Consider the following 115,343-nt stretch of genomic DNA (forward strand, 5'->3'; position numbering starts at 1 on the left):
CTCGTCAAAAGTTATAGTAAAAAAATGGATGTTTACTACCTTCGTTTTAATGTTTTCGTTCTTTCTCTTTTTGAGGGAAAAACAAAAACAGAAAATTCAAAACTTATTTATGCGACATTAGTGTATGTACATGATTTAGAAAAAATATTAATGAAACAATAAGCTCTCCTTTACAATCCAATTTCTATTAGGAAATGCACGATCTATCAGTATAAACAGTGTCTAAACTTACAATATTCCTCTTGTATAACAAGAGTCAATTGTAAAGAAATTGTAAATAAAAACTCCCTTTCCCCCTAATATTCACTATTATTCGCCATTTTTCTGTATTATTCCCCAGCTTAACTTTACATTATCTTAAAAATAGATTCACATAACATTAAAACTTCAAAGATATAATAAGCTTGTTCCAATAAAAAGACACATAAAAAATTAATCTTATTTGGAGGTCAAGAAATTGAAATTTAAAAATTTAAAGTTATCATTTGCAGCATTATTAGTAACTGGTGCATTAGCAGCTTGTGGAAACTCAGATGATTCTACAAACGAAAACACTTCATCAACTGATGATACAAAAACAGAAGAAATCTCTGGCACAGTAACTGCTGCTGGTTCAACAGCTCTTCAACCACTTGCGGAAGAGGCAGCTAATGAAATTTTAGAAAAATATCCTGACCTAAGTGTTACAGTTCAAGGTGGAGGAAGTGGTACAGGGGTAAACCAAGTAGCTGCTGGAGCTATTGATATCGGTAACTCTGACGTTCCTGCTGCTGATAAATTAGAAGACCAATCAAAAGTAGATCAATTTGTTGATAATAAAGTTGCAGGTATCGGATTTGCAATAGTTGTAAATAGTGATGTTACTGTTGATAGTTTAACAGATGCTCAATTACAAGATATTTTCTCTGGTAAAGTTACAAACTGGAGTGAAGTTGGTGGAGAAGATGCTCCTATTAATGTAATTAACCGTCCAGCTTCTTCTGGTACTCGTGCTACATTTGTAGATACAGTAATGGGTGATGTTACTGTTGATGACAGTATCGGTACTGCACAAGATTCGAGTGGTGCTGTAGAGCAAGCTATTAACTCTACTCCTGGATCTATCAGTTACTTAGCTATGTCTTACCTTGTTGGTGACAAAGCAGAAAGCTTAACTACTCTTAAAATTAATGATGTAGAACCAACTCTTGAGAACATTGCTTCTGGTGACTATAAATTCTGGGCTTACCAATACATGATTACTGATGGTGAACCAGAAGGTGCTGTTAAAGCATATATCGATTTCGTTTCTGGTGAAGACTTCGCTGCTACAGTTGAAGAAATGGGTTATATCCCAATGTCTGAATTAGACAAATAATAATTAAATATTTGAAAGGCTGTCTCATTATGGGGATTTGGGCCGCTCAAACCTATCTATAATAAATTCTTTATTGACTAGGTATATCAAAGAAGGGCTGGTTCTTACTGAGACAGCCCTTTCTTGCTTTTTAGCTAAAGGTTAAGGGGGCTTTTATAAAAATGAATAAGCAACGTAAAATTAATTATTTTAGAGATGAATATATCGGTAAAGCTTTTGTTACATTTTGTGGTATCTTAATTGTTGCTATCACTTTAGCGATTATCATCTTTATCTGTGAAAAAGGTATCCAATCCTTTATTCAGAGTGATATATCCGTTTTAGAAATGTTAACTTCTACCAACTGGTCTCCAAAAGATGGTTCTTATGGAGCATTAGTATTTATTGGTGGCTCTACTATTGTCTCTATCGGAGCCGTGTTAATAAGCACACCAATTGGTATTGCACTTGCTATCTTTATGAATCATATTTCACCTAGATTCGGAGCAAGAGTATTAAAACCTTCTTTAGAAGTATTAGTAGGAGTTCCTTCAGTTGTTTATGGTTTACTAGGTGTTACTATTATCGTGCCATTTTTACGTAATCATTTTGAAGGAGTTGGATTTAGCCTACTTGCTGGTATCATCGTGCTAAGCGTTATGATACTACCTACTATTGCAAGTCTTGCTGATGATGCCATTAAAACTGTTCCTATTGAATTTTTAGAGGCTTCCTATGGTCTAGGTTCTACTAGATGGCAAGCTATTTGGAGAGTAATTGTTCCTGCTTCAAATAAAGGAATTTTAACAGGTGTTGTTTTAGGGCTAGCTAGAGCATTCGGGGAAGCTTTAGCTGTACAGATGGTTATCGGAAATACCATTAAACTTCCTGATGCTTTGACAAGCCCTACCTCTACTCTAACGGGTATCTTAACAATGGATATGGCAAACACGATCAATGGAACTGCTTGGAATAATGCTTTATGGACACTTGCAATGATTCTATTACTCATTTCCTTCCTCTTTATTCTGATTATTAGAGCAGTTGGAAGAAAAGGAGATGCACGATGAAAAACAACGCAAAATTAACTAATAAAATAATGACAGGCGTTTTCTACGCTATTGCATTCTTTGTAGTAACATTACTAGTATTTCTAGTAGGTACTATTCTTGTAAAAGGTTGGGGATTCTGGGACCCTTCTTTCCTCTTTGGTAGACCTAGTAACACACAACCAGGTGGAGGTATTGGACCGCAATTATTTAACTCATTCTATTTACTAGTAATTACGCTTGTTATTTCTACACCATTAGGAATCGGTGCAGGTATTTACTTAGCAGAGTATGCAAAACAAGGGAAATTCTTAAACTTTGTTCGCTTATGTATTGAAACAATGGCTTCCCTTCCTTCCATTGTTGTTGGACTATTCGGTTTGTTAATCTTTGTAACTTTTTCCGGATGGGGTTATACCTTAATTGGTGGAGCATTAGTTATTACCATCTTAAATCTTCCAAGTTTAACTAGGGTTTGTGAAAATGCCATTACTTCTGTTTCTACAGAAGTTAAACAAGCAAGTCTTGCATTAGGTGCAACTAGATGGCAAACGATGGTGAAGGTAGTACTTCCAGCTGCACTACAACAAATCATTACTGGTATTATTTTAGCAGCAGGCCGTATTTTTGGAGAAGCAGCTGCACTTATTTACACAGCAGGACTAACTACTCCTATGCTTAGAACTGCTGCATCCATCGATAGCCCAATGAATCCTTTTAATATTTTCAGACCAGCAGAATCATTAGCTGTCCATATCTGGAAATTAAACTCAGAGGGTATTGTTCCAGATGCTGCTTTAATCGCTACTAGATCTGCTGCTGTTCTAATCGTGATGGTATTACTTTTCAATGTTATCGCTCGTCTATTGGCTAATATCATTGATAAGCGTCTAAAAGGTACAAGCAAAATCAAAAAGAAGAATGTTGCAGCTTAATAAACAATAAAAAAGGTAGCCCAAGCGGCTACCTTTTTTATTACATTTTTTCTGGTGCAGAGACGCCAATTAAACTTAAAGAATTTTTCAATGTAATTTGCGTTGCTTTAATTAAGCCTAAACGTGCTTTTGTTCTTTCTAAGTTATCTAAATCTAGTACTTTCTCTGCATTATAAAAACTATGGAATGCAGAAGCTAGATCATAAATATAGTTAGTAATACGATGTGGAATTCGTTTTATTGCTGCTTCTCCTACAACCTGTGGAAACTCTCCTAGCTTCTTCAATAAATCAAACTCTTTTTCTGCCGTAATGAAAGAAATATCTAGATTGCTTGAAACTTCTAAGCCTTGTTCTTTTCCTTGTCTTAGAATGCTTGAAATACGTGCATGTGCATACTGAGCATAGTAAACGGGATTTTCATTTGATTGTGATACAGCAAGATCTAAATCGAAATCAAGATGTGTATCTGCACTTCTCATTGCAAAGAAATAGCGAGTAGCGTCTAAACCAACCTCTTCTACTAAATCTCTCATCGTAACAGCTTTACCTGTACGTTTACTCATCTTCATTTTTTCGCCATTTTTATATAGATGAACGAGTTGTATGATTTCTACTTCTAATGCTTCTTTTCTATATCCTAGAGCTTGAATTGCTGCTCTCATTCTTGGAATATATCCATGGTGATCTGCACCCCATACATTAATCAATGTTTCAAAGCCTCTTTCTAACTTATCTTTGTGATAAGCAATGTCTGGAAGCAGATATGTATAAGATCCATCATTCTTAATTAAAACACGATCTTTGTCATCCCCAAAATCAGTAGAACGTAGCCATGTAGCTCCATCCTGTTCAAAAATAAAACCATTTTCTTTTAATGCATTTAGAGCAACATCAATTTTGCCATTTTGATACAAAGAAGTTTCTGAATACCAAACATCAAATGGTACTCTGAAATCCTCTAAATCTTTCTTCAGCTTTTCCATTTCATATTGAAGTCCATATTCACGGAAGAAATCAAAACGCTCTTGATCTGTTACAGAGACATATTTATCCCCATGCTCCTCAGCAAGTTTCTTTCCTATACCAATAATATCTTCACCATGGTACCCGTCTTGTGGCATTTCCTTCTCCATACCTAAAGCTTGGAAATAACGTGCTTCAACTGATAATGCTAAGTTGTTAATTTGGTTTCCAGCATCATTAATATAATATTCTCTCGATACATCATATCCCGCTTTCCCCAATATATTACACAAAGAATCCCCTACTGCTGCTCCGCGGGCATGTCCTAAATGTAAATCTCCTGTAGGATTAGCAGATACAAACTCGACTTGTACCTTTTCCTTGTTTCCAACTGTAGTTTCACCATAGTGATCGCCTGCTTCTAAAATAGTTGGTACTAATTCTGATAAGTAACTATTATTCATATAGAAATTAATGAAACCAGGTCCTGCTATTTCTACTTTTTCAATAGATGCTTTACTTTGATCAAAATTTTCAATGATTGCTTCTGCGATCATTCTAGGAGCTTTCTTTGCCACTCTTGCTAACTGCATAGCCATGTTAGTGGAATAGTCACCATGTGCCTTTTCCTTCGGTAATTCTAGTACAACCTCTGGAATTTGTTCTTCCGTAGCTAAGCCTGCTTTTATAACGCTTTGCTTAATTTCTTCCTTTAACTTATCCTTCATTTGTTCTACGATATTCATACTCTCTATTTCTCCTCCTTAAAAGAAATGGTCATGTGATATGTTCCATTATTGGATCCTTGCATATTTAAATCATATAAAACATCAAATATCCCCGTGTTTTGCTGTTGTTGCTCTAACTCAAGTTCTAACCTTTTTGTGTCTGTTATTAACTGAAACACTCCATATGGACTTTCATAACTACCTATTTTCTTTTTATTAATAAGAAAAGGCAATCTCATTTTAACTGCTCCACTACGAAGTATTAATCCCTCTTTTTCAGAAATCTTTACAATGGTATTAATCGTGCCTTCTTCTATTATTTCTTCATATTTAATATATTTACTAGAATCTTTCTCTAGGTATTGGCCAAACCCTACCCATTCAATACTATCCTTGTTCTTACCATTATAAATCTTAGTTGTAACATGTATTTTAACAGGCACCTGTTGCGCTGATTCTCTAGACAACGACAACACTCCCTTTTCATTTACTGTGTAACTTTATAAGTATAAATTTTTTAGAGAGGAAGTGCAAGGAGGCGAGGCAAGAGAATGCTGGATTCTATAAATATTCTCCATGATTTTGTTTCTTAGGCTATTTTACGAAGGTGATTTTAAGTACTTCATCATTTCGGAATAAGGATATAGGTATATTCCATTGCATTCTATAGACGAGAAGTGAAACCTTGGAAAAGGATCCTTAACAATCGAATCGTTTTCTACTGGCTATACATTTGTCTATAACACAATGGAATGATTGTCTGCTTGTTGCTTTTACCTTGACTTGAACAATTGGAAAAGTTACTCACATAGATCTTGAACAAACCTTGGTAATACAAACGCAGCTCTATGGAGTTCCTTGGTATAGTATTTAGTATCCAATTGTTCAAAACGATCATCTGGAACCTGTAATGGGTCATAAACTTTAGAACCTATGGTAAATGCCCACATTCCACTTGGATATGTTGGAATATTAGCTATATATAATCTTGTAATAGGGAAAATTTCCTTTACATCTTTTTGCACAGTCTTAATCAAGTCACCTTTAAACCAAGGGTTATCTGATTGTGCAACAAATAGACCATCCTCTTTTAAAGCTTTTGCTATTCCAGCATAGAACCCCTTTGTAAATAGGTTTACTGCTGGTCCAACTGGCTCAGTGGAATCTACCATTATTACATCGTATTGATTATCACTATCTGCAATATGCATAAAACCATCATCTATTATTACTTCTACTCTAGAATCCTCTAGCTTTCCAGCTATTTCCGGAAGATATCTCTTACTATACTCCACCACTTTGCCATCTATATCAACAAGAGTCACTTTCTTTACTGTCGGATGCTTTAGCACCTCCCTAACAACACCTCCGTCTCCTCCTCCTACTACTAGTACATTTTCTGGATTAGGATGTGTAAACAGTGGAATATGTGCAACCATCTCATGATAGACAAATTCATCGCGTTCAGTTGTCATGACCATTCCATCTAGCAGAAGCATATTCCCCCACTCTGCCGTTTCTACCATCTCTAATTTCTGAAATTCTGTTTGCTCCGTATGTAAAGTGCGTTTAATCTTCATGGTTATCCCGAAATGATCTGTTTGTTTTTCTGTAAACCAAATACCCATCTTTCTACCTCCTATTCATTCCGCTTGCGCTACGGTTAAGGTTATCTTCCCATTTATCCATTCAACTACCACTAGTACTATTCTTCCCAATTAAGAATAGTACAAACGAAAAGTTTCTATCTCCATGAAAGATTTACAGTAATCCCTCCACATTATGTTTAAAAATCCAACCTTTTCCACATACTATTGTTATCTGTACTATGTGCTTATACAAAACCACGTATCGTGTAACAACCTAGGAGGTGTCATGCATTGGAAGTCATAGCAAAAAATCGATTAAGAAAACCTGGAAAATATATAAGGTTATTTATTATTTTAAGTCTCCTTTTCATGATAACCGTTAGCATCATTTTTATCGGTATATATGTATATGCACGTACATTAGGGCCACCAGCACTAACTGTCTCTGAGTCCACACTCTACTATTCTGATGACGGTAGTATTATAGGAGAAAGTAGTAACGGAGAAAAACGGTACTGGGTTTCTCTAGATGATATTAGTCCCTATTTAATTGATGCTACTGTTGCCATTGAGGATAAAAGCTTTTATTCTCACCATGGCTTTGATTATAAAAGAATTGGTGGCGCAATTATTGCTGACATAAAAGCAATGGCTAAAGTACAAGGCGCTAGTACGATCACACAACAATATGCAAGAAACCTATTTTTAGAGCATGATAAAACGTGGAAACGCAAACTAGAAGAAGCATTTTATACCATGCGCCTAGAAATGTTTTATACAAAAGAAGAAATTCTCGAAGGCTATATTAACACCATTTACTATGGTCATGGTGCATACGGAGCAGAGGCTGCTAGTCAGTATTATTTCGGTAAAAAGGCATCTGAATTGACCCTTTCAGAAGCCTCCATGCTTGCTGGTATTCCAAAGGGTCCAAGTGTATATTCTCCTTTCTTTTCTAGTAAAAACGCACTGGAGAGACAGGATATTATTCTTCAAACACTACTTCAGAATGGTTATATTGATGAACAGAAAAAAGAAGAAGCGATACAGGAAGAGCTTACTTATGTGGGGAAGTTTCCTAATGCCAATACGGAAATTGCTCCTTATTTCCAAGATACAGTAAAGAGTATTCTAAAAGATCAGCTTCAGCTTGATGATCGAACGATTCAGTTGGGGGGATTAAAAGTATACACTACTTTGGATACAGAGCAACAAAAAATAGCGGAAAAGACGGTAAAATATACAATTGATCAGAATAGTGATATACAAATAGGCTTTGTTGCAATGGATCCTTCTACGGGCTATGTTAAAGCGCTAGTTGGTGGGAAAGATTATGATAAAAGTCCTTTTAACAGGGCAACACAAGCTGTGAGACAGCCTGGTTCTACTATTAAGCCATTGCTATACTACGCAGCAATGGAGCACGGCTTTACACCAGCTACTATGATGAGTAGTGAGAAAACAACCTTCCGATTTGAGGATGGAAGCGAACCTTATACACCACATAATTTTAATAATAAATATGCTGAAAAGGACATTACAATGGCACAGGCTCTTGCTTTATCAGACAATGTTTATGCTGTAAAAACCCATTTGTTCTTAGGGGAAGAAACATTGGTAAAGACTGGCGAGAGATTTGGACTAACAACAGAATTAGAAAATGTTCCATCCCTTGCACTTGGTACCTCTAACGTTAGGGTGATAGATATGGCTAATGCATATAGTATATTTGCTAATGGTGGGAATAAGGTTTCTCCTGTTTTTATAACTAAGATCGAAACTTCCGAAGGGGAAACAATTTATGAATATAAACCTAATAAAGAAGAGATATTGGATCCAGATTTAACCTTTGTCATGAATCATATGATGACAGGTATGTTTGATTCAGGATTAAATGGCTACACCTCTGTTACAGGAAGCACTATCAATAAGAATTTAACTAGAATTTATGCTGGTAAATCAGGATCTACCAATTCTGATAGTTGGATGATTGGGTATACCCCTCAGCTTGTTTCCGCTGTGTGGACAGGTTATGACCAAGGAGAACCAATTACACTTGCAGCAGATAAAACCTATGCAAAAAAGGTATGGGCCAATTTTATGGAAGACAGTTTAAAAGATGAACCCATCATTGGATTTCAACCTACGGATGGAACGGTTGGTGTTTATATCGATCCAAATAGCGGAAAACTAGCCGCAAATTCTTGTGACACAAAAAGAATGGTGTACTTTACAAAAGACACTGTTCCAACAGAATTCTGTGCAGATTTACCAAAAGATGATTCTACTTCTGATGCACCAAAGAAGGAAAATCCAACAGAGAAAGTACCTTGGTATAAGCGCTTTTTCTCATGGTGAAGTGAAAGGTACTACCATACTCTTCTTGAGAGCATAGGTAGTACCTTTTCTTGTCTTAATTTTCACTATCCTCTAACCAAACATCCTTTATATGCTTTCTTTTTTGCTGATTATGGAGTTTGCGATATTCCTTTGATTTAAAAACAATATCATAGTCGTAGTTTTCTGGATATAACTCCGCTGCTTTAATATAAAGCTGAATTCTTTTATGATTAACACTTCTTTTTTCTTTTTGTACCTGCACTATATAGTTCCCTTTTTCATCTGGTCCACTATACACTATCCCAATTTCTTTTGTTTCTGTAAGAATGATCGTATCCCCTTGATGAAAGGTGCTACGCTTTTCTTTCTCCAGTTTATTCAGGTTCTTTCTTGCATATTTATTCACTGCGATTTGTTGGGCAAAATCCAGCTCTTTTAGATCTTGATCACCATGATAGCTTTTACCTGTTTTATAGGTTATTCTATGAGCTTTCTCAATAAGTAAGGGATGCAACCCCAATTTATTCGCAATTTCAAACGCCTGACTTCTTCCACTTTGTCCTAGCAATAACCTATACGTTGGACGTAGTGTTTCTAAATCGAACTCCATTGTACCATTTAAAAACCCCTCTGCTTCATCTGCAAACTCCTTCATTTCACTATAGTGAGTAGTTGCAAACAAGGTAGCACCTTTTTCATATAGTTGCTCTAAAATGACGATAGCAAGAGCCATTCCTTCTCCTGGATCCGTTCCAGATCCAAGCTCATCTAATAGGACAAGGGAGCGGTCATTTGTCTGCTTTAATATATCAATAATGTTAACTAGACGTGAGCTAAAGGTACTTAAATTCTGTTCCATGCTTTGCCCATCTCCAATATCTACAAATATATGTTGAAAGTTAGCAATCTTACTCCCTTTTTTTGCTGGGATTGGTAAACCACTCTGACCAAGCATAGTTAATAATCCAATCGTCTTAATGGTAACTGTTTTCCCACCTGTATTTGGCCCTGTTATAACTAAGGCTCGATGTTCCTCCCCAAATTTAATTGTTAGTGGTACTGCTTTTTGACCAAGCAAGGGATGTCTTGCATCTATTAAATCCATAGTATAATCCTCTGTAATAGAAGGAATACTTGCATCTATTAGCTTGCTATACTTTGCTTTTGCAAAAAGAACATCATAATGATGCATGGTTTCAATTGCTACATGAATCACCTGTTCATGTTCTAGCAGCTTCTCTGTTAACTCATACAAGATTCTTTCTACTTCGTGCTCCTCCGCAAGCTTCATCATTTCTATATCTGATTGCATATCAGCTAGTTCAAGAGGTTCCATAAATACAGTTGCGCCAGAAGAAGAAGTATCCAAGACTCTTCCTTGAATTTTAGAACGATACTCTCTTTTAATTGAAATTACTAGGTGACCATTTCTTTCTGAAATATTAGTATCTTGCAGATATGCTGTATATTTCTTGGATTTTACAAGTTGATTTGCCTTTTCTTTAACCTTTTCTAATGTTATAGCTAACTGCCTTCTTAAATAAGATAGATCACTTGAAGCATAGTCATCTAATCCACCATGTCGTATACATCTAGAAAGCTCGGCTGTAAGCTCGCTTACATCGGCTATAGATTCCACATATGATGCTACATGTGGAGCTACAAACTCCTTATCTCGCATAAATTGCTTAAGCTTCATACAATGCTCTAAGAAGGAGATGACAAAGGTAAATTGATCTGCTCTTAAATAGGTCCCCTTCTTTGCTTGATTTATAGAAGTTAGCATTTCATCTAATGTATGAATAGGTACACTACTAGAAATCCCTAGAATTTTTATAGCTTCTTCTACTTCCTTTAACGATTGTTCCATTCTCCATTTATCCTGCATAGGCTTGAGCTTTCTTATCGTTTCTTTACCTAGTCCTGTTTTTGCAAAGGCCTCAATCTCCAATAATATTTGGTTATATCCTAATACATCAAAAGTTTGTTCATTCAATCTGCTATTCCTCCAATACTTATTTTCCCTTTTAAAGGTTGTGTTTTAGACAGTGCTGTTTTTAAACGCAAAAAACCGCCATGAATAAGCGCTCATGACGGCTAGCAACATCTGACTTCCTTTCATAAATGTCAGATTTTATTTCATAAATTAAAAATAGCTATGACAAATATGCCATAGCTATTTTTACATATATGATGTATGCTATGAGGCGTATTCTTAACATCCTTGAAAATCCATGCTTAATAAACCGGTCATGAACCGATTTTTAGTCATTTTCTTCAAGGCCGTATAAAATTAACGGTTAGTTAAGAATACTCACACTCATAAAACATTCTCCTTTAAAAGGGCTAATTATTTTATATTTCCTCTTTAGTTTATCCATTTCCTTCTTATGTTGTCAAGATTTTCTGACAATTAACCTAATAAATCTGTTTTCAGCTTTTCTTCTGAGTTATCCCATAATTGCTGATCATGATTCATTAAAAAGTCTGCAAGAATTTTCTTCGATTTATCATCCATAAAATCGACCATAATATGTCTCTTCATACTTTTATCCATTCTATTCACATGTTCAGGCAAAGACTTATAGCCTCTTCTTATAGAACGATCGACAGTCATTTCACAAGCTGTAACACCTGCATAATAAGGTCCTTCTAACTTGCGATCAATTGTTACCCAAACTAGCCAATAGAGTTTTCCATTCGGAACCTCTTCCTTAGTGCGAAGAAATTTAATTCCTTTCTCAACAGCACTTCTTGCATGCATAGCGCCTACTTCTATTGTTGCTTCACCTGCTTCTACATCTATCATTACAGGTGATACATTTTCTAAACTTAAACTACCTACACCGAAGCCTTTATGACCATCTGTAGGATCATTTTTTATAATATTAAATCCAACTGATTTCTTTTTTTTCTCTTCCACCTTCATAGCTCCTTTTTTATGAATTAAAATAATAATTGATTAAACACTTGGATAAAGAAGGATTGAACCGTACTAATCCAAGGAAAAATAGTGTAATTAGATAACCCTGTTACTATAAGAACAATAAATAATATAGAACCATAAACCTCATATTTAGCCATTTTAGCTCTGACTCTTGATGAAACAAGGTCTTCAATAATCCGATAGCCATCTAGAGGAGGTAATGGAATTAAATTAAAGGCAAAAAGCAACAAGTTCATCTGTATAAATATTTGAAAGAAAGGATATAAATCAAATGATGTTCCCATAGGCACACCGAGTTTAAGCAAAATAGCAAAGCCTAGAAAGCCTAGAAAGGCAAGCAATAAGTTACTAACAGGTCCAGCAAGTGATACTAAAATACCTGCTAACTTTGGACGCTTAAAGTAATGACGGTTAACCGGAACAGGTTTTGCCCACCCAAATCCAGCAAGTAAAATAAAAATTGCTCCTATCAAGTCAATATGTGCAATAGGATTAAGCGTCAATCTCCCCATTTTTTGGGCAGTTGGATCTCCAAACTTATATGCAACATAGGCATGTGCGAATTCATGTAAAGTAAATCCAATTATAATCGATATAATAATATAAGGTAGATTTACAAGATTTTGCGTGAATAACAAGTTTTATGCTCCCCTCTATAACCACTTCTATATTTTATTAAGAGACACTCCTCCTAAAATTATACATGATATTGTTTTAGAAAGGAACTTTCCGAGAAATGGAGAAAGTATATTACATCAAGATACTTTTAACAATCTCGTGAAATTCACCAATTACTACTTGCACTTTGTCCTAAACTATGAAAAACTACTATCAAATAGCTAGGAGGTAATAATGATGCCATATATTACGGTTAAAATGTTAGAGGGTCGCACCGAAGAACAAAAAAAGCTACTAGTAGAAAAAGTGACCGCAGCAGTTTCAGAAACTACTGGGGCACCAGAAGAAAAAATTGTTGTATTCATTGAAGAAATGCAGAAAAATCATTATGCTGTTGCTGGTAAACGCTTAAGTGATCAATAATAGATGATATAGTGTCTAACCACTTAGGTTAGGCACTTATTTATAATAAAAAAGGGCAGTATTATTATACAAAAGGAATGGATACGAAGGAACCTTTTCTATAAACTACTCCCCCATAACATTTAATGAATCTTCTCTTTTAATCTTTCAATATAGTCATAAGCCGAGTCTATCTCTTCACTCGAATACTTCTGCTTTGCTTTTAATGTAAATACTTTTTCTACCACTTCTTCTTTTGGTAAGCTATCAAAGAATAATACAGTAGATACAAGTTCAAGAAATCTTGAGCTCTGTTCATTCATATCCTCTAGGCATGGGGAGAGTGATGGCATCTCCACATCATTTAGTGACAAAAATTCCTTACCATTGTCTGTTAACGTATAACGATATTGAAAATATCCGCCCTTTTTTTCCTTAATTTCATTCAAGAAACCCATGTTGCACAATTCTTCAACTCTTAAAGTTAATTCTTCTGAATAAGGTCCAAAAAAATGAAACTGGTACTTTTCATGAAAAGGAAAATCTAACTTTTTAGCAATATATATCATTTTTTGTAGCTTTTTTCGTCCAATAATTTCCCCAGAGGCAGCAATTGCATTCATAACCTTAGCATGATCTTTTAACACATTCGTTCATCTCCTACTCCTTATAATCCTAACTATTATAGTATGGTTGTTGTATTTGATTTCCTTTCTTACAAGCTGTATTTAGGTGGTGTGGCTGTATGACTCTAAAAATTGCTGTCTGTCGTCCCTCTCAAGCCTTTATCCACTATATTTCCTCATATCCCCAAAAACCAATTGTTCTATTAAAATAAGCTCTATCTATAAACAATAAACAACCTTCTACTATAGAACATCATCTATCTATTGAATATCTAATAATTCACGTATTTGTTTTTTGATCTTACTTTTTGAACTATCGTTTTTTAATACATCTTTTGGAAAATAAAGCTTATGATCTGTACGCCTTTTCCCTGATATGCTATCCACTATTCCTGATTCCCTAGAAAGCTCTCTAATATCCCCATTTTTCATTAGTAGATGTATTGGCAATCTTTCTTCTTCTTCACCTGGTCGATAGAAATCATAAGGAAGATCGGAAGAGGAGTCTACCACTAAATAGTAGTCTGGATTTAATCCTGCTTTTTGGAATAAAACCATTAATTCCTGTAGTTTTTTATACTCTTTTGCTGGGTCAAATTCTACATATTTAAATAGATTTCTATTCATAAAGCGTCGACAAAGATCTCTTAGGATTGCATCTTCTTCTTCTTGCCACATTTGGAAGTAATAAAGAATAATTGCTTCATCTAATTTCAAGTAATCTTCTAAGCTTGTTTCTTCTTCAAATATGGAATAAAAGTGGATAGGATCATATTTAAAGGAGTAAAACTGCTCATGCAAATGCTTTGCTCTATGTAGAATCTTCGTAAGTATTACTTCAGCACTTCTTGTTACAGGGTGGAAATATACTTGCCAATACATCTGATAGCGGCTCATAATATAATCTTCGACAGCATGCATACCACTTTGTTTAATTACTACTTGGTCTTCTCTTGGTCGCATGACACGCAAAATACGCTCCATGTCAAAATTCCCATAGCTAACACCTGTAAAATAAGCATCTCTTAATAAATAATCCATTCGATCGGCATCAATCTGACTAGAAATTAAACTAACTACCAATTTTTCTTTTGATGTCTTTGCGATGACCTCTGCCACTTTTTTTGGAAAATCCTTTTCTACATTAGAAAGGACTTGATTGACTTCTGTGTTACCTAGAATTATTTTTTGAGTGAACTCTTCGTGGTCTAGATCAAAAACCTTTTCAAAAGAATGAGAGAAGGGTCCATGTCCTAAATCATGCAATAATGCTGCACATAACGACAATAACCTTTGTTCATTATTCCACTCTTCTCTTCCCTGAAACACATCATCAACAATTCTTCTAACTATTTCATATACTCCAAGGGAATGGTTAAATCTACTATGTTCTGCTCCATGAAATGTGAGATAAGTAGTACCAAGCTGTTTTATTCTCCTTAGTCGTTGGAATTCTTTGGTGCCTATTAGATCCCAGATTACACGATCACGAACATGTACATAGCGATGTACTGGATCTTTAAACACTTTCTCTTCGTTTAGTTTTTCCATAGAATATGACATCTTTTCCCCACTCTCTTTTCACTGATTTTATATTTTAATCTATATTCTGACAGGTTTGTATCCATATTCTAAAGACAGAAAAAGAGGGTTCCTTATAGGCATTTTAAAAGGAAAACGTACTATCTCTCCATAAAATAACTATCTATTAGAAACTCCTCTGTTCTTTACGCAAATAATAGATTTGCCTATTATTTCTTCAATTTAACATTAATTTTATCCATTAACTCTTCTTCTGTTAATGCAGCAAGTGGACGATTATTAACAAAAGCAAATGTTTTCTTACGACCAGGTCCGCAATAGGATTGACACCCTATATCAATCTTTGCTTCTGAATCTATTTGCTTTAAACGGGGAATTAACGTTTTTAAGTTAACAGCCTGACAATCGTCGCAAACTCGAAATTCGTTTGCCATTCGCGGGACAACCCTTTCTATCTATGCTTTCCATATATGTTATCGACTTGTTACTAATCGACATCATTCTCTTCATTACTATATGGTATTTTACCCCTTCTCTATTAGCATTGCAAGATGCAAACTTTTGTCAAATGTTTGTCTAAACTGCATATATTTGTGGGAAAACCTAGTTTCAAACCATTTCCCATAATGGAAAAAACTAATGGTTTATTAGAAACTACCTTAATGATTTAATACTAGCAGAAAGAATTCTGTCTTACATGAGTAGCACTTACTAATCGCTGTTTTATTTCATACTCTGTATCTTTTCATTTCAATCCTTTCTAATCTATAAAAAAATCTACTATCCTTGTATTTCTATTGTATAAAGGGAAAAGCTTCTGGACATGATGATATTAGAAAGAATTATTTATCGTTAGAATTGGGAGTTGAGTATGAAATGAAAGTAAGACAAGACGCATGGTCAGAAGAAAATGATTTATTATTAGCAGAAACCGTTCTAAGACATGTACGGGAAGGTAGTACTCAATTAAATGCTTTTGAAGAAGTTGGGGATAAGCTTAACAGAACATCGGCAGCTTGTGGATTTCGCTGGAATGCAGTTGTTCGACACCAATATGAGAAAGCGCTTCAACTTGCAAAAAAACAAAGAAAGCAAAGACAACGTATATTAGGAAAAGATCAAGGTGGAAAGAAAAAACTATTATATTCACCACCAGTTCCTACAGCGGATGATTTAGAAGTACTTACTGTTTCTACTAATATGGAAATGGGTTCTATGGATATGTTGGAGTTAGATTCTATGGAAGTAGTAGAACAGTTAAACTCCCATGTTAATAGTCCACAAGAAGAAGAGATTATAGAAAATGAACAGCCTACAGAAAGTATAGAGAATGTAGAATGGGATTCGCCAGTACCAACCATGATTCCAGCTTCTATCAAGCAATCAGGAAACCTAGATTTAGATTCCGTACTTTCCTATTTACAAAACCTACGAAATGCTCCTTTACAGCTAGAAATACTAAAAAGTGAGAATGAAAGATTAAAACGAGAACTAGCCACTATAAGAAGCCGTAATAGAGAACTAGAAGATAAATTAAATCATCTAGAAAACAATTCTGAAATGATGCAAGAAGATTACGAGACACTCATGAAAATCATGAATAGAGCTAGAAAACTTGTTCTCCTAGAAGAAGACGAACGCACAACCAAATTCAAAATGGACCGAAACGGAAACCTAGAAAAAGTCGCAGAGTAACCTAAAAAGCGGAAGTGCCTGTTTAGCGGCGTACAAACTGGAGGGTTTCTGACTGAGATATAGGAAACACCATGAACGTTAGTGAATGGATGTTGACTTATCGTAGGGAAGACACCTGGAAGTTTGCTAGACGCTAGGCGCTGGAGCTAGATTCTATAGAAATGCGGAGGGTGCCCGGTTAGTGGCGTGTGAACTGGACTGCCACTCGACTGAGATATAGGAAACACAGGGAACGTTAGTGAGCTGATGTTGACTTATCGTAGGGAGATGGCGGGAAGTTCATCAGCCGCTGGGCACCTGGAGCTAGACAACACTTGATAAAAAGCGGAAGTGCCTGTTTAGCGGCGTACAAACTGGAGGGTTTCTGACTGAGATATAGGAAACACCATGAACGTTAGTGAATGGATGTTGACTTATCGTAGGGAAGACACCTGGAAGTTTGCTAGACGCTAGGCGCTGGAGCTAGATTCTATAGAAATGCGGAGGGTGCCCGGTTAGTGGCGTGTGAACTGGACTGCCACTCGACTGAGATATAGGAAACACAGGGAACGTTAGTGAGCTGATGTTGACTTATCGTAGGGAAGACACCTGGAAGTTTGCTAGACGCTAGGCGCTGGAGCTAGATTCTATAGAAATGTGGAGGGTGCCCGGTTAGCGGCGTGGGAACTGGACTGCCACTCGACTGAGAGATATAGGAAACACAGAGAACATAGTGAGCTGATGTTGACTTATCGTAGGGAGATGGCGGGAAGTTCATCAGCCGCTGGGCACCTGGAGCTAGATTAGAGCAAATAGTTCATATAAAAAAATAATAAAGTGGAGATTATGGCAACGATTCTCGATGTAAAAGAGGATTCTTTTGAAACCCCAGCTGATGGGGAATTTCTAAAGGATCCTCTTTCGGTTTTTATCGAAAAGGTTGTAAGATTTTCTCGTTTCTCTCAACCACTCGATGGTAATAGGACTCGAATAACGGAATTTCCTCTTCTTGTAAATGATCAGCATAGAGAAACTCAGCATTGTCTTTTAAAGTCAATAATAGCTTTGTCATCACCTGATCGACTGTTAACGAAACTCCAAGTAACTCAGATAAGGAGGCCATTACTTCGGGTACAATCACAGGATATTCAAATTTCGTTGTTTTCCCTTGCACTCCTTGCTGATAAAACTCTTTTATAATCTCTGCTCTTTCTCTACCACTTCCACTAACACAAAGGTAAATTTGTACCGCTACTCCATTTCTAAGTCGCCTTTGCGATATTCCAGCGAATTTTTGGCCATCTATACTTAAGTCATAGCTACCAGGACAATAGGAGCCAACGATCTCCTTTGCCTCAATTTCTTTTCCATACTCATTAAACATATGCTTAATCAGATCCCACATTGTATCATAGCCACTGTTTATATCAATTCCTCTATCTTGTTCAGGAAGGATAAGAGAGATATTTAACACTCCTTCATCTAAAACAACTGCTAAACCACCTGAATTACGAACAATATAGCGATAATCTTTATCCTCTAAATAATGTAAAGCTTCTTCTAAATAGGGAAGTCTTGTATCTTGTATCCCCAATACAATCGTTCTCTCATGAACCCATGTTCTTGCAGTTGCTGGTGCTAAGCCACTACCAACTGATGAACATAGCGTATCATCCATCCCAAAAGAATGTAAGGGAGATACATGTAAGCCGGTTGTCGACTGATCAATCAGACGCCACTTTTCTTGTTTTAACAAACTAGCATAGCTAATCATCCATTTTGCTCCTTTTTCAAACTATCATTTACCTTAAATCAGGTAAGGAACTTGATAGTATCTATACTTCCTTTAATAATGAATTATTATAGCGGAAATAGATCATTTTCAAAAGATATCCTATTAAATATTATATAGATTATTGCTTTATGTCCTTCTACACTCTTTGAAAAGAGAATAACGCATTCTTGCAAATTTGATATGTCGAGCTTTTTCCTTGCTAACTTTAAAGCGCAATAGCTTTTATAGAAAATAAAAAAGGTAACAATAGAAGCTAGATAGCTCTACTGTCACCCGTTACTAACAAAATTATTTTGTTAAACTTTGACCAGCTGTGATTAAAGCTAATTTATAAACATCTTCTTCGTTACATCCACGAGATAGATCATTTACTGGTGCATTTAATCCTTGTAGAATTGGTCCAACTGCTTCAAAGTTACCTAGTCTTTGTGCAATTTTATACCCAATGTTACCTGCTTCTAAGCTTGGGAATACAAATACATTTGCATCACCTTGAATAGGAGAATCTGGAGCTTTTTGTTTTGCTACAGACGGAACAAACGCTGCATCAAATTGGAATTCTCCGTCAATTACTAATAAAGGATCTCTTAATTTAGCTTCTGCTAATGCAGCTTCCACTTTTTCCGTTTCAGGAGATTTTGCAGAACCTTTTGTAGAGAAGCTTAGCATAGCAACTCGAGGATCTATATCGAACATTCTTGCCGTTTTTGCACTTTCTACTGCAATTTCTGCTAAATCTAGGCTATCTGGAGTAATGTTGATTGCACAGTCAGCAAATACATATTTTTCATCTTCACGAACCATGATAAATACGCCAGAAGTCTTTTTAACTCCTTGCTTCGTTTTAATAATTTGTAATGCTGGACGCACTGTATCAGCTGTTGAATGGATAGCACCACTTACTAAACCGTCTGCTTGGTTAGCATAAACTAGCATTGTACCGAAGTAGTTTTCATCTAATAATACTTTACGAGCATCTTCTTCTGTTGCTTTTCCTTTACGTCTCTCAACAAATGAAGCAACAAGAGCATCAAATTGCGCATATTTTTTTGGATCATAAATTTCAGCGTTCTCTAGAGATACCCCTAAGTTTTGCGCTTTAGTTTGAATTTCTTCAATGTCTCCAATCAGGATAGGAGTTAAAACTTTTTCTTCTGCTAAACGACCAGCAGCTTTTAAAATTCTTTCATCTAACCCTTCTGGAAAAACGATTTTTAAATTTTGACCTGTTACTTTTTCTTTTAAACCCGAGAATAAATCACTCATTATATTATTTCCTCCTTTTTATGTACACTTACTAGCATACTATTCCAGCATAAAATTTCAAGAAATAAAGGGTACTTTCTTTCTACTATTTTTTGTACATATAAGAAGATTCCCATGTAAGCTATTACTTATACTTGTTCCGATAATTAGCACTATTTAATATTGACACAAAATGTTCATATTTGTCTTAAGGGTTAATTCACTTGATTCTGGAGAAACTATGATATAGTAACTTTATAACGAGACTTTATTAAGGTATCAAGGAGTGAATAAATAAATGAGCGAAGCAGCAAAAACATTAGATGGATGGTATTGCCTTCATGATTTTCGTACAGTTGATTGGACAACTTGGAAGATGATTTCTAATGAGGAAAGACAAGAAGCAATACAAGAATTTTTAACTCTATTAGAAAAATGGACAACTGTTCAAACAAACGGACAAGGTAGTCATGCATTATATACAATTGTGGGTCAAAAAGCGGACTTTATGATGATGACGTTACGCCCTACAATGGAAGAATTAAATGAAATAGAAACAGAGTTTAATAAAACAAAATTAGCAGAATTCACAACACCTGCATTCTCCTATGTATCTGTTGTAGAATTAAGTAATTACCTTCCTTCTGATTCTGACGAGGATCCCTATCAAAATCCTCATGTTAAAGCAAGATTATATCCTACTTTACCTGAGGCTAAATATGTTTGCTTCTATCCTATGGATAAACGCCGTCAAGGCGAAGATAACTGGTACATGCTTCCGATGGAGGATCGCAGAAACCTAATGCGCAGCCACGGTATGATTGGTAGACAATATGCTGGAAAAGTAAAACAAATCATTACTGGCTCAGTTGGGTTTGATGATTATGAGTGGGGAGTTACCCTGTTCTCTGAAGATGTACTTCAGTTCAAGAAACTTGTTTATGAAATGCGCTTTGATGAAGTTAGCGCTCGTTATGGAGATTTCGGATCTTTCTTTGTAGGAAATATCTTAAAAGTCGATTCTATTTCTTCCTATTTACATGTTTAATAACTTTTATAAAAACGAATGGTTGTCAAAACCGTTCGTTTTTATTTTTATTTTTATTTTCATCAACTTGTCATAACTTATTCTACTCGTTCATAGGATTAGTTAGTGAGCAAAGCCTATTTGAACAATAGACGTAACGCCAACACAAGAAACAGTTTGGCTTTCATAAGATAATGGAGGGATGATGAAAATGAGTCAGTCTAATTATCAAAACCAAAACCGTAATGTGCCAAGTTATGGGTACACCCAAGGTTATGGAGCTGTTCCAAATCAAGTTCCAAACTACAATAATCAACAAATGTATCAACCACAAGCACCTGTTCAACAACCTATTCCAAGTGCAAGTGTAGCTCCAGGACAATTACCGCTTGAAGCATCTTATATTGAGAACATCCTAAGATTGAATAAAGGTAAAATCGCCACAGCATATGCCACTTTCGAAAATAACCGTGAATGGAATGCTAAAATTTTCAAAGGGATTATTGAAGCAGCAGGACGTGATCATCTTATTCTGAGTGATCCTCAAACAGGAGTTCGTTATTTGATTCCAATGCTTTATCTTGATTACATTACATTTGATGAAGAGATTGAATATGAATATCCATATGGGGTAGCACCAAGCCTATCTACATATCCTCCTAGATAGGATTAATATAGATTTGCTCTGATAGATATAATGAAAGTACTCTTGGCTAGTGGTTGTTCATTTTGCAGATGAACGACCTTTTTCTCTTGATTTCTTCAATTTGGGCTTTCATCCTACTCATGAACGACCTTTTTCTCTTGATTTCTTCAATTCGGGCTTTCATCACGCTCATGAACGTCCTTTTTCCCTTGATTTCTTCAAATCGGGCTTTCACCCTGCTTATGAACTACCTTTTTCTCTTGGTTTCTTCAATTTGGGCTTTCATCCTACTCATGAACGTCCTTTTTCCCTTGATTTCTTCAAATCGGGCTTTCACCCTGCTTATGAACGACCTTTTTCCCTTGATTTCTTCAATTCGGGCTTTCATCCTGCTCATGAACGTCCTTTTTCTCTTGGTTTCTTCAATTCGGGCTTTCATCACGCTCATGAACTACCTTTTTCTCTTGGTTTTTTCAAAACGGGCTTTCATCCTGCTCATGAACGACCTTTTTCTCTTGGTTTCTTCAATTCGGGCTTTCATCACGCTCATGAACTACCTTTTCTCTCACTTCCTTCAGATCGTGCTTTCATCCATCCTATGAATGACCTTCTTGTTAGAATAAACGATATTTCTATAAAAAAGAAGAAGCATAACGCCTCTCCTTCTTTTACTATTACATCCATTTCCAAACTGCGATAACTACTAATAGCCAAGCAGTTAAAAAAGCAACTCCTCCTAATGGAGTGATCGCTCCTAATACTTTAATTTGTGTAACTGCTAGTATGTACAAGCTTCCAGCGAAGAGGATGATTCCACTAAACATTAGCCATCCTGCCCAGTTTAGCAAACTACTCTCTGGGAATTTCCCTAGCAATAGCCCAATAACCATTAAGCCTGTGCTATGAAACATTTGATATGTTACACCTGTTTTCCAAATGTCTAAATATTTGGCAGAGATTTTCCCTTCTAAACCATGTGCTCCAAATGCGCCAATACCAACTGATAGTAATGCATTTATTGCTCCAATAATAAGAAATACCTTCATTCTTTTATACCTTCTTTCCTAAAAATCAAATAGCGAATCACCATTACCTTCTTCTGTGTTTAATTTTTGTACTTGCGATGTTTGAAGTGGTTGCGAGACCATGTTCATAGGTGGTTGTGGTTGTGCGATTGTATTAGGATGGGATATGTGGATTGGCGAAGACTTTATATACATATCATCCGCAGCAGTTTTATCCTGATCAAGAATGAGTTCACACAGTGATTTTATGGCATATACTCTTTCTCTTACTTTCACGTCTGTTTGGCTTTCTCTCGCATCCTTTAATTGTTCTTCCATTTTTGCTAATAGCTGTTGAATAGATATATTCATCTTTCTCTCTCCTTTCTATTTTATTTAGGCTGAAATCGCAGACAATCCTGTCCAGATGATTTTTTCACTTCTATTGAGGGCAACATTCTTCCTTTAAATTGAAAAGCTTTGCACCCTTTAGGAAATTGGCGATCCCATGTTACATAGAAAAATTTACATTTATAACAATCAATCTTATTTTTCTCCATCATGATCCCTTCCAATCAAAAAGGTAGACAATTATCGTCTACCATTCTTTTTCTATTATATGCTTCTTTCTAGGAAAAATCATCTATACACCAATTGATAGGGCTTTGCCCACTATCCTCTAAAAGGCGGTTAATTGTAGAAAACGGACGACTACCTAAAAAGCCTCTATGCGCAGATAATGGACTTGGATGTGTGGATAAAATAATTCCATGTTTCTCTTTATCTATTAAAGCTAGTTTCTTTTGTGCTGGATTTCCCCATAATACAAAGATAATAGGTTCCTCTCTTTGATTTAAGAAATTAATCACTTCATTAGTAAATGTTTCCCATCCCATTCCTCGATGAGAATTAGCTTTTCCAGCTTGAACAGTTAACACCGTGTTTAGCATTAAAACACCTTGCTCTGCCCAACTTTTTAAGTAGCCATGATTAGGGATTGGGCATCCCAAGTCATGATGTAACTCTTTATAGATATTCTTTAAAGAAGGAGGCACTTTTACTTCTGGTTTAACGGAAAAGCTTAAGCCATGTGCTTGATTAGGTCCATGGTAAGGGTCTTGTCCAAGGATGACTACCTTTACCTTTTCATAAGGAGTCCATTTCAAGCTAGTAAAGATTTCTTCTCTTTTAGGATAAATAGTATTTGAACGATACTCTTCTTCTAAGAAACTATCTAATTGGATATAATAGTCTTTTTGTTTTTCTTGCTCCAGTAGTTCTTCCCATGTGCTAATCATGCTTTCCCTCCTTATTGAGTTTCATAGCTCAGGTTAACAGAATAGCCCAATTGTTGATAAAACTCTTTAATTGTTTTTTCGGCATTTTCCTCTGCCTTTTCCAATAACCCTTGTGCAGTGGCTTCTTCCTCTATTGCTAACTTTGCTTCTTCCATTAAATCATATGCTTCCTCCCACTCCACATCACTGCGGAATATTCCAGAGATAGAATATGTCTCTACTTGGTCAAAGTTCACCGATGGATCTTGAAGAAAGCTTGCTTTAGGCAAAGTAATATTCAATGTTTTTGTCTCTTCATCTACCTCTATTTGATTATTTTTCATAGAAGATAGGTCTACACCTGCTGTTACTGTTCCTGGAACTACTAATAAAATTTTCCTTTTAGTTCCAGGAATATTTGTGTTAATTTCTTTTCCAAAAAGCTCATTATCTTCTTTTTCTAAGATTACCTTGATATAAGCTTGTGAAGATGCAAGTGTTGATAAATCCTTCATTTGCTCTAAATATGCGCTGGTTCTCATAACAGGTTCCTTTGGAAATGCCACTTGCCATAAGCTAATAATTCCTATAGCTAATAATAAAATAATGAAAACTAAAGTTATCGTTATTTTTCTACTTAATTTTCTCTTTCTTTTATTTAAACCGAATGATGGAAATCGGATTTCTCGACTGTTTAACTCTACAGCTGTACTAGCCTGTTCTTTTTCACCCTGATTTATTTCTCTTTCTATTGTTTTTCTTTCTTTTCTTGTGACCACCTAACCCCTCCACTCTAGTGTTTTATTCTTATTATATCGAGAAATTTGTCGAATGTGGAGAAATAGCAAACTAACTTTATATGAAAATATTACCAGTAAATGATATGTTTTGTTTCTGTACTAAAAGGATATATACAAAACATACAGGAAATACCTAAATATATTTTCATAGGAGGAATGGAATATGTATAAAGTAGAAGTAGTAGAAAATGGTGTACAAGCTACAAACATTATTAGTGCTTTAGAAAATCAAGGATATGCAAAAGAAAATATCTATATTTTTGCACATGATAAAGATCGCTCAGAGGACCTAACGGATGCTACAGATACTGGCAATGTATCCATGAAAGAACAAGGTCTCTTTGATTCTATCGGAAATGTATTTAGAAAACGCGGTGACGAGTTACGTTCTAAAATGCAGTCAGTTGGCTTAACAGAAGCAGAAGCAGCAAAATACGAGGAAGTACTAGATACAGGTAAGTTGGTTATTGTTGGTTCACAACAACATTAATCATTAGAAAGTAGGGTTCTCTTTTAGCAAGAGAACCCTGCTTTCTTTTATCCTAATAGTTGATCATAGAGAGTTTTAGCATACATGATATCTTTAGTATGGTGAACAAGTGCTCTTCCATCTTTAAAGAGAACTAGTCTATTTTCTTTTAGCTGAACATTTAATAAAAATGGATTAGAAGTTACTTGATATCCTCTATTCTTTAAACTTTCAGCAAGCATAGAAAAATCTAAGTTTTTCTCAGAAGGAGGTCGAACTTGTACCGTATCTCTCCCACATAAAACAGCTGTTTTTGTTTGATTCTCTTTTTCTAAGAATGGAAATAATCTATTCTCTCCACATGTAGTACAAGTCGTTTTTTTCACACGATTCATTTTAATATTATGAGAAATATTATTCCATAAATCAAAGCTATAGAATGTACTTCTTAGCGATTCTATATCGTTTATAAGTATTTTTAATGCCTCTGTTACTTGATGTACGACTACCATTTGTACAGCAGGAGAGATAATTCCTACTGTATCACAGCTCATTCCATGAACAGGCAATCTTTGCAAGATACAATGCAAACAAGGAGTTTGTTCAGGGACAATAGTAAAAGTCATTCCACTACTCCCTACACAAGCACCATATATCCAAGGCACACCATGTTTAACCGCTAAGTCGTTCATTATCATTCTTATTTCCATATTATCTGTGGCATCCATCATTAAATCTACATCTAGTATCAATGATTCTAGCAACTCTACCGTTGCTTCCCCAACAATACCATTTACCAAGCAATTTGCATTGATTTCCTTTAATCTATTTTCCGAAGCAATTGCTTTAGGAGTCCTATTCTTTGCATCCTTCTCCGTATACAGTTGTTGTCTTTGTAAATTACTTTCTTCCACATAATCTCTATCAACCAAGGTGACCTTACCTATTCCACTTCTCACAAGCATCTCTGCAGAGCTAGACCCTAGAGCACCAGCGCCAATAATTAAGACATGTTTTTTACTTAGCTCTTCCTGCCCTTCCTTACCAATCGGAGAAAATAAAGTTTGGCGCGAATATCTATTTTCATCCAAATCAATCTCCTCCCTTCTTTATAATTATCCTCCACTTACTGGGGGTATAAAGGCGACTGTATCATGATCAGAAATAACATCCTCATCAAAAGCAAACTCTTCATTAATTGCCACCATCACACCATCTAATGAAAGGGTAGGATATCTATCTTGCAAGTAGGTTTTTAAATCGGCAATTGTCTGATTTACATATTCAATTTCTAACCTTTCAACCCCAGTACTTTCCTTCACTCCTGCAAAAAATAGTATGTTAACCATCTATCTCCTCCTTACTAGGCTCTCCACTTCTATATTGCTTTGTTCCCTTTTGATTGCCTATCCATTCTTCACCATTATCCCAGTGTTCTTTTTTCCAAATAGGGACAATTTCTTTAATTCTTTCTATTGCAAACTCATTTGCTGCGTATGCTTCCTTTCGATGTGGAGTAGAAACAGCTATAACTACTGCTATATCACTAATATCAAGTCCTCCCACTCTGTGAGTGATTGCTATCTCAACATCTCCCCATTTTCCTTTTACTTCTTCTCCTATTTGCTCTAATTTCTTTAAAGCCATAGGTATGTATGCTTCATATGTTAAAAATAAGGTGCGCTTACCTTCCGTTAGTTCACGAACCGTTCCAATGAACGTTGTGATAGCGCCTGCATTTCTTCTTGTTACTTTATCTATTACATCTTGAATATTAATTGGATTTTCTGTTATTTCAAAGTTCACAATCTAACCTTCCTTTCCATTAATATTTAAAGGGTTAGGATATATTGTAAGAGTAACATAATTTTAAACTGAATTCTCTTACTATTTATTATTACTTACTTCTTCTATTAACTTGAATTCAGCAAAGACAAACTAATGAAATAGAGCTAGAAAAGTTGTATCATTATTAAAAATAGTCTACAATTATTCAATCAAACAAAATCTTTTTTTCCTATTAGAGGGCATTTGTCAGAATTACATATATTAGGAGGCATAACAATGAAAAAAGCATTAACTTTAGCAGGATCTGACACTAGTGGTGGTGCAGGAATTCAAGCAGATTTAAAAACATTTCAAGAATTAGGCGTATATGGAATGACCGCTTTAACAACCATTGTTACAATGGATCCCAAAAATCATTGGCACCATAACGTTTTTCCTCAAGCAATTGAAACAGTCAATTCTCAACTTGAGACGGTTCTCTCTGTTGGCATTGATGCTATGAAAACTGGAATGCTAGGCTCAGTAGAGATTATTGAATCAGCAGCTAAAATGATTGATGAAAATAATATTAAGTATGTTGTTATTGACCCAGTAATGGTATGTAAAGGAGAAGATGAAGTACTTCACCCTGAAACTGCTAATGCTCTTCGCGAACTTCTGGTTCCTCGTGCAACGATTGTAACACCTAATCTTTTCGAAGCATGGCAGCTAGCAAAAACGGATCACCCGATTAAAACAATTGATGACTTAAAAGAAGCAGCTGTAAAAATTCATGCTCTAGGTCCGAAGTATGTATTAATTAAGGGCGGTAGTAAATTAGGTCATGAAAAAGCTATTGACTTATTTTATGATGGAAATGAATTCACTATCTTTGAGAGTGAACTAATAGATACTTCTTATACTCATGGAGCAGGCTGCACTAATTCTGCTGCTATTACAGCAGAGTTAGCTAAAGGTGCTACTGTTCTTGAAGCAGTTCAAACAGCGAAAGATTTTACTACTGCTGCCATTCGTAATGGGTTCAGATTGAATGAGTATGTAGGGCCAACTATGCATGGTGCATATCGTAATGAAAAGGAAAAAACTACTTCTAATTAAGGAATAGTTAGAAATATAAAAATAGGAGGAGAGAAACATATGGAGTTTGTACAACTAGATAAAGTTCAAGCAGTAATTGACCGTTTGTGTGAAAAGGAAGTCTATGTACACTTAGAAACCACCAATGGTGCCTACGCAAACCATAATGATGAATCCTTCTTTAATTCTGGTGCCTATATAAGAAATGCCAAGCTACAATATGAATATGGCAAAATAACCGGCGAAGGTCCCTATCGAATAGGACTTAAAACAGAAATTGGTTGGGTTTACGCAGAAGGAATTACTCATTATGAAGTAGATAACCAAAACCGCTTATTACTTGCTGGATTAGATTTTACTGGAAAGCTAGCAGTGGCTCTAGAAATAAGCGAAACCCCATTTGAATAATAAAAACGGAAGAATCTTCCTTTAGGAGCAGAGGGCTATACTATTTATAGTACTAGTCCTCAACCCTCCGAATACTAAGCTAGACATAAGGAAGTAGAAGGAACTCGAAAGGAGTCCACATAATGGAAAAAGAAAGACAAGTACTCGTCATTTTCCCTCATCCCGATGATGAAGCATTTGGGGTATCAGGTACGATTTCAAAATTTATTCATGAAGGTACTCCCGTTACATATGCTTGTTTGACATTGGGTCAGATGGGTAGAAACTTAGGTAATCCACCATTTGCAACGAGAGAAACCTTACCTACTATTAGAGAAAAAGAATTACAGGAAGCTGCTAGAGCTATGGGCCTTGAGGACCTTCGCATGCTAGGGTATCGTGATAAGACGATTGAATTTGTGAAAGAAGATGTGTTAGTTGATGATTTCACAGCTTTAATGGATGAGTTAAATCCATCTTTAGTTATCACTTTTTACCCAGGCTACTCTGTTCATCCAGACCATGATGCAACAGGAGCTGCTGTTGTAGCAGCAATGAAGAAAAGAGAAGCATCTAAACGTGCTAAATTGTATTGTGTTGCTTTTTCTAGAAACTGTGAAGAAGATTTAGGAAAGCCTAATATTGAAATAGATGTGGAGAATTATGTAGATAAAAAGATTGCTACTATAGCAGCACATCTTTCTCAGACTCAAGCTTATGCTCAAACTTTACAAGAAGGTTTAGCTAATCAAGATCCAGAAATTCTAACTCGTCTTTATACAGAGAGATACTGGGAATATAAGTTTTAAATGATAAAGGATCAGACCCTTAATGTGGTCTGATCCTTTATCCTTCTGAATAGCCTTCTTCTTTTCCTTCTAAAACTTCTTTTGCATTCTGAACATGATCTCCATCTTCTGCTCTTACCATATTCACAAGAATTTTTTTCATTAGGCGCATCTTTAAACCTTTTAAAAGCAAAGTACCTTCAAATTCTACTTGTGTGCCTTCTTGGAGTTCAGAAAAAGTGTACTCATAATCTACTGTAAATCCATTCGAAATACTTCTTCTTTTAAATGTATCATTCTCTTTAAACGAAAGGTACTCAATCTCAGCAGTCACCAAATTACCACGAACATTTCGAATCTCATTAAATCTTGATCCTACCTTAATTGGTCCCTCCGTTATCTTTTCAACTGTTTCTACTTTTGTCATATATTCAGGAACATTTTTCATATCAGCAAAATAAGCAAATACTTCTTCAATCGGCTCACAGATTATAACACTTGCTTGAAAATCTGCCATACTTTCACCTCAAGACTAAGAATCAATATGTTTAAACATAGTAAGTCCTATCTATTATACCGAAAAAAGAGGGAATTGAGTAATTCAATTAGCATGTACCGACTTATCAGACCAATTATTTGAATGTAGAGCTATTATTCTTCCAGCGCTTTTCTTATTGCTTGAGCTACTCCGCTTTCTTCGTTCGTTCCAGTTACAAAATGACATTGCTTCTTGATATCATCCACCGCATTGCCCATTGCAACTGCTCTTCCAGCTTTTTTAAACATTGATACATCATTATAATTATCACCAATGGCCATTGTATCAGATAAAGAGATTCCACGAGCTGCTGTGAACTCCTCTAGTGCTACACCTTTTTGGGCATGAATAGAGTTGATCTCTAAATTCTCTTTCGCAGATGCACTAATAGCAATTCCAGAAATCTCATTCAGTTCTTGGCGAACCTGAGCAAGTACAGTTTGATCAAAATGGAAAGCCAATACTTTATATATAGACTGTGAAGAATCCTCGAATAAAATAGCATAGCTATCTACTTGATTAATATCATTTAATCGCTTTTCAGCAGCTTCTTTAATTTCATCCATATTTTTGATATGGCCACTAACTGTAAATATATCCATTATAAGTGCTTTAGCTGTTGTTTTATCTAAAGTATATGTGCCTTTATTCGTATAAAATTCATAGTAAACTTGATGACTATGTAACACATTAGCGATTTCTATCGCAGTCTCTTTGCTAAGTGGATTTGTCTGAATAACTTCATGCTCTTTTGTTCTAATTTCCGCTCCATTTGCACAGATCATAGGAGTAATAATTCCTGCCTCTTTTAATAATTCACCTGATTCCTCATAGGCACGACCTGTTGCAATGACTACTTCAATCCCTTTACTTTGTGCCTCTCTTATCGCTTCACGGTTTTCTTGTGTAATCTCTTGAGTGGATTTTAGTAAGGTACCATCCATATCAATCGCAATACATTTAATCATATATTCCACCTCTTCAATCAGAACTTCGCACTGCATTTTCCTTTCATATCATATCACGAATAATAAGCATTCAAAAGGAATTCAATTTGATCCTCTAGGTTTATCCTCATCCTTTTCTCTTCTAATGTTTGTCATATTTGTGAACGAATATGTGAACAATTTTCAAACTCTTAGTGAACTTTGCCTCAAACATTCAAAATTTCATTATGATATAGCTATCATTTATTTAAAGGGAGACGATCAGAAAAAAACACTTGAGGGCCTTTATACATCAGTATTTCCGATGACAAATTTCTACAAAAAAATCATTAGAGTAAGCACTTCAATTTTAGAACTTTATCTTTTTTTCTAGTTTTCTTTTATATCGCTAACTTATGCAATGATTTTTGTCGCTTTTACTATGTGAAAAATTCACAAACTAACATTACCACTTTAAAAGGAGGAGTAAAAACTATGGATATGGTTTTTCTTTCACGTTTACAGTTTGCTTCAACTACCATTTTTCACTATTTTTTCGTTCCAATTTCCATTGGTTTGGTACTACTTATTGCCATTATGGAATCTTATTACGTAAAAACAGGAAATGAACAATACAAAAAAATGGCTAAGTTTTGGGGCAAATTATTTCTAATTAATTTTGTCATTGGTGTAGTTACTGGTATTTTGCAGGAATTCCAATTTGGAATGAACTGGTCTAATTATTCACGCTTTGTTGGAGATGTTTTCGGTGCACCACTTGCTATAGAAGCATTACTTGCTTTCTTCATGGAGAGTACCTTCATTGGACTGTGGATCTTTGGGTGGGACCGTTTATCTAAAAAGGTTCACTTAGCATGTATTTGGTTAACTGCTCTTGGAACAACTCTTTCCGCTTTCTTTATTCTAGTTGCAAATAGCTTTATGCAAAGACCAGTTGGTTTCGAAATCAATAATGGCCGCGCAGAAATGACTGATTTCTTTGCTCTTATCACAAATGGTCAAGTACTTGTGGAATTTCCACACACTCTATTTGCAGCATATGCTACAGGAGCATTCTTAGTAGCCGGTATTAGTGCTTACAAATTATTAAGAAAACAAGATATTGATTTCTTTAAGAAATCCTTTCAGGTTGCTATAACAGTTGCTTTAACATCGACTTTCTTAACGCTAGTGGCTGGTCATGCTCAGGCACAATTTTTAGTAGAAACACAACCGATGAAAATGGCAGCAAGTGAAGGGTTATGGGATGAAAGTGAAGATCCCGCTCCTTGGACTGTTTTTGCTAATATCGATGTAGAAAATAAAGAAAATAGTGCTGAAATAAAAATCCCCTATCTTTTAAGTATTCTTTCTTATAACACTTTAGATGGAAGCCTTAAAGGGATGAATCAAATCCAAGCAGAGTATGTTCAAAAATACGGAGAGGGTAACTATATTCCTCCTGTTAAAACTACTTTCTGGAGCTTTAGAATCATGGTTGCTGCTGGTGTAGGAATGATTCTTCTAGGAATTTACGGTGTTTACTTAGCATGGAAAAAGAAATTAGTATCTAAGCCTAATAAATGGTTCTACCGTTTCATGGTGGGAGGTATATCTTTACCATTTATAGCCAATACTTCAGGATGGATCATGACAGAAATTGGTCGTCAGCCATGGACTGTTTTTGGGTTAATGACAACAGAAGATAGTATTTCTCCTAGTGTTTCAGCAGGTCAAGTATTATTCTCGATTATTTCTTTCTGTACTATTTATGCAATTCTAGGTGTGATCATGGTATATCTTTACGTAAAAGTGATTAAAAAGGGTCCATATATGATGGAAGAAGAAGAAGAAGCAAAAATAGATACAGATCCATTTTCAAAGGAGGGATTCCATGCTTGATTTAAATGTGCTTTGGTTTATATTAGTTGCCGTTTTGTTCATCGGATTCTTCTTTTTAGAAGGATTTGATTTTGGGGTAGGTATGTCTACACAGCTTCTCGCAAAAAACGATTTAGAAAGACGTATCTTAATCAACTCTATTGGTCCATTCTGGGACGCTAATGAAGTTTGGTTAATCACTGCTGGAGGAGCTATGTTTGCTGCTTTCCCACATTGGTATGCAACCATGTTCAGTGGTTTTTATACACCACTGGTTGTTTTACTACTTGCCTTAATCGTTCGCGCTACAGGTTTTGAATTACGTGCAAAAGACAACCATCCTAATTGGAAGAAAGCTTGGGATGTTTGTATATTCATAGGAAGTACCCTTCCACCATTATTATTTGGAGTAGTTTTCACCTGTTTCATGCAAGGCCTACCGATTGATAAAAACATGGAATTAAATGCTGGTTTCTTTGATGTAGTAAACTACTACACATTAACTGGTGGTTTGACAGTTCTAGTTTTATGCTTAGTTCATGGTTTAGTTTTCACTACTCTTCGTACAGTAGGTGATCTACAAGAGAGAGCTCGCAACTTGGCTCAAAAGCTATTACCGTTACTTGGTATTCTATTACTTCTATTCTCTGCTCTAACTTATTTAAAAACAGACATCTTCGCAGCACGTGGATTAATCCTATCCTTTATCTTTTCACTAGGGGTTATTGCATTTGTTGTTGGTGGTTTCTTTATTTCAAGAAAAATGGACGGTTGGGCATTTGGAATGACAGGTGCTGTTATTGCCTTATCGTTTGTATCTATTTTTATCGGCTTATTCCCTAGAGTAATGGTTAGCTCTATAAGTGATGCATTCAGTTTGACTATCCAAAATGCTGCTTCTGGTCATTATTCGCTTAAGGTTATGACAATTGTTGCTCTTACCCTTCTTCCTTTTATATTAGGGTATCAAATTTGGAGTTATATTGTCTTCCGTAAACGGATTACCGAGAAGTCTCACTTAGAATACTAATGGATAAAAATTTAATGAAGCTTACCGGAATCAAGCCGATTCTAGCTACAATTGGAATTTTAACTGTTATGGAGGGATTCGCTATTATTCTGCTTGCCACATGGCTTGCAGATATAATAGCCTCTTTATATAACGGAGTTGCAATTCAAGAACAATATGGAAAAATCCTATTGTTCTTGTTGGCATTTTTAGGACGTCACCTAGCACACACTATCCAACAAAATATAGCTACTAATTTCGCAGAGAAAACAAGCAAAGAATTACGATCTACACTTGTTAAAAAGCTGTTTGAACTTGGTCCGAAATATACCAAAAAACATGGTAGTGGAAACATTTCAACACTTGTTTTAGAAGGAATTACACAATACAAAACATACTTAGAACTATTCCTTCCTAGAATGCTGGCTACTGGAATTGTTCCTGGAATGATTATTCTTTATGTCTATTGGAACGATTGGCTATCAGGTGTAATCTTAACTGTTACAATGCCCATTCTCATTGGATTTCTAATCTTAGTTGGGATGGCCGCAAGCAGTCAGATGGACAGACAATTAGCTACGTATAAAATACTATCCAACCACTTCTTAGATTCATTAAGAGGATTAGAAACACTAAAGTTTTTAGGGAGAAGTAAACAGCATAAAGGTAATATTGAAAAGGTTAGTGAGCAATATCGTAAAGCAACAATGAAAACATTACGTTTAGCTTTTCTTTCCTCTTTTTCCTTAGATTTTTTCACTTCTCTTTCTGTGGCTGTTGTTGCTGTAAACTTAGGGCTACGCTTAATCAATGGAGACTTAGTATTGCTCCCAGCCTTAATGATTTTAATACTGGCGCCTGAATTTTTCTTACCTGTTCGTATGGTGGGAGCTGATTTCCATGCTACTTTAGATGGAAAAGAGGCTGGCGAATCCATTCAGAAAATACTAAAGGAAGAAACAGCTCTTGCAAATGGAACAACGGCTATTCCTTTCATTAGTACGTCTTCTCTTTTGTTTCAGGGAGTAGAATTTCAACATAATGCAGAGGAAGAACCTACCTTAAAGAATCTTCAATTTTCTATTGAAGGCTTTAAAAAAATCGGAATTGTAGGCGAAAGTGGAGCTGGAAAATCTACACTAATAGATTTACTTAGTGGTTTTAATGCGCATACCAATGGAACTATTTCTGTCAATGGAGTCACTATTCCTAATCTTATGACAGACGCATGGAGACAGCATACAACCTATATTCCTCAATCTCCTTATATTTACAGCATGAGTTTACGAGATAATATAGCATTCTACCGTCCTAAAGCATCTGATGAAGAAATAATCTCAGCATTAAAGGCCACTGGCTTATATGATGTGTATCAAGCTTTACCAAATGGATTGGATGAAACGTTAGGAGATGGAGGACGAACATTAAGTGGAGGTCAAGAGCAAAGAGTCGCCTTAGCTCGTGCCTTTCTAACAAATCGTAGCATCATGTTGCTTGATGAACCAACCTCTCACCTAGATATTGAAACAGAATTTGAATTAAAGGAAATGATGCTCCCCTTATTGGAAGACAAGTTAGTTTTTCTTGCTACACACCGCCTTCATTGGATGAAGGATATGGATTATATATTAGTTCTAGATCACGGTACGATTGTCGAAAAGGGAACACACTCTGATCTTATCGCAGCAAAAGGCTATTATTATAGCCTATTACAACAGTAAGGAGGGAAACTCAAATGAATGATAATAAATGGATTACTCCATTTCTAAAAGGCAATATCAGTCGCATACTTCTTATCCTTTTCTTGAGCATCCTTGCCTTACTCACAGCTGCGATGCTCACCTTTACTTCTGGTTTTCTTATTAGTAAGTCAGCTATTCCTGTTGAAAATATCTTGATGGTTTATGTTCCAATTGTAGGAGTTCGTACATTTGGTGTGAGCCGTGCCGTATTCAGCTATTTAGAAAAATTAGCAGGACATAATACAGTTCTTCGTATTCTATCGAAAATGCGTATTCGCTTATTTGGTATATTAGAACCTCAAGCACTATTTCTAAAAAGCCGCTTTAAGATGGGAGATATGCTCGGAATTTTAGCTGATGATATTGAGCAATTGCAAAATATATATCTACGAACTATTTTTCCGACCTTTGCCACTACAGTAATGTATTTACTCGTAATCTGCGCCATTGGAATTCTCGATCTTCCCTTTGCTCTCTTAATGGCTTTCTATCTTGGTTTGCTGTTATTCGTTTCCCCTCTTCTTTCTCTTTTTTTAATGAAGAAGAAACAAGTGGAATTTAAGCAACGTCGGAACGGCTTATATCAGAGCCTGACAGATAGTATATTAGGAATTAGTGATTGGGTAATAAGTGGTCGTTCTGATTACTTTATTAAAGATTATGAAAAGGAAGAAGAAAAAGTTGCTCTTATTAGTCATCAGTTAGTGCTTTTTACTAGATGGAGAAATTTCACTTCTCAAATAGTCGCAGTCTTAATCATTGTTTCTCTTATCTTTTGGTCAAGCCAAGAGTATTTAGAAGGACATATTCCCGTTACACTAATTGCTGCCATTATTCTTGTAGCGCTGCCTATTCTAGAATCCTTTCTAGTAGTTTCAGATGCTTTTGAGAAGCTACCTGCTTATCAAGACTCTTTGACACGATTAAAGAAACTACAGGCTCCTCCGAGTGTGAGCCAGCATACAACAGCACAAAGAGTATTAGACGAGGATGGAGAAATTAAGCTAGAGCATGTTTCTTATCGTTATCATGAAGAGGGAGCCTTTTCCGTAGAGGATGCTTGCCTTCATATTCCTAAAGGGAAAAAAATCGCATTAATTGGTCGAAGTGGTGCTGGAAAATCTACTCTACTTAAATTGATTCAAGGAGTAATAGAGCCCACATCTGGAAGTGTAACCTTTAATGGTGAACCTGCATCTTTATTTGCCGAGGATTCTTCTACTCTACTTTCTGTTTTAAACCAAAATCCTCATTTATTTGATACTACTTTACGAAACAACATCCTTGTAGGTGTTGAAAATGCTTCGGATGAACGTTTAAGAGAGGTTATTAAATTAGCTCAATTAGAGGAACTAGTGCAACAGTTACCGAGCGGGATAGATACATTTATGCAAGAAACAGGACAACGTTTCTCAGGTGGAGAAAGACAAAGAGTGGCACTAGCTAGGATTCTGCTGCAGAATACCCCTATTGTACTTATGGACGAACCCAATGCTAGCCTTGATCCAAAAACAGAAAAAGAATTACTAAAAACAATTTTTTCTGCTTTGAGTGGAAAAACGATTATATGGATTACTCATCATTTAGTTGGAGTAGAAGAAATGGATGAAATTTTATTTATGGATGAGGGAAAAATCATTTTGAGAGGGACTCACCAAGAATTATTAACAAATAGCACTAGATATCAGCAGCTATACGCTTTAGATCATCCAGAATTCTGAAATATAGGATTCATCATCAACAAATTAGTAGCAGAAACGAAGAAAAACCCGTACTATCGGCAATGGAAAATATCCTAAATAGTACGGGTCTTTTTATTGGCAACATATAGGGTAACAGCCTACTCACTTATCCTATAAAAAGACAAACAGACGCTTCTCCAAACGAATCTTTTATAAAACTACAGACCTATACTAAGTTGTGACCATCTTTCCTCCATTTACATGGATTACTTCCCCTGTCACGTATCCTGAATCATCTGATGCTAGATAAACGTAAGCTGGTGCTAGCTCAAATGGCTGTCCGGCTCTTTTCATAGGGGCATCTGTACCGAATTTCATTACTTGTTTCTCAGAAAAGCTTGCTGGAATTAAAGGTGTCCAAAAAGCACCTGGTGCTACTGCATTAACCCGTATTTTCTTTTCTATTAAAGATAAGGAAAGAGACCTTGTTAGGGTGACAATAGCTCCTTTAGTTGCAGAGTAGTCAATCAGTTCTTTCATACCTGCATATGCTGTGATGGAGGCTGTATTAATTATCGTGCTTCCTTCTTTTAAGTATGGTAAAACGGCTTTGATTAAGTAAAAAAAAGAAAAAATATTTGTACTAAACGTATGCTCAAGTTGCTCTTTTGTAATATCTAAAATGCTTTTTTGAACATATTGTACACCATGGTTATTGACTAGAATGTCTATTTTTCCAAAGTGCTGTAATACTTTTTTTACTACATAAGTAGAATTTTCTTCCATTGTTAAATCTGCGGGTATAAGAAGACACTCTCCACCTAACTCTTTAATTCTTTGCTCTGTCTCTTGTGCATCTCGGTGCTCATTTAGATAGACTATTGCTACCTTAGCTCCTTCTTTTACATAAGCGTAAGAAACAGCTCTGCCTATACCACTATCACCACCAGTAATAATAGCAACCTTACTTTTAAGCTTGTTGCTACTTTTATAGTTTGGGTTCTCAGAAATTGGTCTAGGGTTCATTTCATATTCAAAGCCTGGCATTCTATTCTGGTGCTGTGGTGGAAAAGCAATTGGGACATTCTTTGTTACTTTCTTTTGACTATAGTAGGGGTATTCTGGGTACATGTTATCCATCCTCCTCTAGGCTATACTTTGTTACATTATGTGAGGAAGTTAATAATGTGCTTATCCATGATATTTTCTATAAGACTTGTGAGTGGTATGCTACATGGAAATTACTACTTTGTTAATGAATAACATCTGCTACCATTGCTTCAGTAACTGTTACTAAGTCTGAAACCGCTAATTCCATTTGCAGCCCAATTTTCCCACCACTTACAACAATGGTGTTAAGTTCTTTTGCGGTTTGATCTATAATAGTCTCATATTTCTTCTTCATACCGACTGGTGAACAACCACCACGTATATATCCTGTTAGTTTTTGTATATCTTTAACAGGAACCATTTCTACTTTTTTAGCTTGAACCACTTTTGCTGCCTTCTTTAAATCAAGCTCTGCTTCAACAGGTATGATAAAAACATAATTTTCTTTTGAAGCGTCTCCTAACACTAATGTTTTATATACCATCTTAACCTCTTTTTCTATTTTTTCTGCTACAGAAATGCCATCAATCTTTCCATCCTTATTTTCGTAGGTATAAATTGTGTATGGAATTTTTGCTCCATCTAAAATTCTCATTGCATTTGTCTTTGCGGTAGCCATTTTGATCCTTCTTTCCGTTCTTTTCTGTCTATTATAACGCAGAAGAAGAAGTGATAATAATCAAAAACCTGTGACATTTTACGAACATAATGCCCAATTATTCATATAGTATGAGAAAATGTACAATTCTGTTGGGAGGATTATAATGAAACCAAGCTACCAAGATGCACTAGCCTATTATGGGATAAGTGGTGCACACCCAGGAGGACTAACCTTAACAAAATTTTTATTAGAGCAAGAAAGCATCACACATCAAACAGCTATTCTTGATGGAGGTTGTGGTACGGGGCAAACATCTGCCTTTATTAAGAAACATTATCCTTGTTCTGTAACAAGTATTGATTACCATCCTACCATGGTGGAAAGAGCAAGAAACCGATTTACAAATGAGAACTTACCTATAACATTAGTGCAAGGCAGCTTAGAAAAAATCCCTTTCCCTTCCAATAGCTTTGATCTTGTTTTAGTGGAATCTGTTCTTATTTTCACTAATTGTCAACATTCACTTAGAGAAATAAATCGTGTACTAAAACCAAATGGAGTATTGTTAACCTTAGAGATGACTGCAGAGCAACCATTAAGCCATGTAGAGCAGAAGAATATGTGTGAAGTCTATGGAATAGATAGAGTCTATACAGAAAAGGAATGGGTTAATCAGATGAAACATGCTGGATTCTCACAAGTAGAAGTAAAAATGGCTCATTCTGTTTTTTCTCATATGCTTGCAGGTTTAGAAGGTGAAGAAGAAGGCATGGATACAACAGTTCCCGTTAACTTAGATTTAGAAGGTAAGCTAATGGAACACTCTCATATCCTTTACACCTATGGAAATATTATTGGCTATAGAGTATATAGAGCAGTAAACTAGCTAATTTTTGGCCATTTACATGGCCAGAATGCCACTTTGTTGAAAAAAGAATATGTCCATTAAATGCAAATAATTTATGTGACATTAGTCTGTTGAGAACTTGCATAGATAATGAACTAATCGAATAGGGGGATGATTTCCGTTACAGGGATTCGCTTTTCGTGTGGGCTCGCTCTGAGCCGCGATCTGCCCATGCCCTGCAAGGTCTCACTCCTGGAACGTAGATTATCTGGATATAAACCCCACTCAATCTTTCTCCATTACTTCTACCTCAAGCTGATGCGATAGATCTATGTGATATGTTAGTTTTTGTAAGTTTTTCGTTGGTCAACCTATTCGAAAGGGATAGAAGACTTACAACTGTTTCCTTACAAAAACCAATATTATCGCATCGATTTTCTACGCTTTTAATAAGGACTTATGAATCCATATAGCTGCTTGTGAACCTTCTCCCATTGCAATGGTTACCTGTTCTGAGTGTGCAACAACATCTCCCGCAGCCCAAACACCTTCTATATTTGTCATTTTAGTTCGGGGATGCACTTTAATATGGTTATTATCCAATACCTCAACCCCTAGTTGGACAGCCAAATCCGATCGCACTTTGTTTCCACCAAAGGCAATAAAACTATGGTTTGTTTCAATTACTAGATCATTCTCTAATGCAAAACCTCTAATTTCGGGGCCTTTTGCTATCACACGCTTTATTGTCTGTTCGTAAATGGGAATATCATGTTTAGATAGCTCTTCACGTAAGTTTTTTTCTATCTCTTCTCCGCCATGATTAATATAGATTAATTCCTTCGTCCAATACAATAGAGTAATAGCCATATTTGCTCCAACACTACCATTACCTATCACCACTGTTTTCTTACCTTGCACTTCATAGCCATCACAATCTGGGCATAAATAGACACTAACCCCTAAACATGGGAAAAGTTCCTGTAAGGGAGGGATATGATCAAGTACACCTGTAGCTATTAACAATTTTCTAGAGCTAAAAGTATCTTTCACTGTCTTAACCGAAAAAAAGCTATCTACTTTCTTTACAGATTCTACTGAGTCTTTTAGAAATTGGACATCTAAGGATTCAGCTTGCTGTCTCCCAATATTTCTTAGCTCTTCACCACTCACTCCATCTGGATAACCTAAAATATTATGATAGCTTTTACAAAGAGTAGACCTTCCATCTTCCTTATCTATTACTAATACTTCATGGTTATATCTGCCTAATTGAATAGCTGCTTGAAGACCCGCTATTCCGCCACCAATAATTATACAATCAAAGATATGGTTCATTCCTTCTTCTCCTTTCTAGAGCATTCAACGAGTTATTTACTTATTGTAAGCAAGTACACTCTTCTTATTCCCTCCTACATATAAAAAAAGGAATGTTTGCGAGCAGTCTCACAAACATTCCTTTTATCTAAGCTAACACTTCATCTTTAAAAAATAGTGGTAAATGCTCTTTATGTGCTTCTAACATTTCATCTAAAATTTCTTTTGCCACCTTATCTGATGGTAGTAGTGGATTAATGGTCATTGCGAGTAAAGCTGTATGATAATTTCCGGTTACTGCTGCTTCAGCTGCTACTCTTTCAAAAGATTTAATTTGTTGAACAAGACCACGAACAGCTACAGGAAGATCTCCAATAGCGATTGGTTTTGGACCTTCTTTTGTAATAATAGAGCTAATTTCTACTGCCGAATCATCAGGAATGCTAGCTATAGCTCCATTATTTATCGTATTAACAGGCTGTATATCTCTTCTATCATTGTACATAGAATCAATTAAACTACATGCTGCATCACTGTAATAAGCTCCCCCACGTTTTTCTAATTGTGGCGGTTTAATTTCTAAATTTTCATCTTTATATAACTCAAAAAGTTCTTTTTCTAGTTTTTGAACTACTTCTGCTCTTGTACCCTGTAGTTCTGCTTCTTCTAGCTCACTTTGCAGCATTTCTGCTTGTTTATAGTAATAGCGATGATAACCACATGGAATTGCTCCTAAAGCTTTTATAAAGTCTGGTTCCCAATCAATTGCCGCTATATTTTTCATTGTATCACTCTCATGTTTTGACATTGCCTCTAAAAAGTCAGAGGTAATGTTCTTACCATCTAAAAATACGTTTAACCCATAAACCATATGATTTAATCCAGCAAAGTCCACTCTTACTCTTTCTGATTCTACTTTTAAGATCTTAGCAATACCCATTTGTGTAGAAATAGGAACATTGCAAAGCCCTACTATTCTTTTCCAATTACTATGACGAAGAACAGCCTCTGTTACCATACCTGCTGGATTAGTGAAGTTAATCAGCCAAGCATTTGGACATAGCTCTTCCATGTCTTTCACAATATCTAGGATGACGGGAATGGTACGTAAGCCTTTGAAAAGACCTCCTGGACCATTTGTTTCTTGACCAATTACATTATATTTCAAAGGAATTCTTTCATCTTTTGCTCTAGCTGCTAATAAACCTACTCTAAATTGTGTTGTAACAAAATCAGCATCCTTCAAAGCTGCTCTTCTATCAAGTGTTAAATGAATTTCAATTGGTAAACCTGCCTTCTTGACCATTCTTTTAGCTAGATTTCCAACAATGTTTAATTTTTCTTCTCCTTCAGGGATATCAACTAACCAAAGCTCGCGAACTGGTAATGAATCATATCGTTTAATAAATCCTTCTACTAATTCTGGTGTATAACTAGAGCCTCCACCAATGGTAACAATCTTAATTCCTTCTCCCATACCAATCGCCATCCTTTCATCCTTTTGAAATCCTTTTCAACTTCCTCCTTTACCATACTTTTTTGTGTACTCTTAGTAAATAGAAGAACCAAGTTTTGTACTATTTTACATTTCGTGTAACCTGTTCCAATAGAAAAACATGGTGTGCCAAAAAAAGGCATACAGTTAAGGTTGTCTATCCCTTACTGTATGCCTTCTTTCTATTCGCCCTAATAATCAACTGATTGATAACTTCTGAAAATAATAATCCCATCGCAATAGATCCTGATATTAAGAATGCTTTAGCTGCTAAGCTAACTGCTTCATAATAATCATTTTCCACAAAATTACGCATAGCATTATAAGCCATTCCACCTGGAACTAAAGGAATAATACCTGCCACACTGAAAACAATCACAGGTGTTTTATACCATCTTGCAAATATTTGGCTAATTAGTGCCACTAAGAAAGCCCCTACTAGTGTTGCTAATACTTCATCCATATGGAAGTAGACAATTAACCAGTAAGCAAGCCATCCTAACATACCAATAAATCCACATTGAATTAGCATCTTACGGGGAATATGAAAGATAATACCAAAACCAAATGTAGCTGCAAAACTCGTTATTGCTTGTGCTATAAAATCATTCATTCGTGCTCTCTCCTAAAAAATAAAAAATGCCACAGCTATTCCTGTCCCTATTGCTGATGCTGTTAGAAATGCGTCCGCACCCTTTGAAATTCCTGATACTAAATGTCCTGCTATTAGATCTCTTACTGCATTGGTTATTAATAATCCTGGCACAAGTGGCATAACAGAGCCAATAATAATCTTGTCTGCTTCTGCGCCAAAACCTATCCATACCGATAAAAATGCAATAATTCCTATTACAAAAGAAGCAGAAAACTCTGCAAAGAATTTAATTTGAATTACTCTATGGAAATAATTTGAGCATAAAAAACCTAACCCTCCAGCTATTAGTGCAGGAATAAAATCTTTCCATACCCCATCAAACATAATTAAAAAACATCCACTGGCAAAAGCTGCGGCCGTAATTTGCATCCAATTATTATAGGTGCATTCCTCATTTTCTACATCTTTAAGCAAATAATAGGCTTCCTTCATACTAACTGTTCCTGTACTTATTTTTCGCGATATATCATTAACTTTTACAACCTTCTCTAAGTTTGTTGTTCTATCTAATATACGATTAAGTTTTGTTTTAGTGGGCTCTGAGCCTTCTAAAGATAAAATAATGCCAGTTGGTGTAACGAAACAATCTGAATCTGTTACTCCATAGGCGACCGCTATTCGAGTCATTGTATCTTCCACTCGATATGTTTCTCCTCCGTTTTGAAGCATAATGCTACCTGCCAACATACATATTTCCATGATGTCATAGGTTTTTTCTTTCGATAAATATGTCATGATCATCTCTCCAATATGAAACAAAGCACTATAATCAAGTATTGTTACCTCTTCTATAAATAGATAAATATCTTCATACATTTTTTGCCGAATGACATTTCCAATTTACAGTTTAAACGAGTAACACTCCAATAAGCAATAGTGGAATACAAGTCAGGGAGGGAAGATAAGCCTCTTGTACTTTTTTCGCCTGCAGGTCTAATTCTTTTGAGTGGATTACACTCCATTCCAAGAGATGTTTAAAATAATATTCAAAATAAAAAACCCTGACTATTAGGCGAGAGACTAATTAAATAATCGCCTAATAGTTCGGGTATGTTAATGACTGAAATACTTATGTCTAGCTTTATAGGAAATAATATTTAGAAGCTTGATTTTTTGCTACTTATACTACTTGATCAATCTTTTTGAATACCAAAACGAGCATTAATCTGTCCACGGAGCATCTGTTTTTTCACTTTGCGCTCTTCCTCTTCCCTGTTCTTTTTCAGGATCTCTTGCCGAATTTCGTGTGTGCGAACTCCTTCTTCTCTTTTATTAGCAATCTCTATTAACCTCTCTACATCAGAAAAAGAATATTTCCTATTTCCACGTTCTGGTCTTTCGGGAAAAATGAGTTTTCGCTGCTCATAATAGCGAATTTGTCTTTCCGTTAATCCAGTAAGTTCACTAACAACGCCTATGGTAATCACTTTTCTTTTCTTATAGGATGGTTCATGATCCATTTACATTTCACCTCATGAAGTTAGAGTTTTCTCCTTACTACTCATTATAATATCTACGTGACAAAAACGAACTGTTTTTGTCATATTTTATAACACGAAATTCAAAAAATAGGTAAGATATCCTTACAGTTTTGATGAATTTTTCTATAAAGTACTTTAAAATGCTTATAGTACAAACATTTTGACCTATTACACTTTAGGTGAAGAAGGTACATTGCACTCATTCTTCTATAGAGAGGAGCCTAAGAAATGATTAATAAAGAAGCGGTTGATCTAGCTAAGAAAATCGTGGAGCTTGATTTACAAAGAGACGAGATTTGGGAAAATCTAGCCGAACTTGCAGGAGAGCATGCTCACGAATTACTTCGTTTTGTACAAAATAGCTAACACAAGAAACGTAAACCTTAATATGTACGATTATATATAGAGAATCTTAAATGAGATTCTCTTTTTTGTGTACCACAATGATGTTAACAAACATAACATAACTATTTTAATAGAAACAAAGGTATATCGCAAGTAATATCTTAATTTTTAAAATACTTAAACATTAAAAAAACTGCTACTATTAAGCAAAATTACTTTACTTAGTAGTAACAGCATTCCTTTTAAATACTTACATCTCTTTTCCTAAAAAACCAAAACGTAAGTATCATAAAGATACAGTAATATACAAATAAAATTCCTAAAGACATTGGCATCGTTATATTTTCTAATATTTTATCCTGCAACAAGAAAACCGATTGATCTAAGTGGGGGAATATCAACACTTTCGCCCAAGTATAATTTTCAGCTAAAAATTGAATCAGTTGCCCCAGTGTAGAAGATACAAATAATACAAATATTCCAATCCCCACCGCTATTGCCTGATTCTTAAATAGAGTAGAAAGCATGAATGCTATAGTTAATATGAGTAATAAACCAGGAAGATAATATAAAATCGACTTAAAGAAATAAACCCCAGTACTCATTTTAACAGTTTGACCAGCCATATCATACAGGTTTATATTACTAGAGAAATCCCCTACCCCAAAGAATAAAATACTTATGACATAACCAGCTACAATTAATATAGCAATAAGGCCAGCAGAATAGATTAATAAGGATATATACTTTGATAATAATATCTTCCAGCGCTTATGTGGTCTTATTAATAATTGTTTAATTGTTCCATCTGAAAATTCAGAAGAAACATTCCCAGCACAAACAATAACTACAAACAACGTTATTAATGACTTCATAGCAAGAACTCCACCAGCCATATTAGACCAAGAGGTAGTATATGGACTCACATCATCTTGTAAATTTTGTTGATATCTTGTAATAGTCTCTTCCATACCCTCTTTTGTATCTTCATATTTATATTCCTGACCATTATTCCAAAGGCTTTCTTGCGTTGGTGCAGATGGTAATTTCTTCTCTAACTCTGCTATTTCTGTTTCTACCTTGGCTCGCCAATCATCTCCTTTGTATTGAGGAACAGTTTTCATTTCAAGGATTGCTCCTCCAATTAATATAATGATTAAAACAATAGCAAAAATCCAACTTGTTTTCTTCTCCCATATTTTCACTAATTCATTCTGTATTAAGCCAATCATTTCTTAACCTCCTCTCTATTTTGCTGTGTTATTTCTAAGAATCTGTCTTCTAACGTTGCTTTCGTTACAGAGATTCCATATACAGAGAGGTGATGCTCTACAAAAAGTTTATTTACGATTGGGATTTGTTCTTTAGGTATACTGATAATAAGCTCTCTTTCTTTAGAGGATTCAACTGTCAAGGAGAGGTCACTATTTTCCAAAATGGAAACAGCCTCTTTCACCTGGTCTAGCTCAAAGACTACTTGTCTACTATTTACCTCTTCTTCTGAGACAGTATCATCCATTGTAGCAACGTGTATTAGCTTTCCTTTTTCAATAATGGCAAAGCGATGACACATTAACTGCATCTCTGATAACAAATGGGAAGAAACCAATACAGAAATACCTTCTCTTGCTAGTAAATGGAGATAATCCCGAAACTCGCGAATCCCTTGTGGATCAAGTCCATTTGTTGGTTCATCTAAAATTAATATTGCCGGTTTATGTAATAAAGCTTGTGCAACTCCAAGTCTTTGTCTCATTCCAAGAGAATAGGTTTTCACTTTTTGATGAATAGCACTCTCTAAGCCTACTAATTTAATGACTTCCTGAAATCTCTCTTCTGGTATTGGATTGATAGCCATTCTTGCATAATGCTTCAGGTTTTTATATCCACTCATGTACTTATAAAATTCTGGATTTTCGACGATTGCGCCTAGACTACTCATGGCATTTGAAAAATCTACATCTAAATCGTTATTATTGATAACAACTTTTCCATTTGTTCTGTTAATAAGACTAACAACCATTCGGATAATCGTTGTTTTACCGGCACCATTCGGACCTAGAAGACCAAAGATTTCTCCTTTTTCCACCGTAAAACTAACATCATCCACAATGTTCTTTCCTCTTATCCTCTTTGTTAAGTTTTTTACTTCCAACGCAGTAACCTTCATCATAGACTCCCTTCTTTTTATAAATCCCCTTATTGCTGGCTCAAATGATGTATAAATACACGTTTCTTATACTAATACGATATTCCGCCTAAAAGGTTTCGTAAATGGATAAAGTTTACATTGTGTTCACAATTTAATATCAATCTCAAAAATACTCTTTCCAAATGAAAGTGGAAAGAGTATTTTTTCATTTATTTTTTAAATAGTAGTCGTAGATACATTGTTTATCAATTCTTGAACAGATGTATATACATAACCTAAATCTCTTGCAACTGGAGCATATGTTACATGTCCTTTAAATGTATTCACACCTTGTTTAATAGCATAATCAGCTTCAATAGCTCCTATTGCCCCTAAGTTAGCAATTTGAAGAGCATATGGCATTGTTACATTTGTTAAAGCAATAGTTGAAGTTCTCGGAACTGCTCCTGGCATATTAGCTACAGCATAATGCACTACCCCATGTTTATCATAAGTAGGATTATCATGTGTGGTAATACGATCAACTGTTTCGAATATTCCACCTTGGTCAATCGCAACATCTACAATTACAGAGCCTGGCGCCATTTTCTTTACCATTTCCTCTGTTACTAATTTTGGTGCTTTCGCTCCTGGTATTAGAACAGCTCCAATAACCAAATCAGCTTCAACAACAGCTTCTTCAATATTAGCAGGATTGGAGACTACTGTAATTAGACTAGAACCAAATTGATTGTCTAATTCCCTTAATCTTTCTGGATTTAAATCTAAAAGAGTAACATTTGCTCCTAACCCTATGGCAATTTTTGCTGCATTTGTTCCGACAATTCCACCGCCAATAATAGTAACATTTCCTCTTTTTACTCCAGGAACACCTGCAAGCAAGATACCTTTTCCACCATGTGGCTGCTCTAAAAATTGCGCTCCAATTTGAACAGCCATTCTTCCAGCTACTTCACTCATTGGAGTCAGAAGAGGGAGCTTGCCGTTCACTTCAATGGTTTCATAAGCAATTCCTATTACCTCATTTTCCGTCAAAGCCTTTGCTAGTTCCTTTTCGGCTGCTAAATGTAAGTAGGTGAAGAGAATAAGACCTTTGCGGAAATAAATATATTCAGATGCTAATGGTTCTTTTACCTTCATAATCATTTCAGCAGTATTCCAAACCTCTGCTGCTGTATCGATTATCTTTGCCCCTGCTGCCACATACTCAGCATTTGCAAAACCACTACCAACCCCAGCATTATTTTCTAATAAAATTTCGTGTCCTCCATTCTTTAAGTAAGACACACCAGAAGGAGTAATCGCTACCCTGTTTTCATTGTTTTTGATTTCCTTTGGAACACCAATAATCATCACAATTCCCCCTTGTTAATTAAATTTACATACAATGTTATAATCTTATTATTATAATAGGACGAATTCTGAAAATTTTCTTTGTTAAAAATAATAAAGCAAAAAATATGTATTTGTGAAAAATCACAAATGGGGTATTTTACCTTTCGGAACTTATTCTAATATTATTGTTTAAATTAACATCTGAGTGTTATATGCTTATATTTCATCATGTTTTTACAAAGAGTAAAGAAATAAGACTAACTAATGGACAAGGATAATGGAGTTGATTATATGAGTAAAGCTAAAGCTAAAGGTGGAACAGGTAGAGGGACAGGTAAGAAGGGCTGGAATCGTTGGCAGGCTAGTGCTAATAAAGCGAAAAGTGCAAAACCTTACAAAAGTAAAGGGGTTAAACAGCGAGAAGCTAGTGAAACAGGTACTAATAGTGATAAGGCAGGAAAGTAAAGAGCACTATCTGCTAAATTCGACTAATTTCTATATGCAATGACGAAAAATCCAGTTAAAAGAAGCTGGATTTTTTCTTATATAATAATTGGAATACATTAGTTTCCTAAAAGGACGAGAGGCTAAGTTAGGGAATAATATAGTTCTATACCGGTCATATCAATGTGAGGTCACTGCAAGGCCGAAGCGGCTCAGCGTGAGTCCCACACACAGAAAGCAAACCCCTGTAACGGTAATTAGCCGCTATTTTAGAAAGCTGATTAAATAATATAACTATATTAAAAGCCGCTTAATCTAGGAATTTGTCTACCATCTGAAGCCATTATTTTTTTGGATCCTTTCTCCCAACATCAATAATTACTTCAATATATCCATCACCACCGCATTAGCTTCAAATCCAAATAAATCATAAACTTTTGACTAGGTATTGTAATATCTACTTCCATAATTTCTGCTATTCGTTTTAAACGGTAACTAAGTGTGTTGTTATGAATATGAAGCTTAGCTGCTGTTTTCTGCATACTTTCACTTTCATCCAAATAAACTTCTAATGTCGCTAATAACTCCGTTTTATGTATCTGATCGTATTCCAAGAGATTTTGGATGGCTATATTAACAGATCCATCCTGACGTCTTTTTTCTAAAAGGATATCTAAAAATTGATAGATTCCTAATTCCTGATAGTGAGTAAAGGAGCTCGTCTGTTCAGGAAACTTCTCTCTAACCTCTAGTACCGTTCTTGCTTCTTTTAAGCTCTTAGGTACGTCCACAAACTGCTTGTAAATCCCTCCAAAAGCACCTTTAACATGTTCAATTTGAAATCTTTCTTGTAAATTTTTCTCAAAATTATCGATAAACTGTTTATAACAGCTTATAGGATTTTCTTTCGAATCTAGGGGTGTTGCTAGTATGATTAGTTCTTTGTCTTCTATTGTAGAAAAGGAAATCTTAACATCTTGAGATACTTTTAATAAATACAAGATATGCTTTTCTATTTCTTTATTTATTATTTCAGGAAAGGGAAAAATCATAATAGTGTAAAAAGGAATTTTAGCCATACCCAATTCTTGTATCTTTGCTTCAATAGCTGTTTCATTCACATAACCTGTTAGAACTCTCCAGAAAAACTCTTGGTTATCTTGAAGAGAGGGTGCTGTATTTTTGCTGAAACGGGAAAGTAAATGGCGTGCTATCACAGCAGCATTTTCTAGGATAAGCATTTTATTATTAGTTAAGGGTTTATCCAATTCTACAGCCCATATATAACCAATTACTTCTTCTCCTCTCCAAATCGATACAGCAACTCTATTTCCAAGTCCAATTTCTTTTTTTCCTTCAATTTTAATTGGCTTTCTACTCTGAAGTAATTGAGGGATGACGCCATCTTTCCATAATCGATTAATAACCTTCTCAGGAACTCTCCTACTAATAATGGTTGATATTCTAACCATATCCGTTTCATCGTCATGACTACTATACACTAAAACACGATGATGAGGATTTTCTAATGTTATGGGACATTCTAATAGTTCACTTACATGATCAACAAAGCTTTCTAAGGAATCGTACATATCCCTTCTAAACGGATTCAATGGTTTATCAGTCATCCATATCTCCTTTCCTTACCTGTTAGCACTTTTTAATTAATCCTATTTTATATTGTTTAGAAGCAGTACTACAATATCTTTCTAAACAAAAAATACCCTACTTTTTAAGGAGGGCACTTTCCTATTTTTTATTATCTAACCGTTTAACGATTCTCTGTATTCTTGGTCGATTATATCTTTGGGCCATTATGATGGGAAGATTAAATAGAAGTGCATATATAACCATTACCCAGCCTGCCCAAGGTGGATTCCACAGAAAAAAGAAAGGTGCTGGAACAATAGATATCCAATGAGTTAATTCTGCTCTTCTCGATTCTAGAATAAACTGTTGTAAATACGGTTTATTTTTTTCACTTAATTGTTTTTTCTCAAATCCTTTACCTATGACGTTCCTTCCATCTGGTATCCTTGATTTCCACGCCTTTACTTTAAACCACTTTCCCCATATAGCACCATTCTTTTCCCAATTTCGAATGCGGTATAAAAAGGTATCAAATGTAAAATATTGGATCGGCAACCTTTCTATTACTAGTGCAATTCCAATATGTATAAGGAACCAGGCAACAATGTCGATTATGAATGTTTCCATTTGTGATAAATAGATGATCCTCAATCCTTGTAGCACCCCATTATATCTGGATTTTTCTATCTTTCCATTTTACTTCCTTCCTTACCTTTGTGAAGTAAACGGACCGCATAAACAAAACAACAAAAAATAAAAAGAAAACAGGATAGAATAAACAATAGAAAAAAGAAAAAGAACCTACTTTTCTTGCTAGATGGTAAAATCGTAAGAAGAATAGAAGATACAGGATGAGAAATATCATGTAACCTTGATTGATAAATGGAAGGAACCAATAGACCCCGGATATTATTCCACCTGCAATCCAACTATATATGAGAAGCATGATAATAGGATGTGTATAGGTAGAACCACTTGCAAAGCTCTTTGTCCACCCATTCACCAACTCTTTCCGTCCATTTGGATACATCCTAAAGTTGATTGTACCTTTCCCTCCCATACAAATAGTCGGTAAACCAATTTTGCTATAGGCCTTACTTAGCTCTAAACCATCCATTACAGCAGAAGCTACTTGTTTATGTCCACCTGCTAAGAAATAATTCCTTCTATTCGTCAAAATACACGGACCAAATGCACCTGCACCTTGAAAGAATCCTTTCCATAAAGTGAAAACATTCATGCCAACGATTAGAATAATATTAAATACAATCGACAGGTTTTCATACCCTTTCTGAATAGTATGATATGGCTGAACAGAAAGGAGACCTTGTCCACCTTTCTCTTCATATACTTTGACCATATTTTCTAAAGCATTTACATGACTTAACCTTGTGTCTGCATCAAGAAAGAGAAGTAATTCCCCCTTAGCCTCTAATGCTCCAAACCAACAAGCAGACGACTTCCCTCTCCATTTACCTTTTTTTCTTTGAATAACTCTTGCACCATATTTTCTAGCCACAGATGCAGTTAAATCGGTGGATTCATCATCAATAACTAATACCTCAAAGTTAGAATAATTTTGCTCCTTTACCGATAAAAGCAGCTTATCAATAGATCCTTCTTCATTGCGAGCTGGAATGACTATACTTAGTAATCTATTTATATTATAGGGAGGAGCGTTTTGTATAATCGGTAACTGATAAAGCATTAAATAACTAGCTACTATGGCTAAAATTCCTATCATACATAAGATTATTAGAAATATGGTTCCCAAGTTCACACCTACTATCTATCTCTATTGTCTCTTTCTACAATCATGTCCCTTACCAATTGCCCACTTAACGTTACCATTGGCATCCCTGCGCCAGGATTCACTGTTCCGCCTACAAAGTATAAATTTCTATACTGTTTACATTGTTTAGAATGTTTAAAGCCACGATTAGCCTTTTTATCTGAAACAGTTCCATAAATAGATCCTCTATGAGACCAGTAAGTAGATTCTATATCATCTGGTGTCCACATATCTTCTACTACTATATGCTTCCTTAAATCGGTAAGTCCCATATTCTCTAGCTTCTGTAAAACTATTTCTCTCAAATTTTTATAATCTTCCTTTTGAAATGGTTGATCTTGCTTATATGGAATATGTGGAAGAATTTTTATATTTTCATAGCCTTCTGGTGCTTGTGTTGGATCTGTTTTATTCGTATTCACAAGATAGATAGTAGGGTCATCCGGTAGCTCCTTTTGATGAAAAACTTTGTTCATCTGTTTCTTTAAAGATTGAGCAAAGAAGAAATTATGATGTGCAAGTTGTGGATACTTCTTCTTAACCCCTAAATGAAGCACTAGTCCAGAGCTAGCAGGCTCATATTTCTCTTCCATCTTTTTCAGTTTTTTAGAATTCCAATTTAGTAATTTTTCATATGTTGGTATTACTTCCATATTTGATATAACATAATCAGCTGTTTTTTCTACACCATTTTGCAAGCGTATGCCAACAATTTGGTTGTTTGCCTCATTCGTTAATAACTTCTCAACAGATACACCTAAATGAAACTCTACTCCAACTTCTTTCGCCAGCTTCACTAAACCTTTTCCAATCTGATGCAATCCTCCTGGTACATACCATAAACCATGTAGATGTTGCATATAAATGAGCATATTCAATACTGCAGGAGCATCATAAGGGGATGATCCAACATATTTAATATAATATGCCAGCATATCTCTTAAATAAGGATTACTGATTCTTTCTGCAATTCCTTCATACATCGTATGTTGTAGATCAAATCCTTTCCATGATTTAAAAGGACCATGCTCCTTTATCACATCCCATGTGGAGTCTAACCCCTTATTGAAATAGCCTTTTTCTGTTAGCTCATATATATCCTTTGTATATGCTAATAAGTTCTTATATTCTTCCATATCCTTTTCGTTTAAGGCTGCATTTTGATCGAACATATTTGTCAAATTATTATACAAATCAACCTTCGTTCCATCCGGAAAAAATGCTCTCCACTCATGCTCAAGGCGAACGGTAGGTATATAATCACTCATTTTTTTACCACTTTTATTAAATAATCGTTCAAAGATAAATGGCATCGTTAAAATGGATGGTCCTAAATCGAATCCAAAACCACTTTCTTCTAACCTATTCAGCTTGCCACCTAAGTGACTATTCTTCTCGTAAAGCGATACTGCATATCCACTTTGTGCCATGCTGATAGCTGCTGAAAGACCTCCAAGACCACCACCTATGACAAGAACTGATTTTCTATTAGTCAATTACCACCCCTCCTTTTTTACATCATTACGATTATTTTTTGTTGTAACTGCATCATTTTTTCTTTAGAAACATAATTCCTTTTATAAAAACAGTCATATCCATTTTCACGAACTGCTGTTAGAATTTCTTTATAAATATGAGCAGAAAGAAGAACATGTAATTGACTATCCTGATCGAAGGATTCTATACCTGCATAAAATAATTGATAAAGCTCTTCCGAACGATTTGCTATACTCTCCCAAATTTCAATAAATGTCCCATTTATCTTGTGATCTGCTAAATCTTGATTGGTATAATATCCTCTTTGAAAGAATGTTTCTGGTAGGTAGATGCGATTATTACGATAATCCTCGCCAATATCTCGAAGGATATTCGTTAATTGCATGGCCTTTCCTAAATGAACAGCATAATGCTTTAAATGCTGATGATTTTCTGTTGCAAGTATAGGAAGAAGCATTAGGCCTACTGTGCCTGCAACATAATAACAATACTCTTCCAATTCTTCCATTGTCTTCGGCTGTTCAAAGTATATATCCATTTGTTGTCCTTTCAATTGATCATAAAACGGGGTAATATCCATTTCATAACGGGTAAATACATCTCTTAATGCTCGCCATATGGGGTGATCCACTTCTTCACCTTTTTCAAAAAGCTGCAATTGATGATATAAAGTACTCCAGTTCTCCTTCTGCTTAGATGAATCTCTTGTCTCATCCACACTGTCATCTGCATAGCGACAAAATGCATAAATAGCATAAACAGCTTGTGCTTTTTCAGAAGGCAGCTTGCTAAAGGCTTGGTAAAAACTCTTTGAATGCTTTTTTATAATATTTTCACAGTATAAATAGTCCCATTGAGGTCTAGGAACGGGTTTAGCTCCCCTCATTAACAACTCCTCCTGCTATATGAACTGGTTGCTTACTCTTATTAGAAACAGAGTCATCTAGAATCAATTCCTCTGTAGCAATTTTGGCAGATAATAATACAATCGGCACACCTGCTCCTGGGTGTGTGCTACTTCCAGTAAAGTAAAGGTTATCACATGCTTGTGCTTTACTCTGTGGTCTTAAATGATTACTTTGTGTAAGAGTAGGTCTAAGCCCAAAGCATGCTCCGTTATAAGCATTGAACTTCTCTCTAAAATCTATTGGTGTCATATAGCTTTCGGAAATAATGTCTGCTTCTATTTCTTCTAAGCCTTCTACTTGACTTAATGTGTTTAAAACTTGAGAACGGTAATAGGTAATGGTTTCTTCTGTCCATTCATATTTGGCTGTAGATAGATCTGACACTGGGACTAAAATATATAATCCATCCTTCCCCTCTGGTGCTAATGTTGGATCAAGCTTGGAGGCATTATAAGCATAAAAAGATGGGTTATTTAGTTTCTTACCTGCAAAAATATCTTCTAAATTTTCTTTTAGATCATCTCCAAAAAAGAAGCTATGCGCAGTATTAAATTCTTCTATTTTTCTGTTCATTCCTAAATATAAAATAAAGCAAGAACAGGAGTAATCCATCTTACCAATCTTCTCATCTGTGTATTTTCCTTTAGATTTCTTATCTGTTACCAAATGCTTTAAAGCATATGGAAAGTCTGCATTGCATAATACGTAGTCAGAATATATATCCTTTCTTTTCACTTTGATTCCTTTTGCTACATGGTTTTCTATCAAGATTTCCTCTACAGTAGATTGATAAGAGATTTTCCCTCCAAGCTCTAAAAATAACTGTTCCATGGACTTTGCCATTGTATACATTCCACCCTTTATAAACCAAACTCCATAGAAGAACTCTATCATTGGAATCATGGAATAAAGGGATGGACCATTGTAAGGAGAAACTCCTATATATAAAGTTTGAAAGCTTATCATTTGCTTTAACTGTTCATTTTTCACATATTTACTAATAAAATTGTCGGCACTATCAAATGTCTTTAATTTTAATGCTTGGTATAGGGTTGATGGGTTATAAAAATCCATTTTCTTTCGGAAGGGACGTTGTAAAAAGTGATTTTTAGCTACAAGAAAACGTTCATAGATCAGTTGTAAATATTTTAAGAAACCTTCTGCATCCTTTTCACTTGCATGCTCAAAAGACTTCATTAATTGAACTAAATCAGAAGATACTTCATGATATCCTTTTTTTCCACTTCCAAAAAAGACGGAATACATAGGATCTAATCTCTCCATCAGAATATAATCATCTGGATCCCGTCCTACTAATTCAAATATTTCTCGATAAAGCTCTGGCATCATAACAATGGTAGGACCAAGGTCAAATTGAAAGCCGTCCTTCTCAATACGATGCATTTTACCACCAGCGATTGCTTCTTTCTCATGTATTTCCACTTGAAATCCTGCGTGTTGCAAGCGAATCGCGCTAGCCAATCCTGCTACGCCAGCACCTATAACGATTACTTTTTTCTTCATTTTTGTATACTTCCCCCTATATATTAATGAACCCTGATTCCTTATAACAACTAGTTGCTTATCAGTTGATAAGTTGAGAATACACTTATCCTATTAAGAAGTATCTTATTTGATAGGTATATTTAAAAACATTACATTTTATACCCCACGTTCTTTCTAGTTAAACCACTTATTTATTTATCTTAAAAAACCTTCTAAAGAATGAAAATATCTTTAGAAGGTTTTTTTCTATAGTAGCTTTGAGTTAATAAGAATTTTTGTTTCTTTTAATCTTTCATGGTTATAAGAGGAGCTTTCTATTAAAGTCTCATCTAAATAGGCAGGGTGTGTCATTACTTCCACACTTTCTGTTCCGATTTTATCGCGGAGCTGAATAAAATAATCCTCTACAACACCTTCTCCATAAAAATCATCCAAGAAGACATCTGTTAATGTTGGAATATCAATAAAGTGATCACCAGCTCTTCTAGCAGGGATACCATATTTTTGCGTAATATTCTTTATTACAGGATAAAATTCTTTTATTCCATGTACATGGTGGTGACTATCTATATGAGAGGGTGTAAGATCTGCATCTAGAAACGCTTCTATTTGTGCACACCACTCTCTTTCTAATTCCATTAAATTAATAGAGTGAGGATTAAGATAGACGTTTGCCTGTCTTTGAAATAATCCATTGTCATCCGTTAAGCTTGGTACATCAGGTAAGAGTGGTTTGCCATATGTTAGTACAAGATGAACCCCCACCTCTAACGATGGAGTATCTTTTGCTAATCTTATAGCATGATTGGTAGCAGAAGCATTCATCATCATAGTAGTAGAAGTGACAATCCCCTTTGTATGTGAATCTAAAATCCCATAATTCACTGCGCGACTAAGACCAAAATCATCTGCGTTAATGACTATTTTTGTCATGTAATCCTCCTTTGTAATGGATAAGTCATAGAAAGAGAATAACTATTTTATACCTTAAAAATGGTACTTATTGGAACTTTATTTTACCGTGTTTATTTTTCTAGATAGGCCAAACCCATAATAGCCTTTGATTGTTTTCGTCATCATTTACTAAAATCCCTTTCTATTTCTATATAAATATATTTTTGTTCATGTTTAATTAATACACTAGAATGTAAGTTTTGTTTTAGTAATATTTTAACCGCATATAGTAAAACAAAAAAAAATCCAAACTACTAGAAAAAATGACTTCTAATAGTTCAGATTTATTATTGGCTAAAATACTTATGCCGAAGCACCTTTACCATCCATATAGTGATATTAGCTATGGTGACTTAGCGATTGAATGGACTTGATTTTTACTAAACGAGCGACTAATAAATAACCAATTACGGATCCAGTGATGCTGCTAACAGCAAAGGATGGCATATAGAACAATGCTCCTGTTTTTGTACCTAATAAGATGGACGCATATGGAACAGCTACAAGTGAAGCAATAACACCTGTTCCTATTATTTCCCCTACTGAAGCAAATATTGGTTTAGATGTTTTATAGAATAAATACCCAGCTAATAGTGCACCAATCATACTTCCAGGAAAAGCTAATAATGATCCAGTTCCGAGAAGATTTCTTAATAATGAAGTAACAAATGCAATAATGACCGCTGGGATTGGTCCTAATAAAACGGCAGCAATGACATTTAGTGCATGCTGTACGGGATAAGCCTTTGCAATTCCTGCTGGAAACCATAGCAATGTGGAACCATATGTCCCAAATGCTGTAAACATAGCCATTAATGTTAAAAGCTTTAGTCTTTTCATATTCTTTTTTCCCCACTTATTTGTTTTTAAGCGAGAGGCAAAAATAAATACCTCAATGGATATTGACTAACCACTAAGAAAATTATGTATGGAGCTTGTTTCTATCTTTCTTTCAAAAACAAAAAAAGCCAGATCAAAGGTGACCTGACTTTTTTAAAAGTCAAAAGAAATAGAGATACTCCGCTACTTCCCTACGCTGGTATGATCCAGATCAGGTCATTAGGGTTTAAAAACACGAATGTTTTTCTCTCAGCCATACGGCACCCCTAGTAGTCAATATATGCTTATATAGCTATTTTACATTAATATGCTTTTCTCTGAAAGGCTTTTCTCTCTATTATTCTGACAATTTCTCCACAAACTGCATATCTATCAACTCATCGTAACTATATCCTTCTGTATAGACACCCGTTTTTTCTACAACATCCATTGGTTTTGCTACTGCTTCCTCTGAAATGAATCCGTCTTTACTCCATAATGCATCAGCATATGCACGATCGAGTGATGCCTGTAAGCTTTCATCAGATGTGGATGGAAATTCTGCTTTTAGAACCTGCATAGCTAGTTCAGGATCTTCATCCACCTTCTTTAAAGCCTTCATTACAGCACTTACAAAGCTTTCTACTACTTCTGGTTCACTTTCAATTTTAGATTTCTTCACACTCACAACAGAGTAAGGATAATCTCCTAGGCTTGCGAAGCTATAAAACGGTTCGTTCCATACTCCTTTATTGATACCTTCTGTAATTTGTGGCTCTCCTCCATTTGCTATATCAGCGTTTCCTGTTTCTACTAAGGAAACAACTGCACTTGCATCTGCAGGCTCTTCTAATTTCACATCATTTTCTGGATCTAATCCTAAGTCCATCAACAGCCACCTTGTTAATAAATTTGGACTTCCTCCGTACCTTCCTGCAGCAATCGTTTTTCCCTCTAGATAGGCAGCAAATTCTTCTTTATTTGTTGTATCAACACTTTCATCTGAGTTATCCATTAAGTATACATTTGCACGATTAACTACATTGACAACAGATTGAATGGGATCAGAGCTTCCTATATTAGCCATTTGAACAGAGTCTGGTCCACCAATAACGCCCCAAGCATCGCCACTTACAACAGACGTTACATGAGCGCCTCCAGTTGCCGTGATTACTTCTACTTCTAAGCCTTCCTCTTCAAAATATCCTTCTTGCATGGCAAGGTATATTGGAAGATAACCAATTAAGTGAACTGGCTCTGAAAGAACTATCTTCTGTAACCCTTCCCCTGTTTTCTCTGGTTCACTGCTAGAAGAACATCCTGCAAGTAGCAATACAAAACTTAGAAAGCCAATGAGAAAAAGCTTACACTTCTTCAACATAAATCCCCCTTTTCATTTATATAGACAAGGAATCAGCATAAAAATTAGTGAAAATGAATGACGAAGATATAGTAGAAATGACTAAATCTAAAATTCTATTCATTTATATTTACATACTACTCGTCAGTATGTTAACTATTTTTACTAATCAGCACTTCTTCCTTTTAACAATAATTTCTCTATCCAAACTGTTGCAAAGTACATGATGATGGATAAGATAGAAAGTACGACTACTCCTACCCAAACCAAGTTAAGATTCATGATTTGTCCTGCGTATAAAATCATTCTTCCTATTCCTTGTCTAGAGCTAATGAACTCACCAACAATGGTTCCTGCTAAAGCTAATGCTATATTGATTTTTAAGCTACTTACAATCCAGGGCATACTTGTTGGTACAACTACTTTTGTGAAAACATGCCATTTTTTAGCACCAAGGGAATACAGTAGTTTCTCTAAATCCTTATCCACTGCTCTAACTCCACTGTAAGCAGCAAGAGCCGTTGTGATAACAGTCATCATAAATGCTAGAACTACTTTTGAACCAAAGCCTATTCCAAAAAGTATAACTAAAACAGGCGCTAAAGCTAATTTGGGTATAGCATTAAAGGCTATCAGGTAAGGCTCTGAAATGCGGGAATAATAATAGGACCACCAGAAGGATAACCCTAATAATGCTCCAAAAAATGTGCCTAGAAAAAAGCCTGAAACCGTTGCTCCTGAAGTATATAATAAATCATTCCATAATGAGCCTTCTGTCCATGCTATATAGCCTGTTTTCCAAATAGTTGAAGGACTACTCCAATAATAGGAATCAATAATATTCCATCTAGAAAGTAGTTCCCATGCAACAATTAAGAGAATACCAGCACTCCATTGACCAATACTGGTTATTCGTTTTCTCTTTCGTGCCATCGCCTCTTCATCTTCTATATATAAATCATTCTTTTTCGGTACAGATGCCATTCTTTTACCTCCTTTCTCATCCTTCCTGATCTGTTGTTTTTAATGCATGCAAAATATGTTCTTTTACTTTAATAAAGTCAGCATTTAATAATGTTTGTTCATTTCTTGGTCTAGGTAGAGTGATTTCTACTTTTTCCTTTACCGTACCAGGTCGAGGCGTTAAAATGTAAATCTCATCAGATAGGAATATAGCTTCATCGATATCGTGAGTAATGAACAAAATGGTCTTCTTAAAATCACCCCAAATGTCCAATAGCCATTCTTGCATAAGCAACCTTGTTTGAGCATCTAACGCACCAAATGGTTCATCCAATAGAATAATATCCTGCTCGTATAATAAAGTTCTCAGTAAGGCCGCTCTTTGTCTCATTCCTCCAGACAATTCATCTGGATAATGATTCTCAAAGCCACCGAGGCCGTATTTTTCTAGTAACGGTAAGGCTCTTTTTGTTGCTTCTGCTTTTGATACTCCCTTAATTTCTAGGCCTAATATGACATTGTTCACAATGTTTCTCCAAGGCAAAAGCAAATCTTTCTGCAACATATAACCGACATTTCCACTACTTCCAATAATATTTTTTCCGTCTAATAATACTTCTCCTATAGACGGTTTAATTAATCCAGCAATGATATTGAATAATGTAGACTTCCCACAGCCACTTGGTCCGATAATACTAATAAACTTTCCTTCTGTTACTTGTAAATTCGTATCCTTTAACGCATAAAATTCCTTGCCATTCTTCCGAAACACTTTGCTACTATTTTTCACTTCTAGCTTATACATTGCTGCCCTCCATTCTTCCTTTCTTTTGAAATATATAAATACATCCATTTCAAAAGGCTTTTGCTATACTATATGTAAAAATAGGCAAAGGGGAATAATTATGGAAAAAAAAGCATTAATTATTGGGGCAACTGGTCTTGTTGGGAAAGAATTAGTGCATTTATTATTAGAAGAAAACACATATGAGGAAGTGAGGGTCCTTGTACGAAGAGAGTTACCTATAGGAAGCAACAAACTAAAGCAACTTGTGGTTGATGATTTTGAGAGGCTTTCTGACTATAAGGATTACTTTCAGGTAGATGATTTATACTGCTGTCTAGGCACCACAATCAAAAAAGCTGGCAGTCAGGAAAGGATGATAAAAATAGATGTAGAGTATCCTTTAGAGTGTGTGAAATTAGGACTTGAGATGGGAGTGAAACAGTTTCTTGTCATAACAGCAATGGGAGCAAATCGTAATTCATCCATTTTCTATAGCCGCATAAAAGGAATTTTAGAAGAGAAGCTTGCAACCATTCCCTTTCGTTCTATACATATATTGCGTCCTTCTTTATTGTTGGGTAGTCGAGATGAGTTTCGTTTAGGGGAAAAGCTTAGTTCCTATCTTTTACCTGTTCTTCACTTTTTCATGCAAGGTTCTTTGAAGAAATATCGTGCGATTCAGGCAAGAAATGTTGCACAAGCTATGTATCATTTAGCACAGAGTAATTATAAAGGTGTTCATGTACATACTACTGATGAGTTGGAGAAGTTGGCAAAGAAGTCTTATTAAGCATCCTTGAAAAGCTGTTTTGGTACATATTGTTTTATTTTATAGTCATTATTAATGCTTCTAAAGTTTTTTTTAGAAGATAGGTTTCTTGAATAGCACTTAAGTACAACAAAATTACAAAACAGCTAATTGAAGATACATCCATCTTTTTTAACATACTACAACCAATATGAATCTAACAATATCTCTCTCTTCCTAATTCCAGATACATATGGATGGCCTTTTACATAATAACGAAGAGCTTTAGACGTCCATTCTCCCTTATTAGGAATGCCGATTCTTGGAGAAGCTTCTATATGTACTGGCACTTTTCCATCATGAATATTGATTATGCCTTCATTTACTCTTTCGCCATTGATAGCTTTTGTAATATTCATCGCTTTCGTTAATTTACCTGGTCCATTACTGACTGATATGCCATTTACCTTTCTATTTTCCTCCATTTTCTCTATACCTGTAATTGGTTCTATCGCCCTAATTAGGACTGCTTGAGGATCTCCTTCCTCTTTTGTTACGATGTTCAGCATGTTGTGGTTATGCATGGAGTAAATATATATGGTTCCACCTTGCATATATAGCGACTGTAATCGGGGTGTTCGTTTGCCACCATAGCTGTGACACGCCAAATCCTCCACTCCAAGATATGCCTCTGTTTCTACAATATATCCACTATACGTGTAAGTAGATGTTTGATGAACTAACACCTTCCCTAGCAAAAGCTTTGCTATAGCCTCCGTAGACTGATTCACAAAATCAATCAAGAAAGATCACCTCATTTCTTTATATTATATACTACCCCTAAAGAATGAAGTATTCGCAAAAACAACCATGTTATTTGCGATTTCCATTTATTTATTCTCGATTCTAACTCCTACATAAAATAATGCCGATTCCCAGTGAATCGGCATTATAGCTATTGGCGATGTTAATCAATCTCCTAAATCGGAGACAGATATATCTTTTATTTTGCTAAAACAGCTTCTTTCTTTTTCTCCAAGGAAGCTAGACCAGCCTGATTTAGGGTATTCCATGGTTTGTTAAAATGTGGTTGGAAGAAGAAGTCAACGAATCCTAATTCTTCAATCGTCATTTTTGTTTGGATACATACAGATAATGTATTAACCATTTGTGTTAAATCTGCTTTTGATATTAATTGAGCCCCTAATATTTGCTTTGTTTCTTGGTGGTAAAGAACTTTTAGGCGAACTTCATTGAATGTCGGCATAAATTCTGGGCGGTCATTATCAATAACCTCTACTACTTTATAAGGGATATTACTAGCTTTTGCTGTAATTTCTGTTAATCCTGTAGAAGCCATGTTCAAACCAAATATATGCAAGCCTGAAGTTCCTTGTGTTCCCATATACTTTAGAGATTGCCCTGCAATATTATAACCAACTAATGTTCCCATTCTTACTGCATTTGTAGCAAGAGGGATGTACAGTTTATCTCCAGTAGGATTATAGTTAACCGCACAGCTATCACCTGCTGCATAAATGTCTGGATTACTTGATTGCATATACTCATTTATTGTTATTGCACCATTTGGGAGTAAATCTACTTTTCCTTTTAATAAGCTTGTATTTGGTCTAAAACCAACACATAAGATAACAAGATCTGTTTCGTATTCGCCTTTTGTTGTAATAACCTTTGTTACCTTGCCGTCAGCATTACCTTCAAATTTAGTTACTGTTTGTTGTAGTGCTAAATGAATATTACGCTCTGAAAATGCTGCTTCTACAACGTCTGTAAATTCTTTATCTAAATATTTATTTAGAATTCTATCTTCACTGTCAATAAGTGTTACGTTTTTACCATTTAGTTCAAATGCTTCTACAAGTTCAACTCCAATATAACCTGCGCCGATAACTGTTACATTTTTCACATCTTTAGATTTTGCAATAATTTCATTTGCTTGATTATAGTTTTTGGAAAGTAGGATGTTATCCAACTTTATTCCGTCAATTGGAGGAATAATCGGCCATGAACCTGTTGTCATCACTAACTTATCGTATTGATCAACTTTTTCTTCTCCTGTATTTAAATCTCTAACTTTCACTTGTTTTCTTTCTGTATCTACCTCTAATACCTCATGCTCCATATGCATAGCTGCACCTAGCTGTTTCAATTCCTCAGGAGAAGAATAGAATAATTGACTAGCATCTTTTGCTACGCCACCAACATATAAGGCAATTCCACATGATAAAAAAGAAACATTATTATTTTTTTCATAAACTGCTATCTCTATATTATTATTTAATTTCGCTAATGTCTTAACTGCAGCTGTCCCTGCGTGTGTACATCCGATTACAACTACTTTCATGATTTAAAAGCTCCTTTGTAATAGAATTTGTGAATTACTTCACTTATGTTAGTAAAAAAAAAAATCACATATATTGTGATGTAGTTCACATGTTGTTCATACTTTTATTATACATGGGAAAAAAGAAAATGCAACTGTTTTTGTGATTAAATTCACAATGAATAGTATAAATATATTTTTCCCTATTATTTATAGAGTATGCACTATTAATAAGACAATATAAAAAGCCCTTATTTTAAAGGACTTCTATAATGTCAGCCATCTGCTGCTGAAAAGTACTACAGGTTTTTAGTTAAACCATTAAGCTAGTATTCTTTATTCCTAGGCTTATCATTACTTTCTACAGGGCAATACTTTTTCCCTTATGAGCATAATGAATTTCGTAACAGTCTATAGTGCCTATTTAATCGTAAACCCTCTTTTTACTAGTGCATCTTTTAAATTAGTTCTTAAGCTAGAAGAGGCAGCAATGGTTTCGGGCTTTGTACATCTTCTTGCAGTATGCTCTCTCCATCCATAATCTATGCCATGATTTTCAGGCTCCCCTGCTATAGATACTCTTCTACCATCATATGTCTTGCGAGCTATCATTGTCTGATCATATTCCTCTAAATGTAAATCAAGATCTTTCACATCATATATTTCCTGATGTATCGTAATTTTTTCAGGTAACCTCGGCTTTACTCCTCGTCGTCCGCCGACTTTTTCATATCCTATTGATAATCCTGAAATAGCAAAAACACCTTCTGGTAAGCCGAGTTCTATAGCAACTGCCTCAGGGTCATTGCGAATTGACCCTACTGGTACACAGCCTAAACCTAAAGATTCAGCTGCAATGACTGCATTTTGTAAACCTAAAGTAGCATCCATGGAAGAAAGGAGAAACATTTCTAGTGTATTAGCTAAGAATGCGTGGTTCTGTGATTCTGTAACGTATTTTAGACGATAAATATCAGCACAAAAAATAAGAAATACTGGTGCTTGTTCGACAAAGGATTGATTGCCTGATAATACAGCTAATCTTGCTTTTTTACTTTCCTCTTTAACCACAATGATACTATATGCCTGTAAATTAGAAGATGTAGGAGCACTTCTTGCCGAAATGGTAATCATTTTTAGCATCTCATCTGAAATTAGCTTAGAATCAAATGACCTAATGGATTCATGAGCAGTAAGTACTCTAATTGTTTCGTTTAGTAGATGATCTACCTCAGAAAATGCTTCCTGCTCTATCCTTGTTCCTTTTGTAAAATTCTGCATCCACTAACTCACCTCTTAATATTTCACTAGAATTCCTTTATCCATAATTAATTGATTATCAATATAAACAGTTGGCCTTGTAACAACTCCATCAATATGTACACCAGCAGATATAGTTCCACCAAACGTATTATTGCTACCAAATGCTACATGAATCGTTCCATATACCTTTTCATCCTCTAAAACAACCCCAGTAATTCTTGCCTTATCATTTGTACCTATGCCAAACTCTCCTAATAATCTACCTTCCTCCTCTCCTAACATACTTAATAAAATATCAGCTTCTTGCCCAGTTGCCTTGTCGAGGCGTCCTTCTTCTAACGTAAGAATAAGTGGAGATGTAAGTTTACCTATACCTGCAACTGAACCGTCTATTACAATATTGCCACTTGCTGTGCCTTCGAGAGGCGCGATATATGCTTCTCCAGATGGAAGATTCCCTGATTCTCCTGGGTTCAAGTACATACCTGTACTAGGTATTCCTTTTCTTTGAGAAATATCAAAACATAGTGTATATCCATCTTTTTCAATTTGCACTTGTTTTCCATTAGTAAGGAGTTCTGTTAATTGCTCTGTTAGCATTTTTACTTGCTCATAATCTGCTGAAATAGCTCCTTCAAGAAACATATCCTTCGTTATTCCCGGCATTGTCGCAAGCCTTGTTCCTGTTGCCACAGCTTCCTTCCTTGCTTGTGTATGTGTAAGAGAATGCTCCGTTACACAAACTACAACATCTGCCGTTTTCATTGCTTGTGCAACTGCAACTGGAGGTTCTTGGCCAGACTTCTGTCTTTCTTGCATCAACATTAGCATGGTTTCTGCATGTAGTGCCTTTCCTGCTTTAAACAAAGCTTCTCCAATTTCTTTTTTCACTTCATCTACAACTATGAGAAAGAGTTCTCCTTCTTTTATTCCTAAACACTTTTCGAGTACATTTCTGCTAATTTCAACCATTTTGTCCATGTCTATTTGTCCTTCCTAAATAATTTCTGATACTAATTTCGTCATAATTGCATTTGATAACACGACTGGTATATCAGATTCTTTCTCTACTATCCCTCGCATTTCTTCTGTATAGCCCATACAATCCAACAATATTACATCTACTTCTTTTTTTAGATTTTGTGTAGCTTTTTCAAAATTAGTAGGGTTCATCTCGTATGGTGAGGCAACTTGGAAGACTGGGTCTAAGCCAAAAGGAGAATACTTTTTATAAGATGTCTTCACTTGGTTTTCAAGAGGAACAATGACCCCTAGTTTTCTCTTACCAATTAGTGCGGCAATAGTTGGTGGGATGATGTGATCTGGTTCAATTAAATGAGATTTTCTAGTTGTTAATCCTGGAAATACGCCTGTGCAAAGCAGAAGTATTTGGGTTATTCCCATATCTTCTAAATGATGAATTTTCTCTTGTAAAATTGGTTTTATTTTTTCTCGAGACATAATAACAGATTCGCCTGTTACTAAACGGGATGTTAATACATAGTCATTTTCCATTGGGTATAATTTTGTCTCTATATATTCTTTTGATAGTCCATCTAATACGCCTATTTGTACTATCTCTGTATTGCTTAAATTTGCTTCTAGAATAGGAGTAATATCTGTTCGTGGAGCTTGACCAATTGTAATAGTACCTAGCTTCTTCATACAATGATTCTCCTTCTTGTTATATTTAAAAGAGGAAGCTAGGCTTCCTCTAGAGTACTATTCCTTTACTAGCGGCGAAGTTGATTTCCCCATTGTTTGTAACATTTTCATTGATCCGTATAAATCAGTTATTCTTGTAAATTCGTCTTTATCATAAAATTGACAAGTATCACTTCCTACTTCTTTTGCCACTTCTATAGAGAAGCGTACAGCATCTGCAATATCTGTTTCATGACTAGCGCCTGTGCCACATCCAGGAACAATAGATTGAGCGGTGATTGCTAAGCCAACAACAGGTGCATCTGTAGCAACAGAAGGTTGTAAAATAGAATTAATATGATAAAGATCATTTCCATATGGAGTAATATCTTGTGAAGTGATTGGAAATGTTACAGGGAATTTCCCTGTAGTCATTTCTTTTATTCTAAGTAAATCCTCACTAACACGAAGTATGTACCCTTCTTTTACAGTAGGAGAAATGGCAATTCCTTTATGATTAATGACTCTATTTCCTTTTGTTGTATCAATAGAAATAATACAATCCATTTCAACAATTACCTCGTGTTTATTCATTGTTAAAATATCAACTGGTGAATCCATAAAATCAACTGGTTCATGTGGTCTTGTCGGAGCATCTGGGCAAATATGTGTAGACACAATAACGTCTCCTAACAAAGTATCTCCTTTTACTTGCATGTCTGCTAACTTCAAAGCTGTTGCAACGGCTGCTACTGCTCCATCTGCATCAGACACTAATCCAATTCTACTCGGTCGAGCGCCGATTCCACCTAGCCTACCAATGACACCAAGTGTAGGAACATCTCCTCCACCTAACTTTCCTTGTGAGCCAGGTATAACAATTTTAATAAAATCTGTGCTGCCTTTTTCTCCTTCTACCGTTTCTACCGTAGCTTCTACATTAGGGTATTCTTTGAATAAATCTGCAACAGCCTTCCCTGTTACATAGGCATTATCTAAAGCATCTATTGCAACTAACGTTTGTTTTAATACCATCTCTACTATTCTCTCCTTTTATTAAAGATACGAAATAATCTCTTTATTTATTATTTTCTCTACTGGAACTAAAAGTTTTTCGTTTCTCATCGTACTACTTAAGTGAAGATTTTCCTTCGGTACGTTAATAACGATAACTTTTTGCCCTTTCTCCATTTCTGCCGTTACAATTGGTCTTGCTGTTTTTGCATCAAATGTCATTAGTAAATCTGGAAAAGTACCGATTCTTTCTCCCTCTTTTTCCATGGTCATATACTCGTTCCAGAAGGTCATATGATAGCTCTCATTAATGGTAACTTTTCCAACATCAAATCCACCCATAGTATCAAGTTTAAAATCGGTTACATAGCCTTCTGCAACCACTGCTCCACCTAGGAAAGAAATAACTGCGTCTATAGCAGCTTCTCCTTTATGAGAAAGAAGTGCTTCTCCTAATTGTATCGCTTGTTTAATGGCACCAGGTGCTCCATGTTGCTTTGCATAGCCTACCGTTACTGGGTTTCTAGCAACTGCCACTAGACCACCAGCTTCAACTGATACATAACGTACCAATTGCGCTGCTTTGTCTAAAGATCCTGATATAAGCATTTCTACATACTTCTCGCCTTTCCCACCTACTGCTACTTGGCGAGATACATAGTTAGGTATCTCAGATAAGTTAAGAGAACCCATTGTTCCTGTCGGATGTGCTCTTCCATTACACGGAATATCCACAACTGGTAATCCAGTGATAGCAGATTGAAACCAACCATTAACCGTAGTTCCCGCTCCGTTTTCATTTGTCATAATCCCTTGTAGCGGAGAAGGAAGTTCTTTCTCTAAAAGTTCCATTGCCCTAATATAGTGAACAGGTTTAACATATTGCTCTTTGGCTGCTGGTGCACCTACTAATGAAACAGTCACAAGTAAGCCATCCTCTTTCATTTCATTAGCTTCTTTTAATACTGGTTGCCCTACCTCCAAGGCAAGACGGCCAATTTGAAGACCGTCTTCGATCTTACCTCCTCCTCCGCCGCCTAGGATAGCACCACCATAGACTGCATATTCTACTATTTTTTCATCTAGTTTTATTGTCAAATCATTCTCCTCATTTCCCTAGTTTAAATACCGAGTTAAAGAAGCTATATAAAGCATCTCCAGCAATGAAACCTGCTGCTAAAATACTCATTGGTGTTTCCGCTTCTTTACCTTTTTTCTTCACCCAAATGAGACGAATGATAATACCTGTAAGAACAGCAATCCCTGCATATGGAGTTGCTATTAACAATCCTGTCGCAAACATGATTCCTAATTGACGGTTAGGACCACCTATTAACTGTAGAATTGCACCTGGAATAGCCCAAATTAATAATTGATAAGCTACATCCATTGATGTTCCTGCTTGAATAGTAGAAACATAGACTGCGTCAATAGGTGGAACAAGATTATCTGCAAAATATCCTTCATATGTAACAAGTACAGTTATAAGTGCTACAACAAAGGCAACTAAAGATGTCATATACTGTTGCTTTCTACCATCTATTTCATATTCTTTTTCCGTTCCGTTTCCTCTCAGGATATGGCCTGTCTTAAAGTCATATCCCATATCAGCAAATGCTGGTCCTGTTGCTGCACTAAACCCTGCAAGCAATGCAAGCGCTACAGGTGGGAAACCAATCATCATCCCAATAAGAAGTGTTATAAATGCCACAGCGAATGCTGGAAACCACCCTGAATGCATAGCAGCAATACCAACGATTAACTCATGCACAAATGCAGCAAATGCTGCGAAAATAATAAACCCAATTAACATCCCAAAGGACATATCTGTAATAAGTCCACCTGTGATCGCAATAATAAGGGCGATAGCCATATAAACAATAAACCCAATACCTAAAGTTCTTTTTGCAACATGAATAGGTGTTGTAAACGATTCTTCTGTTGCATTTTCTATTGTTGCGGCTACTTCTTGATTTTTACCTTTGTTCCTTTTTTTGTCTTTACCAAAGATCAAAATAGAGATCTGAATTAAAGCTACAATACCAGCTCCAATCATTAAACCGTGTGGAATATATAATGCATTAACATCTACGCCGAATACTGGGACAGAAAATTGACGGAAAAGTAATCCAATACCAAACATAGTTAATGCCCATATATTACCTATAAAAGCTACACCAAAAGCAGACATAGGAATATGTAGCATAGAACCAATTACTCCAATTACCGCTCCAACCCCAAGTAATCCTGCTCTTTTCCCACCCTTATCTCCTGCTACAATTGCTTGCGCTGTTGCAGCTCCAGGTGCCCAGGTGCCAGAAGCGGGAAATAGCTTTGAATCAAATACTTTATAAAGTATGGCAGCATCAGCAAACATTGCCAAAGCAGCTCCTATTAGCATAGGAATAATTAAATCTGGCTCTCCCATTAAAAACGGGATTCCAATAGGGATTAATAAGCTATTAGCTGCTCCAAACGTGGCAGCTGATATAGATGTTTGAACCATGTTCTGTCTGTGAACAGATTTGTATCTCTTAAAAATAGTAATAGGCAGTCTTGCGATCAACATCGCAATAAGAGCTCCTATAATAGAAGTATTTGGAGTTACTCCTAGAGAAACAATAATTTGCATACCAATTATTGCTCCAAAAACCGCTGTAACAATAGTGATAATAAGAGAAACTGGCTCGAATAAACGAGGATGCTTCTTTGCTACTTCATCTGACTTCATATACGTTCCTCCAGCTGTTTCTAGTTTAATTAATAGAGTAATCTAATTTCATAAGAGAATAAGTGCTTTCTACTATTATTCTTTATACGATCGGTAGAGTTGTGCTGCAAATTGACCTTCTGCTTCAACAGCATCGATAATTGGCACAGCTACTTCTCCTCGAATTTGTTCTGCAAGACCAATTGTAGAGAAGCCTGTACAAGCAAAAACAATAACTTCTGCTCCTTGGTTTAGGAGTGCTTTAATTGCTTGTAAAGCTTTATCTTTTCCTTCTGGTTTCAAAAGATCTGTCGTATTCTTTACACCTTCAGGAGATGTATAAGCTATAAACTTACTTCCCAGTATTTCCTTTATCACATTTGGTACACTTGCTGTAATCCCTATAACACCTGCGGGTTTACCTATAGAGAGAGCAGTTAATGCCGCAGCACTTCCTGCCCCTATTACCGGAATAGAAACTGCTGCACGTAATTCTTGCATTCCCGGATCTGCCGCACAGCTAATTAGGAGAATTTTTGCTCCTTGTTCTTCCATCTGTCTCCCTAGCTCCACTATCTTAGGTACTGCCTCTTCTTCTGTTGTATCATTATAAATTCCTAGAGGTTGATTAGGTATACACTGATTATCAGTTGGAAGTCCATAATTCTTAGAAATGATATTTCCATGTTCGTTCAAAATATCTTGATTTTCAGTGGTGAACACACGAATTACTCCAATCATTTTTTACCCCTTCCTCTTCTCCAAAAGAATTAATTTTCTGAATATTATATATACTACCTGTTTAAAAGCTTTGCTTCAATGTATTGAGCAGACAAAATATAAAGGAACCTATTGTGCTGTTAGCACAATAGGTTCCTTATTTCATATTCCCTTAAATCGGTGAAAGAAGATACATAGGTAATATAGAAGTTTATCTTGAAAGTCCTCCAAAGAAATATCTGCAATTTCTCTAATACGTTCCATCCTATAATTCACGGAATTACGATGAATATATAATAGACTAGCCGTTTCTTTTAAACTTCCATTTGAGCTTAAGTAATAAAATAGGGTTTTTACTAAGTCACTACCATTCTCTTTATCATACTGAATTAACTTGCCAATTTTCCTATCGATAATGGCATCTATGCTCATGGAATCTGTATTGTCTAACAGAATCTTGAACATTTCTACATCTTCATAAAAATAAATACCTAGCTTCTTATTTAAGTTAGAACCTATCTTGATAGCATTTCTAGCTTCTAAATAACTCAAATGAATCTCCCATAGGAGGGCTCTTCCTCCAACACCGATAAAAGTTTCAGGAAACCTGTCCTTTATTGGCCTAAAGGCTTCTAAGATCCACTCCTTTACTACCAATTGTTGAGAAGGTACAGAGGATAGACCAATTAACCGGTTTCCTTGTTTTTTAAGAACTATCTTACTGTTATTTAGAGATTGAATTTTTTCAAGAATCTTGTTTGCTACTAAAAAAAGAGGAGAATCTTCTTCTATTATTTCTTTGCTTTCTATCACTATTATTCCCCAAAAATCATCTGGATTTAACCCCAATTGCTTTCCTTTACTTACTACTTCTTCTTGTGGAAGAAAAATACCAGAAAGTAGTTCTTCCATGAAATCTCCTCTGAGGTTATTCTTTGTATCTACCGCTGTCTTTCTTCTCATAAATTCTAAAGCAAATACAAGACGAGCTTGTTCTATACAAACTTTATCCATTTCATCTAAATAATCTTTAGCTATCAAAAACTTCCCTACTTTTTCTTTATCTACTGTTATTTCCCAGCTTCTCACATTAGTGCATAATTCTATTTCTGTATTTCTAGGAGAACAGACAACTTCATTCCCATCCGTATCTAATACAATAATCGGAGCTTCCATCATACTAGATACATTGTCCGCAACTGTTTGTATACCGCTATTTTCAAGCACCAAGGTAGTGAGTTTTTTATAAATTCCCTCTGATCTCTTAAGCATGGTTGCTTGTTTATTAATTATCTGCTCCATTACTGCGTTTGTAATATCAATATATGGAACATCTTTAGGGAGCTGTATAATCGGAAAATGATAGTTGTTGCTAAATTTTATTGTTTCTTCTGGCATTTCATGCAAATAACGTTCAGGCTTTATTGCAAGTGCTGCAGCATTAGCTTTTTCTAGATTTTGAACAAGCTTTGTAAGTAATGATAGGTCATGCCTAATTGAGTATGCAGTGGTTAAAAGTAATTCTCCTTCTCTAAGCCAACCATCAATATCGGGAACCTCCATGATATCGACAAATTGAATGGTTCGATTCAAACCTTCTTTTCCACTTATTACTTTTGCTTCCTTTAGAACAGGAAGTTTTAATAAGTCGTTTACTGAAATTCCAGAATGCTTCATCTCTTTACACCTACTTTTTTTGAATGCTATTATCATAGCGATTATTGCTATTTTTTTATGCTATATTTTTACGTTCTTAGCAATATAGCAGTGGGAGCATGACAAAACAAATATATTGTTATATATATACTTAAAGAAAGAACGAACAACCATATATTAATAACTACCTATTACATAACTTCCACCCGTGAGAAAACAAGTGGTTTACTCTGCATCTGCCCCTTTTTTATAGGTGAAGAGTAAGGTAAATAAGCAGAGAATTTCCGTGTATTTCGTTTCTACATAAAAAAATAGCTTCAATAAGCGAAAAAATTCCGACTATCTTCTTAAAATAGATGAAATAAGCGGATTTCATTGTACTTAACCGGAAATCATTCCCTTATTCCCCTAAAACCAATCGTCTATTTGGATTTAACCGGAAATTCTCCGTCTATTTTGCTGTTTATTGAAAGCTTAAAAGTTAAAATTACTTTTTGCACCATAGGGAAGTTTTTTACTAACTCACTATAGCGTTTTTAGGTTCCTAGAGGTACAGACCAGGGTCTACTTTTCTAAAATAAAAGCTTCCAATAAACTTGGAAGCTTCATAACTAGTATCCTATTCAGTAATTATTGTACCTTCATCGCAAGATCGCCAGTTTTTGCCCAACCGATTCTTAAGATCATATAATATAAAGGCAGAGTAATCACAATAGGAACTACTACTCCCATTGTTAAATAGACGAAGAATCCACTTGCACCTTGTGTTGCCAAAATACTGATTGGTGCGATTAGAGAATTTAAGCCTAAACCAGCCAATTCATAAGTTGCTGTAAATCCAAATCCTAGTGTTGCAATTGGAGCGCAGATGACTGCTGCTACAAAAGGTGGAATAATTAACAACGGATTTTTTACTAAGTTAGGGAACTGTACTTTTGGTGTGATAATTGATTGAGCAAGGAAGCCACCTAAATCATTTTGGCGAATGGACATTGCTGTAAATCCTACAAACTGAACAGTACATCCAATTAAAGCGGCTGCACTTGATACTGGGTCCATCTGCAAGGCGATGGCTAATGCTGCTGATGAAGCTGGCGTCATTAACAAGATACTCCAAACAAGTGAGATAACCATTGGTGCAATTAATGGAGATCCTTGAACAGATGAGGTAATTTGTGCACTAATCCACTCTAATAACGGTGTAGTAACTGCTGCTAATCCAAGACCTGCAAGTCCACCTACTAAAATAGCTGCTGCGGGAATGGCAACCATATCTAAGATTGTCTTTCCATTCACTTTCATACCAACATAAGTAGCAACAACTGCCGCTAAAACCGCACTAATCGGCTGTCCTGTAACCAATACCATACCTGCATCTGTTGCATGAAGAGCATTTCCACCGATTGTACTACAAACCATAGCACTAAAGATTACTAATGTGTTACCTCCTAGCTGATAAGCAATTCCTGCTCCAAAAGCTGGTGCAAGTAATACTTTAGCAACAGAACCAATTTGGATTAGAATGTCCCAGCCAAATGCTTTTCCGATTGATTCTAATAATAGTCCCATTCCTAAGGTAACTAATACCGCATTCGACATGCCAGTAGATGCTTTATACATTTGTTCAATAAGAAAATCTTTTTTCTTCATCCTTCTCTACTCCTCTATTATGAAAGTATAATTACTCCAATAAAAAAGCCTGTCCAACTATTGGATAGGCACGATGTAAACAAATTAATTGTTTAGTGCCCTTGTTTTTACCGAACAAAAACTGGACTAAACAATTTCCCGATTAACACTTAAAAGGGGATTATTTAATCCTAAGAGCATAATATGAGTCTAATTATAGGCAGTAATTCTCTTCTCGTTTTCATAAATATGCTCCTCCTTTTTTCATGTTTCTTTATTGTGTAGCTATAATATCACCAATATTCAGAATATGTAAATAACTATTTGAATTCTGAAAACAATAAAACGTTATCATAAAATAACAATTTGTTAAGTTTATTCATCTTCTTTTGATTAATTGGTTTATAATTCTGAATATTATTTACTATTTGAAGGACATTGTAAAAAATCTATTAAAATATGGAGTTTTTGTAAGAAAATTTAACAAAAAAAAGAGTGGTTTCCCACTCTTCACACAATTTCCATATTTTTCGTTTCTTTTCCAAAGAAAAACACCACTGCTGCACCAATTAAAACTGCTATACAGAATATCGTAAAGATTGTTGAAAGAGGTACATTTTGAGCTGTTAAATAAGGAACAAATAAAGGCCCTAACACCCCACCGATTCTTCCAATGGCTGCCGCCATCCCAGCACCTGTTCCACGAACCTCTGTTGTGTATTGTTCCGGTGTATAGGCGTAAAGAGCTCCCCATGCGCCTAAATTAAAGAATGATAGAAGAATACCTGAAGTAAGTAGCATTGCTGTACTGTCTGAAAGCCCAAACATAAGTGCACTTCCTGCTGTTCCAACTAAAAAGACAACTAGTACAAACTTTCTCCCCACTTTTTCTATTAAATAAGCAGCTACTCCATACCCCGGTAATTGTGCTAATGTCATAATAAGAACATATTCGAAGCTCTTAATCATACTATGCCCCTCTGCCACCATTACACTTGGTAACCATAAAAACATTCCATAATAAGAAAACACGACACAGAACCAAAGAATCCATAATGTTATGGTTTGTTTTCTGTTATTCTTAGACCATAACCTTTGCATACTTTCCTTAATAGATAGCTTTTTTTCCTTTTCTACACTTAAGTACTTTGGAGAATCTGGTAAATTCCATCGTAAGTATATAGCATAAAAAGCTGGAATCACACTAATTAGTAAGGCGGCCTGCCACCCATAATCAGGGATAACGAAATAGGAGATAATAGCAGCTAATAGCCATCCAAAAGCCCAAAAGCTTTCAAGTAATACAACTACTCTTCCTCGTTTTTCCTTAGGAACACTTTCTGAAACAAGTGTTGAAGCTACTGGCAATTCTCCTCCTAATCCCATTCCAATAAAGAAACGTAAAAGAAGAAAGATCGCTAAGGAAGAAGTAAATGCTGATAACCCACTACCAATGGAGAATAATAATATGGTAATCATAAAGACATTTTTTCTACCTATTCTATCTGCCATAATTCCAAAAATAAGAGCACCAACTGCCATACCAATAGAGTTTATACTTCCAATCCATCCCATTTCTTTTCCGCTTAGATTCCAATCCACTTGAAGTGCTGTAATAATGAAAGATAGCATACCAACATCCATTGCATCAAACATCCAACCTAGTCCTGCAATTCCAAGAAGTTTTCTTTGCGATACTTCTTTTTTCATAATTTCCTCCTACATTTTTCTTTTATTATTTCCTTCAAACTAATACTTATGAAAACTATCTATTATCTTACCACCTGTCATGACACTTGTCATTACCTATTTACATTAAAATGATGGAATATAACGTTTTAAAGTTGTTAGGTAATCCAGAACTTACTGAGTAAAGGAGAACAACGCGTAAAAAGATAGGACTAGCACTAATATCCCTCTCAAACTGAGAGAATTCCCTAGCAATTTTCCAATAATTATGGGCAACCAAACATTCTATGCAAATCCATGAAAAAAATTCTTAATAAATGTGCTCTAAACCCCTTTACTTTCCAATAAATAAGCATAAAATGTTTCTTATGTTTGTTATTTTTACAGTAAAGGAGAAATAGAGCTTTGAACGTTTCTAATAATAGAATTCAAAATCAAACACTCTTTCATATATCTTGGCCACTGTTCATTGAATTAGCCCTACATATGGGGATGGGAGTCACTGCTACACTGATGCTAAGTCACTATTCAGATGGAGCAGCTGCTGGAGTAGGAGTAGCTAACCAATTGCTAGGTATTTTCATTCTAGTATTTAATGTTACATCCATTGCTGCCATGATTCTTATTAGTCAAAGAATGGGTGCAAATAATTTTAGTGAGGCACGAAGGTTTTCTCGTTCTGCAGTGGGATTGAACTTCTGGTTCGGTATTGCAGTCGCTATCCTCGTTCTTCTCTTCGGTGAACCTTTATTACGTTTATTTGATATTCGCGGTGAAGTATTAGAATATGGTTTAATATTCGTTCGTATTTGCGGCGCTTCCCTCTTCTTAGAATCTCTCTCTCTTGCCTTAGGTGCTATTTTACGAAGTCACGGTTTTACAAAGGAATCTATGATTGTTAGTGTTCTTATGAATGTCATCAGTGTGGTAGGTTATGCACTAAGTATTCTTGGTATGTTTGGTTTACCTGTAACTGGGGTTGTAGGTGTTTCATGGACAATAGTTATTGCTAGAACATTTGCGGTCCTTGTTCTGCTTTACTTAATTTATAAAAGGATTGCCTTAACTTTTACAGTGAAAGACTTCATTAAAGTAGATAAACAGGATGTTAAAGAAATGCTGTATATTGGTATCCCTTCTGCTGGAGAAAACTTATCTTATCAATTTTCTCAATTAATCATCACTGCTATAGTGGCTTCTTTAGGAGATGCTTCGTTATCAGCAAGGGTATATATTACTAATATATCTATGATTTGCTATCTTTTTACGTTAGCTATTGCAGAAGGAACACAAATACTAGTTGCACGGTATATTGGTGCCAAACAGTTCAACCTTGCTTTAAAGCGTGGAATTAAAACACTTAAGATTGCAATGATTGCATCCCTTGTTGCAGCTTTAATCATGGCTGCTATAGGATCACCAATCTTAGAATTATTTACAGAGAACTATGAAATTATTGCAATTGGTCTACCTATTCTTTGGGCAGTAGTATTTACAGAACCAGGAAGGGCTATGAATATTGTTTTAATGAGTTCCCTAAAATCCTCTGGAGATGTTCGATTTCCTGTTATAATCGGCATTATTTCCATGTGGGGAATAGCAGTAACTTTAAGTTATGCTCTTGGAATTACTTTAGGTCTGGGCTTACTCGGAGTTTGGCTTGCTCAAGGAATCGATGAATGGTTCAGAGGTATATTTGCTTATAGACGCTGGAAATCTCGACCTTGGGAAAGGGTTAAGGTAAAGGATGCCATTAAGGGGCATGCATAATAAAATCTGATGAAAGAAGAGGAAAGGCTGTTGATATAGCCTCTCCTCTTCTTTATTTATACTATTTCCTATTTCAATTGCAATAATTCTAGTATTCCCTTCATGCTGCTTCTGCTAGGTTTTTATTTATGAGGAAGGCTTGTTTAAGTTTTTGCAGCCCTTAACCTATGATTATAATTCTTCAAGCACAGATGATTCTCTGATAATTAATTTTGGTTCAAATATATGCTTACCCTGCTTCTTATTGCTTTCATCCACTTTTTTTAATAGCACTCTAGCACAAGCTTCTCCCATTTCCATTACTGGCTGTCTAATGGTTGTAATCTTTGGGGAAGATATTCGATCAAGGAATACACCATCAAACCCTGTCACCACAAAGTCTTCTGGAACCTTTTTACCTAATTGTTGAATAGCACGAATAACGCCCATAGCAATTCGATCAGAAGCACAAACAAAGCCAAATCTTCCATCTTCGCTTTTCAAGAATTCTAAAACTTTTTTCTCTGCTTCTCTTGAACTATTTTTGGTTTTAATAGCCTTTCCCTCTAAACGCTCTTCTGTCATAGCTTCTAAATATCCAATTTCTCTAAGTTTCTCAAAGGGCTCTTCTTCATCTATTCCAATAAATATAAGTTGTTTATACCCGATGTCTAGCAAATGTCGTGTGGATAAATAAGTACCCTTTTTATTGTCTACATCTACAAAATCATAGCCATGAATATTTTCTCCAAATAAAACAACTGGAATGTCAATTTGATCGATAAAAGCATAATCCTTCTCACGCATTCCGGTTACAATGATTCCATCACACTTACCAATATTAAGTGATGTTCGCGTTACTAATTGTAAGGAATAATGATTCTTGTCCAACTCGCGACTTATTCCTGTAAGTAAATTCATATAATAAGGCTCTACTGTATCCATTTCTTCAAGGATAAGTAGCTTTATTACTTGTGTACGATTATTAACAAGAGCCCTAGCTGCATAATTTGGTACATAGTTTAATTCTTTCATCGCTTTATAAACTAACTGTTTCAATTCATCTGTTACTTGTTCAGGATGATTAATCACTCTAGATACCGTCATTTTCGAGACATTAGCTTTCTTCGCTACATCTGTAAGTGTTGCCAAAAAAGATTCCCCCAGTTTTCAAACTTTCTCTTCCTCTAACATAAGGATTTATTAACTTAATAATAGCATATATTCCCACATGTAAAATATCCTAACTAATAGGCTGAAGTTGTAACAATAAAATTCCTTAAATTGCTTGCTTAATAGGTGAAATAAGCTGATAATATAGTTATGCAAACGTTTTCGTTGCTGTTATAATTATTATAAACTTTTTATTCATTTATCTCAACTTATATTAATGCAAACGATTGCCTAATGAAAGGATGTATGAAATTATGTTAAAAGAGGCTATTTATCACCGACCAGGAAATAACTTTTCCTATGTTTACAAAGAAAACACCGTCCATATCCGTTTACAAACTAAAAAAGATGACGTAGACACAGTTTCCCTCATCTTTGGTGATCCTTATATTTTTGTAAATCAAGCTTGGCAATACCAAAAAGCATTCATGACTAAAAGTGGTAGCACAGAACTATATGATTATTGGTTTATTGAAATAAAGCCAGAATATCATCGTTTACGCTATGGATTTGAATTAAAATCTAATAAAGACACACTTATATTTACAGAGAAGGGTTTTTACTCTACTATTCCAACAGATGATACTGCTTATTACTTCTGTATTCCATTTGTTCATAAGAGTGATTCATTCCAAGCACCAGCATGGGTAAAGGAAACAGTCTGGTATCAAATATTTCCTGAACGCTTTGCAAATGGAGATGCGAGTATTAATCCAACAGACACATTAGAATGGGGAAGCACAGAACCTACACCAACTAATTTTTTCGGTGGAGACTTTCAAGGAGTTATTGATCATGTAGATTATTTAGTAGAGCTAGGTATCAACGGTGTTTATTTCACTCCTATATTTAAGGCCTATTCTAACCATAAATATGACACAATAGATTATATGGAAATCGATCCACAATTTGGAGATAAAGAAACTTTTAAAAAAATGGTAGATGTTCTTCATCAAAATGGAATTCGAATTATGTTAGATGCTGTGTTTAATCATAGTGGATACTTCTTTCCACAGTGGCAGGATGTAATGGAAAAAGGGGAACATTCTATGTTTAAGGATTGGTTCCACATTCGAGAATTCCCTATACAAACTGCTCCTATTCCAAACTATGATACTTTTGCCTTTACCCCATTTATGCCAAAGTTAAACACTAGCCATCCCGAGGTAAAAGAATATTTACTAGAAGTGGGACGGTATTGGGTTAGAGAGTTCGGAATTGATGGTTGGAGATTAGATGTGGCTAACGAGGTTGATCATTCATTTTGGCGTGACTTTCGAACAGAGGTAAAAGCAATTGATTCTGATATTTATATATTGGGAGAAATCTGGCATGATTCTATGCCTTGGCTCTTGGGGGATCAATTTGACGCAGTGATGAATTATCCATTTACGACTGGAGCGGTAAATTTCTTTGCAAAGAATACCATAAGCGCTAAGGAATTTAAGCAAACCATAATAAATGTACTTCATATGTATCCAAACAATGTTAATGAGGTTTCCTTTAATCTATTAGATAGCCATGATACTCCAAGAATATTGACCTTAGCTAATCAGTCGAAGGAAAGAGTAAGGTTACTATACCTGTTTATGTTATCGTTTACAGGAACACCTTGTATCTATTATGGAGATGAAATTGGACTGGATGGAAATCAGGATCCTGGTTGTAGAAAGTGTATGGTTTGGGAAGAAGAAGAACAAGATCGAGAGTTGTTTACTCATCTTCAGAAACTAATATCTTTGCGTAAAACCTATCCAGTATTCGGTAACCATGGAACCTTTTCATTCCTAGAATCGAATAGTGACATCCTTATGTACAGAAAGACATTTGAAAATGAACAAATTGTTATATCCATAAACCATACTGACCAAGAACAGAGCTTTACTATTCCTTTAGAAGATATAGAGAATAAAAATGTGTATGATTTATATAACGACAAGGAAATTATTTGGAGTGAAGATGCAGTGCTAACACTCGGACCAGGGGAGTTTTCGATTTTACACTTTAAGAAATAAGCTACAAGAAGAAGAAGAAGTTTCCCTATCAAAATTATCAATATGAGCACTAGGAGAATCTGTTAAATAACTACGCAAATAGCATACAGGAATGCTTGGTTTAGCCTTCCAAGCATTCTGTTTATATATTGACTTGTTCAACTAAAGCACCCGTTAGTTGAATAAGCAATTTCTCTTTTTTCACACATTATCTACGAACTATTCATCTACGATTTCTTCTTTGTCTTTGTTAAATCAAACCAACTTTGCATACTTTCTATATCCTTCTCACGAATTCGCAACTGTATTTTTTTCTTCATTTAAATTAGTATTAATAACAACCTCATCCGTTTCATAACCCATTGTATACGACCAATACAGTGCTTTTTCTATTCATTCACTCCCTTCATATAATGAGTCTAAAATTTAGTCTTATTGACCAGTAAACTTTTTTACCAATAACGAAACCTAAATTCATATGAAAACGTATACTATTCAAGCCTTACCGAAGGGAGATGAATAAATGAGTCTAATTTTATGGATGACTGTTTTGTCTGGTACCTTAATCGCAATATTCGCAGACAAGAAAAAATGTAATAAGAAAATTTCTTAAAATTCACTTATTGATATTGTCCTTAGTAATTTTCAATTTTTGACGACAAATATCACACTTACCTCTAATGCGTTTTTTAGAGGTCTTTTTTGTGTATTATTCAATCGAATTCTAACTTTTCAAACATTATCTAATGTGTCAAAGGTCGTATAAAACTATCTTTTTCTTATTAAACTAAACTGCCCTGATAGCGACATAAGAAAAAGGCTTGTTTTTTTTAGGAATGTGCACATACATTTATGTGTATTTCTTTCCTACTCACTTATTTTTTCATTAATAATACAGATGTGATGCTACATTCTTGAAAAAAATATCTTCAAATAATAATTTCATTGCTGAAAAAATTTACGTATTAATTAATCAAAAAGAGAGTTTACTTTCTGATCCTGACAGTAGTCTTTGAATATTTTTTATATGTCTAATAATTACTATAACTGCCAATAAACAAACAAAAATATTAAAGTAAAAAGTATGACCCCAAAATGGAATAAAAGATATAACAGCAACAAATATTGTAGCAACTATAGATCCTAAAGAAACATAACGAGTTACAGCCACTAGTATCACAAAAAATCCAATGCACAGGATTGCCAAAATCCAGTCAGCCATAAATAATACAGCCACAGCTGTAAGTGCTCCTTTACCTCCTTTAAACCTAAAATATATAGGCCAGTTATGCCCTATTACTGCTCCTGCTCCTGCAACTAGAAGGCTTAAGCAATCACTTGCATCCCCAGAGAAAAAGTAAACATTTAAGTATAAGCCAATTAAACATGCAATAATGCCCTTTAGTATATCACCCACAAGTACAAATGCAGCAGCAGATTTACCTAATACTCTTAGAGTATTAGTTAGCCCAGCATTTTTACTTCCATGACTTCTTATTTCCTTGCCATATATTTTCCCTACAATTACAGCAGTATTAAGGCTACCTAATATGTATCCCAAAACTAATGCAACAAATATACTTAGAACGTCCATCTCCAATAATCACTCTCTTTCTCCCTTAGCTTTCTAGCAATGAAAATCTTACTTATCCAAATATTAATATTCTCTTTTTAAAACTAGAAAACCTTCTTTATACAGATAGGTAAGGGGTTGAAGTTATCGCTCCCTTTTCCCCCTGTTCACACCGTACGTGAGACTTTCATCTCATACGGCGTTCCAACTAAACCAATTTATTCTTTCTATGTATAAAGCAGACCAATGCTATTTTACTTCCAATTTAGATGATTTCATTCTGACATTTTAGTCTTAGATAATTTATTTTTTCTTTCTGTTTACTTGAAAGTTTTAAAGATTCTAAAAGAGTTTCTATTTTACTTCTATCTTTTAGATGGATTAGTTGATGTATCGTATCCCTCACGATAAGAAGATTAGAATACTTATCATCTTTTGAAAGATGATACGGCATGATGTGATGACAATGCCATTCCCCTATACCTAATGCTTCTCCTAATACAGCACATTTGCCGTATTGGGCAATAAACTTACTAATTCTGTTGTCATTGTATTCAATCGATCGGTTTGGAATATAGTTCCGCATGATATAGGAAAGAGTTACTTTATCTATAGCTTTTAGGCTATTATGTATTTTCGCTCTGCCTTCGGCCGTAAAATTACAAACTGTTTGGGAAAAGCACAGTGGTCTTTTCCACTTCTGGGCATAAATAGGCACAAACACCATGTTTTGTATTTTGTACAGTCGAGATTGGTAACCCTTGTATCTTTTCTGAAGGGTTTTCGTCATATCATGGAAACTTGCCTCGGTTCTTATGTTCTTTAATTGATTATATAATGCTTTGCGGAGATGAGCGTTTAACCCATTCAGATTAATAGTAATGTTGGTTGCGAAAGAATAATAGTTTTGGATTCCCATGACAACAGTATTGAAATTCCAAACAGTCTGAATGCAAGGATTTCTTTTGACTACTCTTATAGCTTCCTTTATCTTTTGGAAGGCATTTTCTTTAGCCTTCTTCGACATATCGGACCTAGCTACATAACCAAATCTTGTTTTTCCTTTCCTAATGGCCTTTATGGAGAATCCAAGAAACTCAGAAGAGTTTTTCTTAATATTTATTACTCTCGATTTCTCTTCGCTTGTCTCCAAATGCAGTCTTTTTCTCAAGAAATCCCAATGCGTAGTTCATTTTTATTGCCTGTGACCTAGTTCGGCACATTACCTTAAAATCGTCCGCATAACGGACGATGAAGCATTCCTTTAGGGCTGTTTTCTTTAGTTGTTGATACTTACTACCACTAACGGAATAGGTGTACCTACTCTTAAATGTCTCCCACTGGTCACTAACCCACCAATCCAATTCATTTAATACAATATTGGAAAGTAAAGGTGATAGGATTCCTCCTTGCGGAGTACCTTTTGTAGGAATACCTTCTCCTTCAATCTTTGCTTTTAATAGCCTTGATATAATAGAAAGAAGCGACTTATCCCTAATACCTAATGACCACATTTGTTTAAGAAGTTTTCCATGATTCACGTTATCAAAGAAACCTTTAATATCCACATCCACACAATGATAGAGTCCAGTTTGATTGATAAGAAATTCAAGTCTAGCCTTAGCGTGATGAGTGCTGCGGTTTGGTCTAAATCCATAACTATGTTTATGGAATTTTGCTTCACAAATCGGTTCTAAAACTTGAAGAATACACTGCTGAAAGATTCTATCCCAAATTGTTGGAATTCCCAAAGGTCTAATTTTACTGTTTCCTTTTGGAATGAAAACACGTCTTACTGCTTGTGGTTCGTACCTTTTAAACATGGATTGAACCTTGGCTATTACATCTTCCACTGTTAAGTGTAAAATATCATTAATCGTTAATTTATCTGTTCCCGCCGTTTTGCTACCTGTGTTTCTTTTAATGTTTCGATAGGCAAGTCGTATATTATCTTCAGAACACATTAATTCTGTTAAATCATAGAAGTGATGACCACTGACACTTTGAGCATATAGGAAATCAAAACAATCTTGCATACTATAATACTCACTGTGTCTCAATTTCTTCCGTTTCAATAAGTCGGTATCTCCTTTCGGAGTTAAACCTCTGTTAGTCTCACGAGAACCTTATTAATCGATAAAGAATTGCCTTTCATGGTTGAATAAATCTTTATTAGTCTAGTGGCTATCCCTCCATGTGGATTAGACACTTCATTGGTACTGTGCCACCACTTTCCCTGATATAAAGGAAAGTTATACAACAACTATTCTCATTGTTGTTTTCCTTCCCAACGTTTCATTGGAAGTAAGTCCTCCACGTTATCAGCTTACAACGTTGAGTTATATCTATTATAGAATGAACGTAGGTGCTTCCTTTAAGCCTGTTAGTATTCATACGCCTGTAACGTATCATGGATTTTCATATTAGCGATTCTTACTCACCCACAACTAACCTCACAATTTGGTGATATACACATTTCTATGTATCGCAGGTATGGACCCTTACATTCAGAAGTTCGTCAGCTTAACCATTTCTTTTTGGTTTATTTGCATTCTCACCTTATTCATTCAACTCAAGCACCATGAATTACACCACTCCATCGAGTAGGCTTTCGTCAGCCGAACTGATACGGTAATTTCTCACGCCTTTTCACCGAGCTTATAACACTATCATTCTTACTAAATTCAGTGCTATTCGACTAAGAGAGAACCCTTCTAGGCGTTACCCTATCATTTGATTCATCGATATAACCCTTCAATTCCGAGAGGAATTGCCTAGCCTTTATTGGAGTAATGTGACCACCCTCCATTTATACTAGGAACATTTCGCACCGCTATCCTGCCCCGTTTCTGCCATAAGCTTATTTTCATCTATTACAGGAATGCCCCTTAGTCTTCAAAGAATTTAAGCATATTTTAGTTTTCATTACAAAGACTAATGAAAACTACTTCTTTTAGGAGAACAATTGTTATGAAATCTATATTCTTATTTTTATTATATTTTACAGCTTTAAACACCACAGTATCTGCAGAACCTCTATCAGAAGCCATTTCAAAATCATCGCTAACGGAGTCTGCCTTTTTGAGATTTCTTGGCCCAACAATTCTTGAGATAATGGAGACTCATGGTGATAATCAGCTCTTTATGAATGAAAAAATAGAATCGATCACTAAAAATATTGAGCAAGATTCATATGATGTAACTATACATATTATTGGATTTGAAGGCCCCCCATAATCCACCATACAACTCCATTCGAATAGTAATTCGAATACCTGGTGAGAAAACTGGCTCCTATGAAGTCATTTCATATACAAACCACTTGCCTGATGGAGTAGATTAACTTCTTCTTCATTTAAACTGCCCCTTTAGTGCCTGAATAGATAAAAAGCATTAATCCTTCTTGAATCAAAGCCCCCCTGAATTCCTCCTATATTTCTTGTAATTAATGCTTCATTTCGCCAATACATTTAATATTAAGTAAAAAGGAGTGATAGCCATGTTCCAAATACTCGTTGAATTTCTATCTAACTTAATCTCATTCTTCTCCACATCTTCAAGTTAAAGTTGGTCAGGGGTTATTTTAGCTGTCCCATCTAAGTCTACTACGCAATAATTGTGATGAATTCCTTCTTCAACTAACCTGACCCTAGCGGCATATGAAGCATTTTATTATTATTAAGAATGTATCAGAATCTTTAATTAATAAATGTTAAAAACACCACTAGAGTATAATATACTTAGGAAAACACTATTTAGGGATTGCTTCTCATGATTTATTCTAAATATGGTTTAATTAATTTCTGAATATCATCGTCATCCAATCTCTCGGACATTTCTTCTAAGAACTCTCCAACCGGTAAAAACTCCACTGAAAAATCCTTATATAGCTCTTTAGAAACATGCTTTAAAACTTTATAGTACTCTTCAGCTAGTTGATATAAATCATTCTCTTTGGTATCCCTTTCTGGTAGTAACCTATTAAATATATATAACCTTTCAATAGTCATCTCATAGTTATTTAACAGGGCAATTATTGGGTATGGAATTGAAAGTGTTTTTATTTCAGTCATGTATATTCTCCTTCGCATAATCTAAAAAGCAAAATTTTCATTATAAGTCTGATTTACTAGCCATACGGATTACATCTTCTTCAGTTAAATTTAGTAAATTCATTCAAATATCCACCAAAAAATATGTAAATCCTTCTTTCACTAACCTGCCATAACTGTTCCATAAGACTGGTACTACACTTATTACGTGAACTCCCTCGTTAGTAAAAAGAGAACTCTCTTATTACAGAACAACATGATTTCTTATCATTTATGAGTTCATCATTAGCTATATACACCCTATCATATAAAAGATTTTTATAACCATTACAAAAGAACTATAAAAATGTTTCAAAAAGTCATTCTTCATAATTAATGATATAGAAGTACATCTTGTTTATCCTAGCCATTTTTAGGGTAGTAGGCAACTAACTTACTTACTTAAGAATTGATAAGGAGATGGTGTAATGGCTGATAATAGCAACATTTGGTTTACTTTATTATCAAGCATCTTTTTCATTGCAATCATAGGAGTTTATACATACCGAAAATCAAGAGGTGTTAATAACACAACAGAGGGGTATTTTCTCGCAGGCAGAGGAATGTCTGGTGGTTTTATTGCAGGTGCCCTCATCTTGACTAACTTATCAGCAGAACAAATGGTAGGGCTTAACGGACAAGCATATGGAGGAAACATGACGAGTATGGCCTGGGAAGTCACCTCTGTCATGGCAATCATTATCATGGCGTTAATTCTGTTGCCGCGCTATTTAGGGGGTGCCTTTACTACCTTACCACAGTTTTTGAGAGATCGTTTTGATGAAGATGTGCGCAAGATGGTAGTAGTTCTCTTTATGCTGGGCTATGTTTTCGTAACGATTCCCTCAACTCTTTATTCTGGAGCACTCGGGGTGTTAAAACTTTTTGATCTTCCTAACTTAACTGGTTTGTCTTACACCCAGTCAGTTTGGGCGATGGTTTGGATTATAGGAATCATTGGGGCACTTTTCGCAGTATTTGGAGGAATGAAAGCAATTGCTGTATCGGATAGTTTAATTGGTATTGGTCTCATTGCCATATGTACATTGATTCCTATCATCGGCCTATCTGTCCTTGGTAATGGGGACATACTCGGAGGATTAAAGACAATCTCCACAAGCAGTCCAGAAAAGCTGAACGCAATTGGATCAAGCGAGGATGCAGTTCCTTTATCAACTATATTTACAGGCATGCTATGGGCAAATCTCTTTTATTGGGGAACAAACCAATATGCTGTACAGCGAACATTAGGAGCAAAAAACCTTGAAGAGGGCCAGAAGGGAGTATTGTACACAGGATTCTTTAAACTACTGGTGCCCGTACTTATGATGTTTCCTGGAATTATAGCCTTTCATTTATACGGAGGAAATTTAACAACAATAGATTTAGCATACCCTACATTAGTTGCTGACGTTTTACCATGGTATCTTCAAGGATTATTCTTAGTAGTCCTACTAGGAGCTGTTTTCAGTAGCTTTAACGCATTAATTAACTCAGCAGCAACTATGTTTGCTTTAGATATCGTTAAACCAATAAGGCCTGGTATTTCCGATAAAAGGTTACTTTCTTTGAGCAAAGGGTTCTCTGCTTTTTTAGCTATTATCAGCTTTTTCATATCTCCATTACTTATGCTAGCACCAGATGGTCTTTGGGATTTAATTCGTCGTTTTACTGGTTTTTTTAATATACCTATTATCACTATTGTATTGATTGGTATATTTGCTAAAAAGGTTCCCTCCATTGCGGCAAAGATAGTGATTATTTTTCATGTTATTACCTACTATATAATGTTATGGGGAACTCGTCATATTTTTGGATTTAACATAGATATAAGCTATATCCATGTCTATGGTATTTTATTCTTTGCAGAATTGGTTATTATGCTGGTAATTGGGAAACTCTATCCAATGAGTAAGCCTTGGTCCTTTAAACCAAATACAAAAGTGAACATGAAGCCTTGGAAGCATTCGTTAAGTATCAGTATTGTTCTCCTTGGCTTAATGGTAGGTTTTTATTTAATCTTTTCTCCAATTGGCCTTGCATATGAGAATGGAATGGTATCACCTTTATTCCTTCCATGCTTACTAATCCTTATTACAGTAACAATATTGCTCGCCTATATATGTATAAAGCGATGGAATAGAAAATATGCACAGTATGTTCACAAAGAGACCTACAACTCTGGCAGACAAAGCAATATTAAAAGCGATATAAGTTAAAAAATAAGAAAGCTCCCGTATTATTAGCTAAGGGCAGCTTTCTTTTATTAGGATTATGTCGATGTATACTGTTTAAAAATAACTACTTATCTATTGGTTATTCTTCAACAGAACAAATTTTCCTTGTTAAGCTGCCCCTTTACTACCATAAGCAATATTTCATTATATAGAGATGCTGACCATAAGAAAAGGACTCTCCTATTTATTTAAGAAAAGCCCAAAATAATATATTTCTCCAGCTTCTACTCACTCTCCAAGCATTTCCTTTAACTTAGCAAGTGTAATTTCTTCTGTACTATCTACCTGCCAATCTGCTTTTTTCATTCGTTCTCTTGTCCCAACACCTATTGCATACATATTCGCACCTTTAATAGCCTCAATTCCTGCCTCGGCATCTTCTATTCCTACACATTCACTTACATCTAATTGAAGCTGTTTTGCTGCTTTTATAAATATTTCTGGGTCTGGTTTGCCCTTATTCAGGCTACCTGGGTCCACAATCGTATCAAAGAATGAAGTAACTTCTAGTCTCTTTAGAATGAAAGGACCATTTTTACTAGCAGAAGCAAGAGCAATTTTTAAACCAGCATCCTTACATTCAGAAAGAAATGCCTTCATTCCAGGCAAGACATCCTTTGGTGTAATATCATTAATGAGCTCTTGATAATATTGATTCTTATCTGTTGCTAACTTCTCTAATTGTTCTTCCGTGTAGTTACTTCGTATATTTCCATGGTCAAGAATCTTATATAAAGATTCCATTCTACTAACTCCTTTTAGTTCTTCATTAAACTCCCGGTCAAAAGGAACACCTATTTCTTCTGCTGTCTTCTTCCAAGCTAAATAGTGGAATTCTGCAGTGTCTGTAATTACCCCATCTAAATCAAATATTATCCCTTTTAGCATGTTTAAACCCTCCTAATAGTTGAAAAAAAGAAGCCCGTTGTTTAGGTAATCTAAAGTCAGGCTCCTCTGTTTTAGTTAGTTATTCTTTCCAATATACTCTTTATCAAGAGTAATCTCATTATCATATAATTGAAGCTGTAATGGATTACCAGATATAAGCTCTAATTTCACTTCTTCTGTAGTTGTGGTTACCTTTATTAAACGGTTGCGATAATTAATAGTAAAGGCATAATGGCTCCATCCTTTAGGTAGGAATGGGGCAAAGGAAAGATCTCCTGTTGCTGTACGCATTCCAGCAAAGCCATGTACAATAGCAAGCCAAGAACCTGACATACTAGTTATATGCAACCCATCTTCCGTATCATTGTTATAGTTATCTAGGTCTAACCTTGCTGTGCGTTGATACATCTCATAAGCTTTATCTTCCATACCTATTTCAGCAGCTAATATCGAATGGACACATGGAGAAAGACTTGATTCATGTACCGTCATCGGTTCATAAAAAGCAAAATTACGCTTCTTCTCATCAAGGCTAAACTCATGATTTAAGAAATACATCCCTTGTAAAACATCTGCTTGTTTAATAAAACAAGAACGTAGAATTTTGTCCCAAGACCATTTTTGATTAAGTGGTCGTTCTTCCTTCAACAGAGTATCTACTGTACGTAAATCCTTATCTAAGAAAGTATCGTGCTGAACAAATACTCCTAATTCCTCATCTGCTGGATAATACATTTTATCTATAATATCCTGCCAGCTTGATAATTCTGATGAAGCTATGCTTAAAGCGTTTTTCTTATCTTCTCCTGCTTTTGCAAGAAGCTCTAATGTATATCTTAATGTCCATGCAGCAATAGTATTTGTATACCAGTTATTATTAATGTTGTTTTCATACTCATTTGGTCCCGTAACACCATGAATCATGTACTGACCTGTCTTTTTAGAATAGTGAACACGATCTGCCCAGAAACGACTGATACCTACTAGTACGTCAAGTCCGTCATTTAAAGCATATGTTTCATCACCAGTATAAGTAGCGTAATTAAAGATAGCATGGGCAATTGCTCCATTACGGTGAATTTCTTCAAACGTAATTTCCCATTCATTATGGCACTCTACACCCGTGAAGGTTACCATTGGATAAAGAGCACCCTTTAAGCCTTGTTGCTTTGCATTATGCTCTGCACCTGGAAGCTGTTGATGGCGATATTGTAATAACTGCTCCGTTACCTTAGGCTCAGCAACTGCTAAATACATTGGCACAATGTAAGCTTCTGTATCCCAATAGGTTGCACCACCATATTTCTCTCCTGTAAACCCTTTAGGTCCAACATTCAAGCGAGCATCTTCACCATAGTACGTAGAGAATAGCTGAAAGATATTAAAGCGTATCCCTTGTTGTGCTTCATCATCTCCACCTATCTGAACATCTGCTTTTTCCCATCTGTCTGCCCAGGCATCCACATGATCTTGCTTCAATACTTCATACCCTTTATCTTTAGCAGATTCTACGATTTTCTGAGAAACTGCATTCAATTCTGATTCTTCCCAATCTCTTGAAGTAGTAATGGCAACATATTTTCTTAAAACGATTGTTTCTCCCTCTTGAATGGTATTTCTATAATTATTAGCAACATACATAGATTTTTCGTTGTATGAAGAAACATCTACATTGTTTAATTCATTGAACATGGAAGCAGAAACAGTAAATCGCGGTGTACCAAAAGGATTATCAACTGTTTTCATTTCTAACATCCCTTTGTTTGCTTCCACTTTCTTAGAAATTTCTGACCAAAACTTTTCTTCATAATTAGAATCTTCGTTTGTAACATCGCCATCAAGGTAAGGAACCAATTCCACTTTGTTTGAACCTAATAAGGAGGTAATCTTTACTTCAATCGCACAAACTTCCTTTGAAACGATACTTAAGAATCGTTCAAATTCAAATTTCAGCTGATTATCACCCTTTTCTAGTATGAAGCTCCTTCTTAAAATTCCTTCCTTCATATCTAGCTCTAGATGAAAATCTGTTACCTTGTCTTTATTTAAGTCTATTTTCGCACCATCTACATAGATGTCTACTCCAATAAAGTTCATCGCATTTATCACTTTACCAAAGTATTCGGGATAGCCATTTTTCCACCATCCTACTCTTGTTTTGTCAGGAAACCAAACTCCAGCAAGGTATGTACCTTGATGATGATCCCCAGAATAACCTTCTTCAAAGTTACCACGCATCCCCATATAGCCATTGCCAATGGATGTTAAACTTTCTTGTAATCGCTTATCTTGAACCTCTAATTGATTAGATATTAACTTCCAGCTATTTATATCGAAAAGACGTTTATTAGACATACTCTTCTCACCTCATCATTTATCTGATTGACTCTTTTTAATAATCACGCTCTTTAAAACCTGTTCTAAAGAAAGCAAATGCAATCATTAGTACTGTTCCTAAGCTCTGTATCATAATTAGTGTAGCAACATCGAATTGTATAAACCCATATATAACAGCTACAATAGTTGGTAATCCAGCTGCATTTAGAACAATATTTGATGCTTCCTTAAATGTGCGTATATGAGTAATGTTTGATCTTTTTGTCAACCATAATACACATGCCATAAATAGGAATTGTAAAATATTCATCGCAACATATAAACCTGCTATTAAGCTCAACAAAATAGGAAGAAGCATTGCTTTATTTTGTTGATACCATATAGAACCAATATATTGCATAACATCTTCTTTATTCTCTATTTCAAAAGGATACTTTTCTTCGTTAGTTGGATAAAACAATTGAAACCCAAATCCATTATCTTCTGCAATTAATGCATAATCCTCTTTAAAAATAATCGCATTCTTATATCCCTCAACAGAAATCTTTTGATCTGTTCCAACCTTCTTAAATGTATTATCTACATCAACTGCTATTACATTTTCCTCATTTTTTTCTACAAACTCTTCACTCAAACCAACTAATTTACCATCTTTTATTGTCTTAGAAGATAATTCTTGTGCAAAGTCGTCTGTAATTAGGCTAGAAGTGTTTGGAAAGAGAAATTCAAATGGAAAAATAGTTAATTTAGCCATTTGTATAGAGGTAGGCATCATCATACATGCAATTAAAAAGATAAAAAGGATAAACATCTTTGGCCATGTAAGTAAACTCTTCCCCTTAAAAGCATTTGTAGGGGTAATGATAGACCGAAAGTATTGCATTAAAAACGGTTCAGATTTCTTCATTTGTATCTCCACTCTTTTCTACTTGATTATTTCCATTTTTACAGAAAGAGGAGGGAAATCCGTACCTCCTCTATTTAACAGTAACTCTTCCTATGAATTATCCTTTTGATCCCCCACTAGTTAATCCAGACACGAAGTTCTTCTGTAGGAAGAAGAATAAAACAACGATTGGTAAAGCTGCAAGTACAGCACCAGCTGCAAATAGTGCTACCTTTTGTTCACGTGGATTAGAAATAAGTGTTTGTAAACCCACAGCTAGTGTTAGTAATTCGTTAGAACGTAATAAGAATTTTGATAGTAAGAAATCATTAAATGGTGTCATAAATGCCCATAATGCCTGAACAGCTAACATTGGTCGTACCAATGGTAAGTTAATTTGTAGGAAGATTCTTAGATGCCCAGCACCATCAATACGTGCACTTTCATCAAATTCTCTAGGAATCGTATCAAAATATCCTTTCATTAACCAAACATTCATTGGAATTCCTCCACCAATGTAGATTAGTGATAGTAACCAATACTGATCAATTGCACCTAATACAGTTGCAAGAACATAATAAGCAGTTAGTGCTGCCATTGTTGGCACCATTTGTATTACAAGGAAGAAAATCAAGCTATATTTTCGACCCACAAAACGGTAACGGCTAAATACATATCCTGATAATGTGACTAATGTTACTTGAACAATCATTACTCCTATGGCAATAATGATTGTATTTTTATACCAGCTTAAATAATTTGTTTCGTTAAAAAGTCTTGTGAAATTATCTAATCCCCAATTGGCATCAAGCTTTAATGTAAATGCTGCCATATTAGTAGCTTGAAAAGCACTTGATGCTGTTACCAATAAAGGATAAATAATAATGATAGAAAGGATTCCTAAGAATCCATACGTTAATATTCTATTTATTAAGCGTGAGGTTTTCATGTTCATCCTAATTCATCTCCTCATTACCAAAAGCATTTGTTTTCTTAAATGTAATAAGTGAAACTGCAATTACAATAACAGAAATAATCAATGTTACTGCTGCAGCAACAGCATATTGCGGCGCTTGACCAGTAGTTAGTTTATATATCCATGAAATAAGAATATCTGTTGAGCCAGCGTTCCACCCAATACTTCCTGGTCCTCCTTCATTGAATAGATAAATGATAGAGAAATTATTAAAGTTAAATGTATATTGTGTAATCATTACTGGAGCTGTAGCAAATAAGATCATTGGTAATGTAATACTACGGAACTGCTGTAAAGCAGATGCCCCGTCCAGATTAGCCGCTTCATATAAGTCATCAGATATAGATTGTAGTACCCCTGTAACCATTACAAAGATATAAGGGAAACCAAGCCAACCTTGTATCATTATAAGTGCCGTTTTAGTCCAGGTAGGATCTGTTTTCCATGAAATAGCTGGTATATCAATAAGTGGCAAATGATTAATCAGTGGAATAACCTGCGCATTAATTGCCCCAATACTATCATTAAACATATTAGAGAATCCCATAATAGAAATAAATGCTGGAACTGCCCATGGTAATAAGAAAAGAATTCGGAAGAAAGCTTTTCCTTTAATATGCTTTTGATGTAAAACTACTGCAGCTACTACTCCAAGAACAATTTGTAAGGTTGTTGCTCCAAATGTCCAAATAAGTGTCCATACTAATATTTCCATGAAAGTAGATCGATAAGAGCTTAAGAAAAAGATGTTTGTAAAGTTTTCGAAACCAACCCAATCAATTAGCTTAAATGGAGGAATATGTTGAAAATCATAGTTAGTAAAAGCAATAAATAATGTTACTAATACTGGAAATATAATAATGAAAGCCATTAATATATAGGATGGAAAAGTAAAGATGTATGGAAATCCTTGCTCCCAAAGATTCTTTAATATATCAATAGTTTTTGTATTTATCTGTTCCCCTCTATCTCTTAATTTTCCGATTTTATATGCGTCTATAATATTTAAAACATAAAAGAATAGGAAAATTGCCGATAGTATTAGCTGTAATGTACCTTTGATCATTAGAAATAACGAGTGATCATCACGAGGGATACTTCCTAATGTTATTAGTCCTGTTAATGCTTGAAATCCTGTCATTGCCATCTGAATCGCAAATACTACAAAAAGAGCGAAAAATATAACTCCTTTAAATGTTTGTTTATTATAAAATTGTCCTAATCCAGGAATGATGGATAACAGGGATGCATTCTTTTTATGATTACTTGCCGCTTGACTCATTGTCGGGCTTCCCCTTTCTACATTTGCATGATAGTTGCATTAATGATATTGATTGATTTACCAAAAGAAATCTTCACTCTCCCCACTTCTTTTGGTAAACCAAATTCATCGATAATTGGAAATTAATGCAAACGATTGCGTTAATTTAAAGAAGAAATTTCTAATTATTCTTTCGAAACAATTAGAAATTCCTTTTAGAAGGGAGAGTAATCTCCCCTCATTTGTCTATAGCTTAATATTTTTGTTCAATTGATTCTTTAATTGTTTTCACTGTATCTTCTGCAGATTCTTCTGGTGTTTTAGATCCAGATACTGCATCGAACATTAGATATTGTCCGCCATCCCATACTTCTGCCATTTGTTGAATGTTTGGCATTGGAGAAGCATTTTCAAAGTTTGCAATTACAGCTTGAGCTAATTCGTTATCAGCTGGCACTGCTTCACGAGCAATTGTATTAGCTGGGATTTCGTTTAAGTCTTCAAAGAACTTAGTTGCGTTATCGCTGTTACCAACATACTCTAACCATTTAGCTGCTAATTCTGGATCTTTCGCGTAAGAAGAAGCTACCCAAGCTTTTCCTCCACCAAATGCAGCATATTTCTCACCATTAGGTAACGTTGGGATTGCACCAACACCATAATTCACGCCAGCTTCTTTATAAGTAGCTGCCATCCAAGGTCCATCAATAACAACTGCAGTTTTTCCAGTTGTGAACATTTCTGTAATAAAGTCACCAGAACCAGTTACATCTTGCATACCTTTTGGCCATTGATCATACCAAGTTTTAGCATATTTAATAGAATCGATAGTTCCTTCATTATTTAATCCGATATCAGAAGGATCTGTTCCATCTTCACCAAATGCGTATCCACCATAACCAGCAATTAAACCATAGCTATAATAGAAATCTGTCCATTTTGCTAGGAAAGCAGTATTTTTACCAGATTCTGATTCAAAAGCATATTTGCTATCGCTTGTTAATGCTTCTACTCCAGAGAAATCTGTTGGCATTTCATTGATTAGGTCTTTGTTATAGTAACCAACTAATGTTTCAATTACAAATGGTGTACCATATTGTTTTCCATCAAATGTAACTAATTTTGATTCAGCATCCGTAATTCCTTCTGGTTGTGTTGTCACTTCTGCTAAATGTCCTTGGCTTCCCATGGAACCTACTCGGTCATAAGGAGTGATGAATACATCTGGACCTGTTCCAGCTGGACCATCTAATGCTAATGCATCAGCTTGATCAGTCATCGCCATTACAACTACATTTACTTTTGCGTCATTTTCTTTTTCGAAATCACCTTTAATGCTTTCAATATATTCTTTATAAGAATCTCCATCCACAGAAACTGTTAATGTTTTTTCTCCATCAGATGAGCTTCCACCTGAATTTTCTTTTGTATCATTGCCGCATGCAGCTAAAGAGAAAGCTGTTAATAAAGCTACTCCAGACATTAAGTATTTTTTATAACTTTTCATGAAATTTTCCCTCCTTGTTTATCTCACATTCTTATTGTAAAATCGAAACGCTTTCAATGCAATCGCTTTCTCTGTGTTACCGATAACAGAATATCTCAACTATTATTTGCACCTTATCCAATAATTATTAATCTAATGTAAATACCAACTAGATTTTATGATGATAAAAGAACATTATTTTGTCAACCATATACATAAAAAGAGTCAGATTCTCCCTTATTTGCGGAGAATCTGACTCTTCTTATTATTATCCTTTTAATCTCTTAAGAGAGATTTTACCAAAATTCCATTTAGAGAATAGGAAGGTTAAAAGCATAGGAACAACTACTGCGACTAACATTGCTAGAGCAAACGGAACCCAAAACTGTGTTTGGATAGAAAGGATACCTGGTAAACCACCTACTCCAATAGAATTGGCCATTACTCCTGAACCTACAGATATTATTGCTGCAACTAATGAACCACACATTGCAGCCAAGAATGGGAATCCATATTTTAAATTTATACCAAACATTGCGGGCTCTGTTACACCTAGATAACAAGAAATAGTTGCAGGAATAGATACTTGTTTTTCCTGTTCATTTTTACGATTAATAAAAATCATGGCAAGAACAGCTGAACCTTGTGCAATGTTAGATAGAGCGATCATTGGCCAAAGCATAGTTCCATTAAATTCACTCATTAATTGTAAGTCAATAGCATTTGTCATATGATGTAAGCCTGTAATTACTAGAGGAGCATATGCAAACCCAAATACAGCCGCAAATAACCAACCAAGTGAACCAGTTAAACCTGTATACACAACATCTGAAATGAATGAACCAATTTTCCATCCTAATGGACCTAATACTGTATGTGCAATTAATACAGTTGGCACTAAAGCAAAGAATGGTACTACAATCATAGAGATTGCGTTTGGAACTATTTTACGTAAGCGTAATTCTAGGAAAGATAATAATAGTCCTGCTAAGATAGCTGGAATAACTTGCGCTTGATAACCAATCATTTCCACTTGAGCAAATCCAAAATCCCAGACTGGAATTTCTTCTGCTCCAACTACTGAGTAAGCATTTAATAATTGTGGAGAAACTAAAGTAATACCTAATACAATACCTAGTATTGGAGTTGCCCCCATTTTTCTTGCTACTGCCCAGGTTATACCAACTGGAAGGAACTGAAATATTGCTTCACCTATTAACCATAAAAAGCTATCCGCTCCTGCCCAAAATTGTGAGACCTCTATTAATGTTTTTGTTCCGTCTTCCATTAAATCGATAGACCCTATTACATTTCGGAAACCAAGTATTAAACCTCCCACTACAAGTGCTGGAATGAGTGGTGTAAAAATATCTGCTAAATGTGCAATCATTCTTTGTAGGAAGTTCATATTTTGCTTTGCTGCTTCTTTCGCGTCATCCTTGGATGTATCACTCACACCTGCAATTTGAATAAATTCATTATAAAAAGAAGCTACTTCGTTTCCAATAATAACCTGAAATTGCCCTGCCTGAGTAAATGTTCCTTTTACTAAGGAGATTTTTTCAATGTTTTCCACATCTGCTTGTGAGGTGTTCTTTAATACAAAACGCATTCTTGTTGCACAGTGCGTAACTACAGAAATGTTTTCGCTTCCACCAATATGTTCAAGAAGCTCTTGTGCTGGTTCTCTATATTTCCCCATGCTATCTCTTCCTCCTTTTCGTGTATCTTGCTAGATGTATTAATAATTATCATTAAATAATTGCTAAAAATAAACCTGTATATACAAGTTTTGTTTACGGTTTCATTATAAGTTGTATATACAGGTGTGTCAATATAGTTACAGGAAAAAAATAAATAGCAGTACGAAAGAAAACAGGTATCAAATTTCTCTTCCACCCTGTTTTCTTTCGTACTGCACTATATGCTTATTTATAATTACGTATTCTCTTATTAATTTATACTGGCCATTTTTCTACTTGGAATGCCATATCCCAAAACTTATATTCTAATTGGCAGCTTAATAAAAAATATTCCTTCAATTTTACTTTTCTTTCCTCATTAAGTGAGAGGGCTAGCTCATCTAATCGCTCACAGAGTGTAGCTGTAACAGTCATGGGCCCATCTCCATAGAAATGAATCCAATCATAAAAAGGATGTGTTCTCTCTGGTTGAACCTCTTCTATCAATTTCTTTCCTATCTCAATGTAAGTCCATGGACAAGGAAGTAATACAGCTAATATATCTGCCAAATCTCCTTGATAAGCTACTGTTAACATATGTCTTATGTAATGATGGGCAGAAGGAGCCAACGGGTAACCCTGTAATTCTTCATAGCTAACACCAGCAACTTCACAAAAATTATTATGCGGGTGAACCTCACTATGCAGTACAAAGGAGATTTGCTCATTGAATATCGCCATATCTTCACGAGTGTCACACTTTGCTATTGCAAGCCCATACACCTTCATAAAAGCATTTAAGTATTCAAAATCTTGTTTGACATAATGAATGAGTTGCTCCTTTTGTAGGTCGCCCTTGGCAATTCCTTGCACAAATGGATGCTCCATAATCGCTTGAAAAATTGGCTCTGCTTCTTTTCTTAATTCTTGTGAAAAACTCATTTCACATTCCTCCTTTTTTAAAAAAATAGGAAGAACCTTGAGTGACTATCACAACTCAAATAGCCACTCCGAAAATGGAGTGGCTTAAATGAAAGAAATCAAAAAATCATCGTATGCGCCGACTCCACTTTCCTACGCTAGTGTGAACTAGATCAGGTTCAAAGGGTCCAAGAATTCTTGTCTCAGCCAAATAAGGCTCCCCTAGTGGATATCCTATTTAATTACTTCTACTTTACATGACCTCTTTTTCACCTGTCAATCTAATTGTTGGAATATACAAAAAATAAATCTTTTTAACTATTTTTATTTTACAGGAAATTCACAAAAAAGACATAAATATTGTGATAACAATCACATGTTTTATTGTATAATCACTATATAAACAGTACTAAGTCTAAAAAAAGGGATTTCATTATGTTGGTTGCTTACCACTAAAAGGGAAGAAAAAAGTTTTTTCTTAAGTACTCTATACTAAACTTGTTCTTCCTGTATATTTAAAGGGTAAACAAAAAAGTAGTGGAAAAAGATCATAAGAAAATAAAGGAATACACCATTCATGTAGCTAATGTCCATACTAGAATAGAAGAAAAAAAGGAGTTGTATCTAAATGAAAAATCAAAACATTAATCGTGTTGTACTAATCGGAACTGGTGCTGTAGGCTGTAGCTATGCTTATTCACTTATTAATCAAGGCGTAACAGAAGAACTAGTATTAATAGATGTGAATAAAGAACGTGCAGCAGGGGAAGCAATGGACTTAAATCACGGGATACCTTTCGCTCCATCTCCTACAAAAGTATGGGCTGGTGAATATTCTGACTGTGGAGATGCTGATTTAATTGTTATTACTGCTGGATTACCTCAAAAACCAGGGGAAACACGATTAGACTTATTAGCAAAGAACACAGCTATTTTCAAAAGCATTGTTCAAGAGATTACCGCAAGTGGATTTAATGGCATCTATTTAATAGCAACAAACCCTGTAGATATTTTAAGCTATGTAGTTTGGAAAGAATCTGGACTTCCAAAAGAAAAAGTAATTGGTTCTGGTACCACTCTAGATTCTGCCCGCTTCCGTTATATGTTGGGAGAGTATTTTAATGTAGATACACGTAATGTGCACGCAGCTATCATAGGCGAGCATGGAGATACCGAGCTTCCAGTATGGAGTACTTCTACTATAGGATTAGAAACAATTGAAACTATGCTTAGTAAAAATGAAAAATACTCTCAAAAAGATCTAGATGACATTTTTGTTAATGTACGGGATGCTGCTTATCACATTATTCAACGAAAAGGTGCAACCTATTATGGAATAGGTATGTCTCTTGTTCGTATTACAAAAGCCATTCTTGGAAATGAAAATTCTATCCTGCCTGTATCTGCCTATTTAGATGGACAATATGGTCATAATGACGTATATATAGGCGTACCCGCTATCATAAATCGACAAGGTATCCGTGAAGTAATAGAATTAAAACTAAACGAAAAAGAAACGCAACAATTTAATCACTCTGTTACGGTACTTAAAGAAACCATGAGTTCCATCATATAAGCTTAAATACAAAGGCCTATTGCCGCATACGCAATAGGCTTTTATATATACTCATCCTCCATCCATTGTAGAGGCTCATAGCCATATGTTTTTAAATCAATACTTCCATCTAATTGACTGCTGATACCTTCATTCTCTAGCAATTGCCTTTGGATAGTTGCTTGGTCTCCATTTATGCTAATGTAGCCTCTGCTGTTAATCACTCTATGCCAAGGTAATTGATGATTTTTTGACATAGAATGAAGCACTCTCACTACTTGCCTTGCCGCTCTCGGACTACCAGCTAACTTTGCAATCTGCCCGTAAGTCATTACTCTTCCTGTAGGAATCTCTTTTATGATTGCTATTACTTTTGTAGTAAAAGGAGTCAGTGAGCTCACCTCTATTCTTTTTTCTATTATCTCATAAAATTTTTCCTATTCCCATTTCATTCTGTTTAATGGATAGCTTAATATTTTAATGATATGTTTAAAAAGTTGTAACGAAACAAATAAATAAAACCTGAATTAATAGGCAAATTGCCTACTAATTCAGGTCTTTCATCGGCCGAAAATACATCTTTTCCAGCCTTTTCATCATTACATCATATTTTGTTGTACTATTTGATTCGTTTGGGACTGTGTTTGTGTATAGCTATTTATCTGTTTGTTAATTTCCGCTATTAATACAGGGGAGGAAGTATTATACCAGCCTTGCTGTGACATTAACTGATATGTTTGTTCCTGTAGCTTAAGCGTGTTTTGAAGAAGTTGCTCAAATATTTGACGTACTTCTGGGCAGTTACTCTCCATTGCAGCAGTAGTATACTCTCTTGAAGTTCTTTTTAAGTCAGCCAAGTAAGAATAAACAATATCTTGGTCGCCGATTATCGGTGTTTGTGTATTCATTCTGTTCTCCTTTCCTATTGCATTGTCGGTGCAATAGAAGCATGTTGTTGCAATGTATTCAATAATTGTTGATAATGCTGCTGATTTTGCTTTATAGATTGTTGAAAAAGTTGTTGTACAGCAGGGTTGTGTACATGTGTAAGTGCTACAATTCCTTGCTTCACTAACAAGTCCTCATTTGACATACTATCAGCTATATATTCAAGCTCTTTTCCAGTTAACGGTTGCATCATACCCCCTCCTTCAAAGGTAGTTTGAACAAAAACAATCTATTAAACCTTAGTAAAAATTAGCATTTTATTCACTCGAAACTTCTCGAATAATCATATTTATCTTTGTATATAGGGTAATAGTGTAAGAAGACGAAAAAAGAAAGGAAGGATTAAAGTTGAAAAAAACATATCTAGCTAGTACCCTTGTAACACTTCTCGCATTAACAGCATGTAATAATTCTCCAGCGGAAAGCTCAGAAATGAACGAGAACCAATCGGAACAAACTACTAACAACGAGGAAAGTACTAATTCATCTCCATCCCATGTAAAAGATAACTCCACAGATTCAACAGAGGATACTTCTTCTTCAACAGAAGAATCAACTACTCTCTCTACTGATGAAGTAATAAATCAGGTTAAAGCAGAATTACTAATGAAAGAAAGTAAATTACCAACTAAATTCCCTGTTACTGATACGGGATTTTTAACAGCAATAATCAATAAAAATGAAGAACAGGCATACTCTGTTTCCTTTTATCAAACAGATACGTTTATTCCCATTAATGATTCTACATTAGATGATACCAATCAGAACATTTCGTTGATTGCTACAGTGGAAGGGGAGGTATATGTTGATCCTACTAAACAGCAGGAGCTTTTCCCTGAAACTTCTTTAGATAATATACCTGATGAAATGGCTGTTGACTTAGGTCAAGATATCGTAGGGATGGAAGAAGGAGCAGCTGGTAGTACTTATTTACAATGGAAAGAAGGGCGTTGGGTTTTTCAAATTAAAACACTTTCCTCTTCTTCACTTGATAATGTGAATATAGCTAGAAAAATGGTGGATTATTTAGAGTTAAATGCTCTTCCTGTTCCTAATGAGAGTGGACGATTTGAAGTAGATTACCCAGAAAATGCTGCTAATGTGGAAGTGATTTCTCGCTTTGAAGAAGGAGATATTGTATATAGTATAAAAACAAATGAAGTTCCTATAGATGCATTAATGATGACTGTTGTTACAGAATGATTGTATGTAGAAACCCCTCCTTATTCAAGGAGGGTCACTTTGTTGAAAAAATTACCACAGCCAATTGTAGAATTCATCAAAAATAAGCGGAGAATTCCGACTAATGGTAAATAAATTGTTAATTTCCTTGCTAATAAGCGGAATTTTCCGGTTATTAGCAAGGGAAATCCCTCCTATTTCATATGTTCTAAGGAAATAGGCGTAATTCTCCGTCTATTTCCGTTGTTTTTCATGGAAGAGACGAAAATAAGAGGATTTCTACGACTATTTTTCTAAAAGTGGTCTTTTCCAAATTCTCTATGAGAAGAAAATCATACATTTGATCGCTTTTTTCGATTTTCTATTATTTCCTTATTTGAATAGGTAAAGTACATAAAAAAACCCTCGTTTCAAGGAGGGGTTCCATTCTATATTTAAACTCGTACTTTCATCACGGAGCAGTCATCACACTGAATCATGGTTTTAATAATCTCTTTATTCTTTTCCTCAAATAGTTCATTATGTGAAGACACCATCCCATAGCTAGTGGCTTCTGGTTGGATGTATTGTTTTGCTTTATTTACTGCGTTAGCTGCATCTTGGAAAGCTCCTGCTATTAAGTGTACTTTCCCATCGTGCTTTAGGATATCTCCTGCTGCATATAATCCTGGAACAGATGACTCACTATTTGCATTTCCCGCAATATAGAAATTATCTAGCATCTCAATTTCTAGTTCACTATTTTTTAATAAGGAAGAATCCATTTCATATCCATGATTAATAACTACTTCATCTATTATCACTTGCTTGACTTCCCCTGTTTGGGAATTTGTTAGCTCAACAGAATCGATTCGCTCATGTCCCTCATTCGCTTGTAGCTTTGTAATAGAAGTATGGAATAAGCATTGTACTTTACTATCTAAGACTTCAGTTGCTTTCGCTTCATGCCCTGCTAAGGTATCTTTTCTACATGTTAAATAAACTTCTTTCGCAATAGGCTCTAATTCTAAAGCCCAGTCAACAGCTGAGTTACCGCCACCTGAAATGACCACTACTTTATCTTTAAAATGCATTAATGATTTTACTGTATAATTTAGATTAGAAACTTCAAATCTTTCTGCCCCTTCGATTTGTAATTTCTGTGGTGTAACAATTCCACTGCCTACTGCAACTATTACCGTTTTGGAGTAATGGATATCTCCACTATCTGTTTCAAGTTGAAATAATCCTTCTTCATTTTTAGAGATCAACTTTATTTTTGTACCTGTTACTACCTCTGGTTGGAAGGTTAATCCTTGCTGTACCAACTGCTCTCTTAACTTATCACCAGGCAATGGAGTAATACCGCCGACATCCCAAATCATTTTTTCTGGATATAAATGCAGCTTTCCGCCTAACTGTGGTAAATATTCGATAATCTTTGTTTTCATCTCTCTAAGTCCACTGTAAAAAGCAGAATATAACCCTGCAGGTCCCCCACCAACTATCGTTACATCGAATAGTTCTTTCTGATCCATGAACTGCTCACTCCTACTCCTAGTAATGTCATCTGTAAAAGATATCTATATTATATGAATAATTGTCTTATTTAAGTATACATTGATTATCATTCTCATTTAAATACTAACTCTTTTCACTCTATTTTTCAATGCTTTATTGACATTAAATAAAATCAGCATTACTATTTTTGTATTCTGTTAATGATTATCATTATCACTAATTTTATAATAGAGGAGCGGAAGATATAAACCATGCAGTGGCTCAAAGAACAGTTAACTCTTCATAAACCTTTTATTTATGCACTACTTTCTTCTACTAGAAGACTATGTAACGCTAATTCTTTTTTCTTAACAAATGATAAGTTTACTGTGAAATTCTCACAGCAATCAATAGGACGTGTCTCATGGAATTAGAAAATAAGAAACTCCCTATTCCCTTTATTGGAAAAATTAGCATCGCATTATTTGTTTTTTTATTTGTTTTTATTTTTTCTCTCATTCTTGGGGCAGCACATATCTCTATCAAAGATGTTTGGCTAGCCATTTTTTCTCATACAAACAGCGAATCTATTACGATATTAAGAGAATTGCGGATACCTAGAGAAGTAGGAGCTATTTCAGTAGGAGCAGCTCTTGCTGTTTCTGGAGCCATCATGCAGGGCATTACAAAAAATCCCTTAGCTGATCCAGGATTACTTGGATTAACTGCTGGAGGAAATTTCGCTCTTGCTATTGCTTTAGCTTTTATCCCTTCCCTTAATTATTTCGGTATAATGATTACTTGCTTTATAGGGGCTGCTTTAGGCACTTTACTTGTATTTGGCATAAGCTTCATAAAAGGGAACAGTCTATCCCCTTTGAAGCTTGTTTTAGCAGGCGCAGCCATTTCCACCTTTTTAACGGCAGCGGCTGAAGGAATAGGATTATTTTTTAAAGTATCCAAAAATATATCAATGTGGACTTCTGGAGGGCTAATCGGGACTAACTGGAGCCAACTTCAATTAATTGTTCCATTTATTTTTGTAGGCTTACTTGTATCTATAGTTCTTTCTAAGCAATTATCTATTTTAAGTTTGAGTGAGGAAATAGCTATTGGTTTAGGTCAACAGATAAAATACATAAAGGTTATTCTGTTTATTGTTATTACCATTTTAGCTGGGGCTTCTGTTGCTTTAGTAGGGAATATGGCTTTTATCGGCTTAATGATTCCCCATATTGTAAGGATTATTGTTGGAACAGATTACCGCCAGATTATTCCTATGTCGGCGATTTTTGGGGCAACCTTTATGGTGATTGCGGATACTCTCGGTAGAACTCTTTATGCTCCATTAGAAACATCTGTTGCTGCCATTGTCACCATGCTTGGTCTGCCTTTCTTTCTATTTATTGTAAATAAAGGAGGCAAAGGCTTTTAATGATGACTAATTCTTTAAAAAAGCAACGATTATTCCTTTTATCTTTCATGATACTTATAGTTGTCACTACTTTTGTTAGTTTAGGGCTTGGATCGTCATCTGTATCCTATAGCCGGATTATCCCTACCTTCTTAGGTGAAGGTAGCTTTAAAGAAGAATTTGTGCTATTTTCCATTCGCTTTCCTAGAATCATTATTACGTTTCTAGCTGGTGTTGCACTTGCTTTATCTGGGTCCTTGCTGCAAGGAATTACCAGAAATGATCTTGCAGATCCAGGAATTATTGGCATTAATTCAGGAGCAGGAGTTGCGGTTGCCGTCTTCTTCTTATTCGTACCGATTGAAGCTGGTACGTTCACCTATTTCATTCCTTTGGTAGCCTTTATAGGAGCTTTACTTACTTTTGGTGTTATTTATCTATTTTCTTATAAGAAAGGAATTGGGTTCCAGCCTCTTCGCTTTATCCTTATCGGTGTTGGTTTTTCTATGGCATTATCAGGAATTATGATTGTTCTAATCTCGTCTTCTAAGCAAGAAAAAGTGAACTTTATAGCAAAATGGCTAGCAGGTAATATCTGGGGCACTGATTGGATCTTTATTTATGCCATACTACCATGGCTACTTATTCTTATTCCTATCGCTTTATATAAAGCACTTCAAATTGATTTGTTAAGCTTAAGTGAACAAGTGGCTATTGGACTAGGCGTCTCTATAAGTCGCGAAAGAACTATATTATTAGTCATCGCTGTCGCTTTAGCAGCAGCGGCCGTCTCAGTGGCTGGGAGTATTTCCTTTATTGGACTTATGGCGCCACATATTGCCAAAAGCTTAATTGGACCTAAAAATAAGCTTTATCTCCCTATTTCCATCTTACTTGGTGGATGGTTATTACTATTTGCTGATACAGTTGGCAGAAATTTAGTAGAACCAGAAGGCATACCTGCTGGAATTATGGTTTCCCTTATTGGAGCACCTTATTTTATCTATCTATTATTAAAGAAAGCTTAAACAACATTATATTGATATAACAAAAAAACAATAGGGATATTTTTATTGACTAATTAAACTTTTTAGATTATTGTTGTATTCAGATAATTAAGATTCTAACAAAACTTGACAACTTCATATCGATTTCTTATCAAGAGAGGTGGAGGGACTGGCCCTGCGATACCTCAGCAGCAGATTTTACGAAAATACTGTGCTAATTCCAGGAGCATTACGCTTGAAGATAAGAAGAGTTTGCTTGAGCGATAATATCAAACCTCTTCTATCTGTGAAGAGGTTTTTTTATTTAAGAGCACTGATAAACTAGACAGAGCCCACTCTCCATAACTCTTCACTCTTTTAAAACTATTAAGAGAAAGAAGGAATTTAATAATGACAAATCAGATTATCCAAGGACCATTTCGAGCAGATCATGTAGGAAGTCTACTTCGCCCAGAAAATTTATTACAAGCAAGAAGAGCTTGGAAGGATGGGCAAATCTCCAAGGAACAATTAAGAGAAGTGGAAACAGCAGAGATTAAACGTATTGTTGATAAGCAAATTGAAGTTGGATTAAAGCTTGTAACAGATGGTGAGTTTAGAAGAACATGGTGGCATTTAGACTTTTTAGAGCATCTTAACGGATTTGAAGGGTTTGTACCTAACACTGGTTATAAATTCGATGGGGTAGAAACAGAAAAGTACAATGTACGTAACATTGGAAAAATTGCCTTTAATCCTGATCATCCATTTTTCCAGGATTTCAAAGAGTTTAAAGAAATTGTTGGGGATCGAGCAATTGCTAAACAAACGATTCCAAGTCCAAACCAATTATTCTATCCAGAAATGCGAAACCAAGATATTTATCCAAATATCGAAGATTACACGCAAGATATCATTACTGCGTATCGCCAAACCATTCAAGCTTTCTACGATTTAGGTGTGCGCTATCTACAATTAGATGACGTCTATATTGCGCGATTATCTTCTCCCGATAATCAAATAGAAAATAGACAAGAATTAATAGATTTAGCCCTTCAAGTAATCAATGGAGTGCTTGAGGATAAGCCTGAAGATTTAATTATCACTACTCATCTTTGCAGAGGAAACTATCAATCAACTTGGGCATTTGAAGGCAGTTATTCTATCATTGCTCCAACACTTCTTGCTAAGGAAAAAGTAGATGGATTTTTCCTCGAATATGATGATGAACGTTCAGGTGACTTTAAACCATTAGAGCATATTCCTCATGATGGTACAAAGGTCGTATTAGGGTTAGTTACGTCTAAATTTGGTGAGTTAGAGGCGAAGGAAGAATTAAAAGCTCGTATTGAAGAAGCTTCTAAACATGTACCACTAGAACAACTTTGTTTAAGTCCACAATGCGGCTTTGCTTCCACTCATCATGGAAATAAACTAACAGAAGAGGATCAATGGAATAAATTGCGATTAGTCGTAGAAGTTGCAGAAGAAGTATGGGAAGCAAAACAAAAGGTTCAACAGTAATACGCAAAAAAATCATACCAATGAGAATGCCTCCAATCTTTATAACATGAGTGTGTTGAGAACTTGTATAAGTAATTAACGCGCTAAATAAGGTTCTGATTTCCGTTATAGGCTTTCGGTTCACTTTCCATAGGTCTCAAGGCTTTCGCAGATTCCATAGGAGTCTCACGACTGAAACATAAATTTTTTAGATAAAAATCACATTTTTCTTCCTAATTGACTTTTTCATTAACTTATATTAATAATTTTGTTGAAAATTCCACAGCCAATTTGTAGGAATCATCAAAAATAAGCGGAGAATTCCGACTAATGGCAAATATATTGTTAATTTCCTTGCTGATAAGCGGAATTTTCCGGCTAAGGAAAGAAATTTCCTCCGATTTCATGGATTCTAAGGAAATAGGCGTAATCCTCCGTCTATTTCCGTTGTTTTCCATGGAAGGAACGAAAATAAGAGGATTTCTACGACTATTTTTCTAAAAGTGATCTTTTCCAATTTCTACGGTACGAAGCATCATACATTATTTCATAGCTCTTTCAATTTCCTATTTTCAATAGATGAAGTACATAAAAAAACCCTCGTTTTCCATTGCTATACGAGAGGATTTATCTCTATATTCACAAATTATCCATAGACAATTTTGTTTTTCAACAGTCTGCAAAAAGGATAAGGAATCTCCCTATCCTTTTTTTCTTTTTTTCTTTCTTTCCAAAGGAAGATAAATTCTAACAGTTGTTCCAACACCCTTTTTACTATAAATCTTCATCTTTCCTTTATACTTTTCCACAATGTTAAAGGAGATCATCATTCCTAAACCAGTACCTTTGCTTTTTAAAGAATAAAAAGGGACACCTAATAGTTTTACTTCCTCTTGATCCATCCCACGTCCATAGTCAACTACACTTATCTCGACCATATCTCTTTTTTTATCAATCTTTGTATGTATTTGTACCTCTTGTCCTTGCTTAGAGGCCTCCATTGCATTCTTAACAATATTTATCATAAGTTGATTAAACTCTATTCTGTTGATTCTAAGCATACAATTTTCTTCTAGAAGAAGCGAAATACTATTATCTCTTAATAGTCCGTATGTCCTTACTAAATCCACAACACTATTTAAGGCAAGCTCCATATCTATTTCTATAATAGGAAGATCTTTGTCTGGTTTTGATACCGTTAGAAATTGTGATATGACATGTTCAGCAACCTCTAACTCATCTATCATTAAATGGAAATGTCCTTTTGCTTCCTTATCTATTTTTTCATCCCGTTCATATAATTGAAGAAAGCCTTTTACTACAGTGAGTGGATTTCGAATTTCGTGAGCAACTGCCGCAGCCAATTGTCCTGTCATACGCTGTCTTTCTGATTGTTGCAACTGCTCATAATACAGTTGTTGTTCCTGTATTCTTTCAATAAACATTCTAAAAATAAAGTAGATAATAGCTTGGCTTCCCAGAAAATTTGTAAAGTTACCCACAATATTTACTTCTAAAAAATGAAATTTATCTCCTCCCAAAAAATAAAGATAAAAATACCCAATAACAAATAAACACAAATTAGCAACTAACGAGAAATAAAAGAGCTTTCTATCAAAAAAGAGAATGGCTACTGCAGGAATAAAACAAATAAGTATAAAGGAAAATCTCGTTTCAGGATAAAGATAAAGCATCAAATAAAAGAAAATAATTCCAGTAAGGATAATAAGAAACCTCATCATAAATGTTGATTTTTTTGGATACATCAGCAATAAGCAAGCTAACAATATAACAATCCACAAATGAAAATAATGCCATAAATTAATCATTCTACTCTCAGGAATAGCTGCTACTAGACCAATAATCATTAAAAAGATAATGACAAACATGAATACATAATAAAAACGATTATGTTCCTTTTTCCAACCCATTATTAACCCCTTTATTTCCAAAATATGATTAGTTTAGTTTAACAAAAAAATGGGCATTCGTCATAAATCCTGTAAAAAATTAACCAATTTTTATATAAAAATAAGAGGATGTGCATTAGAGAATAATTGGAACTAGCTTATAAAGATACCATTAAACTGTACGTAACAAATAGGAGAACTATATATAGGATGTAATTTCATGAATTTTAGAGCGGGATATCAGAGAAGGAGATGGATGAAATTGGAAGGTGTGATGCTTATGTCGGTTTGATTAGAAGGGCACTAAAAAAGTAATATTATTTTTGGATATATATCCTTAAGCAGGTTTTAGTAACCAATACTTATTAGTTTGGAGAGGCGTATGGTCAACTCCTAAGGGATTAGCCTGACAGTCAGAGACCTGCCTGTAGCCAAAGCTGCTCGTAGATGAGCCCCGTGGAAAGCGACCAGTTAGCCTCGGATAACAAAGTCTAACTATGTGAAGTAGATTTTCTATAATACTAGTAATATTTCTCATTGCCCTTATGGATTAGCATTTCGCTACTTAAAACGAATCTTACTTTACACAGAAGGAGTGTATCCTTATCCCTCTTTCACCAAATCTTTTAGAATCCACCATTTATTATTTTTTCCCAACATTACTATTTCTAAGGTAACTGAACATTATCACTTTTACTAGCGAAATATTCCTTTAACATAACCTGGTTAGTAGTAACATCTTCTAATGTATATTGATCTAATATCTTAAAGAACTGCTCTAATGCACTGTTTAATAAATGCTTCAGAGAACAAACTGGTGTTATGACGCATAGATCTTTATGTTCAAAACACTCTACAAGATGAAAGTCTTCCTCTGTTTTTCGGATTAACTCTCCTATATTAATCTCAGATGGTGCTTTAGCTAATCTGAATCCACCACTCCTACCTCGAATGGTTTCAATATATCCTAGCTTTCCTAGATTATAAACGATTTTCATTAAGTGATTTTTAGATATATTATATACCTCTGCTACCTCTTTGATGTTTACAAGCTTATCATCACTTTTAGTTGCTAGATAAATAAGTACACGTAAAGAATAGTCAGAGTAGTTAGTTAACCTCATTTTACCAGTCTCCATTTTTAATAGTTTTCATCTTTCCCATATTGTAAATGTGAACATTTTGTTAAATATCATTAACAACATAAAAAAGATGTATATAAAATATTGTTTTTATTTTACTATCCTTATATCATAAAAGATGTATTTAAAATACTTATTAAAGAAGGTCTTAATATGTTATCTACCAAAACAATCGAAACAATTAAAGCTACTGTACCTGTATTAGAAGTATATGGTACACAAATCACTACTGTATTCTATAGCAATATGTTTGAGGCACATCCAGAGCTTTTGAATATTTTTAATCATGCTAATCAAAAAAAAGGTAGACAGCAAACTGCTCTTGCTAATACTGTTTTAGCAGCTGCTCAAAATATTGAACGCCTTGAAACTATTATACCAGTTGTAAAACAAATCGCCCATAAACACAGAAGTTTAATGATAAAACCTGAGCATTATCCTATCGTTGGGGAATTTTTATTAAAAGCAATCAAAGAGGTCTTAGGTGATGCTGCAACAGATGAAATCATTCAAGCATGGGCAGATGCCTATGGAGTAATCGCTCAAGTATTTATTGATATAGAAACAGAAATGTATAAAGAAAGTGCCTCTGTTGCAGGTGGATGGAGTGATTATAAAGCATTCTCTATTACAAAAAAAGTAAAAGAAAGCGATGAGATCACCTCCTTATATCTAGAACCAACAGACGGTAGCATACTACCAGATTTTAAAGCAGGACAGTATATTACCATTAGACTATCTATACCTGGTGAAGAATTTCTATTCAATAGACAATATAGTCTTTCCACTGTATCAAATACGAACTTCTTCCGCATTTCTGTAAAAAGAGAAAGAACAGAACTGAATCCAGACGGAAAAGTATCTAACTTTCTACATGACCATCTGAAGGAAGGTGATACGTTAGAAGTTACCGTACCAGCAGGAGAATTTATTTTAGAGGAAAATCATGATCCTATCGTCTTTATCAGTGGGGGTGTTGGCTTAACCCCGTTTATAAGCATGCTTGGTGAAATTGCACAGAAACATCCCGATAGAGAAGTATTGTTTGTCCACGCAGCACGTAATGGAGAAGTGCAAGCTTTCCAAGAAGAAGTGCAAACTATAAAGGATAAAATGAAAAAGTTAACTATTTCTTATGTTTATGAAAATCCAACTGCTAAAGACCTATCACATCCATACCTTGGAAAAACTGGTTTTATCGATGCAGATTGGTTAAGAGAAAATACCATCCTTCCAAACGGGCATTACTATATTTGTGGACCAGTGCCATTCTTACAAACAGTTGTAAAAGGATTGAAAGAGAATCATATAGAAAACACTAATATCCATTATGAATTCTTTGGTCCTTCTATGAATTTGAATTAAGCACAAAGGGTCTGAATAACTTCCATTCAGACCCTTTCTATTCATTCTTTATTACTTTATTGTAGCTATAATTCCCTCATCATCATCTAAGACAAGTTTAATCCCTAGATATGGATCTATATTCATGTATTCTTCCATCCATAGTCGTAAAGCTTCAATAAGATTTTGGGTAATCAAAATTTGTTTACGATCACTTACATAAACCTCTGCTGAAAAGCCATAATCATCATCGAACATTAACTCCACTTCTACCTCTTGTGGATTAACCTGCTTCTTTCTTGAAATATAGATACAGACCGCATTAATAATATCTTGTTCTGGTATGATTATCTTCTCCAATTATTAGCTTCCTCTCTTTTCTTGTTGCGATAAAAAGTGAAAATTCTCTTTACAACACTAATCAATACAACAATGGCAAGAATGTTTATCATGAAGCCTAATATAGAACCTAGCATTCCCATATTAGCAAAAAGACTACCAAATAAAAGACCAGCAAGTCCCCCTACCATTAAACCTTTCATTAAGCCACCCGAGAAAAATCCACCTGATTTGTTGGTAGTACTAGTTTTTGTAGTATCATTTGTATTTTTCTTTTGAAAGAAAGAATTTGTGTTTGTATTTGTATTTGTATTGCTATTGTTTGTATTGAAGCTTTTCTTTCCTGACTTATAGGACTTTGCTTCTACTGTTGTTGTTTGATCTTGGAATACCACGCTACCCAGTGGTGATAGTATTAATCCTAGTGATAGAATAGCTGCCATAATTTTTTTCATGTTTGTGTTCCCCCTGAATTTTAATCTTTATTTAGCATTCTCATTACTTGTTTCTATTATTACCTCTCTGTCTTTCCCTCCTTGATAGTCAAAAAGACCTCTACCAAAATGGTAAAGGTCTAAAAATCAATATTAAATCCTTTACCTGTATTCGGCAAAGGTCTCGCAAACAACTTCAAAGTTGCCAGTTAGGCCGGCGATTAATGTTATCGCGTATTGACGACATAACTGTTAGCTACTCCCCTTTGGAGTATGCAATTTTTTCTTCCTAGTATTTATTCTAATATAATTTAAAAAGATAGTCAACTTGGATAATGAAACCCTATTCACGCAGCTCTTTTACTATAAACACTTCTCTTTTTATCCAACAAAACATTTGGAATAACAATTCCTATTAAAATGAGAATAATACCAACCCACTGAACAAATGAGACTGCTTCTTTCAATACAATTACAGACAATAACACAACGACTGGTAATTCAACTGCACTTAAGATGGTTCCTAGTCCACCTCCGACTTTTGGCATCCCCATTGAAAAGAAACAAATGGGAACAACAACACCAAATAATCCTAACATTAAGCTATATATCCAAATTGGATCTGTGAAATTTCCATCTAATAAAATGACTGGTGGGAATATACTAAAAGTTACAATAGCTCCACCCATCGTCATTATAAAGCTCTTTGAGAAGGATTCAACAGCTGTTTCTACTCTACTATTCAAGTAGATGTAAATAGCAAATGTACAAGCAGCTATTAAACCAAAGCATATACCCTTCACAGTTAAAGAAGGGAGATCTCCACCTATTAATCCACTTGATAAGACAGTACCTATAAGAATAAAAATAATGGCTATCAATTTCGGTTTACTTGGCATTGTTTTGTTTACTAAGGATTCAATCACGACACCAATCCAACTGAATTGAAATAAAAAGACTATTGCAATAGAAGCTGATAGCTCTTTTACAGCCATCCCGTAAGTGATAGTAGTTAAACTCATCGGAATCCCTACAAGCATCAAAAGAAAGATTTGTTTTATTGTTACTTTTTTTCTCGAGAAGCTTATAACAAGTAGAAACATCCCAACCAAACCAATAATATATTGCCCTGCTAGAAGTTCACTTACTGAATATCCATCCTTCATTCCTAATTTCATAATGGTGGATAATAAACCATAACTAATTCCACCAATTAAAACGTAAATCACATACCTGTATATCCCCATAGTATTCCTCCTATTATTATAAATCGGTTATTTTCTCCCTTAGTTATTTATCTAGATCATGCTGTAAAAACACAGGTTGTACTAAGCCTGAGATACTCGCTGATTCATAACAACCTCAAGAAAATAAAAAAACCCATTATCCCCTTGTCAGGGATAATGGGTGAACGAAACAGAGTTATTCTCTACAAAATTTCACCACTCACAAATTGTGAGTTTGGGTAACATCATTACTAGGCAATATTTTATCGAGAAAATTCCTTTTGGTCAACGTTTTTCCTCTCCCTAAATTTTGTAAACAACGTATATTATTCATGTAATTCCATAACATACAAATATATTTAAATTGTATAAGTAGGTATGTCAATGAATTCATCCATTTTCCTTTCTAAAGCTAAGTAC

General features: G+C 35.2%; 105 protein-coding genes, 1 pseudogene and 3 riboswitches (1 of these 109 running past the window's edge). Of the genes and pseudogenes, 32 read left to right on the forward strand and 74 right to left on the reverse strand.

Features of this window, described 5'->3' with window-relative positions:
* Nucleotides 1-457: 457 nt before the first annotated feature.
* The 3 genes from F9279_RS07235 to pstA all read left to right on the forward strand — a co-directional run bounded on the left by F9279_RS07235 (nucleotide 458) and on the right by pstA (nucleotide 3,320).
* Nucleotides 458-1,357 (forward strand): phosphate ABC transporter substrate-binding protein PstS family protein, encoded by a 900-nt coding sequence (locus tag F9279_RS07235; RefSeq protein ID WP_152112131.1) that lies wholly within the window; start codon nucleotides 458-460, stop codon nucleotides 1,355-1,357.
* Between the two features lie 161 nt (nucleotides 1,358-1,518).
* Entirely contained in the window at nucleotides 1,519-2,406 is an 888-nt protein-coding gene (gene pstC / locus F9279_RS07240; RefSeq protein ID WP_152112132.1) for a phosphate ABC transporter permease subunit PstC, read from the forward strand.
* Nucleotides 2,403-3,320, forward strand: coding sequence for a phosphate ABC transporter permease PstA (pstA, locus tag F9279_RS07245; RefSeq protein ID WP_152112133.1), 918 nt, complete (start codon nucleotides 2,403-2,405; stop codon nucleotides 3,318-3,320). Before pstC ends, pstA begins: the two co-directional genes overlap by 4 nt.
* A gap of 40 nt (nucleotides 3,321-3,360) precedes the next feature.
* On the opposite strand, the gene argS is transcribed toward pstA, so the two are convergent.
* The 3 genes from argS to speE form a co-directional block, all read right to left on the reverse strand.
* Complete coding sequence (gene argS / locus F9279_RS07250) at nucleotides 3,361-5,031, reverse strand: arginine--tRNA ligase (RefSeq protein ID WP_152112134.1); 1,671 nt, start codon at nucleotides 5,029-5,031, stop codon at nucleotides 3,361-3,363.
* A 5-nt stretch (nucleotides 5,032-5,036) separates the two neighbouring features.
* On the reverse strand, nucleotides 5,037-5,489 hold the full coding sequence (locus F9279_RS07255) for a DUF1934 domain-containing protein (protein ID WP_226793349.1): 453 nt from the start codon (nucleotides 5,487-5,489) through the stop codon (nucleotides 5,037-5,039).
* A gap of 324 nt (nucleotides 5,490-5,813) precedes the next feature.
* Nucleotides 5,814-6,641 carry a spermidine synthase gene (speE, locus tag F9279_RS07260; RefSeq protein WP_152112136.1) on the reverse strand — a complete coding sequence of 276 codons (828 nt, stop codon included), beginning with the start codon at nucleotides 6,639-6,641 and terminating at the stop codon, nucleotides 5,814-5,816.
* Nucleotides 6,642-6,893: 252 nt separating this feature from the next.
* On the opposite strand from speE, the gene F9279_RS07265 reads away from it, so the two are divergent.
* Nucleotides 6,894-8,960: a transglycosylase domain-containing protein gene (locus F9279_RS07265; RefSeq protein WP_152112137.1), complete on the forward strand. Its 2,067-nt coding sequence runs from the start codon at nucleotides 6,894-6,896 to the stop codon at nucleotides 8,958-8,960.
* Between the two features lie 55 nt (nucleotides 8,961-9,015).
* Here the strand turns inward: F9279_RS07265 and F9279_RS07270 are convergent, their stop codons facing one another.
* The 3 genes from F9279_RS07270 to F9279_RS07280 form a co-directional block, all read right to left on the reverse strand.
* Complete coding sequence (locus F9279_RS07270) at nucleotides 9,016-10,938, reverse strand: endonuclease MutS2 (protein WP_152112138.1); 1,923 nt, start codon at nucleotides 10,936-10,938, stop codon at nucleotides 9,016-9,018.
* A gap of 417 nt (nucleotides 10,939-11,355) precedes the next feature.
* Entirely contained in the window at nucleotides 11,356-11,865 is a 510-nt protein-coding gene (locus F9279_RS07275) for a YwhD family protein (protein WP_152112139.1), read from the reverse strand.
* A 23-nt stretch (nucleotides 11,866-11,888) separates the two neighbouring features.
* Entirely contained in the window at nucleotides 11,889-12,527 is a 639-nt protein-coding gene (locus F9279_RS07280) for a site-2 protease family protein (protein ID WP_152112140.1), read from the reverse strand.
* A gap of 217 nt (nucleotides 12,528-12,744) precedes the next feature.
* On the opposite strand from F9279_RS07280, the gene F9279_RS07285 reads away from it, so the two are divergent.
* Nucleotides 12,745-12,930 (forward strand): 2-hydroxymuconate tautomerase, encoded by a 186-nt coding sequence (locus F9279_RS07285; protein ID WP_152112316.1) that lies wholly within the window; start codon nucleotides 12,745-12,747, stop codon nucleotides 12,928-12,930.
* A gap of 122 nt (nucleotides 12,931-13,052) precedes the next feature.
* Here the strand turns inward: F9279_RS07285 and F9279_RS07290 are convergent, their stop codons facing one another.
* The 3 genes from F9279_RS07290 to F9279_RS07300 form a co-directional block, all read right to left on the reverse strand.
* The gene (locus tag F9279_RS07290) at nucleotides 13,053-13,556 is read right to left on the reverse strand and encodes a YwgA family protein (RefSeq protein ID WP_152112141.1); all 504 of its coding nucleotides are present in this window, start codon (nucleotides 13,554-13,556) and stop codon (nucleotides 13,053-13,055) included.
* 240 nt (nucleotides 13,557-13,796) lie between these two features.
* Nucleotides 13,797-15,098, reverse strand: coding sequence for an HD domain-containing protein (locus F9279_RS07295; RefSeq protein WP_152112142.1), 1,302 nt, complete (start codon nucleotides 15,096-15,098; stop codon nucleotides 13,797-13,799).
* A gap of 188 nt (nucleotides 15,099-15,286) precedes the next feature.
* The gene (locus F9279_RS07300) at nucleotides 15,287-15,511 is read right to left on the reverse strand and encodes a DUF1450 domain-containing protein (protein ID WP_152112143.1); all 225 of its coding nucleotides are present in this window, start codon (nucleotides 15,509-15,511) and stop codon (nucleotides 15,287-15,289) included.
* Nucleotides 15,512-15,953: 442 nt separating this feature from the next.
* Between F9279_RS07300 and F9279_RS07305 the strand changes: the two genes are divergently transcribed.
* Nucleotides 15,954-16,772 carry an RsfA family transcriptional regulator gene (locus tag F9279_RS07305; protein ID WP_152112144.1) on the forward strand — a complete coding sequence of 273 codons (819 nt, stop codon included), beginning with the start codon at nucleotides 15,954-15,956 and terminating at the stop codon, nucleotides 16,770-16,772.
* A gap of 907 nt (nucleotides 16,773-17,679) precedes the next feature.
* Here the strand turns inward: F9279_RS07305 and F9279_RS07310 are convergent.
* Both F9279_RS07310 and pta read right to left on the reverse strand, forming a co-directional pair.
* A complete protein-coding gene (locus tag F9279_RS07310; protein ID WP_152112145.1) occupies nucleotides 17,680-18,525 on the reverse strand; it encodes a biotin/lipoate A/B protein ligase family protein in 846 nt (281 codons plus the stop codon).
* A gap of 309 nt (nucleotides 18,526-18,834) precedes the next feature.
* Nucleotides 18,835-19,812, reverse strand: a complete 978-nt coding sequence (gene pta, locus F9279_RS07315; RefSeq protein WP_152112146.1) for a phosphate acetyltransferase — start codon at nucleotides 19,810-19,812, stop codon at nucleotides 18,835-18,837.
* Between the two features lie 277 nt (nucleotides 19,813-20,089).
* Between pta and hemQ the strand changes: the two genes are divergently transcribed.
* From hemQ to F9279_RS07330, 3 genes are all read left to right on the forward strand, one after another.
* The gene (gene hemQ, locus F9279_RS07320; RefSeq protein WP_152112147.1) at nucleotides 20,090-20,839 is read left to right on the forward strand and encodes a hydrogen peroxide-dependent heme synthase; all 750 of its coding nucleotides are present in this window, start codon (nucleotides 20,090-20,092) and stop codon (nucleotides 20,837-20,839) included.
* Nucleotides 20,840-21,137: 298 nt separating this feature from the next.
* A complete protein-coding gene (gene gerQ, locus F9279_RS07325) occupies nucleotides 21,138-21,485 on the forward strand; it encodes a spore coat protein GerQ (protein WP_152112317.1) in 348 nt (115 codons plus the stop codon).
* 49 nt (nucleotides 21,486-21,534) lie between these two features.
* Nucleotides 21,535-22,164 (forward strand): hypothetical protein, encoded by a 630-nt coding sequence (locus tag F9279_RS07330; RefSeq protein ID WP_152112148.1) that lies wholly within the window; start codon nucleotides 21,535-21,537, stop codon nucleotides 22,162-22,164.
* On the opposite strand, the gene F9279_RS07335 is transcribed toward F9279_RS07330, so the two are convergent.
* From F9279_RS07335 to F9279_RS07355, 4 genes are all read right to left on the reverse strand, one after another.
* Nucleotides 22,139-22,510: a DUF423 domain-containing protein gene (locus F9279_RS07335; protein WP_152112149.1), complete on the reverse strand. Its 372-nt coding sequence runs from the start codon at nucleotides 22,508-22,510 to the stop codon at nucleotides 22,139-22,141. The genes F9279_RS07330 and F9279_RS07335 overlap by 26 nt on opposite strands.
* Nucleotides 22,511-22,528: 18 nt before the next feature.
* Complete coding sequence (locus F9279_RS07340; RefSeq protein ID WP_152112150.1) at nucleotides 22,529-22,840, reverse strand: YwdI family protein; 312 nt, start codon at nucleotides 22,838-22,840, stop codon at nucleotides 22,529-22,531.
* A gap of 257 nt (nucleotides 22,841-23,097) precedes the next feature.
* Entirely contained in the window at nucleotides 23,098-23,766 is a 669-nt protein-coding gene (locus F9279_RS07350; protein ID WP_152112152.1) for a uracil-DNA glycosylase, read from the reverse strand.
* A gap of 11 nt (nucleotides 23,767-23,777) precedes the next feature.
* Complete coding sequence (locus F9279_RS07355) at nucleotides 23,778-24,524, reverse strand: DUF4230 domain-containing protein (protein ID WP_152112153.1); 747 nt, start codon at nucleotides 24,522-24,524, stop codon at nucleotides 23,778-23,780.
* Nucleotides 24,525-24,708: 184 nt separating this feature from the next.
* Here F9279_RS07355 and F9279_RS07360 point away from each other — a divergent pair, with 184 nt between their 5' ends.
* Complete coding sequence (locus F9279_RS07360; RefSeq protein ID WP_152112154.1) at nucleotides 24,709-25,035, forward strand: general stress protein; 327 nt, start codon at nucleotides 24,709-24,711, stop codon at nucleotides 25,033-25,035.
* Between the two features lie 47 nt (nucleotides 25,036-25,082).
* On the opposite strand, the gene F9279_RS07365 is transcribed toward F9279_RS07360, so the two are convergent.
* From F9279_RS07365 to F9279_RS07375, 3 genes are read right to left on the reverse strand one after another with little or no spacing between them, the layout of a single operon-like run.
* Complete coding sequence (locus tag F9279_RS07365; protein ID WP_152112155.1) at nucleotides 25,083-26,105, reverse strand: ThiF family adenylyltransferase; 1,023 nt, start codon at nucleotides 26,103-26,105, stop codon at nucleotides 25,083-25,085.
* 24 nt (nucleotides 26,106-26,129) lie between these two features.
* Nucleotides 26,130-26,363, reverse strand: a complete 234-nt coding sequence (gene moaD / locus F9279_RS07370; protein ID WP_152112156.1) for a molybdopterin converting factor subunit 1 — start codon at nucleotides 26,361-26,363, stop codon at nucleotides 26,130-26,132.
* Complete coding sequence (locus tag F9279_RS07375; protein ID WP_152112157.1) at nucleotides 26,356-26,820, reverse strand: molybdenum cofactor biosynthesis protein MoaE; 465 nt, start codon at nucleotides 26,818-26,820, stop codon at nucleotides 26,356-26,358. The genes moaD and F9279_RS07375 overlap by 8 nt, the downstream gene beginning before the upstream one ends.
* A 252-nt stretch (nucleotides 26,821-27,072) precedes the next feature.
* Between F9279_RS07375 and pdxK the strand changes: the two genes are divergently transcribed.
* The 3 genes from pdxK to bshB2 all read left to right on the forward strand — a co-directional run bounded on the left by pdxK (nucleotide 27,073) and on the right by bshB2 (nucleotide 29,075).
* A complete protein-coding gene (gene pdxK, locus F9279_RS07380) occupies nucleotides 27,073-27,900 on the forward strand; it encodes a pyridoxine/pyridoxal/pyridoxamine kinase (protein ID WP_152112318.1) in 828 nt (275 codons plus the stop codon).
* A gap of 39 nt (nucleotides 27,901-27,939) precedes the next feature.
* A complete protein-coding gene (locus tag F9279_RS07385; RefSeq protein WP_152112158.1) occupies nucleotides 27,940-28,287 on the forward strand; it encodes a YojF family protein in 348 nt (115 codons plus the stop codon).
* Between the two features lie 122 nt (nucleotides 28,288-28,409).
* Nucleotides 28,410-29,075 carry a bacillithiol biosynthesis deacetylase BshB2 gene (gene bshB2, locus F9279_RS07390; protein ID WP_152112159.1) on the forward strand — a complete coding sequence of 222 codons (666 nt, stop codon included), beginning with the start codon at nucleotides 28,410-28,412 and terminating at the stop codon, nucleotides 29,073-29,075.
* Between the two features lie 37 nt (nucleotides 29,076-29,112).
* Here bshB2 and F9279_RS07395 read toward each other — a convergent pair whose 3' ends face one another.
* A complete protein-coding gene (locus F9279_RS07395) occupies nucleotides 29,113-29,571 on the reverse strand; it encodes an SRPBCC family protein (protein ID WP_152112160.1) in 459 nt (152 codons plus the stop codon).
* Between the two features lie 134 nt (nucleotides 29,572-29,705).
* Nucleotides 29,706-30,560, reverse strand: a complete 855-nt coding sequence (locus tag F9279_RS07400) for an HAD family hydrolase (protein ID WP_152112161.1) — start codon at nucleotides 30,558-30,560, stop codon at nucleotides 29,706-29,708.
* 453 nt (nucleotides 30,561-31,013) lie between these two features.
* Here F9279_RS07400 and F9279_RS07405 point away from each other — a divergent pair, with 453 nt between their 5' ends.
* The 4 genes from F9279_RS07405 to cydC are packed head-to-tail and all read left to right on the forward strand — an operon-like array spanning nucleotide 31,014 to nucleotide 36,871.
* Nucleotides 31,014-32,420 carry a cytochrome ubiquinol oxidase subunit I gene (locus F9279_RS07405; RefSeq protein WP_152112162.1) on the forward strand — a complete coding sequence of 469 codons (1,407 nt, stop codon included), beginning with the start codon at nucleotides 31,014-31,016 and terminating at the stop codon, nucleotides 32,418-32,420.
* The gene (gene cydB, locus F9279_RS07410) at nucleotides 32,413-33,429 is read left to right on the forward strand and encodes a cytochrome d ubiquinol oxidase subunit II (protein ID WP_152112163.1); all 1,017 of its coding nucleotides are present in this window, start codon (nucleotides 32,413-32,415) and stop codon (nucleotides 33,427-33,429) included. The genes F9279_RS07405 and cydB overlap by 8 nt, the downstream gene beginning before the upstream one ends.
* A complete protein-coding gene (cydD, locus tag F9279_RS07415; protein ID WP_152112164.1) occupies nucleotides 33,429-35,129 on the forward strand; it encodes a thiol reductant ABC exporter subunit CydD in 1,701 nt (566 codons plus the stop codon). Before cydB ends, cydD begins: the two co-directional genes overlap by 1 nt.
* Nucleotides 35,130-35,143: 14 nt before the next feature.
* Nucleotides 35,144-36,871 (forward strand): thiol reductant ABC exporter subunit CydC, encoded by a 1,728-nt coding sequence (gene cydC / locus F9279_RS07420; protein ID WP_152112165.1) that lies wholly within the window; start codon nucleotides 35,144-35,146, stop codon nucleotides 36,869-36,871.
* Between the two features lie 192 nt (nucleotides 36,872-37,063).
* Here cydC and F9279_RS07425 read toward each other — a convergent pair whose 3' ends face one another.
* Together F9279_RS07425 and ybaK are read right to left on the reverse strand one after the other, a co-directional pair.
* Nucleotides 37,064-37,963 carry an SDR family oxidoreductase gene (locus F9279_RS07425; RefSeq protein WP_152112166.1) on the reverse strand — a complete coding sequence of 300 codons (900 nt, stop codon included), beginning with the start codon at nucleotides 37,961-37,963 and terminating at the stop codon, nucleotides 37,064-37,066.
* Between the two features lie 121 nt (nucleotides 37,964-38,084).
* Nucleotides 38,085-38,561: a Cys-tRNA(Pro) deacylase gene (gene ybaK / locus F9279_RS07430; protein WP_152112167.1), complete on the reverse strand. Its 477-nt coding sequence runs from the start codon at nucleotides 38,559-38,561 to the stop codon at nucleotides 38,085-38,087.
* A 145-nt stretch (nucleotides 38,562-38,706) separates the two neighbouring features.
* Here ybaK and F9279_RS07435 point away from each other — a divergent pair, with 145 nt between their 5' ends.
* The gene (locus F9279_RS07435; RefSeq protein WP_193224504.1) at nucleotides 38,707-39,429 is read left to right on the forward strand and encodes a class I SAM-dependent methyltransferase; all 723 of its coding nucleotides are present in this window, start codon (nucleotides 38,707-38,709) and stop codon (nucleotides 39,427-39,429) included.
* A 399-nt stretch (nucleotides 39,430-39,828) separates the two neighbouring features.
* Here F9279_RS07435 and F9279_RS07440 read toward each other — a convergent pair whose 3' ends face one another.
* The 5 genes from F9279_RS07440 to F9279_RS07460 all read right to left on the reverse strand — a co-directional run bounded on the left by F9279_RS07440 (nucleotide 39,829) and on the right by F9279_RS07460 (nucleotide 44,317).
* The gene (locus tag F9279_RS07440; RefSeq protein ID WP_152112169.1) at nucleotides 39,829-40,728 is read right to left on the reverse strand and encodes an NAD(P)/FAD-dependent oxidoreductase; all 900 of its coding nucleotides are present in this window, start codon (nucleotides 40,726-40,728) and stop codon (nucleotides 39,829-39,831) included.
* A gap of 127 nt (nucleotides 40,729-40,855) precedes the next feature.
* Entirely contained in the window at nucleotides 40,856-42,184 is a 1,329-nt protein-coding gene (locus F9279_RS07445; RefSeq protein WP_152112319.1) for a 6-phospho-beta-glucosidase, read from the reverse strand.
* A 175-nt stretch (nucleotides 42,185-42,359) separates the two neighbouring features.
* On the reverse strand, nucleotides 42,360-42,815 hold the full coding sequence (locus F9279_RS07450; RefSeq protein WP_152112170.1) for a threonine/serine exporter family protein: 456 nt from the start codon (nucleotides 42,813-42,815) through the stop codon (nucleotides 42,360-42,362).
* A 12-nt stretch (nucleotides 42,816-42,827) separates the two neighbouring features.
* Nucleotides 42,828-43,592, reverse strand: coding sequence for a threonine/serine exporter family protein (locus F9279_RS07455; protein ID WP_152112171.1), 765 nt, complete (start codon nucleotides 43,590-43,592; stop codon nucleotides 42,828-42,830).
* 398 nt (nucleotides 43,593-43,990) lie between these two features.
* The gene (locus F9279_RS07460) at nucleotides 43,991-44,317 is read right to left on the reverse strand and encodes a MerR family transcriptional regulator (RefSeq protein ID WP_152112172.1); all 327 of its coding nucleotides are present in this window, start codon (nucleotides 44,315-44,317) and stop codon (nucleotides 43,991-43,993) included.
* 249 nt (nucleotides 44,318-44,566) lie between these two features.
* Between F9279_RS07460 and F9279_RS25100 the strand changes: the two genes are divergently transcribed.
* Nucleotides 44,567-44,704 carry a hypothetical protein gene (locus tag F9279_RS25100; protein WP_193224505.1) on the forward strand — a complete coding sequence of 46 codons (138 nt, stop codon included), beginning with the start codon at nucleotides 44,567-44,569 and terminating at the stop codon, nucleotides 44,702-44,704.
* A gap of 221 nt (nucleotides 44,705-44,925) precedes the next feature.
* Here F9279_RS25100 and F9279_RS07465 read toward each other — a convergent pair whose 3' ends face one another.
* From F9279_RS07465 to ald, 3 genes are all read right to left on the reverse strand, one after another.
* Nucleotides 44,926-45,915, reverse strand: a complete 990-nt coding sequence (locus tag F9279_RS07465) for an ABC transporter permease (protein WP_152112173.1) — start codon at nucleotides 45,913-45,915, stop codon at nucleotides 44,926-44,928.
* Nucleotides 45,912-46,853: an ABC transporter ATP-binding protein gene (locus F9279_RS07470; RefSeq protein WP_152112320.1), complete on the reverse strand. Its 942-nt coding sequence runs from the start codon at nucleotides 46,851-46,853 to the stop codon at nucleotides 45,912-45,914. The genes F9279_RS07465 and F9279_RS07470 overlap by 4 nt, the downstream gene beginning before the upstream one ends.
* Nucleotides 46,854-47,051: 198 nt before the next feature.
* On the reverse strand, nucleotides 47,052-48,188 hold the full coding sequence (gene ald / locus F9279_RS07475; RefSeq protein ID WP_152112174.1) for an alanine dehydrogenase: 1,137 nt from the start codon (nucleotides 48,186-48,188) through the stop codon (nucleotides 47,052-47,054).
* Between the two features lie 273 nt (nucleotides 48,189-48,461).
* On the opposite strand from ald, the gene F9279_RS07480 reads away from it, so the two are divergent.
* Nucleotides 48,462-48,635, forward strand: a complete 174-nt coding sequence (locus F9279_RS07480; RefSeq protein ID WP_152112175.1) for a DUF3934 family protein — start codon at nucleotides 48,462-48,464, stop codon at nucleotides 48,633-48,635.
* Nucleotides 48,636-49,009: 374 nt separating this feature from the next.
* Here the strand turns inward: F9279_RS07480 and F9279_RS07485 are convergent, their stop codons facing one another.
* The 11 genes from F9279_RS07485 to F9279_RS07535 all read right to left on the reverse strand — a co-directional run bounded on the left by F9279_RS07485 (nucleotide 49,010) and on the right by F9279_RS07535 (nucleotide 60,808).
* Nucleotides 49,010-50,242, reverse strand: coding sequence for a PucR family transcriptional regulator (locus F9279_RS07485; RefSeq protein WP_152112176.1), 1,233 nt, complete (start codon nucleotides 50,240-50,242; stop codon nucleotides 49,010-49,012).
* Between the two features lie 121 nt (nucleotides 50,243-50,363).
* On the reverse strand, nucleotides 50,364-50,831 hold the full coding sequence (locus F9279_RS07490; RefSeq protein ID WP_152112321.1) for a glycosyl-4,4'-diaponeurosporenoate acyltransferase: 468 nt from the start codon (nucleotides 50,829-50,831) through the stop codon (nucleotides 50,364-50,366).
* Between the two features lie 40 nt (nucleotides 50,832-50,871).
* Nucleotides 50,872-51,948 carry a glycosyltransferase family 2 protein gene (locus F9279_RS07495; RefSeq protein ID WP_193224506.1) on the reverse strand — a complete coding sequence of 359 codons (1,077 nt, stop codon included), beginning with the start codon at nucleotides 51,946-51,948 and terminating at the stop codon, nucleotides 50,872-50,874.
* A 41-nt stretch (nucleotides 51,949-51,989) separates the two neighbouring features.
* Nucleotides 51,990-53,492 (reverse strand): phytoene desaturase family protein, encoded by a 1,503-nt coding sequence (locus tag F9279_RS07500; protein ID WP_152112178.1) that lies wholly within the window; start codon nucleotides 53,490-53,492, stop codon nucleotides 51,990-51,992.
* A gap of 17 nt (nucleotides 53,493-53,509) precedes the next feature.
* Complete coding sequence (locus F9279_RS07505) at nucleotides 53,510-54,379, reverse strand: phytoene/squalene synthase family protein (RefSeq protein WP_152112179.1); 870 nt, start codon at nucleotides 54,377-54,379, stop codon at nucleotides 53,510-53,512.
* On the reverse strand, nucleotides 54,366-55,925 hold the full coding sequence (locus F9279_RS07510) for a phytoene desaturase family protein (RefSeq protein ID WP_152112180.1): 1,560 nt from the start codon (nucleotides 55,923-55,925) through the stop codon (nucleotides 54,366-54,368). The genes F9279_RS07505 and F9279_RS07510 overlap by 14 nt, the downstream gene beginning before the upstream one ends.
* Before the next feature lie 228 nt (nucleotides 55,926-56,153).
* Nucleotides 56,154-56,840: a chitin disaccharide deacetylase gene (gene chbG, locus F9279_RS07515; RefSeq protein WP_152112181.1), complete on the reverse strand. Its 687-nt coding sequence runs from the start codon at nucleotides 56,838-56,840 to the stop codon at nucleotides 56,154-56,156.
* A 360-nt stretch (nucleotides 56,841-57,200) separates the two neighbouring features.
* Nucleotides 57,201-57,701, reverse strand: coding sequence for an energy coupling factor transporter S component ThiW (thiW, locus tag F9279_RS07520; RefSeq protein WP_152112182.1), 501 nt, complete (start codon nucleotides 57,699-57,701; stop codon nucleotides 57,201-57,203).
* A gap of 171 nt (nucleotides 57,702-57,872) precedes the next feature.
* A riboswitch (TPP riboswitch) is annotated at nucleotides 57,873-57,979 on the reverse strand.
* Between the two features lie 59 nt (nucleotides 57,980-58,038).
* Nucleotides 58,039-59,061 (reverse strand): ABC transporter substrate-binding protein, encoded by a 1,023-nt coding sequence (locus F9279_RS07525; RefSeq protein WP_152112183.1) that lies wholly within the window; start codon nucleotides 59,059-59,061, stop codon nucleotides 58,039-58,041.
* Nucleotides 59,062-59,205: 144 nt separating this feature from the next.
* Complete coding sequence (locus tag F9279_RS07530) at nucleotides 59,206-60,024, reverse strand: ABC transporter permease (protein WP_152112184.1); 819 nt, start codon at nucleotides 60,022-60,024, stop codon at nucleotides 59,206-59,208.
* 16 nt (nucleotides 60,025-60,040) lie between these two features.
* A complete protein-coding gene (locus F9279_RS07535; protein WP_152112185.1) occupies nucleotides 60,041-60,808 on the reverse strand; it encodes an ABC transporter ATP-binding protein in 768 nt (255 codons plus the stop codon).
* Between the two features lie 100 nt (nucleotides 60,809-60,908).
* Between F9279_RS07535 and F9279_RS07540 the strand changes: the two genes are divergently transcribed.
* Complete coding sequence (locus tag F9279_RS07540) at nucleotides 60,909-61,580, forward strand: oxidoreductase (protein ID WP_152112186.1); 672 nt, start codon at nucleotides 60,909-60,911, stop codon at nucleotides 61,578-61,580.
* 158 nt (nucleotides 61,581-61,738) lie between these two features.
* Here the strand turns inward: F9279_RS07540 and F9279_RS07545 are convergent, their stop codons facing one another.
* The 12 genes from F9279_RS07545 to F9279_RS07600 form a co-directional block, all read right to left on the reverse strand.
* Complete coding sequence (locus tag F9279_RS07545; protein WP_152112322.1) at nucleotides 61,739-62,338, reverse strand: DNA-3-methyladenine glycosylase; 600 nt, start codon at nucleotides 62,336-62,338, stop codon at nucleotides 61,739-61,741.
* 203 nt (nucleotides 62,339-62,541) lie between these two features.
* The gene (locus F9279_RS07550) at nucleotides 62,542-63,903 is read right to left on the reverse strand and encodes an FAD-dependent oxidoreductase (protein ID WP_152112187.1); all 1,362 of its coding nucleotides are present in this window, start codon (nucleotides 63,901-63,903) and stop codon (nucleotides 62,542-62,544) included.
* A 399-nt stretch (nucleotides 63,904-64,302) separates the two neighbouring features.
* Nucleotides 64,303-65,163: an NADPH-dependent oxidoreductase gene (locus F9279_RS07555; RefSeq protein ID WP_152112188.1), complete on the reverse strand. Its 861-nt coding sequence runs from the start codon at nucleotides 65,161-65,163 to the stop codon at nucleotides 64,303-64,305.
* 15 nt (nucleotides 65,164-65,178) lie between these two features.
* A complete protein-coding gene (locus F9279_RS07560) occupies nucleotides 65,179-66,126 on the reverse strand; it encodes an aminopeptidase (protein WP_152112189.1) in 948 nt (315 codons plus the stop codon).
* Between the two features lie 15 nt (nucleotides 66,127-66,141).
* Nucleotides 66,142-66,810, reverse strand: a complete 669-nt coding sequence (locus F9279_RS07565; protein WP_152112190.1) for an AroM family protein — start codon at nucleotides 66,808-66,810, stop codon at nucleotides 66,142-66,144.
* Nucleotides 66,811-66,867: 57 nt separating this feature from the next.
* A complete protein-coding gene (locus tag F9279_RS07570; RefSeq protein WP_152112191.1) occupies nucleotides 66,868-67,824 on the reverse strand; it encodes a DUF1177 domain-containing protein in 957 nt (318 codons plus the stop codon).
* Between the two features lie 21 nt (nucleotides 67,825-67,845).
* Nucleotides 67,846-68,901 (reverse strand): DUF917 domain-containing protein, encoded by a 1,056-nt coding sequence (locus tag F9279_RS07575; RefSeq protein ID WP_152112192.1) that lies wholly within the window; start codon nucleotides 68,899-68,901, stop codon nucleotides 67,846-67,848.
* A 10-nt stretch (nucleotides 68,902-68,911) separates the two neighbouring features.
* Nucleotides 68,912-70,534: an OPT/YSL family transporter gene (locus F9279_RS07580; RefSeq protein WP_152112193.1), complete on the reverse strand. Its 1,623-nt coding sequence runs from the start codon at nucleotides 70,532-70,534 to the stop codon at nucleotides 68,912-68,914.
* Nucleotides 70,535-70,609: 75 nt separating this feature from the next.
* A complete protein-coding gene (locus F9279_RS07585) occupies nucleotides 70,610-71,254 on the reverse strand; it encodes an aspartate/glutamate racemase family protein (RefSeq protein ID WP_152112194.1) in 645 nt (214 codons plus the stop codon).
* 141 nt (nucleotides 71,255-71,395) lie between these two features.
* A complete protein-coding gene (locus F9279_RS07590) occupies nucleotides 71,396-72,910 on the reverse strand; it encodes a PucR family transcriptional regulator (protein WP_193224507.1) in 1,515 nt (504 codons plus the stop codon).
* Nucleotides 72,911-73,519: 609 nt separating this feature from the next.
* Nucleotides 73,520-74,539 carry a PTS transporter subunit IIC gene (locus F9279_RS07595; RefSeq protein ID WP_152112196.1) on the reverse strand — a complete coding sequence of 340 codons (1,020 nt, stop codon included), beginning with the start codon at nucleotides 74,537-74,539 and terminating at the stop codon, nucleotides 73,520-73,522.
* Nucleotides 74,540-75,028: 489 nt separating this feature from the next.
* Complete coding sequence (locus F9279_RS07600; RefSeq protein WP_413463199.1) at nucleotides 75,029-76,228, reverse strand: MFS transporter; 1,200 nt, start codon at nucleotides 76,226-76,228, stop codon at nucleotides 75,029-75,031.
* 384 nt (nucleotides 76,229-76,612) lie between these two features.
* On the opposite strand from F9279_RS07600, the gene F9279_RS07605 reads away from it, so the two are divergent.
* Complete coding sequence (locus F9279_RS07605; RefSeq protein ID WP_152112198.1) at nucleotides 76,613-77,977, forward strand: MATE family efflux transporter; 1,365 nt, start codon at nucleotides 76,613-76,615, stop codon at nucleotides 77,975-77,977.
* A gap of 171 nt (nucleotides 77,978-78,148) precedes the next feature.
* Here the strand turns inward: F9279_RS07605 and F9279_RS07610 are convergent, their stop codons facing one another.
* Nucleotides 78,149-79,108: a LacI family DNA-binding transcriptional regulator gene (locus F9279_RS07610; protein ID WP_152112199.1), complete on the reverse strand. Its 960-nt coding sequence runs from the start codon at nucleotides 79,106-79,108 to the stop codon at nucleotides 78,149-78,151.
* Between the two features lie 275 nt (nucleotides 79,109-79,383).
* On the opposite strand from F9279_RS07610, the gene F9279_RS07615 reads away from it, so the two are divergent.
* Nucleotides 79,384-81,144, forward strand: coding sequence for an alpha-glycosidase (locus F9279_RS07615; RefSeq protein WP_152112200.1), 1,761 nt, complete (start codon nucleotides 79,384-79,386; stop codon nucleotides 81,142-81,144).
* Nucleotides 81,145-82,096: 952 nt separating this feature from the next.
* Here the strand turns inward: F9279_RS07615 and plsY are convergent.
* Together plsY and ltrA are read right to left on the reverse strand one after the other, a co-directional pair.
* A complete protein-coding gene (gene plsY / locus F9279_RS07620) occupies nucleotides 82,097-82,717 on the reverse strand; it encodes a glycerol-3-phosphate 1-O-acyltransferase PlsY (RefSeq protein ID WP_152112323.1) in 621 nt (206 codons plus the stop codon).
* A gap of 244 nt (nucleotides 82,718-82,961) precedes the next feature.
* Nucleotides 82,962-84,732, reverse strand: a pseudogene (ltrA, locus tag F9279_RS07625) (group II intron reverse transcriptase/maturase).
* Nucleotides 84,733-85,666: 934 nt separating this feature from the next.
* On the opposite strand from ltrA, the gene F9279_RS07630 reads away from it, so the two are divergent.
* On the forward strand, nucleotides 85,667-85,933 hold the full coding sequence (locus tag F9279_RS07630; protein ID WP_152112201.1) for a hypothetical protein: 267 nt from the start codon (nucleotides 85,667-85,669) through the stop codon (nucleotides 85,931-85,933).
* A 539-nt stretch (nucleotides 85,934-86,472) separates the two neighbouring features.
* Here the strand turns inward: F9279_RS07630 and F9279_RS07635 are convergent.
* Nucleotides 86,473-86,769 carry a hypothetical protein gene (locus tag F9279_RS07635; protein WP_152112202.1) on the reverse strand — a complete coding sequence of 99 codons (297 nt, stop codon included), beginning with the start codon at nucleotides 86,767-86,769 and terminating at the stop codon, nucleotides 86,473-86,475.
* A gap of 446 nt (nucleotides 86,770-87,215) precedes the next feature.
* Here F9279_RS07635 and F9279_RS07640 point away from each other — a divergent pair, with 446 nt between their 5' ends.
* Entirely contained in the window at nucleotides 87,216-89,006 is a 1,791-nt protein-coding gene (locus F9279_RS07640; protein WP_152112203.1) for a solute:sodium symporter family transporter, read from the forward strand.
* Nucleotides 89,007-89,252: 246 nt separating this feature from the next.
* Here the strand turns inward: F9279_RS07640 and pgmB are convergent, their stop codons facing one another.
* The 8 genes from pgmB to tenA all read right to left on the reverse strand — a co-directional run bounded on the left by pgmB (nucleotide 89,253) and on the right by tenA (nucleotide 99,482).
* On the reverse strand, nucleotides 89,253-89,912 hold the full coding sequence (gene pgmB / locus F9279_RS07645) for a beta-phosphoglucomutase (RefSeq protein ID WP_152112204.1): 660 nt from the start codon (nucleotides 89,910-89,912) through the stop codon (nucleotides 89,253-89,255).
* Nucleotides 89,913-89,987: 75 nt separating this feature from the next.
* Nucleotides 89,988-92,267 carry a glycoside hydrolase family 65 protein gene (locus F9279_RS07650; protein WP_152112205.1) on the reverse strand — a complete coding sequence of 760 codons (2,280 nt, stop codon included), beginning with the start codon at nucleotides 92,265-92,267 and terminating at the stop codon, nucleotides 89,988-89,990.
* A gap of 37 nt (nucleotides 92,268-92,304) precedes the next feature.
* A complete protein-coding gene (locus F9279_RS07655) occupies nucleotides 92,305-93,156 on the reverse strand; it encodes a DUF1189 family protein (RefSeq protein ID WP_152112206.1) in 852 nt (283 codons plus the stop codon).
* 97 nt (nucleotides 93,157-93,253) lie between these two features.
* A complete protein-coding gene (locus F9279_RS07660) occupies nucleotides 93,254-94,090 on the reverse strand; it encodes a sugar ABC transporter permease (RefSeq protein ID WP_152112207.1) in 837 nt (278 codons plus the stop codon).
* A 1-nt stretch (nucleotide 94,091) separates the two neighbouring features.
* Nucleotides 94,092-95,393, reverse strand: a complete 1,302-nt coding sequence (locus tag F9279_RS07665) for a sugar ABC transporter permease (RefSeq protein WP_152112208.1) — start codon at nucleotides 95,391-95,393, stop codon at nucleotides 94,092-94,094.
* Nucleotides 95,394-95,625: 232 nt separating this feature from the next.
* Nucleotides 95,626-96,879, reverse strand: coding sequence for an extracellular solute-binding protein (locus F9279_RS07670; RefSeq protein WP_152112209.1), 1,254 nt, complete (start codon nucleotides 96,877-96,879; stop codon nucleotides 95,626-95,628).
* 247 nt (nucleotides 96,880-97,126) lie between these two features.
* A complete protein-coding gene (gene treP, locus F9279_RS07675) occupies nucleotides 97,127-98,560 on the reverse strand; it encodes a PTS system trehalose-specific EIIBC component (RefSeq protein ID WP_152112210.1) in 1,434 nt (477 codons plus the stop codon).
* Between the two features lie 256 nt (nucleotides 98,561-98,816).
* The gene (tenA, locus tag F9279_RS07680; RefSeq protein WP_152112211.1) at nucleotides 98,817-99,482 is read right to left on the reverse strand and encodes a thiaminase II; all 666 of its coding nucleotides are present in this window, start codon (nucleotides 99,480-99,482) and stop codon (nucleotides 98,817-98,819) included.
* A gap of 112 nt (nucleotides 99,483-99,594) precedes the next feature.
* Nucleotides 99,595-99,695, reverse strand: a riboswitch (TPP riboswitch).
* Nucleotides 99,696-100,089: 394 nt separating this feature from the next.
* On the opposite strand from tenA, the gene F9279_RS07685 reads away from it, so the two are divergent.
* The gene (locus F9279_RS07685) at nucleotides 100,090-101,037 is read left to right on the forward strand and encodes an L-lactate dehydrogenase (RefSeq protein WP_152112212.1); all 948 of its coding nucleotides are present in this window, start codon (nucleotides 100,090-100,092) and stop codon (nucleotides 101,035-101,037) included.
* 41 nt (nucleotides 101,038-101,078) lie between these two features.
* Here the strand turns inward: F9279_RS07685 and F9279_RS07690 are convergent, their stop codons facing one another.
* From F9279_RS07690 to F9279_RS07700, 3 genes are all read right to left on the reverse strand, one after another.
* Complete coding sequence (locus F9279_RS07690; protein WP_152112324.1) at nucleotides 101,079-101,408, reverse strand: MGMT family protein; 330 nt, start codon at nucleotides 101,406-101,408, stop codon at nucleotides 101,079-101,081.
* 207 nt (nucleotides 101,409-101,615) lie between these two features.
* Nucleotides 101,616-101,924 carry a spore coat protein gene (locus tag F9279_RS07695; RefSeq protein ID WP_152112213.1) on the reverse strand — a complete coding sequence of 103 codons (309 nt, stop codon included), beginning with the start codon at nucleotides 101,922-101,924 and terminating at the stop codon, nucleotides 101,616-101,618.
* Between the two features lie 14 nt (nucleotides 101,925-101,938).
* Nucleotides 101,939-102,157, reverse strand: coding sequence for a hypothetical protein (locus F9279_RS07700; protein WP_413463200.1), 219 nt, complete (start codon nucleotides 102,155-102,157; stop codon nucleotides 101,939-101,941).
* A 155-nt stretch (nucleotides 102,158-102,312) separates the two neighbouring features.
* On the opposite strand from F9279_RS07700, the gene F9279_RS07705 reads away from it, so the two are divergent.
* Nucleotides 102,313-103,167, forward strand: a complete 855-nt coding sequence (locus F9279_RS07705; protein WP_152112214.1) for a hypothetical protein — start codon at nucleotides 102,313-102,315, stop codon at nucleotides 103,165-103,167.
* Nucleotides 103,168-103,580: 413 nt separating this feature from the next.
* Here the strand turns inward: F9279_RS07705 and F9279_RS07710 are convergent, their stop codons facing one another.
* Nucleotides 103,581-104,663, reverse strand: coding sequence for an NAD(P)/FAD-dependent oxidoreductase (locus F9279_RS07710; protein ID WP_152112215.1), 1,083 nt, complete (start codon nucleotides 104,661-104,663; stop codon nucleotides 103,581-103,583).
* A 386-nt stretch (nucleotides 104,664-105,049) separates the two neighbouring features.
* Here F9279_RS07710 and F9279_RS07715 point away from each other — a divergent pair, with 386 nt between their 5' ends.
* The 3 genes from F9279_RS07715 to F9279_RS07725 all read left to right on the forward strand — a co-directional run bounded on the left by F9279_RS07715 (nucleotide 105,050) and on the right by F9279_RS07725 (nucleotide 108,549).
* Nucleotides 105,050-106,060: a FecCD family ABC transporter permease gene (locus tag F9279_RS07715; protein WP_152112216.1), complete on the forward strand. Its 1,011-nt coding sequence runs from the start codon at nucleotides 105,050-105,052 to the stop codon at nucleotides 106,058-106,060.
* On the forward strand, nucleotides 106,060-107,067 hold the full coding sequence (locus F9279_RS07720) for a FecCD family ABC transporter permease (protein ID WP_152112217.1): 1,008 nt from the start codon (nucleotides 106,060-106,062) through the stop codon (nucleotides 107,065-107,067). The genes F9279_RS07715 and F9279_RS07720 overlap by 1 nt, the downstream gene beginning before the upstream one ends.
* Nucleotides 107,068-107,191: 124 nt before the next feature.
* A riboswitch (SAM riboswitch) is annotated at nucleotides 107,192-107,294 on the forward strand.
* Nucleotides 107,295-107,436: 142 nt separating this feature from the next.
* On the forward strand, nucleotides 107,437-108,549 hold the full coding sequence (locus F9279_RS07725) for a 5-methyltetrahydropteroyltriglutamate--homocysteine S-methyltransferase (protein WP_152112218.1): 1,113 nt from the start codon (nucleotides 107,437-107,439) through the stop codon (nucleotides 108,547-108,549).
* A 680-nt stretch (nucleotides 108,550-109,229) separates the two neighbouring features.
* Here the strand turns inward: F9279_RS07725 and F9279_RS07730 are convergent.
* On the reverse strand, nucleotides 109,230-110,459 hold the full coding sequence (locus tag F9279_RS07730) for a sensor histidine kinase (RefSeq protein WP_152112219.1): 1,230 nt from the start codon (nucleotides 110,457-110,459) through the stop codon (nucleotides 109,230-109,232).
* 647 nt (nucleotides 110,460-111,106) lie between these two features.
* Nucleotides 111,107-111,562, reverse strand: coding sequence for an RrF2 family transcriptional regulator (locus tag F9279_RS07735; protein WP_152112220.1), 456 nt, complete (start codon nucleotides 111,560-111,562; stop codon nucleotides 111,107-111,109).
* 171 nt (nucleotides 111,563-111,733) lie between these two features.
* Between F9279_RS07735 and hmpA the strand changes: the two genes are divergently transcribed.
* The gene (hmpA, locus tag F9279_RS07740; RefSeq protein ID WP_152112221.1) at nucleotides 111,734-112,945 is read left to right on the forward strand and encodes an NO-inducible flavohemoprotein; all 1,212 of its coding nucleotides are present in this window, start codon (nucleotides 111,734-111,736) and stop codon (nucleotides 112,943-112,945) included.
* 51 nt (nucleotides 112,946-112,996) lie between these two features.
* On the opposite strand, the gene F9279_RS07745 is transcribed toward hmpA, so the two are convergent.
* The 3 genes from F9279_RS07745 to F9279_RS07755 form a co-directional block, all read right to left on the reverse strand.
* Entirely contained in the window at nucleotides 112,997-113,284 is a 288-nt protein-coding gene (locus tag F9279_RS07745; protein WP_152112222.1) for a YxcD family protein, read from the reverse strand.
* Nucleotides 113,272-113,718: a hypothetical protein gene (locus F9279_RS07750; protein WP_152112223.1), complete on the reverse strand. Its 447-nt coding sequence runs from the start codon at nucleotides 113,716-113,718 to the stop codon at nucleotides 113,272-113,274. Before F9279_RS07750 ends, F9279_RS07745 begins: the two co-directional genes overlap by 13 nt.
* 326 nt (nucleotides 113,719-114,044) lie before the next feature.
* Complete coding sequence (locus F9279_RS07755) at nucleotides 114,045-114,944, reverse strand: EamA family transporter (protein ID WP_152112224.1); 900 nt, start codon at nucleotides 114,942-114,944, stop codon at nucleotides 114,045-114,047.
* Nucleotides 114,945-115,307: 363 nt separating this feature from the next.
* On the opposite strand from F9279_RS07755, the gene F9279_RS07760 reads away from it, so the two are divergent.
* Nucleotides 115,308-115,343, forward strand: partial view of a hypothetical protein gene (locus F9279_RS07760; protein WP_152112225.1) — the 5' end (the start) only. It continues 702 nt past the right edge of the window; the window shows 36 of its 738 coding nt (coding positions 1-36); the start codon lies at nucleotides 115,308-115,310; the stop codon falls past the right edge of the window.

Source organism: Bacillus sp. B1-b2 (genome assembly GCF_009183415.1).
Classification (GTDB): domain Bacteria; phylum Bacillota; class Bacilli; order Bacillales; family Cytobacillaceae; genus Niallia.

Bases quoted from the DNA above. Each gene is read 5' to 3' on its own strand.
- pstC (WP_152112132.1), top strand. From the start codon at position 1,519: ATGAATAAGCAACGTAAAATTAATTATTTTAGAGATGAATATATCGGT.
- pstA (WP_152112133.1), top strand. From the start codon at position 2,403: ATGAAAAACAACGCAAAATTAACTAATAAAATAATGACAGGCGTTTTC.
- argS (WP_152112134.1), bottom strand. From the start codon at position 5,031: ATGAATATCGTAGAACAAATGAAGGATAAGTTAAAGGAAGAAATTAAG.
- speE (WP_152112136.1), bottom strand. From the start codon at position 6,641: ATGGGTATTTGGTTTACAGAAAAACAAACAGATCATTTCGGGATAACC.
- F9279_RS07285 (WP_152112316.1), top strand. From the start codon at position 12,745: ATGCCATATATTACGGTTAAAATGTTAGAGGGTCGCACCGAAGAACAA.
- F9279_RS07295 (WP_152112142.1), bottom strand. From the start codon at position 15,098: ATGTCATATTCTATGGAAAAACTAAACGAAGAGAAAGTGTTTAAAGAT.
- F9279_RS07300 (WP_152112143.1), bottom strand. From the start codon at position 15,511: ATGGCAAACGAATTTCGAGTTTGCGACGATTGTCAGGCTGTTAACTTA.
- F9279_RS07305 (WP_152112144.1), top strand. From the start codon at position 15,954: ATGAAAGTAAGACAAGACGCATGGTCAGAAGAAAATGATTTATTATTA.
- F9279_RS07310 (WP_152112145.1), bottom strand. From the start codon at position 18,525: ATGATTAGCTATGCTAGTTTGTTAAAACAAGAAAAGTGGCGTCTGATT.
- pta (WP_152112146.1), bottom strand. From the start codon at position 19,812: ATGAGTGATTTATTCTCGGGTTTAAAAGAAAAAGTAACAGGTCAAAAT.
- hemQ (WP_152112147.1), top strand. From the start codon at position 20,090: ATGAGCGAAGCAGCAAAAACATTAGATGGATGGTATTGCCTTCATGAT.
- gerQ (WP_152112317.1), top strand. From the start codon at position 21,138: ATGTATCAACCACAAGCACCTGTTCAACAACCTATTCCAAGTGCAAGT.
- F9279_RS07335 (WP_152112149.1), bottom strand. From the start codon at position 22,510: ATGAAGGTATTTCTTATTATTGGAGCAATAAATGCATTACTATCAGTT.
- F9279_RS07340 (WP_152112150.1), bottom strand. From the start codon at position 22,840: ATGAATATATCTATTCAACAGCTATTAGCAAAAATGGAAGAACAATTA.
- F9279_RS07350 (WP_152112152.1), bottom strand. From the start codon at position 23,766: ATGATTAGCACATGGGAAGAACTACTGGAGCAAGAAAAACAAAAAGAC.
- F9279_RS07360 (WP_152112154.1), top strand. From the start codon at position 24,709: ATGTATAAAGTAGAAGTAGTAGAAAATGGTGTACAAGCTACAAACATT.
- moaD (WP_152112156.1), bottom strand. From the start codon at position 26,363: ATGGTTAACATACTATTTTTTGCAGGAGTGAAGGAAAGTACTGGGGTT.
- F9279_RS07385 (WP_152112158.1), top strand. From the start codon at position 27,940: ATGGAGTTTGTACAACTAGATAAAGTTCAAGCAGTAATTGACCGTTTG.
- bshB2 (WP_152112159.1), top strand. From the start codon at position 28,410: ATGGAAAAAGAAAGACAAGTACTCGTCATTTTCCCTCATCCCGATGAT.
- F9279_RS07395 (WP_152112160.1), bottom strand. From the start codon at position 29,571: ATGGCAGATTTTCAAGCAAGTGTTATAATCTGTGAGCCGATTGAAGAA.
- F9279_RS07400 (WP_152112161.1), bottom strand. From the start codon at position 30,560: ATGATTAAATGTATTGCGATTGATATGGATGGTACCTTACTAAAATCC.
- F9279_RS07405 (WP_152112162.1), top strand. From the start codon at position 31,014: ATGGATATGGTTTTTCTTTCACGTTTACAGTTTGCTTCAACTACCATT.
- cydB (WP_152112163.1), top strand. From the start codon at position 32,413: ATGCTTGATTTAAATGTGCTTTGGTTTATATTAGTTGCCGTTTTGTTC.
- cydD (WP_152112164.1), top strand. From the start codon at position 33,429: ATGGATAAAAATTTAATGAAGCTTACCGGAATCAAGCCGATTCTAGCT.
- cydC (WP_152112165.1), top strand. From the start codon at position 35,144: ATGAATGATAATAAATGGATTACTCCATTTCTAAAAGGCAATATCAGT.
- F9279_RS07425 (WP_152112166.1), bottom strand. From the start codon at position 37,963: ATGTACCCAGAATACCCCTACTATAGTCAAAAGAAAGTAACAAAGAAT.
- ybaK (WP_152112167.1), bottom strand. From the start codon at position 38,561: ATGGCTACCGCAAAGACAAATGCAATGAGAATTTTAGATGGAGCAAAA.
- F9279_RS07435 (WP_193224504.1), top strand. From the start codon at position 38,707: ATGAAACCAAGCTACCAAGATGCACTAGCCTATTATGGGATAAGTGGT.
- F9279_RS07440 (WP_152112169.1), bottom strand. From the start codon at position 40,728: ATGAACCATATCTTTGATTGTATAATTATTGGTGGCGGAATAGCGGGT.
- F9279_RS07445 (WP_152112319.1), bottom strand. From the start codon at position 42,184: ATGGGAGAAGGAATTAAGATTGTTACCATTGGTGGAGGCTCTAGTTAT.
- F9279_RS07450 (WP_152112170.1), bottom strand. From the start codon at position 42,815: ATGAATGATTTTATAGCACAAGCAATAACGAGTTTTGCAGCTACATTT.
- F9279_RS07455 (WP_152112171.1), bottom strand. From the start codon at position 43,592: ATGACATATTTATCGAAAGAAAAAACCTATGACATCATGGAAATATGT.
- F9279_RS07460 (WP_152112172.1), bottom strand. From the start codon at position 44,317: ATGGATCATGAACCATCCTATAAGAAAAGAAAAGTGATTACCATAGGC.
- F9279_RS25100 (WP_193224505.1), top strand. From the start codon at position 44,567: ATGATTAATAAAGAAGCGGTTGATCTAGCTAAGAAAATCGTGGAGCTT.
- F9279_RS07465 (WP_152112173.1), bottom strand. From the start codon at position 45,915: ATGATTGGCTTAATACAGAATGAATTAGTGAAAATATGGGAGAAGAAA.
- F9279_RS07470 (WP_152112320.1), bottom strand. From the start codon at position 46,853: ATGAAGGTTACTGCGTTGGAAGTAAAAAACTTAACAAAGAGGATAAGA.
- ald (WP_152112174.1), bottom strand. From the start codon at position 48,188: ATGATTATTGGTGTTCCAAAGGAAATCAAAAACAATGAAAACAGGGTA.
- F9279_RS07480 (WP_152112175.1), top strand. From the start codon at position 48,462: ATGAGTAAAGCTAAAGCTAAAGGTGGAACAGGTAGAGGGACAGGTAAG.
- F9279_RS07485 (WP_152112176.1), bottom strand. From the start codon at position 50,242: ATGACTGATAAACCATTGAATCCGTTTAGAAGGGATATGTACGATTCC.
- F9279_RS07490 (WP_152112321.1), bottom strand. From the start codon at position 50,831: ATGGAAACATTCATAATCGACATTGTTGCCTGGTTCCTTATACATATT.
- F9279_RS07495 (WP_193224506.1), bottom strand. From the start codon at position 51,948: ATGATAGGAATTTTAGCCATAGTAGCTAGTTATTTAATGCTTTATCAG.
- F9279_RS07505 (WP_152112179.1), bottom strand. From the start codon at position 54,379: ATGAGGGGAGCTAAACCCGTTCCTAGACCTCAATGGGACTATTTATAC.
- F9279_RS07510 (WP_152112180.1), bottom strand. From the start codon at position 55,925: ATGAAGAAAAAAGTAATCGTTATAGGTGCTGGCGTAGCAGGATTGGCT.
- chbG (WP_152112181.1), bottom strand. From the start codon at position 56,840: ATGACAAAAATAGTCATTAACGCAGATGATTTTGGTCTTAGTCGCGCA.
- thiW (WP_152112182.1), bottom strand. From the start codon at position 57,701: ATGAAAAGACTAAAGCTTTTAACATTAATGGCTATGTTTACAGCATTT.
- F9279_RS07525 (WP_152112183.1), bottom strand. From the start codon at position 59,061: ATGTTGAAGAAGTGTAAGCTTTTTCTCATTGGCTTTCTAAGTTTTGTA.
- F9279_RS07530 (WP_152112184.1), bottom strand. From the start codon at position 60,024: ATGGCATCTGTACCGAAAAAGAATGATTTATATATAGAAGATGAAGAG.
- F9279_RS07535 (WP_152112185.1), bottom strand. From the start codon at position 60,808: ATGTATAAGCTAGAAGTGAAAAATAGTAGCAAAGTGTTTCGGAAGAAT.
- F9279_RS07540 (WP_152112186.1), top strand. From the start codon at position 60,909: ATGGAAAAAAAAGCATTAATTATTGGGGCAACTGGTCTTGTTGGGAAA.
- F9279_RS07550 (WP_152112187.1), bottom strand. From the start codon at position 63,903: ATGAAAGTAGTTGTAATCGGATGTACACACGCAGGGACAGCTGCAGTT.
- F9279_RS07555 (WP_152112188.1), bottom strand. From the start codon at position 65,163: ATGCAGAATTTTACAAAAGGAACAAGGATAGAGCAGGAAGCATTTTCT.
- F9279_RS07560 (WP_152112189.1), bottom strand. From the start codon at position 66,126: ATGGACAAAATGGTTGAAATTAGCAGAAATGTACTCGAAAAGTGTTTA.
- F9279_RS07565 (WP_152112190.1), bottom strand. From the start codon at position 66,810: ATGAAGAAGCTAGGTACTATTACAATTGGTCAAGCTCCACGAACAGAT.
- F9279_RS07570 (WP_152112191.1), bottom strand. From the start codon at position 67,824: ATGGTATTAAAACAAACGTTAGTTGCAATAGATGCTTTAGATAATGCC.
- F9279_RS07580 (WP_152112193.1), bottom strand. From the start codon at position 70,534: ATGAAGTCAGATGAAGTAGCAAAGAAGCATCCTCGTTTATTCGAGCCA.
- F9279_RS07585 (WP_152112194.1), bottom strand. From the start codon at position 71,254: ATGATTGGAGTAATTCGTGTGTTCACCACTGAAAATCAAGATATTTTG.
- F9279_RS07590 (WP_193224507.1), bottom strand. From the start codon at position 72,910: ATGAAGCATTCTGGAATTTCAGTAAACGACTTATTAAAACTTCCTGTT.
- F9279_RS07595 (WP_152112196.1), bottom strand. From the start codon at position 74,539: ATGAAGAAAAAAGATTTTCTTATTGAACAAATGTATAAAGCATCTACT.
- F9279_RS07600 (WP_413463199.1), bottom strand. From the start codon at position 76,228: ATGAAAAAAGAAGTATCGCAAAGAAAACTTCTTGGAATTGCAGGACTA.
- F9279_RS07615 (WP_152112200.1), top strand. From the start codon at position 79,384: ATGTTAAAAGAGGCTATTTATCACCGACCAGGAAATAACTTTTCCTAT.
- plsY (WP_152112323.1), bottom strand. From the start codon at position 82,717: ATGGACGTTCTAAGTATATTTGTTGCATTAGTTTTGGGATACATATTA.
- F9279_RS07630 (WP_152112201.1), top strand. From the start codon at position 85,667: ATGAAATCTATATTCTTATTTTTATTATATTTTACAGCTTTAAACACC.
- F9279_RS07635 (WP_152112202.1), bottom strand. From the start codon at position 86,769: ATGACTGAAATAAAAACACTTTCAATTCCATACCCAATAATTGCCCTG.
- F9279_RS07640 (WP_152112203.1), top strand. From the start codon at position 87,216: ATGGCTGATAATAGCAACATTTGGTTTACTTTATTATCAAGCATCTTT.
- pgmB (WP_152112204.1), bottom strand. From the start codon at position 89,912: ATGCTAAAAGGGATAATATTTGATTTAGATGGGGTAATTACAGACACT.
- F9279_RS07650 (WP_152112205.1), bottom strand. From the start codon at position 92,267: ATGTCTAATAAACGTCTTTTCGATATAAATAGCTGGAAGTTAATATCT.
- F9279_RS07655 (WP_152112206.1), bottom strand. From the start codon at position 93,156: ATGAAGAAATCTGAACCGTTTTTAATGCAATACTTTCGGTCTATCATT.
- F9279_RS07660 (WP_152112207.1), bottom strand. From the start codon at position 94,090: ATGAACATGAAAACCTCACGCTTAATAAATAGAATATTAACGTATGGA.
- F9279_RS07665 (WP_152112208.1), bottom strand. From the start codon at position 95,393: ATGAGTCAAGCGGCAAGTAATCATAAAAAGAATGCATCCCTGTTATCC.
- F9279_RS07670 (WP_152112209.1), bottom strand. From the start codon at position 96,879: ATGAAAAGTTATAAAAAATACTTAATGTCTGGAGTAGCTTTATTAACA.
- treP (WP_152112210.1), bottom strand. From the start codon at position 98,560: ATGGGGAAATATAGAGAACCAGCACAAGAGCTTCTTGAACATATTGGT.
- tenA (WP_152112211.1), bottom strand. From the start codon at position 99,482: ATGAGTTTTTCACAAGAATTAAGAAAAGAAGCAGAGCCAATTTTTCAA.
- F9279_RS07685 (WP_152112212.1), top strand. From the start codon at position 100,090: ATGAAAAATCAAAACATTAATCGTGTTGTACTAATCGGAACTGGTGCT.
- F9279_RS07695 (WP_152112213.1), bottom strand. From the start codon at position 101,924: ATGAATACACAAACACCGATAATCGGCGACCAAGATATTGTTTATTCT.
- F9279_RS07700 (WP_413463200.1), bottom strand. From the start codon at position 102,157: ATGATGCAACCGTTAACTGGAAAAGAGCTTGAATATATAGCTGATAGT.
- F9279_RS07710 (WP_152112215.1), bottom strand. From the start codon at position 104,663: ATGGATCAGAAAGAACTATTCGATGTAACGATAGTTGGTGGGGGACCT.
- F9279_RS07715 (WP_152112216.1), top strand. From the start codon at position 105,050: ATGGAATTAGAAAATAAGAAACTCCCTATTCCCTTTATTGGAAAAATT.
- F9279_RS07720 (WP_152112217.1), top strand. From the start codon at position 106,060: ATGATGACTAATTCTTTAAAAAAGCAACGATTATTCCTTTTATCTTTC.
- F9279_RS07725 (WP_152112218.1), top strand. From the start codon at position 107,437: ATGACAAATCAGATTATCCAAGGACCATTTCGAGCAGATCATGTAGGA.
- F9279_RS07730 (WP_152112219.1), bottom strand. From the start codon at position 110,459: ATGGGTTGGAAAAAGGAACATAATCGTTTTTATTATGTATTCATGTTT.
- F9279_RS07735 (WP_152112220.1), bottom strand. From the start codon at position 111,562: ATGAGGTTAACTAACTACTCTGACTATTCTTTACGTGTACTTATTTAT.
- hmpA (WP_152112221.1), top strand. From the start codon at position 111,734: ATGTTATCTACCAAAACAATCGAAACAATTAAAGCTACTGTACCTGTA.
- F9279_RS07750 (WP_152112223.1), bottom strand. From the start codon at position 113,718: ATGAAAAAAATTATGGCAGCTATTCTATCACTAGGATTAATACTATCA.
- F9279_RS07755 (WP_152112224.1), bottom strand. From the start codon at position 114,944: ATGGGGATATACAGGTATGTGATTTACGTTTTAATTGGTGGAATTAGT.